Source organism: Bradyrhizobium sp. STM 3843, from assembly GCF_000239815.1.
Taxonomy (GTDB): Bacteria; Pseudomonadota; Alphaproteobacteria; order Rhizobiales; family Xanthobacteraceae; genus Bradyrhizobium.
The window spans coordinates 114255-229597 of the sequence record NZ_CAFK01000299.1 but is presented as its reverse complement, the minus strand read 5'-3'; the positions used below and the strand labels follow the sequence as shown (position 1 = coordinate 229597).

Below are 115343 nucleotides of genomic sequence, written 5' to 3'. Positions count from 1 at the left end.
CAAAGGATGTCCGGTCTCAGGGGCAATTTGGACCAGCGTGCCGGCGGCTCAGACGGCCACGGCCAAGACCCTAATCGGACGTCGTCAGCCTGTACGGAAGTCCGCCCAAACGCTTGCGGTTTTCGCGTCAGAATGCGAGACGAGGTCACCATAACTGCTGGTTCGAGCAGCAAGCCGGAATAGCAAGCGTGCGATCTCTAGTGCTCCGGGTCGAGTTCTAGCCGTTAGCGCAGGTAAAGGGCACGGCTTCAGCAAATCTCTCCGCTCCCAGATCACGATTCTTGCAGGTCTCGGCGTTGAAGGAGATGCCCATATGGGAGAGACGGTGAAACATCGATCACGCGTTGCGGTCGATCCGTCACAGCCGAATCTCAGGCAGGTTCATCTGATCCACGCGGAGCTCTTCGACGAGCTTCGCAACAAGGGATTCAATGTTGGCCCCGGTGATTTAGGTCAGAACATCGTCACTCAGGGTCTCGATCTATTATCTTTGCCGCGCGGGGCGCTGCTCAGGCTTGGCGCCGAAGCGACCATCGAGGTGACAGGGCTACGCAATCCATGCAAGCAAATCGACGACTTCATGCCTGGACTTCTCAAGGCCGTCCTCGACAGGGATGGCGAGGGAAACTTAATCCGCAAAGCAGGCATGACTGTAGTGCGGTCAGGGGGAGCGATCAGGCCCAGTGATGTGATTATTATCGATCTCCCTGATGGGCCGTGGCACAAGCTCGACCGCGTGTAGAGGCGCAACGAGCACTCCCGTGCACGTTGGACAGATAGGACCAACGCTGTGCTTTCGGTGTCCTTGGGGGCCAAAAGGGGAGAAACAAGCGCAAGCCGATCGCCTTAACGATCCAGCTGCTTGCGCAGAAATATTCGCTGCTGGCCCGGAGGATAATCGTCGAGGACACCAAAAGCGGTGTAGCCGAGCTGTTCATAAAGCGCGCGTGCCTGAAAGCTGTACGTGTCCAGCCATGCACCACGACAGCCCCGCGCAATCGCCTCTTGCTCCGCCTGGAGCATCATCTTCCGACCGAGACCGGTACCGCGCAGGCTGTCAGGCACGAATAGAAGGTCGACATGCAGATGTGAGAAATTCGTTCCTCCCCAAAGCCCCCCAATAATTTCGTCGGTGTCATGATCTGAAAGGATAATCACTAAGGGGCGATAGCTTTCCGGCTGACTGGCCCGGGTGTTGTTGAATGCGATCAGCGGTTTGACGATTGCGTCCCTTACGCCAAGCTCGGGAGCATCGGTCATTGTATACTTAGGTCGCATCGTGATCTTCCCTAGCGGTTGCGTAATTAGCCATCGCGGCCTAGTCAGTGACCTCGCAGCTGTTCGACGCGTCCCGGCGTTCTGATCGCTCGCCCTGGTCGGCCAGCCAATTGCAGAACACCACACTGTGCGAGTTGTTGCTGTTCGCGGCCGGCATGTACGCAAAATAGGGTCTTGCTGGCAAACTAATTTCTGGAAATGGCGCGATCAGTCGGGTCGCCGCGAGGTCGTCGGAGACGAGGGCGGTCGGCCCCATTGCGATGCCCAGCCCATCGATCGCCGCCTGGATCGTCAGATAGAAATGATCGAACGTCAGCGCGCCGGCCGGCCGTAGGCCGGGCTCTCCGGCCGCCGCCAGCCAGTCTCGCCAAAGCCGCGGCATCGAAGTCACGTTCAGCAGCGTGTGACGCGACAGGTCCTGGACCTCGTCAAGAGGCAACTGCCGGAGCAGCGTAGGGCTGCACACTGGCAACCGTCGCTCGGAAACCACGAAGCGCGACGAGAAGCCGTGATAGGTATCGGGGCCGCCGCGGATCACCACGTCATAGGTCTCGGGCAGCGCGTCGATCGGATCGTTCGACGTTGTCAGACGAACCTCGATCTCGGGATGCTCGTCGCGAAATCTGCTCATGCGCGGCAGCAGCCAGCGCATGCTGAAGGTCGCAAGCGCATTGACGTGCAGTACAGCCTCGGTGGTGTCGCTTCGTTTGGCGCGATGCTGCTGCACAGCGTCTGCGATCCGGTCGAGCGCCGGACCGACCTCCGCAAGCAGCGCTGCACCTGCCGGCGTCAGCGCGACACGTCGCACCGATCGGCGAAACAAGGCGGGTGTGCCTAGCCATTGCTCCAGCAGGCGAATGTGCTGGCTGATGGCGCCATGGGTGACGTTCAGCTCGGCCGCAGCATTCTTGAAGCTGCCCAGCCGCGCAGCAGCCTCAAAGGCGCGGACCGCATTGAGCGGCGGCAGATGGCGATGCTGATGGTTCAATGGTTAGGTTTTCTATCCTGTTGCTTCAAGATTACTCGTTTGTCAGGGCCGACACCAGCGCTCATTGTGACAAAAGCCGGGATTCGACACGACTCTCGCGACAGGGCGAGGTCATTCTGCAGATTTTCTTACCTGAGGTTCCATTTTGAGCGGAGGCCCAATGACAGAAGCAACATCCCAGGCGGCCGGGCAAGCCTCGCAGGGATCCCAACGCGCGACCACAACACTAACCGTAACGGGCATCAATCATGCCCTCCACGATGGCTTTACGGACGTCATCTACGTGCTGCTTCCGATCTGGCAGACCGAATTCGCCCTCGGCTATGGCGTGCTGGCGATGTTGAAGGGGATCTATTCGGGCGCGATGGCAGGACTGCAGATCCCGGCCGGACGCATAGCCGAGCGCATCGACGGCAAGATCGTTCTCGCCCTCGGCACGCTTGTCGCAGCGGCCGGGTATGCGCTCGCCGGCCTGTCGGGCGGCATGTTCGGGCTCGGCCTGGCGCTCGCTGTCGCCGGGGCGGGGTCGAGCACGCAGCATCCGCTGGCGTCAGCGGCGGTGTCGCGGGCCTATGGCAGGGCTGCGCGAAGACCGCTTGGCATCTACAATTTCACGGGCGACCTGGGCAAGGCGTCCATCCCGGCCCTGATCTCTCTGTTGCTGGTGAGTGTGTCCTGGCGCCATGCGGTGCTAGCCTTGGGCGGTGCCGGCCTGGTCGTGTCCGTTTGTATCGCGGTCTGGATGCCGCGAGTGGGAGGAGGCCATGCGAGCGCGTCGAAGGCTTCGGTCCGTCAAGGGAAGGAACGCGGGGGCTTCTATTGGCTGCTCACAATCGGCATGCTCGACAGCGGGGTGCGGACGGGATTCCTCACCTTTCTTCCTTTCCTGCTGCGCATGAAGGGCGCCTCGCTGCCGATCAACGGCTTTGCCCTGGCTCTGGTGTTCGTCGGTGGTGCCGCCGGCAAATTCGCCTGCGGCTGGTTGGGCGAACGGATGGGCACGGTGCGAACGGTACTGGTTACGGAGGCCGCGACAGCAGCGCTGATCCTCGGTGTGCTGTTGCTGCCGCTCGCGCCGGTCATGGTGCTGCTGCCCGCGCTCGGCGTCATGCTCAACGGCACTTCATCCGTGCTTTACGGAACAGTCCCGGAGCTCACGCCTTCGCATATGACCGAACGTGCCTTCGCGTTGTTCTACACAGGCGCCATCGGATCAAGCGCAAGCGCTCCGGTTCTCTATGGCCTGCTGGGCGACATTTCAGGACCGTCGGTCGCCACAGTTGCAACCGCATGCACCGCACTTGCGATCTGCCCGCTGACGCTGGTACTTCAATGGCACTTGGTCGAGTAATACTCCGCGACGCCGAACGTTGCGAGGAGCGCTGCTGCTCGGCAAACGCTGCTGCGAAGCAGGCCGAGCTGACTTCGCACCCGAAGGCCATCATGCGAAGCGCCTCGATAGTGCACGACAGTCCAATAGTACGCTCTGCCTTGGCTCTGGAATCGACCCGCTCGAAAAGCTACATTGGCCCTGATGAATTCATCAAGTCCCGATGTGCCGCTCATCACTATTCGCCGCGCCCCTCCCGATTTCAGTGATTGGGAACGAGTTCGCGCGTTGATCCTTGACGCGTTCGCCTACATGGATGCACGCATCGACCCGCCATCATCGGCATTGCGGCTCACGCCGCAGTCGATGCAGGAAGATGCTGAAAAGGGGGCGTTGCTGCTGGCGGATCATGAGGGCGATCTGGTCGGCTGCGTGTTCGCGCGTGCCAAGGGGGACGCACTCTATATCGGCAAGCTTGCCGTTCGACCGGGTCTGCAAGGCGCAGGGATCGGGCGGCGGTTGGTGGAGGCCGCACGCGAGGAAGCGCGCCGGCTAGGCCTGACAATGCTCGAGTTGCAGACCCGCATTGAGCTGACGGAAAATCACGTCACCTTTGGCCGCATGGGCTTCGTCAAGATCGCTGAGAGTTCGCACGAAGGTTTCGACCGACCTACCAGCATCACCATGCGCGCGAAGTTATAGGGCGCCGAGGCCGGACTCGCGATGCGGCCATCTGCGGGAATCATCATCAGGAACAGGCTCGCAGTCGCGCCGCGCAGGCCGAAATCGAGCGCGGTGACTCCCATGCTGTCCACCATTCGAACGATCCCCGCCGCCGAAAGCCAAGACGTAGCACGTGCGTCGAATTGTTGCCATTGAAGAGCCGGCAACTTAAGCGCAGACGCTACAACCTACAGGGTAATCGGATAAAGCGGTTGATGGCAAACGCCCTGAAGCGGCGCGGAGCGATCACTGACGTCGCTAACCACGGATGGCGGCCGATCTAAGCTTATGGCCGCTGCGTGTGCTTGGTCTCAGCCAGCATTCGCAAAGTTCGCTGTTTTATTCGGCATGGTGGGAGAATGGCGCGCCCGACACGATTCGAACGCGTGACCTCCACCTTGGGAGGGCAACACATCATGCAGGCTCAACCACCTCATATGGCTACCTCAAGTGAATGTCGGTATCTGTGGTTGCGCCCATATCTGCCGGTCAATTGAGTGGACGGTCACTGTAGCCGCAGAGCCACGTGCCGCCCGCGCTTCGCGGCGAGTTGCAGCCGGCGCTGCGCGTGGATCATTTGGTCGCCCATTAGCGGCTAGAACTCATCCGGGCTTCCTCATTCTGAAATCCGGGCTACTATTCAGAAAGCTTGCCGAGATAACGTCATGTCAAGCGGATTGCCTGCCCGAACCCGAAGCGAAGGTCTTGCGTCCCACATCCTGCCGGTCTCGGCCACGATGATCGGCGTTTGCGCAACGCTGATTGGATTGGTCAAGCTGGCGGAGGCGAAGCTCGGCCCGTCGCATGTCGATGAATATGCGGCGCTCACCGCCGTGATTTTTCTGGCCAGTGCGCTGGCATCATATCTTTCGATTCGATTTTCGGAGCGGCCGAGGGTGAGCGCCCGAATCGAGCGGATTGCTGACTTAATCTTTCTCGTCGGTTTGGTCGGCATCACCCTCGTTGCAACGCTGTTTGCATATGAGGTGATCTGAGGCAATCGGCTGAGGTGAGGAGCTCCGTCAGAAGACGATGCTGTGGGGGCTTGAAGGGCGGCTGGTGCCGTGGGGCAAAGGCATTGCGATCAAACGATCTGCACTCATTTGGGATAGGCAAATATTTTCCTCTGCCGCGCACTCGCGTCGTTCTATCGCCGGGCAAGAATGCAAAATGCTTGATGCTGGTTCGTCAGCTCCATCAAACGTATCTGGAAGCGCCATTGAGTAGCAGCGGCTCGCGACTCTGCGGCGGTCTCGTTCGTGGCTGAGTTCGGTCGCGTCGTTTGGGTAGCGCTCTTGAAAAGCCTTGCAGAACAATGATCCCTTTTTTTCCAAACGGTTTCTTAGTCCGTTGATCTTGTTGGCTTCCCTCGCTTCCCTAGGAAGCGCTATCACGTTAAATCAAGAAGCTAGTACGGTCTCGTAGCGGGAATAGCGCCAGGTACTGGCGGCATCGACCCTGTTGTGCAGCCCGAGGTCAACCGGGTGGGGCGGCTCGCGTGCAAATTCGAATTTTACTGTCGACGCGATTGAAACTGTCGGTGGTTCGATTCCGCCCCGGCACCGTGACTTCTACCCATCCAAGGTCGGTGGTTCGGTTCCCGATCTCACGCCAGATGATGCGCTATGGCACACGGTGACGGGTCTCAGACGGCTCTCACCTGGGTAGGAATCTGGGTCGCGAGCAAGACCGAACTGGCGCCCTACCCACCCGATTTGTCCGTGGTTCGATTCCCCAACTTTGACGATGCAGCGTTTTGCTGCAGGCCTAGTCGCGCCTTTCAGAGCGCGTGAGAGAATGAGAAGGGACACCTACGCCAACTATGCTCGAATTTTTGATTGCCTCCGGATATTCTTCCGCAACGACCTTTTCTTTCAATGCCTGTTGCAGGGCTTTGCAAGGTGAGCAAGAGAGCCGCGACATAGCGAGAAAAGTCAATTCAAATTTCGAGGTCAAATCGATTGGGATTTCAGCGATCTCGGAGTCGTTCTTTGAAGCTTCGCAGTGGTGGAATAGGTAGACTCTTGGGAAATGGCTACAAGACATTCCAAATCCCGTAAGGGGGACGCCGTGCGAGGTAAGGGAGCGTGTAGGGCCGTAAGGTCGTCCTCGCCTGTAACTTTCACGGGACGATTCAGTGCAGCTAATCCTCTCGCGGGACGTTCCACGCGTTTAGTCCAGCTTGCAGGCTTTTAATCTCATTCTGTCGATTCCTTGGAGCATTCAGCCGCACTATTTCGAGCGTTCCTTCCCATTGATGTCGGATCTGCGAAAGGAAGCTTCGACGTGGCACATCGCGGTAAGCCTCCGTGCCAGGAAGCTGCCCAAGGTGCGCTCCATTGGGACGGCTGCGAGGTATATCAGCGTCACGAACGACAGGACAACGCGTCAAAGGCGATTGATCCCGCCCCAAGGCCGTTCGCCCGGCCGTACGATTGTAGTGGTCTTGATTCAAATCAATACTAGTGGGCCCAAGGCGGCATGAAATCATCGCCTCCAAGCGAGGAGCACGCGATGGATAGCCTAGATCGAAAAGATCGTCGGCTCTCTGAATGACTGCTGAGCTCGGAGACCCAGTCCAATAGCGGAGGTGGCTGGGCCAGACATCAATAGACGAGAATGATTTTCTAAAGGGCTGCCGCCTTCTCTAGGCAGAAGATGATCTGTCCAAGACAACAAGCTCAATTCAGGTTGAAGCGGGCCGGGGCTGTTTATCGACAAGGTCACGTACGAGGAGATAGCCCATGAAATCGGAGTCCAGCAAGAGGTATACCAAGACGTTGCTCGCTAGCTCGGCTGCAGTCGCGACCATGCTGTTGAGTCTTGCGACGGCATCGGCGCAGTCCGGCGCCCAGAGCGGCACCGTCGGGCTTACGCCGGAACAGCGGAGCGCAATCCGCGCCGTCATCAAGGACCGCCTTACGGATGAAATGCGGGACAGAGTTGCAGAACGGCTCGCCGACGATGCGGCGGGCACGACCCAACTCACGCCTGAGCAGCGGAATGCGATCCGCAGCGCCATCCGGGAGAGGCTTGTGAACGAGGTCAGAGGGGAGATTGCTGACAACATTGTGGACCGCATTTCGGATCAGGCCCAAGCGACGACAGCCGCGGGAACGACCGGTGCGGCCGGAGCCCAGTCCGACCAGAGGAATACGATCCGCAGCGCCATTAGGCAGGGACTCGCAGACGAGATGGCGGGCAGGCTTGCCGATCGTGTTGGCGAGGACGCGGCCGGCGCAACGCGTCTGACGCCCGAACAGCGCAGCGCCATTCGAAGCGTGATCCGCGATCGGCTTGCCGACGCGGTCAGGGCTGATGTCGCGGACAATCTCGCCGATCGGGTCGCGGAGCAGACGCGCGGCACGACGGGCGCGGGAACGGTCGGTGCGGCGACTGCCGGTAGGACAGCAGGTCTCACCCCCGAGCAGCGCAACGTCCTTCGGGGCGTGGTCAGAGAGCGCCTTGCGGACGCGATGCGAGAAAGGGTCGCCGAGCAGCTTGCCGACGATGCAGCCGGTGCGACCCAGCTCACACCCGAGCAGCGGAGCGCTGTTCGCAGCGCCATCCGGGAGAGGCTTGGGGACGCGGTCAGAGGGGAGGTTACGGACCGGATCGTGGACAAGCTGGCGGAGCGGATGCAAGGGAACATCGGAGCTGGCCAGCTCACGCCCGAGCAGCGCAGCGCCATTCGCAGCGCCGTCAGGGACAATCTTGCGGACGAGATGCGAGGGAGAGTCGCGGATCGAATTGGCGACGAGGCGGCTGGCTCCGCTCAGCTCACGCCGGAGCAGCGCAATGCCATTCGCAGCGTTGTCAAGGACAGGCTTGCTGACCAGGCCGCGGCGGCGATCGGGGAACGATTTGCGGACAATGTTGCCGACCGGATCCGAGGGACCGCGGCGGCAGGAACGGTCGGTGCGGCGACCAGCGGCGGGGCAGGGCTCTCGCCCGAGCAACGGAATGCCCTTCGCAATGTGGTCCGTGATCGGCTTGCGGACGCAATGCGGGACAGGATCGCACCCAGAGTTAGCGACGACGTAGCCGCCGCGATCCAGCAGCTCACGCCCGAGCAGCGTGAGGCACTGCGCAACGCCATCCGGGAGAAGCTCGCAGATGCGGTGAGGACCGAGGTTGCGGACCGGCTCTCGGATCGGATTGCAGATGAAATGCAGTCGAAGATCACCGTGGGCCAGGGTCAGGGTCAGGGTCGTTAAAGCAAACGGCAGGCAACGACACAGTCCGTCAATCCCGGGATCCGACGCAACGGTTGTGATCCCGGAGACCACGAAGAAAAAAGGCCCCGGACGGTGTCCGGGGCTCGTGACTGATCAGTAGCGCAGGTGCCATCCAACGGAATCGCCGGACCAGGGGTGTTCGGGCAACGGCAACAGGAATGAGATGAAGTCCGGCATTGATTTGCTGGGTGGGTGGTATTCCATCCAGCCGGCACGATGCAGGAGCAGGGGCTGCAGGCCGCCTTCGCAAGCGGCCGAGGGCGACATCGACATGATGGGCCCGGCAACCCGGGATACAACCGACATTGTACCAAGGTGCAAGCGTTGACGAATGTCAAAGGCGAAAGCCGACTAGGATTTTGCTCCAAACGGGTGACAGGAGGGCGAAGAAATAGTGCGCCAATTCCAGGGTGCAGATGCCCAATCTGATATTTGGTAAGAGGAATTTCATCGGCAGTTCGGCCGGAGCGAGGAACACCTAGTTGCAGGAGAAGCCGGCTCAAGTAAAGCTAACACAACGGCGCGGCACGGTGCTCACCAACATGGCCGTGGCCGCGATGATTATTGCTGGACTCTATTTTGGCAGGGAAATTTTCGTTCCGTTAGCGCTAGCCGTCCTTCTGAGCTTCGCCCTTGCACCCCTGGTCATCCGTCTGCATTCCTGGCGCGTTCCACGTACCGCTTCGGTAATAATCGTCGTCTTCTTCGGGTTTTCTATCATTTTCAGTCTGGGTGGTCTGATGGTGTCCGAGGCAACTCGCCTGGCCGCCCAACTGCCTGCATATCAGCAAACGCTGAGCGACAAGGTCGAGAGTCTCCGCGGTTTTATGGGCGGTCCTGGGACGTTGAAACAGGCGTCCACCGTTCTCAAGGAATTGGGGACAGAGCTACAACGCGGGAGTGCATCCGGCCAGACTGACAATGGACCTGCGAGGCAAGCATCGGATAAGACGTTTCCGATACCGGTCGAAATCAGACAACCTGACCCCGGCGCTCTGACAACACTGGCCAAGATCATCGAGCCACTGCTTTCACCACTCACGACGACGGGAATCGTCGTGATCTTTGTGGCGTTTATCCTGCTGCAACGGGAGGATCTCAGAAATCGGCTAGTCCGCCTTGCCGGCTCGGGAGATATTCAGCGCACAACCGCTGCCCTTGATGATGCTGGCAAACGGCTGAGCAAGCTCTTCCTCACCCAAATTATTTTCAATGCCGTGTTCGGTTTGGCGATTGGCACAGGTCTCGAATTGATTGGCGTTCCTTCAGCTCCGCTCTGGGGTCTGATGTCGATGGTTCTACGTTTCGTGCCGTATATCGGTGCCTTGATCTCAGCGATATTTCCACTCACGCTGGCTGCGGCTGTCGGCTCTGGTTGGGAAATGTTGCTGCAGACGGCTCTCCTGTTCGTAGTGCTGGAACTGCTTGCCGGACAAGTCATCGAGCCTCTTGTTTACGGTCATAGTTCTGGCCTGTCCCCAGTCGCCATCATTCTGTCTGCTTCGTTCTGGACATGGCTTTGGGGCCCAGTCGGACTTGTGATAGCGACGCCTTTGACGGTATGCCTCGTTGTCGTGGGACGTCATGTTGAGCGGCTCAAGTTCCTCGACGTCATGCTTGGTGACCAGCCTCCGTTGAGTCCCTCTCAACTGATCTACCAGCGGATGCTTGCCGGCGATCCACTCGAAGCAGCAGAACAAGCGGATGAGTTTCTTAGAGGGTCATCGCTCGAAGACTATTGTGACTCGATCCTGCTGGAAGGTTTGAGGCTCGCCGAAGCCGACCGCCGATTAGGTCATCTCGACGAAGAACGTCTGGATCGAATTGTATCAACCGTTGACGAGTTGGTGACTCATCTGGAAACGCACTACGATGTAAGAGCCTCGGACCTTTCGCCTCCAGACTTGAGCTCCAGCCCCGGCGCCGCGATCGCAATTGAGCAAGCAAAGTTGCAACCCTCGTTAATTGAAGAAAAAAACGAGTCACCACGTTCGGTTCTCTGCATTCCCGGGTCCAGCAAGCTCGATGAGGCGGCGGCGTTAGTATTGGCTTGTCTGCTGCGGCATCACGAAATCGGAGCGCAGGCGGAAGAAGCAGATGCTTTATCCGTGTCAAAATTCCTTTCGCTCGACATGACGGAGACCTCTTTGGCATGCGTTTGCTACGTCGGCCAACCTTCCACAACCAAGTTTCAGGATACTGTTCGCAAGCTGAATAAAAAGAATGCCGATGTCCATATTATGCTCGCTCTTTTTGGAACAGAGGCCGTTACGCCATCGACAGGTACCCTTGGTGCAACCATTGCGCAAAGCTCATTTAGGGGCACGTTAGAAGCAATAGTTCAAGCGACCTCCGACAGGCGCGGCGATACACCCGATAACACCAAAGCCGCCGTTGCCGTGCAAGTTCACTAACTAAGTGGCTCCTCTGGCAACTTTTCCGCGAAGCCTTGGCACGTTCTGCAACAGCTCGCGGAGGCTTCGCTTGCTCCAGCCGTACTGTGCCTCGCCGCAATGCTGTTGTTGCGCCATTTTGCGCCGAGCTGCCCGCGGCACTTATCGTCATGTCCGGGGCCAAATCCTGATTGGGCTGCTCGGAGGGGAAGCAATCGGCGTGCTGGTCGCGGGCACATCCCATCTGGACTTCCAAGCCTCACGATACCAAACTTGGATACCACGATATGGCGAGAGCTCGCACCGGGTGCGCTTGCTATCGTGTTGGTGGTCTACGCCGAGGCATTATTTGCAGCGAAGGCGCGGCCATGCAGGATGGAAACGACATTAATCCGGCGCAAAGCCGCCCCGCATCGGCACGCGGCGCTCGAGGATTTTCGGTTGTTCGCGCTCGCCAAGGCGATGTGAACGCATTGAGGCGGCGGCCTCTGCATTCGCCTTAACGAAGCTTGACGCCAAGCAACGGCAAGTCTGTCGAAATGAACGTTGATTTTCCAAGCAGATCATACGCCTCTTAATCAGCGGCTCTATCGGATTCTATTTGCGCGGCAAGCCTGGGAGCTTTCCGTTCAATCAATCGCAAGCAATCGGGTGTTCGGGCACCCGCAACCAACTGACAATACCTATAGAGTGCCAGCCACGGAATAACCCCGGCTACGTCAGGGACGAGCGGAAATAGTTGTGGCCGGATGAAATCAAAATGCATAGACTTCGCTATGCAGCCCGATGACAGGGTTCGGGACGCAGGGGGGCGCGGCACGGATCTATTTATGCCCGAGCCGGGAACCTTCCCGTCCAACCAATCGCAAGAATCGAGTGTTGCGAGCACGATTTGAACCTATTGTAGCCTCGTCACGGTCCTCACCGGAGATCGTGCCGATTGCGTTGCCTTCTTGGTCGAGCTGCAGGCAGGCAATTGTTGCTCCCGACAATTGTGCAGCTGCATGCAAGCCGATGTCCTCGCCATGATCAGCGCGAGTGGAAAAGCCGGTTGCTGTCAGTTCGCTGCAACAGGAGTGACGAAAAGATGGGGCGACCGGTCTCTGATTTCATCGCAAGGGAGGCGCGCTTTGGCGCGCAGAACTATGAGCCGCTCGCTGTGGTTCTGTCGCGCGGCGAAGGCGTGTTCGTGTGGGATACGCAAGGTAACCGTTATCTCGATTGCCTCTCCGCCTATTCGGCCGTGAACCAGGGCCACTGCCATCCGAAGATCCTGGCCGCCATGGTGGAACAGGCGGGTAAACTGACATTGACCTCCCGTGCCTTCCATAACGACCAACTGGCCCCCTTCTACGAGCAAATCGCGGAACTTACTGGCTCTCATAAGATCCTGCCGATGAACAGCGGTGCCGAGGCGGTAGAGAGCGCGATCAAATCCGTGCGCAAGTGGGGTTACGAGGTCAAGGGCGTGCCGGATGGGCAAGCCGAGATCATCGTCTGCGCCGACAACTTCCACGGACGGACTCTCGGCATCATCGGCTTCAGCACCGACGCGGCGGCACGTGAACATTTTGGACCGTTCGCGCCAGGCTTCAGGATCATTCCCTTTGGCAACGCCAAGGCGCTGGAGGAGGCGATCACGCCGAACACAGTCGCGTTCCTGGTCGAGCCGATCCAGGGGGAAGCCGGCGTCATCGTTCCACCACCCGGCTACTTCGCGAATGTGCGCGAGCTCTGCACCGCGCATGATGTCATGTTGATCCTCGATGAAATCCAGACCGGGCTAGGTCGCACGGGCAAGCTGCTCGCCGAACAGCACGACGATATTGAGGCGGATGTGACGCTGCTGGGCAAGGCGTTGTCTGGCGGCTTCTATCCGGTGTCGGCCGTCCTTTCGAATAACGCGGTGCTCGGTACCCTGAGACCTGGCCAACACGGCTCGACCTTCGGTGGCAACCCGCTCGCCTGTGCGGTGGCGCGGGCAGCCCTGCGCGTGCTCGTCGAGGAAGGGATGATCGAGAACGCCGCCGTGCAGGGCGCGCGCTTCCTCGATGGCCTGAGGAGCATCCGCTCCAATGTCATCCGCGAGGTGCGGGGGCGTGGGCTGATGCTGGCAGTTGAACTTCACCCGCAAGCAGGCGAAGCGCGTCGCTATTGTCAGGCGCTGCAGAGCAAGGGGATTCTTGCCAAGGATACCCATGGACACACGATCCGCATCGCCCCGGCACTTGTGATCACCAGCGATCAGGTCGATTGGGCGCTGGAGCAGATCGGAGCCACCTTGAGCCGCGACTTGTCGTGACTGACCTTGCCCCCAAGTTTTATCCAGGTCTGAGTTCGTTCAGGCGGTTGGGTGTGCCATCCGGGCGGTGGTAGCGGGCGGGAGCTGGCGCGGAGCCTTCGACATAGCGCAGCGGCAGATCCCGACGCGGATTGCAGGTGGCCGCGAACTCGGTCGGCGTCTTCCAGACGAGCTGCGAGTGTGGCCGCGCGTCATTATAGTCAGCCCGCCAGCGTCGGAGCGCGACGCGGGCTTGGGCGAGCGAGGTGAACAGCGTCTCATTCAGCAGTTCATCCCGCAGCCGTCCGTTGAAGCTTTCGATGAAGGCGTTCTGCATGGGTTTGCCCGGCGCGATGTAGTGCCAGGCGATGCGGCTCTGATCGGCCCATGTCAGGATGGCATTGCTGATGAGTTCGCTCCCGTTGTCACTCACCATCATCCCGGGCTTGCCGCGCTCGGCGACCAGCCGGTCCAGCTCTCGTGCGACCCGGGCGCCCGAGAGTGAGGTATCGGCCACCAGCGCCAAGCACTCCCGGGTGCAGTCGTCGATCACGGTCAGGACACGGAAGCGCCGGTCATCGGTCATCTGATCCGACACGAAGTCGAGCGACCAGCGATCATTCGGGAGCACCGGCACCGTCATCGGTGCTCGGGTCCCGATGGCCCGCTTGCGGCCGCCCCTGCGGCGTACCGTCAGCCGCTCCTCGCGATAGAGCCGGAACAGCTTCTTGTGATTGACCAGATAGCCTCCCGCTTGAGCAGGACGTGGAGGCGACGATAGCCGAAGCGGCGGCGCTCATGGGCGATCGCCCACATACGCTGACGTAGCTCGGCATCATCGACACGGCTCGTCTGGTATCGAATGGTCATGCGGCAGCAGCCGATGGCTTTACACCCCCGCCGTTCGCTCATCCCGTGGACGCCAATGAGATGCGCGACAGCTTTCCGCTTGGCCGTGGGCGTCACCACTAATGGGATGGTCCGCCCCGTCCTCCCGCCTCATCATGAGGCTGCCAAACCAAAGGAGGTTGTAATGGCTCAACGCAATACCCCGCGCGCTGCAGCGGTCTATGGAATAGATATTGGAAAGAACATCTTCCACGTTGTCGGCCTGGGAGGCGACGGCGCAGTTATCCAGAAGGTTCGCTTTCGGCGCGACACGCTGCTGCAGTTCTTCGAGCGCGCGGCACCGGCGATCGTGGGTATGGAATCCTTCGCCTGTCATGGTCAAATTGAAACCGCAACTGAATGTTGGTATCGGTGGGTGCGCCTCCCCGATTTGAACCTCTCAATCAATGGCCTTGTAATCGCTGTTGACCGCTTAGCGCGTGTTCAGATAGCAGGGCAGCGCAACAACGGGTGACGAATGCCCACTTTCGGTCGGATAAGCCAAGTGGTGCGACCAGCAAGTCGTTGATTGTTCTCGATCCGCGGCTGACTCTTAATCAACGGTTCTATCGGAAGCGCAAGTGCTGCCAGGCCTCTCTGCAGTTGGCAACGGTGGATGCTTCTATACGGATGCAGATGCGCCGTGCGCGAGGATCTCGCGTTCCGACTCTCATCAATCGCGCGTCACAGAGTGCTCAAATCGGTCGGGACCTCGCCGAACGCCCGCAGCACGACGGCATCCGCAAAATCGCCCAATGCAGGATCGCCGGTTCGGCTGAAAGCGACCGCGCCAATATTGCCTTCTGTTCTCGCGAGGCGTTCGGCGCGGAGGATAGCTGCGTTGGCTGTCGGGCACTCAACGCCGTCACGAGCCGCAGGACCCTCGTCGTTCATCACGAAAGACAAGGCGACGTAATAGGTTAAGTCGGCCATTCGGATTCCTAGCCCTGTTGATCTCTCCTACGGCCTCGCGCGTAGCCTCTTGAAGATGACGCGTAGACTTCGCTCAGCTCCGCTTCGAGTAGACCTTTGGCGACGATCAGTGCGCAGACGGCGGCACGTACGTCTCCATCACACGCTGCGATAATCTGATCCGCCGCCAGCTCAAGGGCGTCGGGCTCGAATTGACGAATTTGCGCGGAAGGACTGGACATTGGGCCGCATTCCGTGTTGACCGGATGCAGATTGTTCCCATTTTGTTCTCATGTCAATCATGGCCGATGGTAGCGGTTGCGACTGATCTGTGGGGGCAAGTCCGGCTTGAACTTCATAAAGCAAAGGACTCTTCAGGAGTCCGGACGAACGCGCTACCGCGGGTACAGAATGACCTGGTACAACGGAATAGCGCGAGTTTTTCTCCTGACGCTTCGTCGTGAAGCTCGAACGGAATAATCTACTTGACGCCGCACTGCGATGGCGCCGCCGTTCAGTTGCATGCTCTTCAAATCGCTGGCGGCATTGGTCGACTTCGGCGGCCGGCCGCGCCGGGGCTGCCGGTTTGCGCGCCATGTCGAAAGCGCGTTCATGCGCTAAGTCGACAGAAACTTGGTCAGAAGCGCCGCCGTGTCGGCTGGGTTTTCCTCCGGGAAGAAGTGACCGCCCTTGACGGCCTGACCGTGTACGTCGTCCGCCCACTTCCTCCAGATACCCAACGCGCCCCCATCCTGCTCGTAGAATGTATCGAGAGGGCCGCCGGAAGCCCACAGGTGCAGCATCGGGCACTTGATGCGCCGGCCCCGCTTCTGATCGGCCTTGTCGTGCTCGATATCCAGAGTTGCGGCCGCGCGGTACTCCTCGCAGATGGCATGCACCCGGGCCGGATCGCGATACGTTTCGGTGTATTCCGCTCTGACTTCGGGGCTGAACGAGCCCTGGCCGAATGGATTGTCGAACACCGCGCCTGGCGCACCGGTCAGGTACTTTTCGGGAAGCGGTGCCTGCTGCGAGAGCAAGCTCCACGGCCAGTAGGTCATCGTGAATTTCGCGTCTGCGCGGCCCCAGGCTTCCGAGATCGGCAGGACGTCGAATACCGCGAGACGTTGCACCTTCTCCGGATGATCGAGTGCGAGGCGGTATGACACGCGGCCGCCGCGGTCATGCCCGACCAGATCGAATTTGGAAAAGCCGAGCTTGTCCATCACGGCGACAAGCTCGTCCGCCATCGCCCGCTTCGTGTAGGGATAATGATCCTCCGCGGAGGCGGGGATGCCGCTACGGCCATAGCCGCGAAGGTCGACGCAGATCACCGTGCGGTTGCTGGCGAGATGTGGCGCCACATGACGCCACATCAGGCTGGTCCGAGGAAATCCATGGACCATGAGCAGGGGGGATCCGCTCCCGTAGCGCCTGATGAAGATGGTGTTGTCGTCGGTCTTGATCTCCGCTGTCTCGAAGCGACCAGCATCGAAGTGATCGAAAGCTGTCGAGGCCGATTGATGAGGGGATTGACCGGCGGCGGGCTGCGGCAGAAGTGCCAGGGACAGAGCGGCGCTCGACGCCGCGGTCATCGCCTGGACGAAGGTGCGGCGTTCAATCTTTGTCTCTTCAATCATGTCTGGTGTCCTTCAGGATCAGCGCGGCGCAGTTGGCAACACCCCCTCGATGACAGCGCGGCAAGAAACGTTAGCAGCTCCGTGGAAGCACGTTTTCGCAGGATTGGCGTCGTTGGAGCCATCGTGCTCAAAACTTCGATCATCTTCATGCCGCATGGGACCGTCGGGAATTGAACGCCGAAATGATCCCGTGCGCTGTAACCACACTGGCTGGACCGTCGAATAGAGCAAGTCCGGGTCCACGGAAGCGCAGCCGCGCTGCCTGTCAGAGCAAGGGAAGAGTTATGTCTGAGCAAATCCACCATGATCGCCGACGTTTCTTAGGCGCGGCGATGACAGTTGCTGCGGCGGAGCTCGGCATGCTTGCGCCGGCGGCGGCGCATCCTCGCGCGAGCAAGAAAGCCGTCCGAGCCCGCACCAAACGATCTGAAGCCGCGGACGCGAACGCCACGGTCGTCCTCGTCCACGGCGCCTGGGCCGACGGGTCGAGCTGGGCCCGCGTCATCACACCGTTGCAGTCCAGAGGGCTGAGGGCGTTGGCGGCACCGATCCCGCTCACGTCGCTGTCGGATGATGTCGCGGCGCTTGAGCGGGCATTGGAGCGAACCGATGGCCCCGTCGTCCTCGTCGCGCATGCCTATGCCGGTGCCGTGATAGGTGCCTGCACCAACGAGAGAGTTCGGTCGCTGGTGTTCATTTCGGCCCTCTCTCCCGACGAGGGCGAGACGGTCGCCGACGTCTTCTACCGCGACAAGCCGTCGCCAGAGGCGCCGAAACTTGCCCCCGACAGCCACGGTCTCCTCTGGATGCCCGACGACCGGTTCAGCGCCGCCTGGTGTCAGCATGCCCGGCCCGAACAGGCCGCTCTCCTCGCCGCGATCCAGCGTCCAATTGCCGTCGCGGCCATCAAGGAAAAGGCTCCGAAACCGGCATGGAAGGCGAAGCCGTCATGGTTCCTCGTCGCCGAGGAGGATCGAATGATCAATCCGGCGACACAGCTGTTCCTGGCGCGCAGGATGGGTGCGAAGGTTCGCTCGGCAAGGGTCGACCATGCGTCGCCGATCACGGCGCCGGAGCTGGTCGTCGGAATGATCCAGGAGGCCATCGCCGCTTCTGTCGCACGCCAAACCAGCACGCAGCAGCACGGCTGAGGGGCGAGACACGCGCTTTCCGGTAGGCGACGCTTCAACTCACTCCAGGTCCGTCGTTGATTGGAACGGTGAACTGGAAGGTGGCGCCGCGCGGCAGGTTGGCCTCGGCCCACAATCTGCCGCCGTGCGAAACGATGATCGATTGACATATCGACAGTCCAACGCCCAGGCCGCCCGGCTTGGTCGTGTAGAAGGGTTCGAAGAGACGCTGGAGATCTTCAGGCCGCAATCCAGGCCCGGTATCCGCGATCGATACCAGTACGGTGTCGCGATCCTCTCTCGTGGTGCGGATCACCAATCCTCGCTCGCCGTCTCTGGTCCCGCTCATCGCCTCGATGGCATTCAGGATGAGATTGACAGCAACCTGCTGCAACTCGACCCGGTCTCCGATGACCATGGGCAAGCTCTTGTCGAATTCAGTGCGCACCGAAACGCCATTCCTTGTTGCTTCGACCCGAGTGAGCTCGATGACATGACGGATGACCTGGTTGATCGCCAGGCAATCCCTTTCGCGCGGCGCCTTCTTTATGAGATCGCGGATTCGCTGAATGACCTCGCTTGACCGGATGCTGTTATGGACGACGCGTATCAGCGCTTCACGAACCTGCTCGAGCTTCGGTCTGTCGCGTTCCAGCCAGCGCAAAGCCGCCTGAGCGCTGGCCATGACCGCAGTGTTGGGCTGGTTGACCTCGTGGGCAATCGATGTCGCGAGCTGCCCCATGATCGCTACGCGGTTCGCATGAACGAGTTCCATCTGCGTTTCGCGGTAGCGCCGCTCGCTCTCGCGTGCCTCGGCTTCCGCACGCTTCCGCTCGCTCAGATCCAGCACGAAAGCTACGGCCTGATCCCGCTGCTCGTCGAATGCGGCCGCGCCGATCAGAATCGGAACGCGGGTGCCGTCCTTGCGGAAATACTCCTTCTCGAAGGGTTGGACAGCCCCGGTGGCCGCCAGCTCCGCGTGGGCGAGCGCATTGCGGTCGGCCCAGTCCGGGGGTGTCAGGTTGGTCCAGCGCAGCCGCCCCGCCTCGAGATCCGCGCGGTCGTATCCCAAGGTTTTGAGCAAGGCGTGATTGGCGTCAACGATGGCACCTTCCCCATTGAAGATGCAGATCCCGATGATATTGGCGTCAACCAGCCGACGAATCCTGGATTCGCGTTCCTGAAGTTCGCCGTACAGGCGGGCGTTATCGAGCGATGTTGCGGCTTCGGACGCGAGAAACCTCAGAACGGCGACACGCGCGGACGTAAACACACCCAGCGCGAGGTTGTTCTCCAGATACAGCAAAGCGACCGACCTGCCTTGTTTGATGAGCGGCAGGCAGAGCACGGACCGGGCGCGCGTGCGGCGAATGTACTCGTCGCCGTAAAAGGCGCCGCGCGTGGAGGCGTCGTCGAGAATGACGTGTTCCTGCGTGCGCGCAGTATAAAGGACGAGCGACTCCGGCAGTTCAGCATCGGAGATTGGCGAGTCGCGGAGAGCGATCCTGACCGAATTGTCCCAGGTCGTCGCTTCCGCCCGTATCCGCAAGTCCGTGTCCTGCGGCAAAATCAGCACTCCACGCTCCGCCCCGGCGTGCTCGATGGCGGCACGCAATAGTTTTTCGATAAGCTTCTCAAGCACGATATCGCCCGATACCGCCTCCGATACCTCGAGGACCGTTGCGAGATCCAATTGTCCAGCCGACGTTCCGATCGTGCTCATTGGGCCTGGTGGAGCTTCCTTCCCCTGCAGGAGAGGATACAACCCGTCCAATTGTCTTACCTTTCCATCGGCCCCCCACTGCAGATAGCAGTCGCGGGCTTCACGCAAATACATGTGTGCGATCTTCTCCAAGCCGCGTGCCGCGTAGAAACGGGCAGCGAGTTCGTTGGCGAGCGCCTCGTTGTGGATGAAGCCGTTTGCGCGCGCCGATCGAATTGCTTGTTCGTAGAGCTGCTCGGCGTCGAGTGGGCGATCTTGAATGCGCGCGATCTCCGCGCTCACCAGCGCTGCGCGGTTCTCGAAATTCTCAGGGCAGCGCTCTGCCCATACTTCGAGCTGTCCATGCTGAGCTATTAGAGTCTCCAAATGGTTCTCTTGCCTGTCGGGTAACGCAGAATCCCAGAGCGCCGCGTGAGAAAGAGCTCCATAAAAGCACAGCTCGGCGGTTTCGAATTGCGATGGTGATGTCCAGAGCTGCCGTTGCGCGCCCAGCGAGGCATGGACTGCCGAAGCGTAGTCACCGGCGAAGAAGCGGGCCTGTAGTTTCCGTACCCAATACCAGCACTCGAGTTCCGCCAAGGCGGGGTTGCTTCCCAGATGGCGCTCGAACAGAAGCTCATCGAATTGATCGTCGTCGAAGGATCCGAATTTTGCAGTCAGGCCGCGAAGGCTTCGGACAAGGCCAAGCTGCACTTTGATGTGGTCGACGACGAGGCCGAAGCGAACCTCTCGGGCAAATTGCAGGCTGTCCTCGGCTTCGCGTTGCACCTCAACCAGCGGATCTCCCGCCGCCAGCTGGTTCTTGATCAGGTGGTCGCAACAAAAGCCGGCGTAGGTCACGTCGCCGACCTCACGTGCCGCATCGAAGGCGCGGCGCACCAGATCGCGGCCGTCCCGGACATGCCTGGTCCACGGCAGGACGATGTCTCCGAAGGACATATAGGTTCGTGCCTGAAAGCGCTTCAGCCCGCGCTTTTCGACGAGGTCATAACCGAGCCGGCCGAAGCGAAACCCGCCTTGATAGTTGCCGAATCGGGGCCCTGCTATGATCGCGAGCCATACATAAGCGTAACACGAGCCGTCGCTGTTGCCGTGCTCGAGGCTTAGATTGACCATGCGGCAGATGACGAATGAAGACAAGTTCTCGTCGTAGAACAATGCCGGCGTCTGGACCTCAACCAGGACATTGAGAACGTCGAGGACGTCCGGATCGGTCATCAAGGGCAGGTCAAGCAGGTCCTCGATGTGCCGGTCCCCAAGCTGGGACCAGATGCGCTCGCATTCGCGAAGCACTTCGTCGCGAGTAGGGCGCGGCGACCAATCGGTGCCACGGCTTCGCAGAAATTCGATACATACCTCCACCGCGCGATCGCTCCGATCCAGAGCCGTGTAGACCCTGAGACGTAAACGCGCGACGATAGCGACATGGTGTCGGCTTCTTGCTCGATGCGCCAACATCGAAAGCCGAGCCTCGGCCGCCGGCATTTGTGCCGTCAGTAACTCACACTCGGCCGTGAGGACTTCGATGGAGAACATCAGCTCGTAGTTGTCGTCCCAGCTGTCTTCGGTCAACAACGCCCGGCTGGCTGAGAGATAGTTCAGCGAAGAGGCGTAGGCTGTCGACGTCTTCGCGCGTCTGCCGGCAATGAAATTCAGCTCTGCGACCTGCCGACGTTCCTCACCTGTCGCGATCAGGTGAGATCCGCGGTTGAGTTGGTTGACGATCTCGAAGATCTCCTCCTCCCGCTTCTCCGGAGAGGCGTGCGCCGCAAGCAGCCTCCCGATACGGAGATGCGCTTGCGCGCGCAGGTGCTCCGGGATCAACGAGTAGGCGGCTTCCTGAACACGGTCGTGGAGAAACCTATAGGAGTCCTCTGATCGAAAGACGAAACCCGCACGCACGGCTTCCCAAAGCCGGCCATGTATGTCCTGTTCGGAACACTGGTAAACCATCCGGCACGTCGCAAATGTCGCGCTGTTGCCGAGACACGAAAGCAGCTGCAATGCGCTCTGGGTGTCCGCCGGAAGGCGGCTCAGCTTCCCGACCATGAGGTCCACGGCGTTGTCGGTGTAGCCTTTGGCGAGAATGCGGCCGACGTCCCAGGACCATCGTCCTTCGCCATGCTTGAACGTGAGCAAACCTTCCTCCGCGAGCGCGGAAATGAACTGAATGGCAAAGAAAGGATTGCCCGCGGTCTTGTGGTGGACTAGTTGCGCGAGAGGAATGGCGCGCTCGAGTTCGCAATGAAGAGAATCCGCGATCAGCTGTCCCAGGTCTTCGCCCGTCAGAGGCGCAAGTACGATGTTCCGTGCAATCGCTCCTGCCTGGCGGATTGCTTGCAGCTTGCGCATCAGAGGATGGCTGGCGCCAACCTCGTTATCGCGATAGGCGCCGATCAGCATCAAGTATCGCAGATCTGGCCGGGTCAACAGATCCTCGAGCAAGTCGAGTGTCGCCGCGTCGAGCCATTGCAGATCGTCGAGGAAGAGGGCGAGCGGGTGTTCTGGCCGCGCGAATACTCCGATAAATCGACGGAACACGAGTTGAAAGCGGCCTTGTGCGTCCTGTGAAGGAAGTTCGGGTATTGGTGGCTGTTCTCCTATGATGAGCTTCAACTCCGGAACGAGGTCGACGATGAGCTGTCCGTTCAGACCCACGGCCTCTCGAATGGCATCCCGCCACCCGCTCAGCTCTGCTTCGCTCTTGCTCAGGAGGGGGCGGACCAGGGCCTGAAAGGCCTGCGCCAAAGTGGCGTAAGGAATGTCGCGCTTGTACTGATCGAACTTGCCGGATGCGAAGAGCCCGCGCGGGGGAACCAGCGATTTGTGGAGTTCGTTGACGACAGCGGACTTGCCGATACCGGAATATCCGGAAACCAGCAGCAATTCGGGCCGGCCGCCGTTGACGATCCGGTCGAATGACGTCAGCAGGGTCTTTGTCTCCTGTGCGCGCCCGTACAGTTTCTCAGGAATCAGCAACCGGTCTGACCGGTCGTGTTCGCCGAGCCGGAATTCGTCGATGCGGCCCTGAGTCTCCCATTCAGCCAGGCAGCGTCGAAGGTCATGCTCAACGCCTGCCGCCGTCTGGTAGCGTTCCTCGGCAGTCTTGGCGAGCAGCTTCATGACGATTGCCGAGACGGCGCCCGGGATATTCTTCGACCGCTCGGCGGGTGGTGTCGGCTTCCTGGCGACGTGGCAGTGAACCCACTCCAGGGGATCTGAAGCCGTAAACGGCGGAGTGCCGGTGAGCATTTCGTAGAGCGTGGCTCCCATCGCGTAGAGGTCGCTCCGGGAATCGATCGAGCGATTCATCCGCCCGGTTTGTTCTGGCGCCATATAGGCAAGTGTTCCCGCGATGAACTCGGGAGGTCCGGGCCACTGCCGCTCCCGAGGAAGGCGCGAAGCGACGCCAAAGCCGGTGAGCCACACTTGGCCGGTCGTGAAATTGACGACAATGTTTGTGGGCTTGATGTCCTTATGGATGAGGCCCCGCTCATGCAGTCGGCCAACCGCGACTGACAAGCCGACGGCAAGTCTCAGGTATTTGCCGAGCTCCATCGGTGCCCCGAGCAGCCGCTTGAGCGGTTCACCGCCGCCGTCTTCGAGCACCAGCAAGGCGCGACCGCGCTCGCGGATCAGCTCCAGCGGCCGGACGGCCCAATCGCCGTCCAGCTCGTCCCGTAGCGCGTATTCGTGTGCGAGCCGGTCGAGGCTGGCCGGTGTTGGAGCAGTAGCGCCGGGCTTTACGATCAAGACGCTGTGAAGCTCGCCGTCGACGTCCGGCCGCCATTCGCGGCAGAAGACGAGTTCTCCGTCGTCCCACAAGACTTCTGGATCGGCATCTCTCTTGCTGGAGATTGGCGAGGATACGTTCATCTGCCGGGTTCCGGAACCTATCCGGCCACTCCGTGGAGAGAGGCGGTATCAGTAACCATTCGTCCCCTTCGTCAGCCTACTCGCGACGCAGATTGCCTACAATAGTATTGGTCGCAGCGGTCATGGGAGTGACGCGGACGGCTAGTCCGGTCGAAGCTCGGTGTCGAGGCGCACCTTCGAGACCTGCTTGGACGCGATTGGGTCGGCTATCCCGCCCCAACGACTTCGGATGTAGGTGAGGACGGCTGCGATCTCGCTGTCGTCGAGCTCTCGGCCATAAGAGGGCATCCCGGAGGCGGTAGGCTGGGCACGCGTCCCCACGCTTCGGGCACCTCGCAGAATGATGCGGATCGAGGTTGTCGGGTCGTCCGATCGGACCATCGAGGACTCGGCTATGGATGGGAAGAGTTCCTCGATGCCCTTGCCCTCCAGGCCATGGCAGGCCGAGCATTGGTCTCGATAGATGGCACCTCCGGCAACCATGGCTGGATTATCCAGGGCCAGCGGAGATGCCGCAAAGGTGGCTCCGACCGTGGTCGATGTTGGCGTCCTTGCGGGAGGCGGCGAAGCTCCGCCGGTCTTGCCGGGCAGCGATTTCAGATAGGTCGCGATGGCATCGAGGTCGGGATCGCTCATATGCGCGGTCGATAGCGTCACCACTTCGCCCATCGGTCCGGTCGCCGCCGTCATGCGATTGTGGCCCGCCTTCAGGTACGAGACCAGATCCTCTTTCGACCATTTGCCGACGCCAACGCGCGCGTCATTCGTTATGTCAGGAGCCGACCAGCCCTGAAGGTAGCTGCCCTGGAGATATTGTGCGGCCTTGTCGCCGCCAAGAACGGTCTTCGGCGTATGGCATGCGCCGCAATGGCCTGGTCCATCGACCAGGAATGCACCACGGTTCCACTCGGCCGACTTGCTTGGATCCGGTCGGTATTCGCCTTGCTGGAAATAGAGTGCATCCCACACCCGCATGGCCGTGCGGATGTTGAACGGGAAAGGCAGGGTGTCGGCCGTGACCGCATTGCGGACCGGCGTCAGGGTGTTCAGATAGGCGCGGATTGCAAGCACGTCGTCGCGGGACATCTTCGTGTAGGCGTTGTACGGCATCGCGGGGTAGAGGCGCGAACCGTCGGGGCCGATTCCTTTGCGGACGGCTGCGTCGAACTGCTCGTCGCTCCAGCTGCCGATGCCCGTTTCCGGATCGGGCGTGATGTTCGGGGCGACGATATTGCCGAAAGGCGTTTCGATTGCACGCCCGCCCGCGAATGGCTGGTTGCCGCCGGGCACCGTGTGGCAGCTTGCGCAGTCGGAGAGTATCGTCAGATATCGTCCGCGTTCGATCTGCGTGAACTCCTGAGGATCGGAGCCGCCGGCGTAGCAGGGGGCAGTGGAGAGAAGCAGCGCGGTGACGGCAAACAAATGACGGGATCGCCTACGCATCGACGAGTCTCCCCGGGCTCTTCAGATATTTGGTCCGGATCGCGGTGGCCGCCCAAAAGGCGAGAGCTCCGACCGTAAGCGTCGGATTATAGCCGGCATTCTGCGGGAATGCGCTCGCGCCGAGCACGAAGAGGTTGGGCACGTCCCAACTTTGGAGATAGCGGTTGATGACGCTGGTTGTCGGGTCGCTGCCCATCACCGCCCCGCCGTTGAGGTGGGTCGTCTGATAGGTCGTGATGTCATAGGGCCCTTTGCGGTATTGCACGTCGAGCTTGCTCGCACCCATCGCCTTGATGATTTCCGCGAACTTGTCGGTCAGAAACCTGTTCTGCTTGAGCTCGTTTTCCTTCAGATCCATCGTGATGCGCATCAGCGGACGGCCGAAGCGGTCGCTGTAGGTCGGATCCAGGTCGAGATAGATGTCCTTGTAGGCGTAGAAGCTGCCGTGCACGCCCGTGCCCGGCTTGACGGTCGACAGGTAATTCTCCTTCACGGCGCTCTTCCAGGCCGCGCCCCATTTCGGCGTTCCCGGCGGAACGAGGGTGCTTTCGATCGGGCGCGCGCCTGTCTGCACTTGTCCCATATAGCCGCCGCCGACGAAGCCATGGGGGCCGTGATCGAAGTTGTCGCCATTGAATTCGTCGATACACATGCCGATCGCGCCCGAGGCGATGAACGGGTTGAAGTTGAATTTCTTCGGATCGAAGAAACCGTTCACGGTCGAGATGGTCTGATGCGTGTAGTTGCGTCCGACGGTGCCGGTGCCCGCGACGGGATCGTAGGGGCGGCCGATCTTGGAGTGCAGCAGAAGCTGAACGTTGAACAGCGTGTAGGCCGACAGGATCACGAGGTCGGCAGGCTGTTCCCATGTCTCGCCGCTGGTATCGACGAAGGTGACTCCGGTCGCCCTCTTTCCGGACCGGTCGAGATTGATCCTGATCACCTCCGAATTGTCGCGTGCCGTGAAGTTGGGCTTTCGCACCAGATAGGGAAGTATCGTGGTCTGAGGGCTCGCCTTCGAATAATTGCTGCAGCCGAACCATTCGCAGAAGCCGCAATAGGTGCATGGTCCCATCTTCATCCCAAGCGGGTTCGTGTAGGCTTGGGAAAGGTTTCCGGACGGCTGCGGAAACGGCTTGTAGCCGAGCTCGCGGGCCGCTTTCCCAAACAGCGTGTGGCTGAACGGTTGCGCTTGAGCGGGAGTCGGATAGGGGCGGGAGCGCGAACCCTCGAACGGATTGCCGCCTTCCATGATCTGGCCGCGGAGATTGCCCGCAGTGCCTGAGGTCCCGCAGAGATATTCGAAGCGGTCGTAGAACGGCTCCAACTCGTCGTAGGTAATTCCCCAATCCTGGATGGTCATGTCGTCCGGGAGGAACGAGGCGCCGTACCTTTCCGTCAAATGTGTCTTGAGCACGAAATCGGACGGCAGGAAGCGCCACATCTCGGCGTTCCAATGCACGCCTCCACCGCCGACGCCGTTCGGCGGCATGAACGCGCCCCAGCTCCGGATCGGAAGCGCCGTTTGGTCCATCTTGTTCCTGAACGTGAAGGTCAATTGCTCCGGCCGCAGGAAGAGTTCGTGACGAACGCGATACCTCAGTTCGTCCTGCATGTACGTCGGAGGAAAATCCGTCGGTGCGTCGCGCCACGGGCCGCGCTCGATCGCGACCACCTCGAGGCCTTCACCGGTCAGCTCGTTGGCCATGATCGATCCGGTCCAGCCGAGGCCGATGATGACGACGTCCTTCTTGGGAAGCCGTGTTGTCATGATCTACCTTTCCGCCCGCGTCCACTCGGCCCGTCCCGTCAGGCTCACCGGCGGCAGCGGAAACTTTTCGTTATGTCGGTTGATCCAATCGAGATAGTTGTAGCGAGCGCCGGGGTAGCCGATCATCTTCCACGCGACCATGTCGCGATTGCCGCCGTAGATCGGATCCGCGAAAAATCCCGTCTGCAGGTCCTTGACGAGCTGGTCGAAGAAGGCCTTGCCGTCGGCGCCGTCGAGCTCGAGCTTCCCTTTCTCGAGATCCTCCAGGACGCGATCCTTGTCGGCATCCGAAAGGTCCGAGAACGCCTTGCCGCCGAACTTCGCTCTGCAACTCTTCGTGAGGGCAGCCAACGCCTCGCGGTATTGTTGCGCCGGTCCCTTGTCGGATTGGTGCCCTTGGTTCCTGGCCCCCTTCAGGAATGGGGGTCTGAGGTACAGGCCGTCCTGGCGTCCATAGGGACCGGCGAGCTGCCGATCCAGGAAGACCGCGCATCCGGAATCCTTGCCGCCGGGCGTGTCCGGGTCGGGTGGAATGATACGATCGGCGAGCGCCTCGACTGTCCTGCCTTCGTCGCCCGTGAAGAAATGCCATGGTCCAAGGGTCGCGGGCGGCGGTGGATTTCCGGCATTCGGGGTCCATGGAAGATGGTCGTAGATAACCGTTGCGCCGGAATGTGAGGCGCCGAGAACGAAATATGCCGCGCCTGCCAACAGAAGCTGGCGTCGGCAGAACTCGAATTGACTGTCTCTCTTCATGTCCGCGTTCCAGCAGCCAAACTGCCGAGAGCGATCGGCCGGAGACCGAGTCCGGCCGCTCGAAGCAGCAACCGCCGACGGTTTCCTCTGATCGGGGAACCCGGCGAGATGCTGCACCTTCCCTGCATGCTAAGTATTCGGGGGTGCCACTGAATTGGTTACAGGCTCGATCGGAGTTTGAGCAGGGATCCAAAGTCGGAACCTGCCGCTGGGCTGCATGCCCTGCCGGCGCACAGTTTCTCGGCTCGCCTCGTAACCTGGCGCGGTCGTTCTGCGAACTATCTCATCCGGACTGCGCTGGTCTGCGCGTTGCGTCGTGAGCGGACCACCCCTCCTCAAAGCGCCACCCAAGCGAAGATGGAGTCCCGTATCATGCCCGCGCTTCCCTTGATCGTCTTCGACGTCAATGAAACGCTTCTCGATCTGCAGACCCTGGAGCCGACGTTCAGGCGCATCTTCGGAGACAAGGTCGATACGCGGCTTTGGTTTGCCAACCTCGTCATGTACTCGCTGGCGCTGACGGCTGCACGCTCCTATGTGCCATTTACTGACATTGGTGCTGCCGTCATGGAGATGCTTGCGAACACCCAGGGCATCAAGCCTGCGAGCGCGGACATCAGGGAGTTCAAGGAGAGATTTTCGACGATGCCGCCTTATCCGGAAGTGCCGGGTGCACTACGGAAGCTGCGCGACGCCGGTTTCCGGCTGTTTACGCTGACCAACAACCTGGTTGAAGTTCAAACCCGCCAACTCGAGCAGGGCGGCATTGGCGGCCTCTTCGAACGATGCTTCAGCGTGGACAGCGTCAAGGTCTTCAAGCCGTGGCCGCAGACCTATGCCAGCGTCGAGAAGGTGCTCGGAGTTGGGCCTTCGCAGCTCTGCATGATCGCCTGCCACACCTGGGATACGCTCGGTGCGGTGGCGGCCGGTTGGGAAGCCGCGCTCGTCAGGCGTCCCGGCAACGACATCCTGGGAGTTGGCCCGCAGCCGCAGATCGTCGGCGACAACCTGACGGACGTCGCCGAACAGCTCATCGCCCGCCACAAGGGGCGCGGTTTGTCGTGACTGTCGCCCCTTGGGCTGCCGGCGAAAGGCAATTTCGTCGATGTCATCGCATCATCGCCTCTCGTCGAACCATGTCTGTCCGGACAGTTCGTTCACCGGCTGCTGCGCGAAGGATGTCGTGCTTGAGCAGATAAACCGAAGCCGCGAGCAGTACGACATCCTTCATGAGGAAGAGAAATGGCAACGTCGCTGCGGGAAAGCCGCCGGCCGGCGCCGCCCAAGCATCCGGAAAGAACGGAATGATCGTGACCGTTGCGACATAGGTGGCGCATGAGCCGAGCGAACCCAGGAGGGCCGCCTTTCTGTTCCAGAAGCCGAGCAGCAGGAGAGATCCAAATAGCCATTCCGCCGAACCGAGGAAGTAGGCCGCGCCGCGAACGCCAAACAGCGGATACAGCCAGAAGATCAGAGGCCCATGGCTGATGAATGGAATCAACGCATGCGCCTCGTAGTCGAACCATTTCTGGCAACCAAACACGAGGAAGACGATGACCATCGCCGCGCGCGTGAGATGGTAGTCAAAGTCGCCATTGACGAGAGGGAGCTTCGCTAACTTACCCAAGAGGTGGTCCATGTGACTTCGCTCCAATGCGCCGCATTGCGGGGATCGGCAGGGCTGCCGCGATCGAACGAGATCAGGCCGGTGCCGTAGCCGCTGATGCGATCAGCAATATCAAGGCGGCAACAACGGCGCTGCGCATTGATTATCGCCAGTTTCGCGAAGTTGCGCAGTTCAGCTCCGTTTTACAAAGATCGTTGCTCTCCGGCCGGACGCCCGTTTCGCGGGCCTCCAACGTCGCCACGGGGAAGCGAAGAGCACGGTGCCTCTCTGCTCACCGACATTTACCGGCGCGTGGCCCCGTAGCTTCAGTGGGGCGACAGACCCATACCAAGGTATAGGGGTGGGCATCACAACCGGGAGATTGTGGGGCCTGGCTGTCGAACGCATGTTATTGGTTCGCCTGCGCAATCGTCGGCGCAGCCAATGGATTTTCCTCACTTGGGGAGACCGAGCCATGTACGCCTGGCGATCACACATCAGCGCTTGCGCCCGCAATAACCGAGCCGACGGCGCGGCGGCTCACGAGCGAATTCCTCTTGTTTCGATCGAGTTTCGATGACGTTTCGGCCTCGTGGGGGCAGGTCCGGTGAGCGTCCCGTTCGTAGGAGTCGTCGATGATGACGAGGGTCTGTGCCTATCTCTGGTGGACCTGATGCGATCGATCGGCTACCGCGCCGAGCCGTTCGACAGGGCGGAGATGCTGCTGAGCTATGCCGATCGGTTCGACTTTGATTGTATCATCGCCGACGTCCACATGCCGGGAATGGGCGGCCTTGAGCTCGTTCGAGAGCTCCAGGCGCAGAACATCGCGGCTCCGGTCATTCTCATCACGGCTCTACCCCACGATCAGCTGGATGGCGAAGCGCTTTCGATAGGTGCATTTGTCCTTCTCAGAAAGCCTTTCGATACCAGCACCTTGCTTGAGTACATCGAGAGGAGCCTTCGAAAATGACAGTGCCCTTGGGCGAGGTCATGTCAAATACTGGCTCGCTGCCGGCCGGCGACGACGAAGCCCGGCGTTCGCGACCGCGCGAGGGCGGAGGCCTCTCGTGAACGAGGGACGGAAAGCGGTCGGTTCGAGGAGATGGGGCGAGCGTTCGGAGCGGTGGGGTCGCCTCATGGTCGCAGCACGGGCAGGGGATGGAGCGGCGTATGAGCAGTTGCTCCGAGAGTTGGATCGCTGGCTGCGCGCCTACTACGCCCGGCGACTTCCATATCCCGCCGCTGAAGATGCGCGGCAGGAAGCGCTTCTGGCCATCCATGCCAAACGGCACACTTATTCGGCTTCAAAGCCGTTCGGTGCCTGGCTTGCGGCGATTGCCCGCTACAAATGGATCGACCGCCTTCGGGAGGCCTCTCGAAACTCCGAGCTGTCGCTTCACGAGGAAATCGCAATAGAAGGTCACGAAGGTGCCGCGATCAGCGCCGCCGCACTGGACCAGCTACTTGGTCAGTTGAAGCCTGCGCAAGAGCGTGTGATCCGCCTCGTCAAGCTCAACGGCCTCAGCATTGCGCATGCGTCCGGCGCCACCGGTCAATCTGCCGCTCTGGTCAAGATCAATATTCACCGGGGATTGAAGAAGCTGGCGGCGCTGATCTCCTGAGCGCGTTGCGGTGGCGGATCGCACGACGAGCGGACCATATTGCATCCTCTGCCCAGACGCGAAGGCCGATGCGCTGCGCATCTTTCAAATTTCCCCGGCCGAAATTCCAACAATATAGCCTCAACCGCAACAACTCCGGAAAAGCAGGCGCCGACGAATCCTTGCATGATGCAGGCGCGTTCACCGCGACTTCGTACAACATTGTGAGGCGCGCCAGTGCACTTTCGTCCATGGCCCCTTGTTCTTTTGAGCTTCCTGTCCATTCCCCCGGCGGCCTTGGCCGATCCCGCCGCCCCGCCGCCTTCGAGAGAGCAAAGCGCGGTCGACGGCGTGCACGTGCAGCCACGCAGGGACACGTTCATGCCGAATTCGGCGGCCGAAGACGAACTGCAGAGGCGCATCACGGACTTCAATCAGAAGCAGGGCGGCGTCGAAGCCGAATTCGACAGAAAATTGAGAATTTGTCGTGGTTGTTGAGCGATGTCGTACCGGTTGCACCGTCGGATTGTGATCGCTCGTTGAATGTCGGGGCGAACGAGGTCGTCAGTCAGAAACCAGGAGGAGTTGCATCATGAGCACATTGGCGAGTAGCCCACGGAGTCCGATCCTGTACAAACTGTCTGGATCTGGCCTGCTCACGGGAGACCTCGACTATCACATCGTTCGAGCTTCGATGGTCATCCTGTTCTTTTTCTTTGGGTATCAGAAGTGGTGGGCCTACGAGGCCGACCGTCTCGAACCGTTCATCAGCAATGGCCCGCTCATCTGGTGGCTCTATCCCGTGTTCGGCCACCAGGGCGCCAGTTGGTTCCTGGGCGTTGCGGAGTGGACTTTCGGCGCTCTGATATTCGCCGGATTTTGGAGCAAGCGTCTGGGCATTCTCGGCGCGGCAGGATCGACCGCAACGTTCGTCGCAACCGTCTCGATCATCCCTTTCATGCCGGGTGGCTGGGATGCTTCGGCAGGCGGGTTTCCCGCGATGACAGGAAATGTCCCCTTCCTGATGAAGGACGTCGTGCTGCTGGCCGTATCGCTCTATCTGCTGAAGCAGGATGCGGTGCGCGCTCTATGGCCACAGCGTTCGGAATTCTGACACCGACGTGCAGAACCCGGCGCGGGAGCCAGCAGGCAAACGCATCTGTCTCGAAGCTCGCCGGTGCAGGGGGCTCCGCAAGCTAGCGGAAGCCCTCGGCCCGTCATCCGGATGCATCTCTTCGGAATCGGCACGGGAGCCTGCGACCGTCCGGCCTCGGACAGAGAAGGTCTGCGACGGTTCCCTCGTCACCCGGCGCCGATGCTGAGGCGAGCACCGTCGCATGCACGTGGTGTTGCAACAGCCACCCAACATCCAATGCCGGCGTCGCGGCGCGCGCCGCCGTCCTTGCGTTCGCTTCGAAGCCCCGCGCATGCGGCGACAAATAAGTCTCGCCGGACTCCATGCGTTCGCGGCAGTGATCAAGTTGGTTACAGTCTGCGATAAATTTCGAGGGGGCTTCAGAACTTGGCAATGCTCGCAACTCCGGTTAGATGTTCCGGGTGTGCCGGCGAACTCCCTTTCATACTTTCGTGCGTATTCGCAAAGTTGGCGGAACCGGGCGAGGTGCAGTCCGTCACTGCAGGGTGATGCGTCGGGATGTCGGATGTACACCGCGAGAAGTCTCGGCATGAAGCGTGGAAACGAGACGTGCGAACTCGAGCTGATCGCCGAGGCGCTCCAGACGATATCGAGAGAGCGCAGCTATCAGGGTTTGGCGAAGGCTCTCCTGGAGGAGGCGGCCCGTTGTTCCGGGGCCACCAGGGGGGCGGTCCTGCTCAATGGGCAGAGGGAGTTGCTGGACAAGGCGGATGCGAGTTTCCCTCGCGAAAGGGCAAGCTTCTTCGCGTCCTTTCCTGTGAGTGCCGAATTCCGACTACCGGCGGAGCTGGCTGAACAGGTCCTCGACCGCAAAGAGGCGGTCGTCAGACAGGTCGGCGCGGAGGATTTGGCGCTCGTCGATTTGAATACTCCAGCCTCTCGGAAAATAAGTCAGCTTTGCTTGCCCTTGATGCATCTCGAGCGAGCGATTGGCGTGCTCTATCTCGAAGCGGAAGGAGACGAGCAGAGGTTCTCACCCCGGAGCGTCTCGGTGATTTCGATGCTTGCCTTGCAAGCTGCCGTCTCGTTCGAATCCGTGCGCCTCTTCGAGGCGCTGCGCGAGACCAACATGTGGATGATCAAGGGCCAGCAGATCGGCGGGATGGGCAGTTATCGGTGGAACACACGGACGCTCCTGTCTCGTGGATCGCGCGAAGTTTACCGCATCTTGGACCTCGACCTCGATGTCATTCCCGTTCCGTTCGAAATGTTCAAGAGCCGGGTGCACCCCGAGGACTATCCCGGCCTGGAGCAGGCGCTCACCGAGGCGATCTCGACCAAATCTTCGTTCGCCCACGAATACAGAGTGGTCCATAGAGACGGCAAAACCCTGCACGTCGAGGCCGTAGGACAATTCGACGACGGTCCGAGTGGCGACCTGGAGCTGGAAGGCATCATCACCGACATCACCCAGCGGAAAGCCGAGGAGCAGGCGCTTGCGGATGCGCGGAATGAGCTTGCACGAGCCTCGGGTCTCGCCTCGCTCGGCGAGCTTGCGGGTTCGATCGTTCACGAGATCTATCAGCCGTTGACGGGAATGATCATGAGCGCGGAGGCCTGCCTTCGCTGGCTCGCCAGGGATCCGATCGAGCCGATCGACGCCCGCAGATCGGTCACACGCATTATCGAGCAGGCACGTCGAGCTGCGGAGGTCGCGACGTCCGTCAGGTCCCTGGTGCGGGGCACGCAAGTTCAATTTTCGAGGTTCGATATCAATGATGCCGTTGGAGAGGTCCTGCTACTGTCTCAACGGGAGATAGAGCGAGCCGGCGTCACCGTGCGCACGGACTTCGACAGGTCGTTGTCCCACATAGAAGCCGATCGTGTTCAGATCCAGCAGGTCGCTCTCAACCTCGTTCGAAACGCCGTCGACGCGATGGCGGACGTCGAGGGAAGAAACCGCATTTTGACGGTCTGTTCGAGGGCGGCCGATGATATGATTTCGGTGGCAGTCGCGGATACCGGAGTCGGCATCCATCCGGCCAATAGAGAGCGCATCTTCGAGACGCTCTACACGACCAAGGGAGCCGGGCTCGGTCTGGGACTGTCGATCTGCCGAAAGATCGTCAGGCTCCATGGAGGCCGTCTATGGGTGGAAGAAAACGAGATGCATGGGACGAAGTTCATCTTCGTTCTCCGGCGTCGCCAGTCGCCATAAGTGTCGAAAGGTCAATGGGCATGCCGTCCGCGGGCTTGGTTCACATCGTCGATGACGACAGCGCGGTCCGTGTGTCTCTTGGCGACCTGCTCGAGTCCATGGACTACCAGGTTGCGTTGTACGGATCTGCTTCGGATTTCATGAAGGTCGAACTGCCGGATGCTCCGGCATGTCTTGTGCTCGACGTCAGGCTGCCGGGAACGAGCGGCCTGGAGCTGCAAGAATACCTGATGAAGATGAATATCGGCATCCCCATCATCCTGATGACCGCGTTTGGTGATATTCCGATGTCGGTGAGGGGCATGAAGCTCGGCGCGGTCGATTTTCTCACGAAGCCGATAAGGGATCAGGACCTCCTCGATGCCGTTGCGTCCGCGATCCGAAAGGACAAAAGCCGCCGCGACGAGATCGCCCATCTCGTGCAGTTGCGCGAGAAGTTCGCGCTCCTGACCGTTCGCGAGCGTCAGGTGATGGCGCTTGTCGCGTCCGGCTTGATGAACAAGCAGGTTGCCAACGAGCTGTCGATCAGTGAGGCAACCGTGAAGATGCACCGTGGCAGCGTGATGCGTAAGCTGGGAGCCAGGACAGTGGCGATGCTCGCCCGGATGGCTGAAGCACTCGACCTTCAGGGCTGAACCAAGAGACCCGCGAGTCGTAAATCATTTCGACGCGACTGGATAGAGACCCATACCAAGGTATGGGAAGGAGCAGCACAAGCGGGAGGTTGCGAGCTCGGGCGAACGAAAGCATGCTCACCGTGCGCATTGCTACCGGTTCATCTGGTAGCCTGCTTTCGCCGGAGAGATGATGCCACGCAAATTCGCAACGGTCCTGCGGCTCGTCATATCGCAGCGGTCCGATCCACCCTCGCTTCGACGTAAAGTCTCTCGTTGCGGCATTCCGACGCCCGCGGGCATCCAGCGCAATCAATAGGTCGACAGCGATGGGGACGTACTTATCAGGTTCGGGTGAGAGCGGCATCGGCGCTTGTCTCATTCCCATTTCGTATGCTCGGTCGGACCGAAGTGCTTCTTCGAAGTTGGGCGGGAGTGGTCTCGACCCCATGGTCAGCATAACGCCTTCCGAGCCGGTAAAACGTCTCGGGACCGGCTGGCGCTGGTGGTTCTCGGATAACATCTACGTCCCGGTCGACAGCAAGATCGAGTTTCGCTTTCGGGGATCACGGCACCTCCTCGTGTTGTACAATGAGGGGGCACGGACCAGTGCTGAGACTCTGATCGACGAACAATATTCGTCGAAGCTTCGGGGCTCTGACCGCAGACTAACGTTCGTGCCGGCCGGGCACGCCTACCGGGAATGGTTTGAGACGGGTTCGGCCGCTCGTGTAACATTTCTCTACCTGGATCCGGCCGCTCTTCATAAGGCCGACGGCGAAGGCAGCCTGTCGCCGAGGGTGTACCTTTGGGATTCCCTGGTCTGGGAGACCGCATCCAAACTGAAAAAGGCGATCGAGAGCCGCGGAGCGAATTGCACGGCATACCTGGAGGCGCTCTCCAGCGTGCTCGCCCATGAGCTATCCGGGCCCAGCCAGGCGCTCGCTCGCGAGCCGGTGCGGGTTAGTCGCGGTGGTCTCGCCAGCTGGCAGAGGCGTGTTGTCGTCGAGTACATCGAGGAGCACCTGGGAGAGCAAGTGTGCCTTGTGAAGCTCGCGGCGCTCGTTCGGCTCAGCCTCCACCACTTCTGCCGTGCGTTCAAGCAGTCGTTCGGCGTCCCGGCCTATCAGTATCAGGTTCAGCGCCGCATGGAGGCTGCCAAGCTGCAGTTGGCCGACCGGGCGATATCGATAACGGACATCGCGCTCAGCCTGGGCTATGCGCAGACGAGCTCTTTCAGTTCGGCGTTTCGCAAGACGACGGGATGGACTCCCACGGATTATCGCAGGGAGTTCGAATGAACCCGTGAGCATCGCACGGAATTTGCGGCGGCGTGCGATCCGGGCAGGAAAAATCGGCGGCTCCCTGTAACCGGATCACGTCGACGCACGAACTTCCTGCGCAGGACTGCTCCGGATTTGCCAGCCGTATCGTTGCGTCCACACGGCGGAGGCGCCCCCTGGACGCCGGATCGCGAGGAACTGGGTATGACGACCATTCGCTACCGCAAGGCCAATGTTGACGGGTTGAACGTCTTCTACCGCGAGGCCGGCCCGTCCGACGCACCACCCTTGCTGTTGCTTCACGGCTTTCCCACCGCGGGCCATATGTTTCGCGACTTGATCCCGGCACTCGCAGATCGGTTTCGCCTGGTCGCACCGGACCTGATCGGATTCGGCCAGTCCGATATGCCGGCACGCGAGACCTTCGCATACACTTTCGCTGCTCTGGCCAAGGTCACCGAACGGTTCACCGAGGTCATAGGGCTTGCGCGGTTCGCGCTCTACGTCTTCGACTATGGTGCGCCGACCGGCTTCCGAATGGCCCTTCGGCATCCCGAGCGCATCAGCTCCATCATCTCGCAGAACGGCAATGCCTATGAGGAGGGGCTGAGCGAGGGCTGGAGTCCGATCCGGGCCTACTGGCAGGATCCGTCGCAGACGAACAGGGCGGCCTTGCGGACGTTCCTTTCGCCCGAGACCACCATTTGGCAATACACGCATGGCGTGGCCGATACGTCCCTCGTGTCTCCGGACGGATACACCCTCGACAACTCTTATCTCGCGCGCCCCGGCGCCAGCGAGGTGCAACTCGACCTGTTCGGGGACTACAAGAGCAACGTCGTGATGTACCCGGAATTCCAGGCCTACTTTCGAAGACACAAGCCCCCGTTGCTGGCGGCGTGGGGCAGGAACGACCCCTTTTTCCTGCCGCCGGGCGCGGAAGCCTTCAGGCGCGACATTCCGGGAGCCGAGGTGCGCTTCTTCGACACGGGCCACTTTGCGCTCGAGACCCATTGCAGGGAAATCGCGGCGGCGATCCGCGACTTTCTCGGTCGGTCCAAATGAGAGCGCAGAAGGCCCCGCTGCTTGGGAGCCTGCCGGCAAGGCGGCTCTAGGGCCTTGGGCCACCGGTGCGAAGAACATTGGTCACGCATGCACATCATTGTGACCCAGCAAAGCCTAGACCCGCGTAACGACAGGCTTCCCCCTACGTAAGGATTGCAAGGCGCGCTTGCGCGCCAGCCGAAATCGCGACGAGGGAAGCCGGATGAAAGTATCGTTCAATGTCGCAGAGAGCGGAGACGGGTCCTATCGCCTGCTGGCGATCCTCCGCTGGGTGATGGTGGTCGTATTCGTGTCCTTTGGCATGCAAAAATTCACGCTGCAGTCGGCGCAGGGCATCGTCCAGTACATCAGCAATAGTCCATTTTTTTCGTGGCTATCGCTGTTCGGGCTCAGAGGAGAAGCCTATGTCCTCGGGGGCGTGGAGTTTGTCATTGCGGCTCTGCTCGCCGCAGGGGCTTTCAGCCCGGTCTTGTCGGCTGTCGGCTCGCTGATGGGCGTGATCACCTTTGCCACGACGTGGTCGTTCTTCTTCACGACGCCGGGGGTCGTCAAATGGAGCCTCTCGACTGACCCGATAGCGTGGAATCTGACCGGCGAGTTTCTGTTCAAGGATATCGTTTTGCTTTGCGTCTGTGTCGTGCTGTTCCTGGCCTCCTTGCCGAGGTCCGTCATCGGCTCGCGGGCTGCCTAGAACGCCCGCGGCGTTGCCTCGCTGAAGGTGCGCATCCGCCCGGAGCGCTCGCTGCTTGACGCGGCCGCCTCGTCCTGAAAACCTTGCGCACCTTCGCCGCATGGGAGCCGCAACCATGCTACGCAGAGCGACACCGGAGCGACTGAGCACGTTCTCCGACGGCGTGTTCGCCGTGCTCATCACCGTGCTCGTGCTGGAATTGAGGCCGCCCACCCGGCCCACTTTCGATGCCTTGCTGGCGCTCTGGCCGACATGGCTGAGCTACGCGGTGAGCTACCTCTTCATCGCAATCGTCTGGGCCAACCACCACTACCTGATGCGCTACGCCAGTGACGCGACGCCAAACCTGTTGTGGTTCAATTTCGCGCATTTGTTCTCGATCTCGCTGCTTCCGCTCGCTACGGCCTGGATGGCGGTGAGCGGACTCGCGCCGCAGCCGGTGGCCTTCTATGCGGCGGTCTTCTTTCTGGTCAATGCAACCTATTGTGCGCTTGTCTGGGAGCTCATCCACCGGACGCCCGGCCCGAGGATTCTGCCGAAGGTGCGTAGGAGCATGCGTCTACGGTCCGTGACGACGTTGTGCCTCTTTGGCGCGGCTGCGGTCATGGCGCTGAAGTACCCGCTTGCAGGCCTTGCGATCTGCGTCGGTTGCCTCGTCGGCTATCTGAACCCAGAGCCGCCCTGGGCCGAGCAGCAACCCGACGGAACCGAGCAAACGTAGTTGCCTCCACGCGCGGCTCTGTGGCTGTATTTTTCCTCGCAGGTGATCACCTCGACCGAGAAGGTCATGACCGCCGTGTCGTTGTACTCATCGCGCCACGTCTTCTCCCCAATAGAGGCCGCCACTTCGATCTAGAGATCGATGACGACGTCACCAACCGGCTGTGAGCAACAGACCAGAACGTTGCCGGCGGCGGGCTTATCGAGCGGCTCCGGTTCGTAAGTGACTGCACCGGAAACCAGGCCGCTTTCGCAGTTGTGACAGACGCCGGTCCGGCACGACCAGCGGACCGGGACGTCGCACGCTTCGGCCAGTTCCAGGATGTTTTGGTATGGTGAGGCCTTCCAGTGTGCGACGATGCCGCTGCGTGCGAACGATATCACGGGACCGGTGTCGGCATCGTCCTGCGGCGGATGCGGAGCTCGCGGCGCCGCGCCGACGACGCCGGGAGTCATCGACTCGCTGCCATTGAAGAGCTCGACATGAACTCGCTCTGGTGCGACGCCCAGGGCCAGCAATGCCTCCTTCATGTCCGCCATGAAGCGAGCCGGCCCGCAGAGGTAGGCCTCGGCCTCGCGCGGAATGCCGACGCCGTCGAAGACCGATCGCGACAGATGACCCGTCGCGTCGAAATCCACTCCGACTTCGTCGCGCGCGCCCGGCTTGCTGTAGCAGACATAGCTGCGGCCGCGGGTGAGCGAGGGCAGGAGGCGGCGGACTTCCGCGGCAAATGGATGATGCTGTCGGTCGCGCGCCGCGTGGATCCAGAACACCGGCCGGGTCGAATGAGCCGCCGCCAGAGCGTGCAGGATTGCCAGAACGGGCGTCGCTCCGATACCCGCGCTGAGCAGAACCAGGGGCCGCTCTCCGGATTGCAGGACGAAGCTTCCGCGCGGTGCGCTGACGTCGAGAACATCGCCCACCCGGACGTGCTCCCGCAGGTAGGTCCCGCCCGCTCCGTCCGGCTCGATCTTCACGCTGATCCGATAGCGCTCCGTCGAAGGGGGGCCCGAGAGCGAGTAGCTGCGAAAGAGCAGGGGGCGGCCGCCGGTCTGTCGAAGACGCAGGACGACGTATTGGCCGGGCAGAGCCGCCGGCAGCGGCAGAGCATCCGGATGCTGCATCGACAGCGAGAGGACGTCGGCGGACTCCTGTTCGATCGCCGTCACCGTGAGCGGGTGAAATCCCGGTGCAACCGGATGCGCGGCGGCCGCGGGGGCGAGCCCCGGATTGCCGCCACCAGCGTCAATCGTTTGTCTCTGTCTCAAGGCCTCAAAGGACGCGCGCCATCCCGGTGAAAGCGCGTCAATCCGCAGAGCGCGCTCCAATCCGTCGCGCGCATGGTTCGGCAGATAGAGAAGCGCGTTGATCTCCCCAACCGTCATCCGCTCGCGCGCCTCGCCAACCCTGACGATTTCGTCGCCGGCGCCGACTTCGCCCTCCCGCAGGACGCGGAAGTAGAATCCAGGCCGCCCGCTGGATGTCAGCAGTGCCGGCATCCGCGGCTCGTCCATCCGGATGCCGACGCGATAGCAGGTCACGCGCGGTTGACTGACCTCGAACAACGCGCTGCCGATTTGATAGCGATCGCCGATGCAGACGGAATCGTCGGCCAATCCTTCGACCGTGAAGTTCTCGCCGAACTGGCCGTGGACGAAGTCGCTCCGCTTCAGCTGCTCCTGCCAGTAGCGATACGATTCGATCTGGTAGACGAAGGCGGCTCGTTGCTCGCCCCCGTGGCCGCCAAGGTCGCCTTGACCGTCTCCGTCGAGGTTCAGCCGGCCGACGCGACAGCGGCCAGGCACAGGAGTTTTCCAGATTCCGGTGTGTACGGTGCGGCCTCTCCACGCGATATCGCGCGGAAGCCCGACGTTCACCGATAGTAGTCGCGCCATGTGCCGCTCCACAACTGACGGGGACCGCAGTCCTCCTAGCCGCCCGCCGGCGCGGCGGGCTCGCCACCGGCGGCCTGCTCGCGACCGACTTCGGCGACGTCGAGATTGCGATCCGGACCGTGCGGAACCACCGACTGGCCCGGCTCAAGATGAAGTTGGATGCCATCGAGATGGACCGAGACGATATCCGGTTCGAACGACACCAGGCTGGAGATGCGTCGGACCTCCGGATAGGCGTCAGGATACGACCACGCGGCCTGTCGTGCGTCATCGATCGAGTAATAGCTGCAGAGCCCCTTGTACGGGCAGAACGTCTGGAGTTTCACGGGGGTGAGGGCGGATTCGTCGATGTCGGCCCGTGGCACATACCAGCGCGGCGCGAAGCCGGATTCGTAGAGCACCAGCGGGTGTTCCGTATCCGCGACGATCCGGTCACGGTAGCGGACCACGAGGTGACGGGAAGCCTGGCGAATGTCGATGCGGTGGTAGGGGTCTGCGGCATGGCCGACGATTCTTTCGTCTTCCTCGTAGAACGCATCCATGGCACGCCACGCGAAGGCGACGCGGCCGTGCAGGTCATTCGCGTGGGCGGGCAGGTTGCCGTGCTGCCACGCGCCTCGCGGCGCGACGTGCTGCCCGTCAGCCCGGACGCTGTACCAGGACGTGAGCCCGAGATCGGGATGTTGCGTGGTGTGCTCGGTGCGCTCCAGGGTGCCTGGAGGGTGCCTGGGGAGACATCGGTTTCAGGAAAATAGGCCACCGGATAGCGGCCCGGCTCGAACAGCAAGAGAACGTCCTCGCTATCGGCGATCCATTGTCCTCCAAAGCGCACCCGCATGCGCCGGCGTAGCCGCTCCACATACAACAGTCGCTTGGGCAGCGGCTCCGGCACGAGGAACCGGCCGATTGCGCCCGTCGAAAGTGGACCTTGCTGCCAGGATAGTCCCACAGTTCTCTCCCTCGTTAGGTCTGATGATCGAGGCTGGCGGCGGTCGAGGCACTCTCTCCCGGGAAGGCAGAACCGGCACAAGGTTTTATGAACGTCGCGCGGCGTGCCAGCATGTCAATTCTCTCGGATGTCCTGAAATGCAAGGAGCTGCTCGCGGCGCCTGATCAGCAGTTCCAGCCGGGCGACCCGGTCCTCGATGAGCTGGCTGACGGCGTCTCCGCCCATCGTTCCAGTATAAGCGTCGGCCTGTCCAATCAATTCGCGGAGGTCCTCGGTCGCGGCGGCAATTTGCCGTTCGATCTCGGCGAGGTTCGCGTCTTCGTCGCTCATTACGATCGTCACTCTCGCAACTGGACAGGTAACTCGAAGCAGGGTCAAAAATATAACTGCGATGCGCCTTTCATCTCGAGGAGCCGCCCGCTCTCAGTTCGCACCGCCCTGATCAGGTCGCATCCGCAATTGGCGCATTTCACGAGCGCCTCTGCGGCGCCTCCGTCCAGGGTCAAAGAGCCAAGGCCGCACACGCTGTTGCATGTCTCGCACTCGATCCAGGTCAGCGTGATGTCGAAGGCAAACGCCTCCTGAAGCAGGTGCGTGCCCGGATGCCCGTCAAGCACGAGATCGGCGATGTTGCAGGCCATGGCGATCATCCTCCCGAAGGTCCGAAACGTTCGGTCTTGATGGTGAGCGGATCGAAACCGAGCCGCACGAGCATTCTTGCGATGCTTTCGACGAAGTCCGTCGGTCCGCAAACGAAGCTCGTCGGGTTTTGTTCGCGCGGAAAGCAGTGGCCCGCGAGCAGGGCCTCGTCGATCCTTCCGCAATGCCCGAGCCAGTCGCTCGGTTGCTCGCGCGTAAGCGCGTAGACCAGGCGCAAATCATCGTCGCGAGACGCCATCGCATCGAGTTCCTTGCGGTACACCACGTCTGCCAGACTGCGCGCCGAATAGATCAACAGGGCGGGCGTAGCGTCGGACGACTTCTCGCGGTGGCGGAGCATGGCCATCAGCGGCGTGATCCCCGTGCCGCCCGCGATGAGGCAGATCGGGCCACCATGATTCCGGCTCCAGACGAAGTAGCCGCCAATGGGGCCGCGAAATTCGAGGTCGTCACCGACGCGCAGCTCGTCGAGGAGATAGGAGGAAACCTCGCCGTCCCTGACCCGCTCCACGGTGAGCGTGAGGCGTCCGTCTTCCGGAGGCGACGCGATGGAGTAGCTTCGCTCGGCCCGGTAGCCGTTGCTGGCGGTGAGGCGTACGTCGACGTGCTGACCGGCAGGTGGCCGGACCAGCTCGTCGGCTGCAGGATGATGCTCTTGACCCGGCTCGTTTCGTCCACGAGAGCCTGCACCCGGCCGACCTGCCATTCGATCTTGCGCGGCGCCGGGCGCGTATCAGTCGCCGTCATATCGCTGTTCCTTCCAGGGATCGCCGTAACTGTGATATCCGCGCGATTCCCAGAAGCCCCGATCGTCCTCGGCCATGAAGCGAAGTCTCCGCACCCATTTGGCGCTCTTCCAGAAGTAGAGGTGCGGCACCAGGAGGCGGGCCGGGCCGCCGTGGGCGGGCGCGAGCGGCAAGCCGTCGTAGCGGCTCGCGATCATCGCTTTTCCGCCGATCAGATCGGCAACGGGAACATTGGTCGTATAGCCGCCGTCGCAATGGGCCATGACATAGGCTTCCGGCGGCTCCTCGAGCCCGACCGCTTTCAGAAGATCGTCGAACGTGACCCCCTGCCAGGACGTATCGAGCTTCGTCCATTTGGTAACGCAGTGAATGTCGGTCTTGATCGTGGTCTGGGGCAGGGCCTCGAACTCGTCCCACGTCCACACGCCCAGCAATGACCCGCCAAGTTGAAGGCCTAATTTCCAGTCGGCGACGCGCACGTCCGGCGTGGGCCCGGCGGACAGAATCGGGAAGTCGGTCGTGAGATATTGGCCGGGAGGCAACCGGTTGTTTTCGGATGTTTGTCGCCTCGATCTGAAGCCGCGAGGTGCTGAAGGTTCATCCATGGGATCGTGACCTCGTACGGTTGTGCGCGGGAATCCGGAATCGAAGTGGCTCGCTCGCGCCGTCAGCAAGGCCAGACATGGAGCTTGATCGACGGCTTGTCGATGGGTGCTCCGGAGAATGCATCAAGATCGAGAAAGGCGGAGCAATCGCGAGTGCGCGCGGCGCGGAGCGGCTCAATATCTAGGACGCTGTCTCGCTCGTGAGCGGAGCAAAAGGAGAAAGCCATGTCGAGTCTGGGTCAGGCCGTGCATTCCGATGAACTCGCCTACGTCACCGCCCACGAGCTGGCAGCTCGCATCCGGCGGCGTGAAATATCGCCGGTCGAGGTGATCGATGTGTTCATCCGGCGGATCGAGGCGCGCAACCCGAGTCTGAATGCGCTGGTCTATCTCGATTTCGACGGCGCCCGCAGGAGGGCGAAAGAGGCGGAAAGCGCGGTGCTTGCCGGCGAGGCGCTGGGTCCGCTGCACGGGGTCCCGTCGGCGCTCAAGGATCTCTTTGATTTCAAGCCGGGGTGGCCGGCGAGCCTCGGCGGCATCCGCGCGCTCAAGCACAACGTCGTCAACGCCTACTGCGCGTTTTGCGAACGTATGGAGGTGCGCGGCGGCGCGGTGCTTCTGGGTAAGACCAATAGCCCGCTCATGGGATTTCGCGGCACCTGCGACAACTACCTGTTTGGTCCCACCCGCAATCCCTTCAACCTCGCCAAGAATACGGGCGGCTCTTCCGGCGGCAGCGCGGCGGCGGTCGCCGACGGGTTGCTGCCCATTGCGGAAGGCACGGATGCCGGCGGCTCGATACGTATTCCCGCCGCCTGGTGCGGAGTCTACGGATACAAGGCGTCGTTCGGTCGAGTACCCTTCCTGGCGCGCCCCAATGCCTTCGGCACGGCTGACTCGCCGTTCCTGTTCGAAGGGCCGATCACGAGAACGGTGGAGGATGCCGCCGTCGCGCTCAATGTCCTCGCAGGCTATGATTCGCGGGATCCGTTCAGCCTGAGCGATCCGGCGGTCGACTATACCGAGGCTACTCGCCGCTCCATTCGTGGCCTCAAGATCGCCTACAGTCCGAACCTCGACGTTTTCCCCGTCGACGGCAAGGTGGCCGAAACCGTCAGCCGCGCCGTGCGGGCGTTCGAGGAGGCGGGCGCTCACGTGGAGCAGGTGAATCTCGGCATCGTACGTTCGCAGAGGGAGTTGAGCGACGTCTGGTCGCGCCTTTACATGCTCTTGAACCTGCAGGCTTTCGAGAGCATGAAGCGAGACGGCATCGACCTGCTCGGCCAGCACCGCGAGGACTTTCCGCCCGAGTACATGGACTGGGTCGAGAAGACAAATCGCATGTCCGGCCTCGATTTCTTCCGCGACCAGGCGATCCGCACCGAGGTGTTCAACGCGTTCCAGAAGGTGTTCGACAATTTCGACCTGCTGGTGACGCCGACCGTCGCCTGCCCGCCCGTGGACAATGCCGGCGACGGCAACACGAGGGGGCCGAGCGCCATCAACGGCGTGGAGATCGACCCGCTCATCGGATGGGGCCTGACCTATCTCGTCAACTTCACCGGCCACCCGGCGGCGTCGATCCCGGCCGGACTGTCCGATGGTCTCCCGGTCGGAATGCAGATCATAGGTCGACGAAACGCCGATCGTGACGTGCTGGCGGTGAGCGCCGCGTTCGAACGGCTTCGGCCATGGCAAGACCATTACCGGATCTGCCGGGAACGATCGCTCCAGGCGTGACCGAAGGCCGACGCGGCCACTGCTCCATTTCGCACAGCATCACGTGACGCCGAGGCGCGGACATACCGCCTCGGCGATTGCCATTGCGCAATCGTTCAAAGGCATCGCTCCATCCTGTCGGGAGGATCGTCGTGCGATCGCTCGAGGTGAGAGCTCGTCAGTTGCAGATGAAGCGTGAGCTGAATGCATCAAGATTGAAAAAGACGAGGCAATCACGGGCGCGCGCAATGCGCGATAGGCGGTTACCCTCCGTCCAACTCGCAATCGGAGACTTCGTCAGGGCCGAAGCGGAGACGCAGCGGCGGATGTTCCAGGAGATAAAGCGATGCGTATCGGATTTAAGGCAGCTTCCGCGGTCGTCGTGAGCGCAGTCGTCGCGACGACCTTGTTGTTCGGCTCGAAGAACGGAAGCGCGCAGACACCGGCCAGGGCACGCTACATGCCGGAATACACGGCGGACGGACAGTTGCTCTTGCCGAAGAATTTTCACGAGTGGGTGTATGTGGGATCTCCGCTCACCCCCAACGCTCTCAACGGCGGCCAGGCGAACTTCCCGGAATTTCACAATGTCTATATCGAGCCGGGGTCGTACGAGATCTACAAGAAGACCGGGCAGTTTCCCGAAGGAACGATCTTCTTCAAGGAGCTGCAACTCACGCTTCCGCAGCAGAACCCTGACGGGTCCAGAACCGAGCCATCGGGCAGGGGATATTTCCCAGGGCCTTGGAATGGCGCCGACGTGACGGTCAAGGATTCGAAGCGCTTCGCCGACACCAACGGGTGGGGATACTTCAACTTCAATCATCACGAGCCCAAGGCGCCGACCGCCAGGGTCAAGGCGAAGGACGAATGCGCCTACTGCCATATCGCCAACGCCAAGAAGGACGAGGTGTGGACCCAATTCTACCCGCTCCTGGACAACAAGGACGCACGCTGACCGCGTGATCGGCGGAGAGACCAGCATGAAAGCCATCGGCGCCGCAGGCCTCGCAGTCATGGTGCTCCTTGGGATCGCGGCCGCAGCCAAGCGGTCTTCGATATGGGCGGCCGAATCGAGTGCCGCGACCGCCGGCAAGACCGCCGCGGATTCCGAGGGACATCTGCGTGTGCCGGATGACTATCGGACGAGCTATCAGGTCCTCGGAAGCTGGGCGATCGCGGCCGACGACGGCAAGGGTTCGAAGGAGCTCCACGTCGTCTATGCCTCACCGGGAACGATCGACGCCTATCGACGCGACAAACGATTTCCGGACGGAGCGGTGCTGATCAAGGAGGTGTTCAGCACCGCAACTGGTGAGATGACGACCGGCACGGTCAGCCGCGCCGGCGCATTAAAGGGCTGGTTCGTGATGGTGAAGGACCGCGCCAACCGACATCCGGGCAATCCGCTGTGGGGCGACGGCTGGGGATGGTCCTGGTTCGACGCAACTGATCCCTCGAGGACAACGTCCACAGACTACAAGGTCGATTGTCAGTCCTGTCACGTGCCGGCGCAGGCATCCGATTGGGTTTACGTCGACGGGTACCCGCCGCTGAAGCGATAGAGGGGACGCTTCGCTACGCGGCACATCCGCTCCCCCGAAACCGAACGCAACCGAAGGAGACAAGCATGGCCAAAGAGGCAATGATGACGAAGGACATGTCCATGGCTAAAGGAAAAGCCGGGCATGTCTACATGCAGACCAACGAGGTCGACAACGCGATCGTCCACTACGAGCGAAGCGCGACTGGCGCGCTCACCGAAGTCGAGCGCGTCAGCACCGGCGGCGCCGGCTCGGGCGAATTCAAGCCGATCAGCGGCCAGGAGAGCGCGCCGAACTCGTTCGAAGGTGCCGGAAGCGTCATTCTGACGCCGGATCGGCGGTTTCTGTTGGCCACCAATGGTGGGGACAATTCCGTCTCGAGCTTCCGTTTGAGCGACGACGGCCGGCTCACGCTGCTCGACGTCAAGCCGACGGGAAATTCCGTGGAGGGAAGGAGCGGTACCGCGAAGTCGCTGGCTTTCGCGCCCACGAGCCGGACGCTGTTCGTGTTGCACTCGTTTGGGCCGGATCATCTTCGGCTGATGTCGGTCGATGCCGAAGGCAAGCTCACATTGCGACCGGAGCGATACTCCGTGAACACCTACAGCAAGAGGAACCGTGTCGCGACCATGGTGGTGGTCTCGCCCGGCGAGGAGCTGGTGTTTGTCGGCACCACGTTCGATGAGCCGATCGCGCTGACGGGCGTGTATCCGGACGGCTCTCCGATTCTCTGGGTTCAGCGAGGCGGTGGCGCATTTCACTCGATCGCATCGAATGCGCCGGACCCGGATGGCCTCGCGGTCTTCGTCCTGCAAAAGGACGGCTCGCTCGGCACTGCCAGGTTCTACGACGCGAAGGGCGGATCGCCGTTCTATATCGCCTTCCTGCACGAGCGCCCGAATACCTTCATCATCGGATACGCCGTCGGCGACGGATGCTCGATGGGCACCATCGAGAAGGACCGCACGGTCAACATCGGGCCGCTCGTGAAGATCGACACGAGTGCGGGCGTTCCGTCGGAGCTGTGCTGGTTGGCCGTGTCTCCCGATGACCGAACCGTGTACGCGACGAACTTCGGCTACAGCAACATCAGCAGCTACCGCATCAACGGCCGCGGCCTGGAGATCGCCCGCGATCCTGCCTGCGCGAGGATTCCGGGCGACGGCACCGCGCGTGGACTGAACGGAACCGTGACGAGTGGGCCGAGCGACAACTGGATGACGCCGGACGGCGCGTACCTGTACCAGATCTACGGAAACGCCTGCAAACTGGTGGGCTACAGCGCGCAGCCGGACGGTTCGTTGACGGAGATCACCAGCGTCAAGATCCCATACAACAGTCCTCAGGGACTTGCGGGGTTCTGATCCGCTTTCGCAACAGAGCACCCGGGCGTGACGGCTTTGCCTGTCGTCACGCCCATCGCTCCGCGCCGTCTGTCGGAGTCATGCGCGACCTTCGTCAACCTATCCGATCCCAAGAGCTTTTCCGCCGATGCTGGAAGCAGCGCACCAGTTCAGTCCGTACCGGAAATCGAGCGATCCTGCGGCCCTGCCTGAGCGCGGAACGATTGTGCGCGACGTCGATCTCGAGCGGGCGCGCGGTGCCGGCCGGGTCGTTCTGACCGGCATCGGAGAGCGCACGCGCGTTGCGGAGGTTCATCAGCGATTTCCGATCGCGCTCATGTTTCCCGAGGTCGCCGGCGGATCCGCGAAGGAAGTCGTGATCGTAAACGCGTCGGGAGGGATCGCCGGCGGAGATCGGCTGGACATCGAGGTCGTCGCACGGGGAGAGGCCGCCGTCGTGGTCACGAACCAGGCCGCGGAGAAGATCTATCGCGCCCTGGATCGGCCGGCCAGGATCGTGACGAGGTTGACGGTCTGCGAGACCGCGCGGCTGGCATGGCTTCCGCAAGAGACGATTGTCTTCAACAACGCGCGCATCGTTCGGCAAACGGAGATTGATCTTCATTCCGGCGCGGAGCTGATTGCGCTCGAATGGCTCGTTCTTGGCCGGACCGCCCGCGGAGAGGACGTCGTCGCCGGACACGTCGCCGATGGCTGGCGCATCAGGAGGGATGGTCGCCTCATCTGGGCGGACGGCCTTCGTCTGACGAACGAGGTCTTCGGGCAGCTGCGCAGGGCGGCGCTGCTGGGTGAATGGAAGGCCGCCGGCACGCTCGTCTATTTCGGGCCATGTCTCGACGCACGGCTGAGCTGCCTGCGCGAAATAGCGCTCTCGCTCGATTGCCAATGCGCCGCAACGATCGTCGGCGCGCTCATCGTCGTTCGGGTCGCGGCGACCGACGGTGCCAAGTTGAAACGCGGGCTGCGAATTTTGCTGGAACAATTCGGTCGAGAGCTCGGCGCCGGCCCGTTCGGGGTGCCGAGGATGTGGTCGTGCTAGCTGCTGTCATGGAGGAAGGCGTTGTATCTCACACCGCGCGAGAAGGACAAGCTGATGATCGCCGTGGCGGCGATGATCGCGCGAGGACGGCTCGCGCGAGGGCTGAAGCTCAATTATCCGGAAAGCATCGCGCTGATCACGGACTTCATCCTGGAGGCCGCTCGCGACGGCAAGTCGGTTGCCGACCTCATGTCCGAGAGCGGGAAAATCCTAACGCGGGACCAGGTCATGGAAGGCATTCCAGAGATGATCCACGAGATGCAGGTGGAAGCTACGTTCGCCGACGGGACGAAGCTCGTGCCGGTACATAACCCCATTCGATAGGAGGACATGATGTGGCGAGGTCTGATCTGCGCGGTGCTTGTTGACATGATCGTTTGCCCTGTCTCCGCCCACACGGGCGACGCGGTGAGTTCATTCGGCGCCGGCGTCGCGCATCCTCTCGGCGGGGCCGACCATATCATCGCCATGACCATGGTGGGGCTCTGGAGCCTGCTCAGGGGTGGGCGTGCCGTGGTGGTGTGGCCGATGGCGTTCGTGGCGGCAATGCTCGCAGGCTTTGCAGCGGCGAGCGCAGGGCTGCAGGTCAGCTTCGTCGAGCCGGCGATCGGCGTTTCTATCGTCATGCTGGGAGTGCTGGTTGCGCTCGGCGTGCGCGCCCCGACGGTGCTGGGCGCGCTGGCGGTCGGCGTCTTCGCATTCTTCCATGGACACGCTCACGGAACGGCGGCGTTGGGAGCGAGCCATATCCTGTATGCGATGGGCTTCACGCTGGCCACCGTGACGCTTCACGCCGTTGGCATCGCGATCGGCGTCGGGCTCAGGAGCCTGGCCGCGCCGCTCCTTCTGAGTGGCGCGGGTGCATGCGCGGTCGTGGCGGGACTGGCATGGTCGGGAGGCTGACGTGATTCCAGGCGAGGTTCTTTCAAGGTCCGGCGACATCGTCCTGAACAAGGACAGGGTCCCCATTTCGATCAATGTCGCGAATACCGGGGATCGGCCCGTTCAGGTCGGCAGCCACTATCATTTCGCGGAAGCAAACGCGGCGCTCGCTTTCGATCGAAGCGCTGCGGTTGGATATCGTCTCGATATTCCGGCCGGAACGGCGGTGCGGTTCGAGCCGGGGCAGTCGCGCGATGTTTCCTTGATTCCGTATGCCGGTAACCGGACGGTCTATGGCTTCGCGGGCGCCGTGATGGGCGCCCTGCCGCCGGTGACTCCCGCCTGACCCGCTTCCATCGACCGAGGTAGCAAAGACATGCCCTACACCATGCGCCGCGCGGCTTACGCGCAGATGTTCGGCCCCACGGTCGGCGACAGGGTGCGCCTGGCCGATACCGATCTGCTGATCGAGGTCGAGAAGGATTTTACGACCTATGGCGAGGAGGTGAAGTTCGGCGGCGGGAAGGTCATCCGCGACGGCATGGGTCAATCGCAGCGCTCACGTAGCGAGGGAGCGGTCGATACCGTCATCACCAACGCCCTGATCCTCGATTACTGGGGCATCGTGAAGGCCGACATCGCGATCAGGGACGGACTGATCGCGGCCATCGGCAAGGCGGGCAATCCCGACGTGCAGCCCGACGTCGGAATCGTCATTGGGCCCGGCACCGAGATCATCGCCGGGGAAGGCAAGATCGTCACCGCGGGAGGCATCGATACGCACATCCATTTCATCTGCCCGCAGCAGATCGAGGAGGCGCTCTACTCGGGCGTGACAACGATGATGGGCGGCGGGACCGGACCTGCGGCCGGCACCACGGCGGTAACCTCCACGCCGGGTCCCTGGCACATCCGTCGCATGCTGGAGGCCGCCGATGCGTTTCCGATGAACCTGGGATTCTTCGGCAAAGGCAATGCGAGCCTTGCCGCCGGCATCGTCGAGCAGATCGAGGCCGGGGCCTGCGGCCTGAAGCTGCACGAGGACTGGGGCGCGACGCCTGCCGCCATCGATTGCTGCCTTGGGATTGCGGACGACATGGACGTGCAGGTGATGATCCATACCGACTCTCTGAACGAGGGCGGGTTCGTGGAAGATACCATCGCCGCATTCAAGGGCAGGACGATCCACACCTTTCATACCGAGGGCGCCGGGGGCGGTCATGCGCCGGATATCATCAAGGTGTGCGGCGAAGAGAACGTCATCCCGGCTTCGACCAATCCGACGCGGCCTTATACTGTGAACACGCTCGACGAGGCGCTGGACATGCTCATGGTGACGCATCATCTCGATCGCCGCATTCCGGAGGACGTTGCCTTCGCGGAAAGCCGGATACGCAAGGAGACGATCGCCGCAGAGGACATTTTGCACGATCTGGGCGCGCTCTCGATCATGTCCTCGGACAGCCAGGCGATGGGCCGGGTCGGCGAGGTGATCACGCGCACCTGGCAGACCGCGGACAAGATGAGCAAGCAATTCGGGCGATTGCCCGAGGAGGTCGGCGAGAACGACAATTTCAGGGCGAGGCGCTACGTGGCCAAATACACGATCAATCCCGCGCTCGCTCAGGGGATTTCGAGCTATGTCGGCTCGATCGAGGTGGGAAAGCTCGCGGATGTCGTGGTCTGGGATCCTGCTTTCTTCGGCGTAAAGCCCGACCTGGTCCTCAAATCGGGCATGATCGCGGCCTCCACCATGGGCGATCCGAATGCCTCCATCCCGACCCCTCAACCCGAATACTACCGGCCGATGTTCGGCGCGTTCGGTCGCGCCCTGACGAGGAGCTCGGTGACTTTCGTCAGCCAGGCCTCGCTGCAAAGAACCAGGCAGCTCGGACTGGCGAAGCAGCTTCTGCCCGTGTCGAATACGCGTCGGATCGGCAAGCGCGCCATGATCCTGAACGACGCGCTGCCGCGGATGGAGGTCGACCCGGAAACCTACGAGGTGCGAGCCGACGGCCGGCTGCTGACGTGTCCGCCCGTGAATGTGGTTCCGCTGGCCCGCCGCTACTTCCTGTACTGAGGGAGCACGGCGCCCGTGCAAGCCCGACAAGTTCAGATCATGACGGAGGGCGATCACGCCTGTTCACCGCGGTCGCTGCTGCGCCTGCAAAGCTGGCTCTCGCCGGCATTCCCGAACGGCGCCTACAGCTATTCGCACGGCCTCGAATGGGCGGCCGATACAGGCCACGTCGTCGACCGCAACAGCCTCGTCGATTGGCTGGAGGCGGACCTTCGCTACGGATCAGGCCGCAACGAGGCGATCTTCTTCAGCGAGGCCTATCGCTGCGCTGTCGAGGAGGATCTGACGGGCTTGGCTCAGGTCGCCGAGCTCGCCGCCGCCTTCCGCGCGACATCGGAGTTCGCGCTCGAGGCATCGCAGCAGGCGGCGGCCAGTCTCGGCATGCTTCGACAGGTGTGGCCGGACCCTATCCTGGACGTCTTGTCGGAGACGGAGGTCCCGCCCGTCCTGGCCGTCGTGCTCGGCGCCCGCTCGGCGAGGGAGCGGAGTCCGCTGCGTCTGGCGCTGCCCGCGTTCCTGCTCGCTTATGTCGCCAACCTGGTCACCGCCGGCGTGCGGCTGATCCCACTCGGCCAGACCGACGGCCAATTCGCGATTGCGGAACTCGAGCAGGCCGTCTTGTCCGCGTGCGCGCAAGACGAGCGCGCCACGCTCGACGACCTGGGCTCCGCCGGGCTCATGGTCGAATTCGCCTCCATTGCGCACGAGACCCAATATACGAGGTTATTCCGGTCATGAAGATCCTAGAAAACCAGACTGCCTTTCGGCTCAGCGGGAAAATCCCGACCCTTCATGGTCCCTTCCGCGTCGGCATCGGCGGCCCCGTCGGATCGGGCAAGACGGCGCTCGTTGAGGCGCTCTGCAAGCATCTTCGCGACTCCTACGACATCTACGTCATCACCAATGACATCTACACCAAGGAGGACCAGCTCATCCTGACGCGCGCGGGCGCGCTGCCGGCGGAGCGCATCATGGGCGTCGAGACGGGAGGTTGCCCGCATACGGCGATCCGCGAGGACGCTTCGATGAATCTCGCCGCAATCGCGGACATGAACGTGAAATTCCCGTGCGCCGAGCTGTGCTTCGTCGAGTCCGGTGGCGACAACCTCGCGGCCACCTTCAGCCCGGAGCTGGCGGACCTGACCATCTACGTGATCGATGTTGCCGCGGGCGAAAAGATTCCACGCAAGGGCGGGCCCGGCATCACGAGATCCGACCTGCTCGTGATCAACAAGATCGACCTTGCGCCGCTGGTCGGCGCCAATCTTCAGGTCATGGAATCGGATGCGCGACGCATGCGGGGCACGCGGCCCTTCGTCTTTTCCAATCTGAAGAGCGGCGAGGGCCTCGATGAAATCGCCGGCTTCATGCTTGCGAAGGGCGGATTGGATGCCGGACCTCGTTGACTTCGGTCGAGCCGGTCGTGCGGTCGGCTGACGACGACTTCAATCGACGCGGGTCTCAGAGTGTCCGCCATCCGCACGAGATCCGCGATGGATTGCGCACCCATCTTGGACATGGTCCGGCTGGCGTGGACGCGGGCGGTGTGGGTACACACGTCCAATTGTCCTGCGATCTGCTTGGGTCCCTGTCCTGCCGCAAGCAACGCCATGGTCTCTCTTTCGCGAGGTGAAAGCGACGCAAGCCTGGCGCGGAGCTCGTCCAGGCGCTGCTCTTGCAGCCGCCGCAACCGATCGCACGCGATGGCCCGTTGCACGGCATCGACGAGCTGCCCGTCCTGGATGGGCTTGACGAGATAGTCGATGGCCCCCGCCTTCATCGCCCGGGCGCACGCTCTTGCTTCGTTTTGTGCGGTCAGAAACAACAGGGGCGTTCGTCGCCCGATCCTCGCCTGTTGCGATTGAAGCGCGAGGCCGCTCATGCCGGGCAGCTCGACGTCCAGCACGACGCAATGGGGTGGACAGGCCTCGCCTCTCCGGAGAAACTCTTCGGCCGAATGGAAGAGCTCGATCGTCAGACCTGCCGTCCCGAGCAGGCGGCGCAATTTCCATCGGTAGGGTTCGTTACCGTCGATGATCGCAATGAGCGGCTGGTCGGCGGGCATGGCTCATCTCCGATTTATCCGTGCTCGTAGAGCGCCGAACGCCTGGCGCCCCCCGCCTCCCGATTGCCAATTCGGCAATGGCGTTTGCGGAGTTACACGCGCGCGAACATGTTACTTCGAGGGCTGCATGGCGGGATCGTCGGCTCGGCGCGGCCGAGACGTCCCCACGACCCAACGTCGGTGTTTTGGCGCGGACGCAATAGACCTTCGTATAGGTCCGTAGCCCCTTCAGACGTCCGGCGCTTACCTACGTCCAATTGAGCGGTTCGGCTCGCGCGCCTTATGCTGTGCCTACGGTCCAAAGCTCCATGCCTCGGAATGACGCAGTCGCTCCCGAGGCGCGTTGTTGAAAGGAATGATCGACCAATAGCTCCGATAGGAGACCGCGATGAACAATTTCTCCAAGGGACTCAACCACGGAAGAGCCGCACGATGCGCGTTCTGTGAGGGCAAGTTTGGCCTCCTCCGTTACTACTCGTGGCGAACCCCCCTTTGCTCCAGAACGTGCCTGGATCGCTTCAATCTGCGCCGGGCAAGCGATCGCAATTGGTTGACGTGGCTCCGCGGCGGGTTGGACCAGCCGCCGAGCGTCGCGTGAGGCCGTCATGACATTCCGGATCTCGCAACGAAGCAAAGAATATACAAGAGCGGCGCAGACGTTATTTCGCGCCGCCAAGACCATGACCGATGACGCGGTCGCGGATCAACTCAGGGCCCTCGCCGACGACTACGCGGCGCGCGGAGAAGGCCTCACAGGTTGACGCAGCGAGAGCGGCGGCTCGCTCGGTTGCTCGAACCGAAGGGGGACCGCCCGTCGAGCGGGGCTGGACATGACCCATGTGTACTTCCACTGCTCCAACAGGAGCGAAGTTCTGGTCGACCGCCGCGGTGCCGTGGTGGACGACCTCGCCGAGGCACGGGATCACGCGACCCGCGTCGTAAGGTCCCTCACCATGGTGCGGAGCCTCGAAGATTGGCGCTGCTGGGTCTTGCACGTCAACGACGACCTCGGTGAGGAGCTGTTCCTCGTTCCCTTTGCTTTCGTGCTCGGCAAGCCACATTGAAGCAGGGCGCGGAAATCATGCGACCGGCGGCGCGAAGGACGACCGCGGTAACGAGGTTCTCTCATGATCAAGATCATCGCGGTCCTTCAGTCTCTCGTCTCCGGCGATTTGCCACGAGCAGACCGTGACCACCTCCGACTTCGCCAGCATGTCGATGCAGTCCTGCCTGATGGGCGCGCCGCAGCTCGCCGAGTGGATGAAGCAGCATCCGGCCGAGCGGCTTGCGGCATGGCGCTGCGTCATCGGGAGATATGATGGCAAGGAAGCCTAGCATGAGCATCAGGCCGCCGGCCGGCTCATCCGCTTCGGGCGCGGTGGTTTGCGCGCTTGCGCAAGACCTTCGCCGGCGCAGAGGTATTGCTCGCCGGCGTCGACGGCCGGTCCTTCCCTCCCGGGGACCGGCCGTCTCTTTCTTCATCGGTTCCATGGATAGCGGACGGCCCGCATGGAGATCGCTTGCGAACGGGGAAGACCGACCGGAGGGAGATTCCGCGCCGTGATCTACGATCATTTCTTTTCCGGCGCGCTTGCCCGCCTGCATGCGGAGCGGCGCTACCGTGTGTTCGCGGATCTCGAGCGCATCGCCGGGCGTTTTCGGCATGCGATCTGGCACTCCCCGGATGGTCCGCGCCAGGTCGTGATCTGGTGCTCGAACGATTACCTTGGAATGGGGCAGCATCCGAAGGTGATTGGCGCCATGGTCGAAAGCGCGACCCGCATGGGCGCCGGCGCCGGCGGCACCCGCAATATTTCCGGCACCACCCATCCGCTGGTCGAATTGGAGCGTGAGCTCGCCGGCCTGCACGGCAAGGAGGCGGCGCTGGTCTTCACCTCGGGATACGTGTCCAACGAGACCGGCATCGCGACGATCGCGAGGCTACTGCCGAACTGCGTGATCCTGTCGGACGCCTGCAACCACAATTCGATGATCGCGGGCGTTCGGCGCGCCGGCGTGGAAAAGAAGATCTGGCGGCACAACGACATCGATCATCTCGAAGAATTGCTGGGGGCCGAGACGCCCGAGCGGCCAAAGCTGATCCTGTTCGAGGCGCTCTATTCAATGGATGGCGACGTCGCGCCGGTGAACGAAATCTGCGACCTGGCGGAACGCTATGGTGCCATGACCTACCTCGATGAGGTCCATTCGGCCGGCATGTACGGCCCGGCCGGCGCCGGCATCGCGGCGCGGGAAGGGGCGTTGCACCGCATCGACGTGGTCGAGGGTACGCTGGCGAAGGCGTTCGGCTGCCTCGGCGGCTACATCACTGCGAGCGCCGACGTCATCGACGCGGTGCGCTCCTACGCGCCGGGATTCATCTTTACCACCGCGCTGCCGCCGGCCGTGTGCGCCGCCGCGACCGGGGCAATTCGACACCTCAAGGCCTCGCAATGGGAGCGCGAGCGACATCAGAATCGCGCGGCCAAAGTAAAGGCTGCGCTCAATGCCGCCGGTCTGCCGGTGATGCTGACCGAGACGCACATCGTTCCGGTCATGGTCGGTGACCCCGAGAAGTGCAAACACGCGAGCGATCTGCTGCTTGCCGAGCATGGCATCTACGTCCAGCCGATCAACTATCCGACCGTTTCGCGCGGCACCGAGCGGCTGCGCATTACCCCGACGCCCTACCACGATGACGCCCTGATAAAGGCGCTCGCGGAAGCCTTAGGCGATGTGTGGAGACGCCTCGCATTGCCCCTGCGCTACCGCGGGCTGGCGGCAGAGTGAGGGATGCCTCGAGCAGTGTGGTACGCGCAGGTCGCTTTGGCGAGCTCGTTGCCAACGATTTGAGCGCGATCGTCGTGTGCGCTGGCGCGGGCGCAATTCTATGGGCTGGCTGTTGTGCTGGAAACAGAAGCCGCCATCTCACGTCGCGGTGAGCTTGTAACTGAGGAGTTGCCACCGCCGAACCCCTCTTTCGAGCGCGACAGTCGCGCTTCAGCGAAGATGATGGAGCCGAATCATGTTGACGAAGAGCCTTTTCGCAGTTGCGCTTCTGGCGGCGCTGCCTGCCAGTGCCGACGCCGGTTCGACAATCTCTGACAAGAGCTACTGGCCGGACGCGGCCGGAAAAACTGTACAATCCAGAGCCGCCATCTCACAGCGGGACCCGAATTCCGCGTTCGCCGATTATACGAGAAATTTGGAGCCCGCGATGGGGCAAACGCCCGGCGCGTCGAGATGGCACTATCAGGGCGGACCCAAGCCCCGCTAGGCCTTTCTGCTTGGCGGCTCCGCTCATTCCGCTCGCGGAAGACTGACGACGAACGTGGCGCCGAACTCAGCATTGGGACGCGCGGCGATGGTGCCGCCGTACGCGTGAACCACGCGACGACAGATCGAAAGACCGAGGCCCATGCCGCCCGCTTTCGTCGTGTACAGCGGATTGAAGAGGCGGCCGGTGTCGCCACCGGGCAATCCGACGCCGTTGTCCGCGATTTCGACGATCACGAGGCCGCCGTCGGTCCGCGTCCGGGTGCTCAAGATCCTCTGCCTATCGCGCACCTCGCGCATGCTGTCGACAGCGTTGTGGATGAGGTTCAGCATCACCTGCAGAAGTTGGGCCGGGTTGACGCTCACCACGGGACGGTTCGGATCGAACGCTGTATCGGTTCGGATGTCCGAGCGACCGAGCACTGCCGACGACATCTGCAGGGCCTCGCCTAGGATCGAGTTCATGGATCGGTCGACGATCTCCGTCGAGGATTTCGACGTGAGGGCCCGCATGTCGGCAACGGTGCGCCCAGCCCTGTGCGCTATTTCGCGGATCCGCTGGATCGACTTGATCGCGGCCTCGACATCTGGCCGCTCCCGTTCGAGCCAGCGCGCCGCGGCATCCGCGCTGGAAATAATGGCTCCGAGCGGTTGGTTCACCTCGTGAATAATGGATCCGGCCATTTCTCCAAGCCAGGCGAGGCGCAGCTGGCGGTCTGCGTCCTCCTGAGCCGCGCGCAGCAGATCGTCTGCGGCCCTCAGTTCGGTGACGTCCATGACGACGCCGACCAGCTCCGGCGAGACCGGGTTCGTCAGATCGAATTGACCAGACCACAGAAGTTGCCGGACGTCGCCTGATGGCAGGATGATCCGGAATTCCATCCTGAGCGGAGCACGACGTCTCACAATGTCATCCACGACCGCTTGGGCAGTGGGATAGTCGGCCGGATGGACCCGGCTCGTCATCGAGACGAAGTCGATAGGACCGCCCTCGGGATCGAAGCCGAGCATCTCGTAGTATTCCGGAGACCCCGTGGCCAGCCTGGTCGCGGGGTTCCAGCGGAAGGTGGCGATGCTGCCTGTCGATCGGCTTCTGCTCCTCCAGACGGGCTCCTCGCGCTGAGATCCGAACTCCGCGAGTGCGTCAAGAGTCAGCGCGGCCTGTGACGCGAGCAACGTGACAGCCGCAGCAGCGGCGGAGGTCGCTTCGCGCCGACTGCTGTCGAATTCGAGATAAAGGAGTCCCCTAAGCGCGTTTCCGGACAACACCGGCGTACATAGAACGGTGGCGGACGATTCCGACTGGAGCGCCCGCATGTGCGGGGCTCGGGTCTCCACGACCGCCCGCATCACTTGCGAGGGCAAATCGGTCAACGTGCCCTCGGGCTTCAGCTTGGAGACTAACGGAAGCCCCGGTTCGAAGCCGTTCTCGCTCAGCCTCAGATCGCCCTTGGCCGCGAGAACGACCGCGCCTCGCGCCGCGCCGGAGAGATCGAGAGAGGCATTGAGGAGCGCTGTAGCGACTCCGTCGAAGCCAATCTGGGCGGCGATGATCTGGCCAGCCTTTGCAATCGTCTGGAGGGCGAGCGGCTGCCCTTCGGTCTCACTCACCGCGACGGTCCTCCCGCATCAGCAATCGGTCGGCCGGACACGCCTCAACTTCCGGCCAATCATTGGCTCAGGATCCGTTGGCAGGCATCCGGGATCGTAACGAGCTGAAAGGGCTTGTAAAGGTCCAAAACGGTCAGCTGCAGCGGCTGTGCCGGCTTCAGTCTCCGCCGAGCCGGTTTGGTCGTTGCGCGCAGTGGTTTGTGCTTCCATCAATGAATAGACGCCTGCTCGGTGTCAATCGGCGTTCAAATTCGACCCTCATCGGCGTCCAATTTTGATCCCTTCGCGCGGTGGGGTCTGGCGGTAGCGCTCGTCTCGTCGGAGCTGGCCGGGATAGCGGAGGCGAGACGAGCGCGGGTGACGTGATCGTCGTCTCGCCTCTTGAACCGCCAGCTATCGTTGCCGGCGGCGGCAATGGCCCGCCCAGATGCAGGGTCAAAGGGCGCCACTAGCTAGGACCATTGCTAAGTTGTTCTTGATTCCCGGACCAGGCGCATCTTCGATTTTCCGCGACGAAGGTCGCTTTCACCCGACTGGTAGCCGAAGGTCTTCCATTATTTCTCGATACGAGCGTAGAGCTGGGTTGGTCCCAGAGCTCACAAACGACCCTATGCGTAAGATTGAATGAAATATCGTAAGTTCGGGTGGTGTGGGGAAAGGCGGTAGCGCTCCCCCGCTACCAATCCTGCGATTTTCTACGCCAAAGCACGATTATCTACGATCTAACGCTCCGGATGGTAGCCCACTGAACATTCGCGTGAATTGGTCGGTTGCAAAGGCGATGGGAGCAGCCTTGGCCTCTGCGACCAACCGCGGCGCTGAGGACCGGGCACATGACATCGGCAGCGCTTTGGCGCGAAACGGGCGTTTAGGCTCGGTCGTATGGCAAGTAGGGCCGAAAGCAGACCCATTATGACGGCAAATCGCGTGGCCTTCGTTTCCTTGGCCGACCGGAACGATGGAGACCCCGTACCTCCTGCTGTTGAAAGAGCTCCCCGCAGAGTTGGCGCAACCATTGGCTTGCCGGGTCATGATGGAAACGGGCGTGCCAATATTGCTTCACCGTAAACCCGGCGATTGCCAGCGGGCAGTCGAGCACGCGTAGTCCGTAGTAGTGAGCCAGCGTCTCGCCAATGTGTCTTGGAAGCGTGGCGACCAGATCAGTCGTCCCGATGATTGCGGGTAGTCCCAAAAAGCCGGGTAGCTCGAGCGCAACCTCAAGGACTATCCGCTGCTCCCGTAGCGCGCCAGCGAGCAACTGATGTCCCGTGCCGGAGCGAATGAGGACGTGTGCTTCGCGCCTAAAATCCCTTACCGTCATCCGGTCGCGGATTCGAGCGTGTTTGGCGCTGGTCAAACAGACCCAGTCCTGCGGAAAGAGCGCCTGCTGGAAGTGCCCGGCGTCGAGATCCGAGATGTAGCCGAGCGCCAAATCGGCCTCGCCGGATTGCAGCATCCGTGGGGTGTCGGAGCCGATCTGTGTCGCCTCGATACGAACGCCAGGGGCAACGCGGCGGACGTGAGCGAGAATGGAGGGGAGCAGCGTGACGTGGCTCCCATCCGTCATGCAGATGGCAAACCGGCGCTTTGCGGTCGTCGGATCGAAGTCTGTGCGAAGCTCCGCGAGACGGCGCAGCATTTCCAACGCCTGTCTGGCCGTGCCGATGAGAGCATCGGCGCGCGGCGTCGGCAGCATCCCTTCCGCTGACCGGATGAAGAGCGGATCGTCCAATTCCTTTCGCAGGCGTGCCAGCCAGATCGAGATCGTCGGCTGACTTTGACCGAGCTTCTCGGCTGCCTTGGTGACGCTGCCAGTGGTGAACAATGCGTCGAAAAGCCTGAGCAGGCGCGGGTCCAGCAGGTTGGTCTCGGCACGATGATCTGAGTGCTTCATTGTGATTTACAATAATACGTATAAGGATCATAGCATATCTTAATGTCGACCAGCCTGCTACCACGCGTCCAACGCCGAGAAAGGCGCTGGGAGAAGCGTTCGGATGAGGATCTGCTTTATCGGAGCGGGGGCCTTAGGGTCGACCATCGGCGGCACGCTGGCGCGCGGCGGGGCCGAGATCTGGCTGATTGATCCGTTCCAGGCTCATGTCGACGCAATCAATGCCGCCGGCCTTCGCATGCTCGAAGGTGACGCCGAGACCGTCGTGAAGGTCACTGCTTGCACTTCCGCGGCCGAGGTCGGCGTAGAGGCAGACCTCGTCATTGTCCTGGTCAAATCCTATCACACGCGGGATGCCATCCGGGCGGCAGCGCCGATCATTGGGCCGCGGACGGTCGTGATGTCGCTTCAAAACGGTCTTGGCCACGAGGACATCCTGTCCGAGGAGGTTGGTCGTGACCGGGTCATGGCGGGCAAAACCTATGTCGGTGGCGTGCTGCTGGGCCCTGGTCATGTTCGCTCCGGGGTCATCAGCAAGGAAACTATTGTTGGCGAACTTGATGGACGCTTGACGGAACGCGCCCGGCGAATTTCCGAGACTTTCAATCGTGCCGGCATCCTCACGCTGCTCAGCGACAACATCTTGGGCACGATGTGGGACAAGCTTTTTATCAACGTCGCCGGCGGCGGGGTTACCGCCATTACCGGGCTGACCTATGGCGGCCTCTATTCGCTACCGATCCTGGAAGATTGCGCGCTGGCCGCAATCTCAGAGGGCATCGCGGTCGCGCAGGCCGCCGGCGTGAAGATCTCGATTACCGACCCGCGACGTGCCTGGACGATGGCGTCTGCCGGACTGCCGCCCGAGTTCAAGACGTCGATGTTGCAGAGCTTGCAGTCCGGCAATCTGACCGAGGTTGATTACATCCACGGCTCCGTCGTGCGTTGGGGCGCCAAGCTCAAGGTGCCGACCCCGGTCAACTCCACCCTCGTCGCGCTGGTCAAGGGCATCGAATACGCCCGCAGCGATTATCCTGGAAAGACCTGAGACGATGTCGCTGCCTCGCGCCTATGTCGAACACGTCGCGATCCGCGTGCCGGACGTTGATCGTCACGTCGCTTTCTTTCGTGAGGTGCTTGGTCTCGGTATCCGCGACGAGCAGCCTGGCCATGGCGCGCGTCCGCGCCAAGTGTGGGTGCTGGGAAGCGTGCAACTTATTGAAGATCCCAACTTTGCTGGACCGGAAGGGCGTCTCGCCCATCTCGGCATCATGGTCGACGATTATGAAGGCGTGCTCGCCCGTGCCGCAGCCTGGGGCGCCAAGGCGTTGCCTGCCGGGCCGAACTGGCTGGAGCTGCCGGGCGGCCTCAACCTCGAAATCTTGCAGGCCAGTGCAGGTGCCGTGGAAGCGGCCCTGGCGATCAATCCCCGTGCCTAGAGGAAGACGCGACATGACCGGTGAGCGCTACTGGGACGATGCTAAGGTCGGTGACGAATGCGTCACTCCCTCGGTGACGGTCACCGAAGCGATGGTGAACGCCTATGCCGAATTGACGGGTGATTTTACGCCTGTTCACGTCGACGAGGAATACGCCAAGTCCACACCATTCGGTACGCGCGTCGCGCACGGGCTGTTTGGTCTGTCGCTGGCCGACGGTTTGAAGACTCGTGCCGACTACCGCTTCCTTCCGGGAATGTCGCTGGGCTGGACGTGGGATTTCAAGCTGCCGATCAAGCTCGGCGACACCGTCCACGTGAAGTTCCGCGTCGGTTCAATGCGCACTACCAAGCGCGATGGGTGGGGCATCGTGGTGCTGCCCTCGGAGCTCGTCAATCAGCGCGGCGAGGTGGTGCAGCTGGGTGAGCATCGGCTGATGATTCCAATGCGCCCGAAGACCAGCGCCGCAGGAGAGCAGGCATGACCGCGCAAGATCTGCCGCTCCAAGATCTGCCGCTCAAAGGCATTCGCGTTATCGACTACAGCCATTTCCTGGCAGGTCCCTTCATGGGCCGCTGCCTCGCCGCGATGGGCGCGGAAGTCATCAAAGTGGAGCGTCCGAAGCAAGGCGATGCGGGCCGCGCCCATGGGTATTTCAAGGACGGCCAATCCGGCTACTTCCTTCAGCAGAACATGGGAAAGCAGGGATTGTGCATCGACCTGCGCGACACGCGTGGTCTCGACATGATGATGAAGCTGGTCGACACAGCCGACGTCTTCATCGAGAACTACCGCCCTGGCGCACTCGCGCGTCTCGGGCTCGGTTACAAGGCGCTGTCCACGCGGAATCCCAGGCTGATCTACTGCTCGGTCTCCGCCTATGGCCACACCGGTCCCTATGCCGACCGTCCGGGCTTCGGCCTGATCGCAGAGGCGATGTCGGGCGCGCTGGCGCAACTGGGCTCGCCCGGTGAAGCACCGCCGCTGCTGCGGATGCCGCTGGCCGACATGTATACCGGCATTCACGGTGTCGCAGCGATCAATGCGGCGCTGGTTGGTCGCGCATCGTCCGGCCGCGGCCAGCACATCGATCTGGCGCTGTACGACTGCATGGTTTCGATGCACGATTACGCGGTTCAGCGTTACTTCCTCTCCGGCGGCACCGACCTGCCCAAGCAGACCGGCAGCGGACAACCAGACTCGACCATCTACGGAGTCTTCCCCGCCAAGGACGGCAATCTTGTCATCGCCGCGCAGGTCGATGACGCGTGGCGACGATTGGCGACGCTGATCGGTGGAAACGCGCTCGCATCCGACGAGCGCTTTGCCAGGCCTGCCGCGCGGAACGCTCATTATGCCGAGGCAATGGAGATTGTGCGCAACTGGACGCTGTCGCAGCCGTCCCGGGATGCCTGTCTTGCCGCACTCGAGGAAGCAGGTGTGCCATCCGCTCCTGTGCAGACCATCGAAGAGGTCGTGAGGGATCCGCAGATCCATGCCCGCGGCATGCTGGTCGAGCAGCAGCATCCGGTGCTCGGCAAGGTGACATTGCCAAACCTGCCTTTTCGCTTCTCCGACTGTGACACCAGGGTACGCACTCCGGCACCCCTGCTTGGGCAGGATAACCGCCGCATTGCCGCATCGCTCGGTTTTTCGCTGGAGAATGTCGATGCGATGGTCCGCGACGGCGTTCTCTACAACGAAGCCGCCGTGGAGGAGTGAGCGATGACTGACCGCTATGCCGTGATAGGCAATCCGATCGGGTTCACGAAGTCCCCCTTCATCCACGGCACGTTCGCCAAAATGACCGGGCAGGACCTCTCCTATGAAGCGATCGAGGGCCCGATTGGCGGCTTTGCCGCACGGGTCGATCAATTCCGCGCTGAGGGCGCCAAGGGGTTGAACATCACCGCCCCGTTCAAGCTTGATGCTTTTGCCTACGCAACCGAGCTTTCGGAGAGCGCCAGACGCGCTCGCGCCGCAAACTGCCTGAAGTTCGAGGACGACCGGGTCATTGCCGAGAATTTCGACGGTGTCGGCCTTGTGCGCGACATCACCGTGAACCTCGCTGTGAAGATGAAGGGCCGCCGCGTCCTGATGCTCGGCGCTGGAGGGGCGGCGCGTGGTGCGCTGCTGCCGTTCCTGCGCCAGGAGCCTTCCGAGCTGGTTCTCGTCAATCGAACACTGTCGAAAGCGGTGGCACTGGCTGACGAGTTTGCGGGCCGCGGTCCCCTGATCGTCAGCGGCTATGCTGAACTGGCCGATCTCGCCGAAGGCTATGACGTCGTTGTCAACGCGACCTCGGCCAGCCTGCGAGGCGAAACGCCCCCACTGCCAAGTAATGTCTTCCAGGGCGCGGAACTGGCGTACGAACTCGCTTATGGCAAAGGATTGACCCCTTTTCTACACGCTGCCCGCGCAGCGGGCGCAGCCAAGCTGGCGGACGGTGTCGGCATGCTGGTCGAGCAAGCGGCGGAAGCCTTTGTCTGGTGGCGCGGCGTCAGGCCGAGCACGGCTGAGGTGATCGCCAAGCTAACCGTTCCCTTGACCTGACGGGCAACGAGACATGTTGGCGGTCCATCCGAAACCCAGCTTTCTCGTCGGTCTGATCGGCAGTGGCATCGCGGCGTCGCGCACCCCGCCGATGCACCAAGCCGCGGCTGACGCGGCCGGTATCCGCTATCTCTACAAGAAGATCGATCTGGCAGAGTTGAACCTTGATGCCGAAGCCTTGCCGGAATTGCTCACGGCAGCAAAGTGGATGGGCTTCGATGGGCTTAACGTGACCCATCCCTGCAAGCAGGCGATCCTTCCGCTGCTGGACGAGCTCTCGCCGGATGCAGAAGCGCTTGGCGCCGTGAACACCGTGGTCATCAGGAATGGCCGAATGACCGGCCACAACACGGACTGGTTCGGCTTCGCGGAGAATTTTCGCCGCAACATGCAAGGTGCTCCGCTCGGCCGCGTCGTCCAGTTCGGCGCGGGTGGCGCGGGCGCCGCGGTTGCGTTCGCGCTCATGAAGCTTGGCGTGCAGGATCTGACGGTCATAGATGTCGACTTGCCAAAGGCGCGGAGCGTGGTCGACGGGTTGTCTTCTCGATTCGAAAACGGGCGCCTGAAGGTCGGCCAGGACGTCGCAGCCGCCGTGGCTGCCGCAGACGGAATTGTGAACGCGACGCCGATCGGCATGGAGAAGTATCCAGGGACGCCGCTGCCGACTGCTCTGCTGCGTCCGAGTCTCTGGGTCGCCGAGATCGTCTACTTCCCGCTCGAGACCGCACTGTTGCGCGCGGCGCGTGCCCTCGGCTGCCGCACCGTCGATGGTGGTGGCATGGCGATCTTCCAGGGCACCGAAGCTTTCCGCCTGTTCACGGGCATCTCACCTGATCCAGACATCTTCCTTGCGACTTTCATATCTCTGGGAGGATGATACCCGACCGATGGGCGAGCGGTACGCACAACGCCCGAGAGGAAACGCACGATGGGCTACACGCTTGATTTCTCGGTGGTTTGGCATGCGATGCCCGCGCTGCTGTGGGGATGCGTGGGCACCTTGGGCCTGGCGCTGGCCGGAATGACGCTCGCAATGATCATCGGTGTCGCCGGCGTCGCGGCACGCGATTCGAAGGCGGCATGGCTGCGTGCTCTCGTGATCGGTTTCGTCGAGATCGTGCGCAATACACCTTTCCTGGTGCAGATCTTCTTTCTGTTCTTCGCCCTGCCGCTCATCGGATTGAAGCTCAATCCGACAGCCACCGCCGTTATCGCACTCGGTGTCAATGGCGGCGCCTACGCCATCGAGATCATCCGCGGCGGGGTACAATCCATTCATAAAGGACAGTTGGAGGCCGGCTACGCGCTCGGACTGCACAAAGGGCAGGTCTTCCGGTTCATTGTGCTCAAGCCCGCGCTTCGCGCGATCTACCCTTCGCTCACGGGTCAGTTCATCATGCTGACGCTGACCTCGTCGATCTGTTCGGCGGTGTCGGCTTACGAATTGACGTCGGTTGCGCAGCGCATCGAAAGCGACACGTTCCGCAGCTTCGAGGTCTACTTCTTCGTTACCTTCCTCTATCTCGCGATCTCCTGGCTGTTGATGCTGAGCTTCGCCGTCATCTCTCACCGCTTCTTCTCATATCCGACACGCTGAGGGGGAGATCATGGCACCGCATTTTGGCCTCCCTGAGTTCGGCTTCCTGCTGCGTGGACTGCAATGGACGATGCTGCTTACGCTGGTCGCGTTTGCGGGCGGCTGCACGGCGGGGCTGGCTGTCGCATTGCTGCGCACCTGCGGTCACAAGGGCGTGGAATGGATCGTCCGCATTTACATCGGGATATTCCAGGGCACTCCGCTGCTGCTGCAGCTGTTCGTCGTGTATTACGGATTGGCGCTGACCGGGCTGAAGCTCGAAGCCTTCGTCGCGGTGGCGATCGGCTTCACCGTGAATGCCTCGGCCTTCCTTGGTGAGATCTGGCGCGGAGCGATACAGGCCGTGCCGCGCGGTCAGACCGAGGCGGCGATGGCGCTCGGACTGCACTATTCATCCCGCATGCGCGACGTTGTGCTTCCGCAGGCGACCCGCATCTCGCTGCCGGCAACGATCGGCTATCTCGTCCAGCTCATCAAGGGCACTTCGCTGGCCGCCATCGTCGGCTTCATCGAACTCGCCCGCGCCGGTCAAATCGTATCGAACCAGACCTTCCAGCCGCTGCTCGTCTTCGGCGTGGTCGGCGCAATGTATTTCATCCTCTGCTGGCCACTCTCATGGTGGGGCAGCCGGATGGAAGCCAGGCTCGCCCTGGCCAGTCAAAGGTAGGAACGGCGCACCTGCCCAATCAAAATACAGCCGCTACCAAGAGGAGGAGAACACACAATGCAATTTTCGATCACTCGCCGCCAGCTCGGCATTGCGCTGCTCGTATTGGCGGCGCTCGCCACAGCAGGCAAAGTGCAGGCCGGCACGTTGGAGGACGTGAAGAAGAAGGGCGTCGTCGTCATCGGCATTCAGGGCGACAATCCTCCCTGGGGCTATGTCGATAGCTCGGGAAAGCAGGATGGCATCGATGCCGACATGGGGCGTGCGTTCGCTGAATACATTGGCGTGAAGGCCGAATTCACGCCGCTGGCCGTGGCCAATCGTATCCCGGCACTGACCACGGGCCGTGTGGACATCCTGTTTGCGACCATGGCCATGCTGCCGGAGCGCGCCAAGGCGGTGCAGTATTCCAAGCCGTATGTCGCCAATGAGATCACGCTTGTCGCAGCCAAGGCAACGCCGATCAACAGCAATGCCGATATGGGCAAATATGTCATCGGCGTCCCGCGCTCCTCAACGCAAGACACCCAGGTCACCAACAACGCTCCGTCGGGCACCGAGATCCGCCGATTCGACGATGACGCGGCCACGATACAGGCGCTGCTCTCCGGCCAGGTCCAGGCCGTCGGCGCGAACTTGTTCTACCCGCAGCGTCTGAACGCCGCAAAGCCAGAACTTGGGTTCGAGCCCAAGCTCCACTTCACCGCTCTGTATAACGGCGCATGCACGCGCTTGGGAGAGAAGGAGTGGAACGAGACGGTCAACAAGTTCATCGACCAGATCAAGTCGGACGGCAAGCTGGCCGCCTTCTACGCCAAATGGATGAAGGTGCCCGTGCCGACCTTCCCCGACCAGATCCCTGGCGTTCCGTTCACCGTCCAGTAGGCAGGCGAGCGGCCGGCGCGATCTGCGTCGGCCGCCTCCCGACAGCGGAGACCAGCATGCAGGACCAGATCCTGATCGAAATGAAGGGCGTGCAGAAATGGTACGGCGGGTATCAAGCTCTCCGCAACGTTGATCTCACCGTGCGGAGAGGTGAAAAGATCGTGCTCTGCGGTCCGTCCGGTTCGGGCAAGTCGACGCTGATCCGCTGCATCAACCGCCTGGAGGCGATCCAGCAGGGCAGCATTGTCGTGAACGGTCATCGGCTGGACGACAGCATCAAGGCGATCGATGTCGTACGTCAGGACGTCGGCATGGTGTTTCAGAGCTTCAACCTTTTCCCACATATGACGGTGTTGCAGAACTGCATGCTCGCTCCGATTCGCGCGCGCCGCATCAGCAAGACCGAGGCGGAGGCGATCGCGCGAAAGTATCTCGAGCGGGTGCGCATCGGGGATCAAGCCGAGAAGTATCCGGCTCAACTTTCGGGCGGTCAGCAGCAACGTGTCGCGATCGCGCGTGCGCTTTGCATGCAGCCCAAGGTGATGCTGTTTGATGAGCCGACCTCGGCTCTCGATCCGGAAATGGTCAAGGAAGTGCTCGATACGATGATCGGCCTCGCCAACGATGGCATGACCATGATTTGCGTGACACATGAGATGGGCTTTGCCCGCCAAGTTGCTGATCGCGTGATCTTCATGGCTGATGGGCAGATCATCGAAGAAGGCGCGCCCGACGCTTTCTTCCGCAATCCACAGCACGCCCGCACCAGGCAGTTCCTTGGCGAGATCCTCGCCCATCACTGAACGGAGTTATTCTATGAGTCGTCTTGTCTACGTCCTCAACGGGCCAAATCTTAATTTGCTCGGCAAGCGTCAGCCCCACATCTACGGTCATGAGACGCTCACGGATGTGGAGCGGGATTGTCACGCGCTGGCCAAGGAACTCGGCCTGGACTTTCACTCCGGCGCACTGGGAACGGTCAATGTCTCCGACACCATCCAATCGCCTTGGAGCTGGGAATTCACGGCTGGTGAGAACCCGGCTTACAGTCATACGCCGGAGACATGTTACCAGATCGGTGGCACGAGGGCATCGCTGGCTATTCCGCAACTCGATCTATGGCGTCACCCAAGCAAGGCTAGCTGGTGGGCGCCGATCAAGCGCGAGCGGCTGAGCTACGAGAGGGAAGACCCGCTTGGCCTTCAGATCGTCAATTTCTGTGGAGTTATTCGTAGTACGGCCGCGCCTGTAGTCAGCGGGCATGAGGGGCTGAAAACCCTCAGAGTGATCGATGCGGTCGAGCGCGCGGCGGAAACCGGAGATCTCGTGTCGGTATCGGGAGGCATGCTCGGGATGTCTCCATAGTTGGGGCGTTCTAGGCGCGTAAAGGCCGTTTTCGATTTTCCGCGACGGACGTCGCTTTCATTCGACAAGGTGTCGAATAGTCTTCAACGTCCTTCCGTACCAGCGTACAATTCTGCCAGTGCTCGGCGTGCGAACTACCTATCCGTGATCGACGGCGTCGAGGGCTGTACTCACCACGTCAATTCCCCGACCTCGACGCCACCGGCGACAGCGGGGCCGGCTCGATTGTCGCACTGCGCAAGTTTAATGACGCGCAGAGACGGCGGCGCGTGGTGCTCGCCGTGCGTTTGGATCTCGCCATCGAGGACTAGATGAGGGCCAGCGGGGCAACTTGGCTCGACCGGCAAGCGGTCTCGCGCGATCCCGTGGTGCTCGGTCAGGCGAGTTTCGGCGCAGAGGGGCGTCTTCCTCTCAGGTCAAGGCAAAATAGGGGTTCGATTCGCCAGGGAGAACACAAGCCCAACGCCCGCTATCCACGTCTCGGGTTTCGGTCTGCCGAAAGCTGCGACATTGGCGCAATCCACACGCGAGATCGCGGCTTCACAATCTTCCCCGGCGGATCGCCCAGCGTTCTTGGCTATGGCGCATCACGCGCTCAAGCGCTGCCCGTGAACCCAAGGTCCTCTCAGAAATGCAAGCGATGACGGCATTGCGATCCTCGATGGATGGTTCATCGACGATCCATGTCCGCAGTTCTTCACCGGCGAGTCTAGCCGCAATCCGATCGGGTGTCGGATCAATGTCGTGTGCGACCAAGACGTTCATCACGATCCGGCCACCCGGTGCCAAACGGGCGCGGATGGCGTCGCAGGTCTCCGCATCAAACTCTTCCGTGAACCGGAATCCCGGTCCGCCGACGTCGATGGCAATGCCATCGTAATATCCGCGGTCATCGAACACGAATCTCCGAAAGTCGGAGACGATGCATGGCAATTCGTCCGGAAGATCGAAATACCTGTGCGCGAGCACGAAACTGATCGGGTTAATGTCGACGATGGTCAATCTCTTGCCGAGACGCCACAGCCGTGTCGCAAGATTTCCGCCGCCGCAGCCCAGGACGAGTATCTGTTCAGAACGGGATAAGAGTTCGTCCATAAGCTTGACGTAGGTGAAGACGCTTTCACCGTCGGGCGTTGCCTGACTTTGCCTTACGCCTTCTTCGAAGTACACGCGTGTTCCATCCCATGAACACTCGACGATGTCGATCTGTCCGTTCTTCCCTTGATAACGCCCCAGCAGTTTCACGACAGGCAACTATCCCAAAGACTAGAGTATCAGAATACATGCATTAAACATCTCTTATCATGTAGTTTGCGGGGCACCAACGATGTCGATACTGCCGGCAATGTTTCCGCGTTGCTCGATAGAAATTCGATTGAAGTCTCCAGCTCAATCCAGTCCGAGCTGCCATAAATTTTTCAATGATATAATTTATATCTAGATTGATGCTTGAGGCAGCAATTTGGATGGTGTAGGTATCTTCAATGAGAATCTCACCGGAGCTCGCCATTTCATGATCACGGCCAACCAACTTAGGGCCGCCCGCGCGCTTCTGAATATCGACCAGCGTCAGATGGCCGAGCTCGCTGATCTTTCAGTCCCTACCATTCAACGCATGGAAGCAAGTGACGGCGTTATCCGCGGGAATGTCGATTCCCTGGTGAAATTAGTTTCCGCGCTGGAGAATGCCGGGATCGAGTTGATCAATCCGGGAGTTGCGAGTTCGGCCGGTGGTCGAGGCGTTCGTCTCAGAGAACAACACGTCACGAAGCCGAAGATGAAGAACACGAAGCAGCCCAAGGCTTCGCCACGGACTTTAGAACGGGCGCGATGAACCTCCCCCGAGTCATCCGGGAGATGGGTTTCCTGATCGGGCGTGGTGAGATTACTGAAGAGAAGTGTACTCGCAAGCGGGTTCTGGCGCCTTAAAGCGCCTAGATAGCAGCTCAGGGCAACAGGAACGATTTGATCGGTATATCGCCCGCATGCTGCGAGGCGGTTGCAGGCAAACGTCACGCTTCCGATGGACGCAAATAGGAAACAAACAGCGGGCCGCTGGCTGCAAGATCAGTCTCGAAAGACGGCATGAAACGTCCTCCCCGGAGGCTTACGCCGAAGTGGCGTTTGGGGCCGCTCGATCGAGCAAGGCAAGAAGTCCCTGCAAGACCATCGTGGGAGAGGGAGGACAACCGGGAATATGAAGATCGACGGGAACTACCTGCGAGACCCCTCCCGCCACCGCATAGCTGCCGGCGAAGCAACCGCCATCGCGGGCGCAATCCCCCACGGCGACGACCCATTTCGGATTCGGGGTCGCGTGATAGGTGCGCTCCAGCGCGTCGCGCATGTTCTTCGTCACCGGTCCCGTCACCATCAGCACGTCTGCGTGCCGTGGCGAGGCCACGAACTTGAGACCGAAGCGCTCGATGTCGTAGTAGGCATTATTCAACGCGTGGATTTCAAGTTCGCATCCATTGCAGGATCCGGCGTCGACCTCGCGTATTGAGAGACTTCGGCCGAGGTGTCGCCGCGCAGCGCGACCGACCGCTGTTGCGAGCTCGGTTACCGCGGTGTCGTCTGGCAACGGCGCCTGCTCGGTCAATGGCGGCCGGAACAGGCTTTGGAAGAGCAGCTTGCGCATTTGTGCGGTCCCTAGAGATCCTGGCCCGAATAGGAACAGTTGAACGACTTATTGCAGAGCGGAAAATCTGCCACGATATTGCCCTCGATGGCAGCTTCCAGGAGCGGCCATTGAAACCATGAGGGGTCGCGCAGGTGGCATCGTTCCACCCGCCCATCCTGTAAGCGCAGCCAAATCAAAACGTCGCCGCGAAATCCCTCGACGATTGCCATGCCTTCGCGCGGCTCCGGCCGATGCGCCACACGCGTTCCGATCGAACCCTCGGGAAGGCGGTCCAATATCTGGTCGATCAAAGAGAGGCTCTGCTCAACCTCACGCACGCGGATCCAGACGCGCGCATTGACATCGCCCTCAGTCAGGACCGGTACTTCAAAGTGCAAACTGTCATACGGCGGGTAGGCCAGTGTCCGGCGCGCGTCAAAGGATCGGCCAGACGCGCGGCCGACGTAGCCTCCGGCGGCGTATTGCCTGGCTAGCGTTGGCTTGAGCACGCCGGTATCCACCGTACGATCCTGCAGGGATGCGGTGTTGTCGTATAATTCGACCAAAGCCGGAAACCGCCGGCGGATGTTAGCCAGCGCCGCTCGGATGATTGCTGTCCCGTCGCCGTTCAGGTCATGGGTCACGCCACCGGGCACGACAATATCCCGCATCAAGCGATGACCGAATGCTGCATTTGATGCACGTAGGACGCTCTCGCGCAACACGCCGCAGTGAGCTTGCATCAGCGCGAAAGAGGCATCGTTGCAGATCGCCCCAATGTCGCCGAGATGATTGGCGAGCCGCTCGAACTCTGCAAGGAGAGCACGCAGCCAGATTGCACGATCCGGCACGACAAGCTGTAAGGCGGCCTCGGCCGCCCGCGAAAACGCAAAGGCATAGGCGACTGTGCTGTCGCCTGACACGCGTCCTGCGAGTTGAGCAGCTCGCTCCACACTGGCGCCAATCATGAGCCCCTCGATACCCTTGTGGGTATATCCGAGCCGCTCCTCCAAACGGACCACGGTCTCCCCGCTTGCCGTAAACCGAAAATGCCCGGGCTCGATAATCCCTGCGTGCACCGGACCGACCGCGATTTGATGCAGGCTATCGCCCTCCGCCGGCAGGAAGCGATAGGGCGACGACTGCGACAGCGCGTCGATGCGATCTCCCAGTGGAAAGCGTACGCCCCAATTGTTGTGATCAAGCCAGGGGCGCGAATCGGTTGAGCCTTCGGCCGACAGTCCAAACAGATCGAAGATAGCGCGTTCCAGTCGAAGCGCCGGCGGGTGGTGCTTGCCGACCGAAGGATAACTGTGATCAGGGCAGTCCAGGCTGACGGTGGCGATCTCTGCCGTATGTCCATCCATGATCGCCATGTGCACCGTTGAGAGTTCTCCCCAAAGGCCGAGCAGGCTCCAGCGTCCCTGTGCCAGCTCGCTTGCGGCAAATGTCCATACCGAAGCATCGACCGCAACTCGCGGCCACGGGCTGTGTTGTTGGACCGAGCGGCCCTCAAGCATGAGATCGATCAGCGATGGCATGTCCGGCTAATCCCTAAACTATCCTAAAAGACGAGCTACATGCTGGAACCAGACGACGAGCGGCGCGGGAAGATAGATCCCCGCCATCAGAACCAGTGCAAGATGCGCAAACATCGGCACATAAGAAGCCTCGGCAGGCTTGGTGCTGCCGCGAGGCTCACCGAATGCGACGCTTGTCAGGCGCAACGTCAATGCACCGAACGCTAACAACAGCCCGAGCACCAGTACGATTGCGAGCAGGGGCTGGCGCGCGAAGGTCGAGCTTACGACCAGGAATTCGCTCATGAAAATGCCGAGCGGCGGCAAGCCGGCGATCGCGACCACGCCCGTCACCAGACCCCAGCCCAGCGCCGGATGGCTCACGGTCAAGCCCCGGATCCTGCTGATCCGCTGCGTTCCCTTGATCTGCGAGATGTGGCCGACAGCGTAGAAAATCGCCGACTTGGTGAGGCTGTGCATCACCATGTGGAGAAGCCCGGCGAAATTAGCCAGAGGGCCGCCCATCCCAAACGCAAAGACGATGATGCCCATATGTTCGATCGAGGAATAGGCGAACAGCCGCTTGATATCGCGCCGGCGGTAGAGCATGAACGCCGCGAACACGAGTGAAAGCAGCCCCATCGTCACCATCAGGGGCCCGGGAGCAATTGCCGCCGGATTTGCCGCAAGCAATATTTTGAAGCGCAACAACGCATAAAGCGCGACGTTGAGCAGCAGGCCCGACAACACGGCGGAAATCGGCGTCGGACCTTCGGCATGGGCGTCAGGCAGCCAGGCGTGAAGTGGTGCCAGCCCGACCTTGGTGCCGTAGCCGAGAAACAAAAAGATGAAAGCGACATTAAGAAGCGCGGGATCGAAAGCTTGCGAATGCTCGACCAAGGCAGTCCAGATCATGCCGTCCTGGCCCTCGCCAACCACCGGGCGCGCCGCCATGTAGACCAGAATCGTGCCGAACAACGCGAACGCAATTCCAACGCTGCCGAGGATGAAATATTTCCATGCTGCTTCCAGAGCGGCGTGCGTGCGATAGATGCCGACCATCAGCACCGTGGTCAGGGTGGCGATCTCCACCGCCACCCACATCAGGCCGATATTGTTCGACACGAAAGCGAGGTTCATGCCGAACATCATGGTCTGGTACATGGCGTGATAGAATCGCAGGTAGACCGGCGTTAACCGGCCGGTCTCGAGTTCATGCGCGATGTAGCTCGCGCTGAAGATGCTGGTCGTAAATCCCACGAAGGTGTTGAGCACGATGAAGACGATGTTGAGGTCGTCGACCAGCACGTATGGCCCTGGTTGTGGACGCTCGATCACGAACAACAAGAGCGCCGACAGAAATGTCGCCAAGCTTGCGACGACGTTCAGCCGCGCCGTCAGCCGGTAGCCCGGCAGCATGGCCAACAACGCTGCCGAGCCGATCGGGATCAGCAGAACCGCCGCCACCGGGTCGAAGGAATGCGGGTTCATCGCCGTTCGCCCCGATAGTCGTCGAGTGCGGAGACATCAACCGAATCGAAGCGTTCGCGGATCCGGAACAGGAAGATGCCGATGACGATGAACGCGATCAGGATCGAGAAGGCGACGCTGATCTCAACGACGAGAGGCATGCCCTTGGCACCGGTCGCTGCGAGCACCAGTCCGTTCTCAAGCGACATGAATCCGACGACCTGACTGACAGCGTTGCGGCGCGTTACCATGACCAGAAGTCCGAGCAGCACGACCGACAAGGCAAAGGCGATATCCTCCCGCGCCAAAGGGTCTGCCTCTGCGGTCACCCGCAGGATCAGCACCATGGAGAGGGCGACGAGCCCCATCCCTGCCAGCATGGTCGGACCGATCCCCACCGCCGACTCGATGTCGCGGTGAATCCCGAGCTGTTTGATAATGCGGTGAAGCGCGACGGGAATGACGATTGCCTTGAAGACGAGGGCGATTGCCGCGGTCACGTAAAGATGAGGTGCGTTCTGGATGAAGGCTTGCCAGGCAACGGAAAGCGCGAGCACCAGAGCGTGCAGTGCGAATACGTTGAGCAGTGAGTAGAGCCGGTCCTGGTACAGCATCATGAAGCTGATCAGGACGAGCCCGCCTGCGAGCGCATGCGAGATGTCGAATTCGAGGCTGTGCATCTGCATCAGAAGCTCTTTGACACGAACAGGAGGAGTGTGCCGAGCAGGCCCAGCATGAGGGCCGCACCGAGAAATTGGGGGACGCGAAAGACGCGCATTTTCGCCGTGGCTGTTTCGAACAGCGCGAGGAAAAAACCAGCAGTCGTGAGCTTAACGAGGTACGCGACAGCGCCGATGGCGTAGGACAACGGGCCGGTACCGAAGACTGCTATCTTCCAGGGGAGGAACACGCACGCGATCAGCGAAATATAAAGCAACAGCTTGAGGGAGGCGCCAAATTCGATCATCGCAAGGTGACGTCCCGAATATTCGAGAACCATTGCTTCATGCACCATGGTGAGTTCCAGGTGCGTGGCGGGATTGTCGACTGGAATTCGCGCGTTCTCTGCGAGCGCGACCATGATGAGCGCGATCATCGCCATCCCTAGCGATACCCGTAAGCCGACATACGACGAGGCTATGAAATTTGCGACCGTCGAAAGTTGGGTCGAGCCGGCAACCAGCGCAATGCAAAATACAAACAGCAGCATCGCTGGCTCCGCAAGCGCCGCAATCATCACTTCGCGGCTGGAGCCAATGCCACCAAAACTGGTGCCGACGTCCATCCCGGCGAGTGCAAGAAAGAAGCGCGCACTTCCGAGCAGCGCCACGATGGCAATCAGGTCCGCTGTCCAATTGAAGAGGAGGCCGGTGGCAAAGGTCGGCACCAGGGCGGCGGCAACCCAGATCGCGGCAAAGGTGACATAGGGCGTCACGCGGAACAGCCAGGAGGCGTTGTCCGCCAGCACGACTTCCTTGCGGAGCAATCGCAGGAGATCTCGATACGGTTGAATGACCGACGCCCCCTGGCGACGAAGCAAGCGAGCCTTGATCTTGCGTACAAAGCCGGTCAGCAGCGGCGCCAGCAGCAGCACAAGAAGCATCTGCACGCCTTGCACAAGAATGTCTGACATCACGACCATATCGCGAGAACCAGAAGGAGCGTGACGAGGGTGACAAAAACCAGGCTGAGATACCGGCGTATGGTCAAGAATTGCAGGCGATTGAGTTTATCGGATGAGAAGCCAACCGCGCCTGCTATCGGCTCATACATTCTCTCCCAGATCAGATCGTGCAGTTCGATTCGCAGCCGGGCCGGCTTGATATCTCCGGGGGGCGGCATCTCAACATGGTCGCGGGCGTGGAACACGAGCGTACCGAAAACGCGGCGAATGGGCTGGGCGAAGCTTCCGCCCGAATATTGGGCCGCGGGCGTCGGATCGGAAAAGCCACAGCCCCAGGCCGGGCTCCGCCGCAACGCGCGAGAGGCAAAGCGATGAATAAAGACGACGGCCAACGAAGCGGAAATCGTGATGAACACCATCACGAGCAAGCCGTTGTATGAACTACGGCTCTCCGCAATCGGCGCGATCGAAAGCCAAGGTTCGTTGGCCTGGACCGGCATGCGGCCACCGAGGATCTGTAGCGTGATCGGCGAAAGCGAGTCGATCACCAGCCCAGGAAGAATCCCGGCCAACAAGCAAAGCGCGGCGAGGATGAACATTGCTGAAAGCGAGTAGAGATCCACTTCCTCAGCGGTTTCCGCCGTGGCGCCGCGCGGCCGCCCGAGAAAGGTCACGCCGTATGCCTTGACGAAACACGCCGCGGCCAACGCAGCAGCCAAGGCCAATAGCGCACCGACCGCAGGCACCGTGATCTTCAGCGCCCATTGCGACAACTCGGGGCTCTGCAGCACGGCCTGGAACATGAGCCATTCCGAGACGAAGCCGTTGAAGGGCGGGAGCGCCGAGATCGCGACACATCCGACGAGAACGGCGAAGCTCGTAAGAGGCATGCGGTGAATGAGGCCGCCTAATTTGTCCATGTCCCGCTCGCCCGTTGCGGTCAGGACGGCGCCGGCACCGAAGAAAAGCAGACTCTTGAAGAAGGAGTGATTGAGAACGTGAAACAACGCCGCAGTGAAGGCGAGCGCGGCCAGGAGTTTCAGCCCACTGGCCTGGAAGGCCAACGCAAGGCCGAGGCTTGCGAAGATGACGCCGACATTTTCGATCGTGCTGTAAGCGAGCAGGCGTTTGAGGTCCTTTTCCATCATGGCGTACAAAATACCCATGACTGCGGTGACGCCGCCAAGGAAGAGGACGATAACGCTTGCCGGCCATAACGGCTGCCCCAGCAGATCGAACACGACGCGAATGAAGCCGTAGATCGCGACCTTGGTCATGACACCGCTCATCAGCGCGGAAACGTGGCTTGGAGCCGCGGGATGAGCGAGCGGCAGCCAGACATGCAACGGCACCAGGCCGGCCTTTGAACCGGCTCCGAGCAACATCAGGATCAACACCAACGTGGCCACGTAGGGTGTATGCGGAGCCGCGCGAATGGCCGCAAATCCGTAATCGCCCGCCGGCCCCCCAAGCAGGCCGAAAGCCAGCAGCAGTGCGAGCGTGCCAAAGCTCGCCATCACCAGATAGACGTAGCCAGCCTTCGCGTTGCCCGCTTCACGGTGGTGCGCCATCACCAGCGCCCAAGAGACCAACGACATGAATTCCCAGCACAGCAGATAGGAAAACGCATCATCTGCCAGCACCACGAGATTCATGCCGGCCAGAAAGGCGGGGAAAAAGGGAAGCACACGGTGGGGCGCCGCCTCGTGGTGACCGTAGCCGAGGCCATAAAGGCTTGCCACTGCTCCTCCGAGGTTGACGACAACAAGGAAGAACGAGGCCAACGGGTCGAGGCGGAAATGCGAGCCAAGCCATGGCAATCCGATCGGGAGGGTCAGATCGACAGCGTTCGCCGTGTCGCCAAGCAACCAGTGGATGGATCCAATCAACGCGATCGCAGACGCGGACAAGGTTGCGCTATAGATGATGGCGGTAGCGATCTTCGAGCGACTCAGAACGATTGCCAGAACGGCCGATCCAAGCAGCCCGGCAACACACAGCATTTGCAGAACGACAGCCGACATTACGTACGCACCTTCGCTCTGCTAGATGCTTTGTTTGCAGTCCGACTATCCAAATGGATTTTTGCCGAACCGGAATTGAGTTTCAGCCGCACCCCGCGTCCTTCGGCGTTACTGACAGCCCGCTCGTCGATCAACTCAATGCCGGCGGCGTCGAGCGCCGCAATTAGCTTCACCAGCGAATCGACATTGCCCCGAACCATTGCCCCACTAGCCTCCATACGCTGGATGGTTGGCACGGAAAGCCCGGACATTTCCGCGAGCCGCCGCTGATCGATACCGAGGAGCACCCTGGCCGCCCGCAATTGAGCCGCTGTGATCATCGGATTGTCCCGCCATCCAGATTCGAGCGAACGCTAAAACATCATCGCTGCATCATAATTATTAATGCTATATTGTCAATAAGTGATATCTAAAACATCTAATTTAAGTATCTCACGAGTTGTCGACATTCGATCTTGGCGCGTCGAGGGACAGCATGACTTCGATACGTGCATACGAATTCGTCGATCACAGGTTTGATGTGGTCGTTGTCGGTGCGAGGGGGCGATCTACGTGCCACCTAGGGCGGCCGTCGAGGCTGGCCCAACGGCTGCCTGCATCACAAAGGTGTTTCAGCCATACGGTTGCAGCCTAGGGCGGTGTTGTGGTCAGCCCGAAGACTGTTGGCAATCGCATATGTACGACACCGTCAAAGGGTCAGAAAGGATCTGATTGGTCCCGGCGACTAGGGCGTGCCTCAGGTCTCTGGAACACGGTCGATGGTGCATCGTCTCGCGCTGTTGCGATCTGACAATCCGTTACAATTTCTCGTACCTAGTCAAATCTGCCGTCGAACGATTCCATTGACGTCCTCAAGCTCGCCGCAAGCTCCGGTGTTGCCTTCGGGGTCGGAGAGACACGCGGAAATCAATCTGGTCCAAAAGCTCGAGGGAGAACCGGCCGGACGGTCCGGCCAGTTCTCGCTTCAACAACCCGTACGCTCACTGGCGAAATCGCTAGGCTTTGAAGGCGGGATCCAGGCGATCACCTTAAACAGCGGTACACTCCATTGCCCACGTAAGTGGCGGTATGGCCCGTTTGTCTTAGACACCAGCTTTGATTTTGACCGCCCCATACGCAATTGCCCCACGGGTTGCGATGGCCGTTCCGACCGCAGGCGCCCAACGCGAACGTCGGTGCAACCGACGATAAGGTGGTGGCGCCAATCACGACACCGAGCAGCACCACCGTCCTGAGCGACTTCACGAGTTTCATGAATATCTCCTGTTAACGCGCGATTGTATCAATCGCAGTTCTGTGCCGGGTGGGAGCGGCAGCAGCCCCAAAGCGCCGCCGATCGCCAGACACCCATGGGAGAATGTAAGGAGATGAGAGCGATGGGTCGTGAAGATTCCTGCACTTCTTGATTTTAACGGATGCACCGTCTGGTTCGACGAAATCGCCGCTATTGCTTTCAGGAAAGCGGCTGCGTTTCCGGGAACATATCAACGATCTTGTTGGTCATGCCGTTCACGATCAACACCTGGTCCTTCATTTTCACGTACATGTAGTCGCGCAGTTCGGGCATTTGCGATAGAACCGGCGATGGCAGCGATTGGGCCTTAACTCCTTTTGGAATCGTCGCGCCAACTGCAGGGCTAAAATCCTTGGCAGATTTGGTGGCTGCTAGCCGGAATTCGATCTCGTTGTGTTCAGTTAGCACGGCCTTGCGAATCTGCTCGCGCTGCATGTTCGTGAGATTGAGTTTCGACAGCGAAGGATTCTGCGGCACCTTTGTGCCGTTGCTCAGTTCAACCGCGCCCTGTGCATTCTGTTGCGCCAGCGAAAGCGCGGTGCCGCCGAGCATGATCGCCAGTGCGGCTATGATGGCGGAGGCTCTCATGGATTTCATCCTTCTCTGAATCATCAGCCCTTAAACGAACAGATTGTTCGTCCGTTCCGAGCATCAGGCGTGCCGATCCGAGTTGTCCTGCAGCGCCCTGGGGTTGCTCGCTTTAGGAGAGGTACGAGCTTTTGCCATCCGCCGCTATCGCAGTCGACGCGCAGGTTCCAAATCCGGAACTTGACCGGTCCTTGAGTGCGAGAATCTCAGGAGGTGTGAGGTTGCTCACAACTCCACGTCGCGTCTCGCACTAATCAGATGGCTGCAAGAGGTTGCTGTGTTTGAAGCAACAGGAGATTTCCATGAAGCTTTTGATTATCTCTATAATCGCAGTCATCGGTCTGCTTGCCGTCGTGACCGGTAGCCCGCGCTCACACACCGTGTCGACAGTCGGGCGTGCTGGAACAGGAAACACGTCGACATTGCACAGCATGCAAAGCGGTCGCGGCGCAGAAAACCTCCCGGTTGACGAATTTGATGATCGGTCATTGGTCTTTCCGCGAGAACCGAAGCGCTAACCGAATCGGTCGCGCTTATCGCCAAGGCTCGCACCATAGGGCCGCTTGAATGAGGCTTCGAGGTTGGAGGAGAGCTTAGTCGAGCGGCGAACGTTACGGACCCAGAAAAACGGTCTGGATGGTGTGGTCGTTCCCCAACAGACCAAGCGACTCCAGCTCACCTCGATGAGCATCGACTTCCAAAATGGCCAAGAGAAACGCCAGCACGACCGCGGTATAGATGAGGGACGGTGAGACTCTGGCGGCCACAGCGTCACGATGTGGCGAAATCGCATCGCGAAATGTTCGCCACAAGGAGATGAGATGCAGATACGTTTTAGGTCGTATTTGCATGCCGTCATCCTTGACGGGTCATGATCAAGCATAGGATTTGGCTATGCCTGGTTCAAGACGATAACACCTGTTGCGGCATTGAGTAGCAGATGGCATTCCCTTCCTGCGGTGCAGCCGGGCAACGGCTTCAATCGTTTACAAGACCGACTGAGCGTAAATACCCGGTGTAACCGCCGATGATATGTCCGGACCGCCCGTAAGCCGCAGATGAATCGGATCCCAGGTCTCAGCACAAGTCTCCGCATCGTTGCAGCTGCGATGGCAATGCATTTGGCGTCGGCGCGTGCGCAGCTGGCAGGTCACGGCGGGCCCGTGCGGGCCATCGCGATTTCCAGTGATAGCGACAGCCTTCTTTCGGGCAGCTTCGACACCGCCGCCATCCGATGGTCGCTCAAGACCGAAGCCGCTGAGCAGGTCCTTCGGTTTCACTCTGATGCCGTGAACGCGGTTGCCTTCCTGAAGGATGGGCGAATGGCGACCGCCGGCGCGGATGCAAAGGTAGCGATCTGGACGTTCGGCCGGCAACAGCCGGTCCGTCGTTCGAGGCCACACCGCGCCGATCGTTTCACTCGCTGTCTCGCCGGATGGCGCAAAATTGGCATCTGCCTCCTGGGACCATACGGTTCGCATCTGGTCGCTCGGCGACGGCGCGCAGCAGGTGCTGGAAGGGCATTCGCAAAACGTCAACGGCGTCGCATTCACACCGGATGGACGATCGCTGGTGAGCGTGGGTTACGATCGTGAGCTGCGGATCTGGTCACTTGTGGGCGGCACCCCAACTGTCATCATGCTGGCTTCACCGCTCAACGCCGTGGCGGTCGCGCCGGATGGCGAGATCGTGACGGGTGGTGCAGACGGAAAGCTGCGCTTTCTGATGTCGGCGGGCCAGCAAAGCACCGAGGTGCAGGCCGGCCGGACGCCGATTGTCGCGCTGGCGATCTCTTCGGACGGCACGTCGGTTGCTGCTGCAGGAATGGGAGGTGGCGTGGCGGTCATCGACCGAAAATCGCGAAGCGTCGAGCGAACGCTGGTTGATCCGGACCCGCCTGTGTGGTCGGTCGCTTTCTTGGCGGACAACGCAACGCTGCTGACGAGCGGCGCCGACGGCAAGATCCGGCGTTGGAACGCGCGCACCGGCGATCCCATTGGCTCATCGTTGCAAGCCACGTCGCGCGATCCGCTTGCCGCCTATGCCGGAGATCACGGCGCCGAGGTGTTCAGGGCGTGTGTAGCCTGTCATACCCTGTCGGAGAACGACGCGCAACGCGCCGGCCCCACGCTTGCGGGCCTGTACGGCCGCAGGATTGCGTCGCTACCCGGCTATCGCTTCTCCGACGCGTTGAAGCGGATGGACATCGTGTGGACGCCCGAGACGGTGTCAAAACTATTTGAGCTCGGTCCAAACACCTATACGCCCGGGACAAAAATGCCGGAGCAGCGGATTGGATCGGCGGAGGATCGCAAGGCGCTCACGGACTTTCTGGCGCGCGCGACGTCGAAATAACGTGTGGCTTCGCCCGCGGGTTTGTCGAGCCAAGATTCCAGCCGAGCTGTCGGACCCTGCTAGTCATCGTCTTCGCGGTGACGCAAATAATCCTCGGTCGTGCGCGGCGGCGCGCGTTCAGGAACGCCCTTGAACGGATCGAATTCTTGCTCGCTCATGGCGATCACGCGGCAATCCGCACACATTCTCACCACGTCAAGCCGCTTGTCGCCCGCTGGATACATCCAGTGCCGTCCTTCGAGCTTCGCGGCAATCTTGTCGATCGTGCTTTTCACGCCGAACGGCTTGTTGCAGCGGATGCAAAGCGCCGGCGCCTCTTCCTTGATGATCCGCGGCGCTGCCCTGGCTGCACCAAAATCGATCTGTGGCTTTAATGTAATGACCTTTTCCGGACAGGTGCTCTGGCATAATCCGCACTGCACGCAAGCGTCTTCGACGAATTTGAGCACGGGACATTCGGGATCGTCGCGGAGCGCGCCGGTGGGGCAGGCCGAGACGCAGGACAGGCACAGGGTGCACCCATCGACATTGATGCTGACCGCACCGAGTGGTGCGCCTTCAGGCAGAGCGATCACGTCGGTCGGCGCAGGCGCGACGCGGTGCAGTTCGTGAAGAGCGAGCCGGAGCAGATCGCGCCGCTTGCCGAAAGTTTTGAAGGTTGCGGGACGCTCCACGGCCGGCGCGGGTTCGACCGCCCACAGCAGGTCCCCCAACACATCTGGATCGTCTGTTTCGATTGTCGAGACGCGTCGCCCGGCGAATCCGAGCCCGCAAATAACGGCATCAGCCATCGCTATGGTTTGGGAAAGACAGGCGACATCGTGAAGCGGTTTTGCCCGCAGAAGAAAACGGATTCCCGATGCACCATAGGCAAAGGACGCTGCGATCGCTTCGAGTCCAACCTGCGTCACCTCATTGACGGCGAACGGCAGCACATTGGCTGGAAGCCCATCGCCGTGGCGGGCGAGCGCATCGATCAGCGCGGTGCCGTGTTGGCCGTCGTGGAACAGCACAATGGCGTCTGAGCCGCCGGCCTCGCGGTAGGTCAAAAGCATCGCGCGCAATTTGTGCAGCAGCGCGTCGGCCGGCGGCAGGGCATAAGTTGCTGCGCCCGTCGGACAGGCTGCGGCGCACAGGCCGCATCCGGCACAGACTTCCGCGTTGATTTTGACGTGGTCGCCATTCGGCGTGATCGCTCCGGTCGGACATAGATCGAGGCAGCGATGGCAACCCGTCAGCTTCGACCGCGAATGGACGCAGATATTTGCGGTGAAATTGACGTATTCGGGTTTGTCGAAGCTGCCGACAAGGTCGCGCGCCCTGAGCACCGCGCGCAGCATAACGGCCGAATCTCGCGGGTTGGCGCGCAGATAGCCGTCGCGCAAATCATGCGCGGGGAAAAGCGGCGTTCCGCCGGAGAGATCGAGGACGATATCGCAGCGCGAGGTCAGGCCGCTGCGCGGAGCTTCAAAGACAAGCGCGTCGCGCGAGGAGGGGCGGGGAGTGCCGTAGTCGTCGACAGTCAACTCAAAGGCCCCCAAATGGCCCCTCGCGTTGCGTATCGTGCCCTGGACGATCGGGAACGATGTCGTTGCCGGCGGCATGATTTGCGACGGCTTCGTGATCATGACGGTCACGTCCAGATGCTCGGCAAGCAGTCGGCCAGCTTCGATCGCAACTTCGTCGCGGCCGTAAACCAGGATCACCCCTTCGCTCGATAGCGTGACGAACGGAAAAGCAGGCGCGGCCTCGGACGTGGCTGCGAGCAGCGCGGCCATTTTTGGGCCCGACTTCGTTCCCTCCGTCGACCAGCCGGCCGTCTCGCGAAGATTGACGAATTCCGTTTTGCCGGAACGCCCTTTCGCCTCGTCGCCAAACAGCGGGGCTTCTTGGGTGCAGCCGACGATGAGCGCTGCGTTCGCCCTTGCGGCGTTGCGGAAATGATCAAGCTCGGCGCGGCAGAGCTGACGGAATTCGGCGATTTCGCTTTTGCGGCATCCTCGTCTGATGGCGCCCGTATCGAGGCGCATCGTGTCTTCGCACGAGCAAATCAGGATCGTTTTCGGCGGTTCGGACATGCGCCGGTGCTCACCTTCCGAAAGGCAGGGAACGACCGCGAGTGGACTCGCATCGGCCCTTCTGCTCGATTAAGTTATTCTCACGAGAGAGGAAAAGGAAGCTGGAGGTCCGACTGAAACCGGCAGCCCCCAGGCGCTCGGCCGTTTCGGAGCCTATCAATCTGCCCCCGCCATTCAGGCTGGTGAGGCTGCGCGAAAGTCGTGACGCGTTTGCCCACGCCATCAGCATCGCGAAAGAGAGCGGAGCAGGTACGCTGACCTATGTAGGACGGTTCGATCTTGCCGAGTTCGCAGTCGTGCTTGAGCCCGGCGAACCCTTGTGCACTGCACGCCGCGCTTTCTACGCGGGCATGGTGGCGCTGACCGACGCCTTGCGTGCTTATGCGCCGCCGAACAAGGAGATCGCGATCGACTGGCCGGACGCGATCCGTGTCGACGGTGGCCTTGTCGGTGGCGGGCGGCTTGGCTGGCCGCCATCGGCGGAGGATGAGCCTCCGCGCTGGCTGGTGTTCGGCGTGATGATCCGGACTGTTGCGATGATCGACAGGGAAGCCGGCGTGTATCCGCTTGCGTCCGCACTGGATCAGGAGGGCTTTGGTGAGGCGGGCGCGGTTCAGCTGACCGATAGCTTTGCGCGGCACCTGATGCGCGCGCTGGACGGCTGGCAAACCGACGGATTCGACAGCATCGCACGCGAATATCTGGCTCGGCTGTCGCGCAAACCGCAGACCGCGCATGTGATCGGTGACAACGGTGACCTTATCACGCACCGGACCGGGACGAACATGACCGATCGGCGTGACCTGAGGAAGGAATTGCTGTCGCCGTCGTGGCTCGATCCGAAACTCGGAGGACCGCGCCTGTGAAACTCTTGCGCACTATCGCACTCGATCCATCCGACACGTTCGTGTTCGACGTGCCGGCTGAACCGGGCGATTGGGCGGTGTCAGGCGCATTCCGATTTTGTGATCGGGATCCGGCGGAGCTGAGCGGCAAGGATCGTTCGGCATTCCGCAGCGGCTTTCTCGGAGTAAAGTCGTGGGGCTGGTCGACGCTGGCACAAATCGTCCACGCGACGGAGGACGATCGCCGCGCGTTGGTAGAACTCCTTGCGAAGCAGCTGGTGGAACGGTTCGGGGCTCCGGACCTCGCTACCGCGCGCCTTGCCGCAGAAGAAGAAGTCGAGTTTGCGCAGTCGCTCTGCACGCATCCGATCAGCGCGCTGATCGCAGTCCATCGCTCGGCGAGCGAGGGCGAGGTCCGCGAGTCGTTCCGCAGGTTGCAGCTGCGAGAGGGACAGGAACACGGCAAGGCGTTCTCGTTTATGCCAGAAGTAGAGGATGACACCGAGCCGGACAGCAATTTCAACCTTGCGAATACGAGCGGGGAGCCGTCACGCCGATGAAGGATTTCTGGATCGCCTGCGGCTACCACTTGCTCGATCACAACGCGAGCGGTGGGCTGGTGGTCACGGATGAGTTCCTGAAGGCCTATTTTGCCCGTCCCGAGCTGATGCCGCCCGACGATGCCTGCAAGGTCGAACGCAGGCTGCATCGGGAGCTGCTTTCAGACCCGCGCCGAGCAGTCGCCGCGACGGACGTTGCGGCGATCGCCGATACGGATGCACGGGAGAACTGGCATTTCGTGCTGGCATTTCGTGATCTTCTGCTGGGGCAGCCCACATTGGAGGCGGCCTACCTTGCGCTGGTTCGTTCTCCGTCGGTCAATTTGCCGCCCCTGTTCCTGAACCAGCTCGTGCACGTCATCGTGCGTAACGCACTGCACGGCTGCGAGGATCCGTACGTGCTGCGTGCGGCCGAGCTGTTCTTCCGGCCTCAGCGCATTGTGCCTCACGAGCATTCGTTGCTGCTGGGTGACGAGGAAGTCATTGGCGGGCCTAGCCCGACGCCCGTGTTGTCGCTGATCTCCATGTTGGGGGCCGCAACCAGCGCTGGGGTCGACGTCTTGAGCGAGGAGAATGCCGACAGCTACTGGCACCGCAGCGACCGGTTCGATCTTGCGCTTGATTTCACCGGCGGAACAAGGGGGCCGGCTGCGCTGGCAGAGGCCATGAGGTGCTGGATTTGTCATTTGCTTGGAGTTGACGTCGCAATCGAGCCACTCACAGCGCTGCGCAATGCGAAGCTCACCTGGTACGTCGGGCTCGATGCTGAAGCGACGGGGATCGGCGACCGGCTGTGGCATGGTGAGACGCTCGATGACCGAACGATGGCACGCGTGTTGACGCTGTTTCGGGTCATTTTTGCCGATGCAGCTCTGCTCGTCGATGCTGTCGGGCGCGAGCCGGTCTATCTGATATTTGCGATGACCTCCGATCAGCTCGTGCGGATGAAGCCGCAGAATCTGTTGACGGGGCTGCCGATCAAACACCTGGAGGCTGCAACGTGAGCCCCGCCGCCCTGCCGTTGTTGCGCATCCCGGTCGGCGTCGTGGTCGAGCGCCGAAGAGCGGATTCGCCATGGATCGATTTTGTCTGGCGTGGCGCTGGCGTGTTACCGGATGAGCCGGAGATGGCGCCGTGGACTGTCGTCCGGGAGCAGGCGGGAACGACGCTGTTTTATGCCGGGAGGGCGACGGTCGATCTTTATCGTTCGGAAACGGCGCGGTATCGCGATAACCTCGCCAGCGGCGCTCCCAGTGTCTGGATCGTACTCACTCCGTCCGAGGGCACCTGGCCCTACGCCGTTTCCGCCGTCACCGCGGACCCCGCCGAAGGGGAGGCATTCACGGAAGCAGGTGCCAATCTGGTCGAAGCGGTGCCGATGCCTGAGGTGCTGCACCGGGCGATTGAAAATTTCGTCGCCGAGAACCATGTCGAGACGGAGTTCGTCAAGCGCGAGCGGCGCCGCGCCGATCCAGAGGCGCTTGCGCGGCGCCACCGTGAAGGTGGGCACGAATGAGCGAGGAGCAATTTCTAGCGCGCTGGTCGCGTCGCAAGCAGGACGCCGATCACGCTGAATTGGCGCCCAAAGGGGCTGCTGAGCAGGGGTCGGCACCGTCCGACTGCGCCGCGGCAGAGCCGGCTCTCCCCGAGACAGATCTCTCGCACTTGCCCCCAATCGAATCGATTGATGCTGCCACCGACATCACTGCTTTCCTGAGCAAAGGTATTCCGCAGGAGTTGGGCCGTGCGGCGCTTCGTCGAGCCTGGAGTGCTGATCCCGCCATCCGCGATTTCGTGGGGTTGGCCGAGAACGCCTGGGATTTCAATGACCCGAACGCCATGGCCGGCTTCGGTCCGCTGGATTATTCTGCCGAGCAGGTGGACGCGCTCGTTCGCGGCATCGTCGACGGCGTAGTGGGGACCGCCGAGGGGCTCATCGAGCCGCTTACAGAAGCTGCCGAAGATGATGCGCCATCGGCTCGTGCGAACGCTGGCTTTGCGCAATCATCAACTCCCGCAAAGACCGTCACGGAACTTCCACCGTTTGATGAGTCAGCAGCTGCGGAATTGCCGACGAATTCTGCTGCATCGCAATCGGAAGCCGCGCGTGAAGAGACTTCCCTTCCGCGCCGCGCACACGGCGGAGCGCTGCCAAAATAGCCTGCGACTAAATGTGATAGCCTTTAGCTATGGCATGCAATTGACCAGTTCCCGACGCGCGCCGTAATCTTTGGTCCGCAACCGCAATTGGCCCCCGGATGGGAGGAGGTCAGCATGCGCGATGCAGGCCTTGAACGTGCCATCGATGCGGCGGGCGGCGTTGCCCAGCTTGCCCGAAAAATCGGTGTTGCCCAGCCTTCGGTGTCGAACTGGGAGCGGGTGCCGGCGCAACGAGTGATTGCGGTCGAAGGCGCAACCGGCGTGTCGCGCAAGGTGCTCCGTCCCGATCTCTATAGTGAGCCTATTGTCGCGGTTGATCCGATCGACGCAGCCCGCATGCAGGAATACGCGCTGCTTGCGGCCTTGCTATCTTCGGCGCCGTCGGCCGCATTGCTTGAGCAGATCGCGCAACTGAAGGGCGATGCGACGCCGCTTGGGCGCGCCCACGCCGCTCTTTCAGACGCTGCGTCGAATGGCGTCGTATCCGAGATCGAGCGCGAATATTTCGATCTGTTCGTCGGCCTCGGCCGTGGCGAGTTGCTTCCTTACGCATCCTATTACCTGACCGGCTTTCTCAACGAACGCCCGCTGTCGCGCTTGCGCAACGATCTGGCTGCGCTCGGCATCGAGCGGATGGAGAACAATCCCGAGCCGGAGGATCACGCGGCGACGCTGTGCGAGATCATGGCAGGCCTTGCGGCGGGCCGCTTTGCGGGATCGCCGGAGGTACAACGCGCTTTCTTCGAGAAGCATGTGTCGCGCTGGGTGGGACGTTTGTTCGCCGACATGGAGAAGGCGGAAGCCGCCAAATTCTACCGGTTGGTCGGGACGCTTGGACGAGTTTTTCTGGAAATAGAAAGCGAGGCTTTCACGTTCGCCAACTGACCAACGCCGCTGGTCCAGGAGAGATGCGATGCGAGACGAGAAGAAAACGACTGTCGGGCGCCGCGACTTCCTTCGCAAGGTCGGCATCGGCACGGTCGGCGCGGGAGCGACGCTGGCAAAGCCCTTGATCACACAAGCGCAGGCTGACAGCGAGACCGACCAGGAGAAACGCAAGGCGCGCTACAAGGAAACCGACCACGTGAAAGCCTACTACCGCGTCAATCGATATCCTGGTTGAGGGAGGCGGCCATGCTGATCAAGAGAACACAACAGCGTTCCGAAACCGCCTCACGCGGATCAATCGCGGCCGGCCTGTCCGGGCAAACCAGTGGCCTCGACCGTCGCACGTTCCTGCGCCGATCGGGCCTTGCCGGCGGCGCGCTCGCCGCATTGGGCACGCTGCCGCTTGGCGGCGTGCGCCAGACAAAGGCGGCAGCGGTGGGTCCCCTTTCATCCGGAGCGACCGTTCGCAAGAGCATTTGCACGCATTGCTCGGTTGGATGCACTGTGACCGCGGAGGTGTTGAACGGGGTGTGGATCGGCCAGGAGCCGAGCTGGGATTCTCCGATCAATCGCGGATCGCATTGTGCCAAGGGCGCCTCCGTGCGCGAACTCGTGCACAGCGAGCGCCGGCTGCGTTATCCGATGAAGCTCGTGGGTGGGCAATGGACGCGCGTCTCCTGGGACACGGCAATCAACGAGGTCGGCGACAAGCTGCTCGAGATTCGTGAGAAGTCGGGCCCGGATTCCGTTTATTGGCTCGGTTCGGCCAAGATGACGAATGAGGGCGCCTATCTGTTCCGCAAGCTCGGCGCATTCTGGGGTACCAACAACACCGACCATCAAGCGCGCATCTGCCATTCAACGACGGTCACCGGCGTCGCCAACACCTGGGGCTACGGCGCGATGACCAACAGCTACAATGATATCCGCAATGCCAAAACCCAAATGATCATGGGCGGCAATCCCGCCGAGGCGCACCCGGTATCGCTTCAGCATCTGCTCGAGGGCAAGGAGCTTCAAAGGGCGAACTTCATCGTCATCGACCCGCGTCTGACCCGGACCGCGGCACATGCCACCGAGTATGTGCGCATGCGGCCGGGCACCGACATCCCGGTGCTCTACGGCATGATGTGGCACATCCTCCAGAACGGCTGGGAGGACAAGGAGTTCATCCGGCAGCGCGTCTACGGTTTCGACGATCTTCGCAAGGAGGTCGAGAAATGGAATCCGGAAGAGGTTGAGCGCGTCAGCGGTATTCCTGGCGAACAGCTCAAGCGTGTCGCCAAGATGTTTGCGACGGAAAAGCCTTCGACGCTGATCTGGGCCATGGGCCAGACCCAGAAGACGGTCGGTACCGCCAATGTGCGGGCGAGTTGCATCCTACTCCTGATGACCGGAAATGTCGGTGGACAGGGCATGGGCGCCAATATCTTCCGCGGCCATGACAACGTGCAGGGAGCGACCGACGTCGGGCTCGATATCGTCACGCTGCCGTTCTACTACGGCCTCGCCGAAGGCGCATGGAAGCATTGGTCGCGGGTCTGGGAAGTCGACTACGACTTCCTGAAGTCTCGCTTCGACAGCAAGCAGATCATGGAAACCCCCGGCATCCCGCTCACCCGCTGGTTCGAAGCGGTGACGCTGCCGAAAGAGCAGGTGGCGCAGAGAGACAACGTGCGGGCGGTGTTCGTGCAGGGGCACGCCAGCAACAGCATCACGCGCATTCCTGAATCCCTCAATGGTCTGAAGGCGCTCGAAGTGCTCGTCATTGCCGACCCGCATCCAACCACCTGGGCATCGCTCGCGGTGGAGGCCGGACGCAAGGACGGCGTCTACATTCTTCCGATTGCCACGCAATTCGAGTGCAAGGGTTCGCGCGTCGCCTCGAACCGCTCGCTGCAGTGGGGCGAGCAGATCGTGAAGCCGATCTTCGAATCGAAGGATGACCTCGAGGTCATCTATCTGATGGCGAAGAAGTGCGGGTTCGCCGACAAGATGTTCAAGAATATCAAGGTCGAGAACAATCTGCCGGAAGCCGAGGATGTGCTTCGGGAAATGAATCGCGGCAGCTGGTCTACCGGCTATTGCGGGCAGTCGCCCGAGCGACTGAAGGCGCACATGAAGAACCAGGCCAAGTTCGACTTCCTAACCATGCGGGCGCCCAAGGACGATCCGGAGGTCGGCGGCGACTATTACGGCCTGCCGTGGCCATGCTGGGGCTCGCCCGAAGTGCGGCATCCCGGCACCCCGCTGCTCTACAATACCAATCTCCACGTGATGGATGGTGGTGGCACGTTCAGGCCCCGCTTCGGGCTCGAGCGCGAGGAAAAGCTTCCTGACGGCACGACGCGGAAGGTCAGCCTGCTTGCGGACGGGTCCTATTCCAAGGGTTCGGAAATCCAGGACGGCTATCCGGAATTCACGCTGGCGGTCCTGAAGAAGCTCGGATGGGACACGGACCTCAGCGAAGCCGAAGTGGCGACCATCAACAAGGTCAACTCGGCCAATCCGGATACGGTCTCATGGTCGCTGGACCTGTCCGGCGGCATCCAGCGCGTGGCGCTCAAACACGGCTGCGTGCCTTACGGCAACGGCAAGGCGCGCATGAATGCGTTCGGCTTGCCCGATCCCATTCCGGTTCATCGCGAGCCGATCTACACGCCGCGCGTCGATCTAGTCGCGAAATATCCGACACTGCCCGATGCCAAGCAGTTCCGAATGCCAAATATCGGCTTTTCCGTACAGAAGGCGGCGGTAGAGAAGGGCATCGCCAAGCAATTCCCGCTTATCCTCTCATCGGGTCGTCTCGTCGAGTACGAGGGCGGCGGCGAAGAAACGCGCACCAACCCCTGGCTTGCCGAGTTGCAGCAGGACATGTTCATCGAGATCAATCCTGCCGATGCGGCCGACCGCGGTGTCAAGGACGGCGGCTGGGTCTGGGTCACCGGTGCCGAAAACAATTCGCGCGCCAGGATGAAGGCGTTGGTGACCGAGCGCGTCGGCAAGGGAGTGGCCTGGATGCCTTTCCACTTCGGCGGCTGGTTCGGAGGCAAGGATCTGCGTGGCAACTATCCGAAGGGCACCGATCCGATCGTGCTCGGCGAAAGCGCGAACACGATCACCACCTACGGGTACGATCCGGCGACCGGCATGCAGGAGCCCAAAGTCACTCTCTGTCAGATCGCGGCAGCATAGGGAGCAACGACGACCATGGCACGTATGAAATTCCTCTGCGACGCCGACCGTTGCATCGAATGCAATGCCTGCGTCACCGCCTGCAAGAACGAGCACGAGGTGCCCTGGGGCATCAACCGGCGCCGCGTCGTTACTATCAATGACGGCAAGCCGGGCGAGCGTTCGGTCTCGATGGCTTGCATGCACTGCACCGACGCCCCGTGCGCGGCGGTGTGCCCGGTGAATTGCATCTACACGACGGCTGACGGGGTCGTGCTTCACTCCAAGGATCTGTGCATCGGCTGCGGCTATTGCTTCTACGCCTGTCCGTTCGGCGCGCCGCAATATCCGAAGGTCGGCAATTTCGGCTCTCGCGGCAAGATGGACAAATGCACGTTCTGCGCCGGCGGTCCCGAGGCCGACGGCAGCAAGGAGGAATACGAGAAATATGGTGCGAACCGTCTGGCCGAGGGCAAGCTGCCGCTGTGCGCCGAGATGTGCTCGACCAAGTCGTTGCTCGCCGGCGACGGCGAAATCATTGCCCAGATCTACAAGGAGCGCGTGATGAAGCGCGGCTACGGCTCCGGTGCCTGGGGCTGGAAGACCGCTTATCGCGAGACGATCGAGTCCTGAAAGGCGATAACGCCAGCGATCGCTTAATATCGGGAGGAATGTATGGTGTGTCTTGCACGATTTATTCGACTCGCGATTGGCGCGGGCGCACTGGTGCTTCTCGTCTCCGTGGCTGCACCGTCTGTTGCTCAGCAGGTCAACCCGACCGCCAGCTCGGTCAGGGAGCTGCAGCTTCTTCAGAAAATGGACCGGATCCAAGGGCGCGTCAGCATTCCCGACCAGCGCTCCAGTGTGCTCGTGCAACCAGCCGGGCGCGAGTGGCGTGAGTTCCGCGACGTTGCGCTGCGCTGGATTGGCGGCATCGCCATTCTTGGCATGCTCGCGGTGTTGATCATCTTCTATCTTAGCCGCGGCATGGTACGACTGGAGAGCGGTCGCTCGGGGCGGGCCATCGTGCGCTTTAGCTCATTCGAGCGCTTCGTGCATTGGATGACCGCGACCTGCTTCATCGTTCTTGCGATTTCCGGATTGAACGTCACCTTCGGTCGTCCGTTGCTCCTGCCACTGATCGGCCACGAGGCCTTTTCCGACTGGTCGCAGTGGGCAAAATACGCACATAACTATCTGAGCTTCCCATTCACCATCGGAGTCGTGCTGATCTTCCTGATGTGGATCGCGGGCAACATCCCGAACAAGGTGGATGTCGAGTGGCTCAAGCGCCGCGGCGGTATCGTGGGTCACGATCATCCCCCGGCCTATCGCTTCAACGCCGGCCAGAAGGCGATCTATTGGATCGTGGTCATCGGCGGAGGTTTGGTGGCGGCCACCGGATATAACCTGATGTTCCCCTTCTATCTGTCCGGGATTGAAGGGATGCAGCTCGCGCAAATCGTCCACTCCATCGTGGCGATGTTGTTCATCGCAGCGATGCTGGCGCATATCTACATTGGCACGATTGGCATGGAAGGTGCGTTCGAAGCAATGGGCAGCGGCACCGTCGATGTCAACTGGGCCAGGGAGCACCATAACCTCTGGCTTGAAAACGAGATCGCGCGCGCGGATGCAAATCATGCGCGGACCGCTGCGACTGCGGCTGAGTAGAAATCCGGCAGCCCGGCGTCGCTTCAGAGCGCCTCGCGCTCCTCGCAGAGGCCTGACAGAAATTACAGTCGTGTCTCCATCGACAGATATTCGATCTGTTGAGCCGGAAGCTTGTCTACGCCGGCCAATTTATAAAGTTCTTGCAACGGCGGCATGCCAGCTGAGGGTGATTCAGTCGAAAGCGACCATGATCGCAGCAAGGTCGAAGAACCGGCAACAATCGTAAGAGCGATTGTGAGAGCGAGTATCGTCGAACGCATGGAGAATCTTCGTTCAGCCCCTGTCGGCGTAAGGCTGCACACGGTTCAAAGCGGAACGGAAGAACTTCACGAACCGTTAAGGTCGGCGTCGCGATCACACGTTACGGAGCCGCCTTGAGCGCTTCGTAAACAAGCGGTACGCAAATCGTTATCCCTGCCTGGAATCTCTCAGCGCGACGCTTAGAGACGCACAGCTGTCGTTGCAAAGGCCTCTTGCACTGGCTCTTGAACCCGGTTGAGCACGACAACGGCAGCCGCAGCAATAATGATGGCGGCGATGCAGGCTAGCAGGAAGGCTTTCATGGCAGGTCTCTTCAGGAGACTGAGCTCAGGAGACTGAAAAAGCGCGCAGATTATACAAGAGGGGTCGATTGTGGACAAACAAAAACATCGCAATGTTCGATCTCTGGCGCCAAGGCCTCTCCGGTCGCCCACACGAGAGCCGGTAGCACCGAACAAATGCGATTGAGGCGAAGTATGGCGCAGTGCAGAAATAGCAGCTGCAGGGATCGTTTGCCGAGCCACGATTGAGGCGATCGATGACGTGTTTGGGACCGTGCCAAAAGCCCTTCGGCGGTGAGGGCCGCTATCGGCGCAGACCGGACACTTACGAGCTGGCAACTGTTGATAAGCAGTTCGACGAAGAAGCGCACCGTTTGGCCGTTTCGTGCGATCCCGCAGCCGAATCTACGAAGCACGCGGAGAACCATAGCTAGAGCAAGTGTAGAGCGGTAGTTTGCGGACTGCTGAAGTAATGGCAGTCAGTCACGAAGTGAGGCGCTTCTGGTGCGGTGGCCCAACGGCAACGAAATGAAGGCCTAATAACATTGGATAACATTGGTGGGCCCCGCAGGACTCGAACTGCAACCAGACCGTTATGAGCGGCAAGCATATCGCTTGGCTTCGTTGATTTTGCTTCGCTTTCGTTTGCGTTCGATCGCGTTCATTGCATTCGAACGATGAGATGAAATATCCGAACGCGCCAAGTGCCACCCGCGAGTGTCACCCGATCGTGAAAAAACTAACAAAAAGGTCATTTGAGTTGGCGTGATGCCGGAAGAGATACTGCAAGTTGTCGCTCGTCCTTCACGAGCGTTCGGAAATTTCCTTTGCCAGAAGCGCTGCCCGCTCCGAGATGGAGAGGGCTCGAGAGGTCGCGTGTCGTTTGATCGGCGTTGGGATGGGCGCGCCACGGAACTGGAGGAAATCATGGACGCAATGAATCCGGATCATCACCATCGTCATCACCACAATCACGATCGCGAAAACCAGGAGGTCGCCGTCACGCAGACCAATCTGGTTGCAGATAGCGCACAGACCCCTGGTGTCACGGCGACAACGACAATCGATCCAAACCTCATCAATCCCTGGGGCATTGCCGAAAGCCCGACTGGGCTTTTCTGGGTTTCGGACAATGGCAAGGGCGTGACGACGATCTATAATGCTGCCGGAATGCCGGCCGGGCCTCAGCTTGTAACGGTCGCAGGAATCGCCGGAGAAGACCATTCCGCCCCCACCGGACAGGTCTTCAATGCAGGAAGCGGTTTCGACGTCACCAGTGGCGGCAAGACTGACTCGGCGAAGTTCATCTTCGCAACGGAGGACGGCACAATATCCGGCTGGAGCCCGAACGTAGATCCCACGAGCTCGGTCATCGCGGTCGATAATTCGAGCAAGGGCGCCGTCTACAAGGGTCTCGCGATCGGCACTAATGACGAGGGTACCTTCCTTTTCGCTGCGAACTTCAACAGTGGGAAGGTCGATGTCTTCGACCAGAACTTCAATCAGGTGAACAGCTTTACCGACAAGCATCTGCCGCACGGCTATGCGCCCTTTAATGTCCAGGTCCTTGATGGCCACTTGTTCGTTACGTTCGCATTGCAGGATGCGGCCAAGCATGACGACGTCGCCGGTGCGGGCAACGGCTTCGTCGACGAGTTCGACCTCGACGGGCACTTGCTCCAAAGGGTGGCATCGCACGGGCCGCTCGATTCGCCCTGGGGGCTTGCAATCGCGCCCGCCTCCTTTGGAGAGCTGAGCGGCGATCTACTGGTCGGAAATTTCGGTGACGGCACCATCAATGCCTTCAATCTGAAGAGCGATCACTTTGACGGCAAGTTGCTCGACGCCGCCGGCGCTCCAATCACCATTGGTGATCTCTGGGCTCTGGTTCCCGGCAATGGCAGTGGCAACAGCGACCCCAACAAGATCTATTTTACGGCCGGTGTGCAGGACGAAGCACAGGGCCTGTTTGGCACCTTGTCGGCGACCCCCGAGCCGGATCGATCCTCCATGTCGATGCCGGGCTCGCATCCGCACGGCTGAGGGCGGTGCCATCACTGAGAGACGGCGCTCGGCTTTTCGTTCTGCTGCATGGAGTTCTACGCACGTGTGGAGCTCCGTACCGGCGGCGCCGCAGCGCCGAATTCCTGGAAATGCATGGGAGTGCTAGTCTGAGGAGGACCGCTCATGGAGATATTGGGCGGGCAGTCTTTCGGCTTGGATATCGATAGTCGGTCGCGAATATCCGCAGCCGATCCCGGAGCAGCCAATCCCGGTGATGGGCATGCGGTGGGGAATGGCCTGGCCCGCCCTCGTGCCGGCGGCCACGCGGTTCATCCGCGCCTAGAGGCCGTGATCAATGCAGCCCGATTCCATGGCATTGCGCTCGACCCGCGCGAGTTTCCCTGCACCGACGGCGACCAAGTGCCCTCCGCTGCTGCGCTCTCCGCCTGGTTGCAGAACGCCGGCATGTGGGCACGCGCGGTGCGGCTGCGGTGGCGTCAACTCATGCGGTTGCAGGACGCCGGGCCGGTGGTGCTGCTGTTCACGGACGGTGGTGCCGCGTTGCTGGTCGGTGCGAATGCCGAGCACAATATCGTCGTCCTCAAGGATGTCCGCGCGGCTGCAGGCGGATGCACGATTGCCGCGGACAGGCTGCGGCTGGAACAGGTCTGGTCGGGCGAGGCGGTCCTGCTGCGCGCCCCGCGTAGTCAGCCGGAGGCCGAAAAGCCATTTGGCCTGAGCTGGCTCGCGGGCCTGGTGTTGCAGGAGAAGCGATCGCTGCGCGATGTGGGGCTGGCATCGCTGACGTTGAGCTTTCTGACGATTTTTCCGCCATTGCTGGTCATGAGCGTGGTCGATAAGGTCCTGACCCACAATAGCTACTCAACGCTCGCGCTGCTCGCTGTGCTGCTCGCGACTGCTGCCGTGTTTGAGGTCCTTCTCGGCTATGCCCGTCGGCTGATCGTTCTCGTCGTCGGCACGCGGCTCGATGCAAAACTGAACCTGTATGTCTTCAATCGTGTGTTGCGGCTTCCGCTTGACTATTTCGAGCGGCATCCCACCGGCGAAACCATGCACAAGATCGTGCAAGTCTACAAGGTCCGCGAATTCCTCACCGGAAAGCTGCTGAGTACGTTTCTCGATTTGACGACGCTCGTCGTGCTGCTGCCGTTCCTGTTCTTTCTCAACACCACTCTGGCGTGGATCGTCCTGGCCTGCGCGGCGTCGATCATGTTGGTCATCCTTGCTTTCCTGAAGCCCTTGCGGCGGGTATTCGCCAGGGTGGTTCGCGCCGAGACCGACAAGGCCTCGGCGCTGGGCGAGACCATTTTCGGGATCAAGACGATCAAATCACTCGCCCTGGAACGGCAACGCATCGCGCTATGGGATGTGCGTGTCGCCGATGCCGCGACGTGGCGCCTTGCCTTCGGTAGGTTGACGAACTGGCCGCAGACGATCGTCGCCCCGATCGAGCGTTTCCTGTCCACTGGTATCGTTTTGGTGGGGGCTTATATGGCGCTGGCGGACAATAGCGGCTATGCGGTCGGTGCGCTGTTCGCCTTCATGATGCTCAGCATGCGTGTGGCCCAGCCGCTCGCCGGGCTGGCACGTCTGATAGAGGATTACCAAAGCGTCGCAGCCGCGGTCGGTGAAGCAGCCTCGGTGCTGAATCGTCCGCCGGAGTCCGAGGCCGCCTTTGGCGGGCTGCTGCCACGGTTTGCGGGCGCCATTTCATTCGAGGATGTCAGCTTCACCTATGAGGGAACAACGCTTCCAGCGCTTGACCGCGTGACCTTTGACGTTCCGGCCGGCACGATGCTTGGTATCGTCGGACGTAGCGGATCCGGCAAATCGACGTTGACGCGGCTGCTGCAGGGCATCAACCGCGACTATACCGGCTTCCTGAAGATCGACGGCAACGACGTGCGCGAGATCAATCTGCGTCACCTGCGCCAGAACTTTGGCGTGGTGCTGCAGGAGAACTTCCTGTTCCGCGGCTCAATACGCGACAACATCATCGCGGGGCGGCCGGGACTGACGCTAGACGACGCTGTAATCGCCGCGCGCCTTGCCGGCGCCGAAGAATTCATCGAGCGCATGCCGAATGGCTACGAGACGCTGATCGAGGAAGGTTCGCCGAATGTTTCAGGCGGACAACGGCAGCGGCTGGCGATTGCGCGGGCACTAATCAGCGATCCGCGAATCCTGATCCTGGACGAAGCGACCAGTGCGCTCGATCCGGAGAGCGAGGCGCTGCTGAACGCCAATCTGGTTCGCATTGCACGCGGCCGGACGATGGTGATCGTGTCGCATCGCCTTTCATCGTTGATAGATTGTGATCAGATCCTCGTTCTGGAGAGGAGCAGGGCGGTCGACATCGCGCCGCACCGCGTGCTCCTCGAACGCTGCACCATCTACCGTCAGCTCTGGATGCAGCAAAGCCGCCATTTCGAAAGCCAAGGGCTACGTCATGCCGCTCTTGCTCACTCGCCGCTCCGGTGCAGCTAGTCTCACCAGCCGATCGGATGATTTGACGCTTCCGATGGTCTTGGAATTCCAGTCGCCGACCACGGCAATCATTGCAGCTCCTGTTCCCCGCGCCGCGCGCGGCACAATCTGGATGATTGGTGGCATGTTCGCCGCGTGCGCGGCGGTGATGTGGCTGTTCCCGATCGACAGGGTTGTGACGGCGCGCGGAAAGGTAGTCTCCCGGGCACCGATGGTGGTCGTGCAGCCTCTGGAGACCTCGATTGTCCGCTCGATTAATGTGACGGAAGGACAAAGCGTTCACGCGGGCGACGTGCTTGCTCGGCTTGATCCGACCTTTACCAGCGCCGATGTCGGCGCGCTGCAGGCACAAGTCGCGAGCTTGCAAGCCGAGGTGGCGCGCATGCAGGCCGAGGTGGAGCAGCGGTCCTTCCAGTATTCGGGGACTGATCAGCCAATGTTGCTTCAGGCTGGCATCTACGCGCGGCGCGAGGCGGAACGGAGGTCCAAGCTGGAATTCTATCGACAGAAGATCGATGCCCTGGCATCCACAGCGGCGCGGTCGACCGCGGATGCCAAAGCCTTCCGCGAGCGGCTAGCCGTTGCCCAAGCAGTGGAGGCCATGCGCAAGAAATTGGAGGCATTGCAGGTCGGAAGTCAGCTCAACGCCTTGATCGCGACCGACAGCCGGCTCGAGATTGAGCGCAGTCTGACCACGGCTCTCAATACAGCGGAGAGCGCCAAGGCAGAACTTGCCGCGATGATCGCTGAGCGTGACGCCTACGTTCAAGACTGGCATGGCCAGATCGGCCAAGCGCTGTCGGAAGCATCTCGTAAGTTGAGCGATGCGCGGGAGTCGCTGAACAAGGCGCTGTTGCGGCGCGAGTTGATCGAAATGCGCGCGGACCGGAATGCCGCCGTGCTGACGATTGCCAGGGTTTCAGAGGGCTCCGTTCTGCAAGCGGGCGAGCAGCTGATTACGCTGGTGCCCGATGATGCACCGCTCGAGATCGAAGCGGACATTGCAGGGCGTGATCATGGCTTCGTCCGCATCGGATCCCCTGTCGCTGTCAAGTTCGACACCTTTCAGTCGACACAGTACGGATTGGCTTATGGAACGGTTCGCACCATCAGCGCCGATAGTTTTGCCGTGGAGGACAGCACGAAAGCCCGCACCGGCGCTAGTCCTGTGAACCGGGCCGGCGCCGAGCCCTTCTACCGTTCGCGCATCACTCTCGACCGATTGATGCTGCACGACCTGCCGGCTGGCTTTCACATGATGCCCGGCATGCCGGTTGCCGCCGACATCAAGGTCGGCAAGCGCACCGTGATGGCTTATCTGCTTGGCCGGATACTACCAGTGATGTCGGAAGGGATGCGCGAACCGTGAGATGCACCGAGGAAGGGACCGCGGGTCGCAAATGCGCAGCTACGAGACGAGCACGTATTCTCGATCGTGTTGTCGGCCTGCTGTCGTCATCGGCAGCATTACGACGTGCGATCCGACTGAAGAAGCAGTCTCAGACAACACGGGCCTTTGCGCTGTTCGCCTTTGCCGCCGATGCCGGCATCGCAGAGGCCGCATACGAGGTCGGGCGCTGCTATCTGGAGGGGTCTGGCGTCCCGCTCAGCGTCGCCGAGAGCGCGCGCTGGCTCACGCGCGCCGCGGCTCAGGAACATGTCGAGGCCCAGTGGTTGCTCGCGGCACTGCACATTCACGGGGTTGGCGCCGGAGCGGACCCGCAAGCCCTTGCAGGCGAGTCCACGTCCACAAATCTATTCCCAGCGAAGCGAGCGCCGGCTCCCGACTTTGTCGCGGCGGAAAAATGGGCGCGGCGGGCAGCCGAGCGCGGCTCCGCGGACGGACAGGCCGTGCTTGCCTATATCCTGACCTCTGGCCCGGAATCGATGCGCAACCCGGAAGAGGCGCACGCGTGGTATAAGCGCGCCGCCGAGGCCGGTTGTCCTCAGGGCGCGCTCGGATATGCGCAGTCGCTGGCTCGATCAGTCAAGGATGAGGAAGGGCGGCGCAGGGTTGTCGAAAATCTCCGTCGTGCTGCACAGGCCGGATTGGCACCAGCGATTCATCTGCTTGGCGTGATGACCGAACACGGTTGTGGAACGGAGCGAGATCCCGCGGCTGCCGCCGAGCTCTACCGGCAAGCGGCTGCCAAGAACAGTCGCTCGGGCCAGGCAAACTGGGGACGCATGCTGATGCAAGGGCTTGGAGTCAAACCAAACCCGGCAGAAGGTGAGTCGTGGCTCCGCAGGGCGGCACTGGCCGGCGATCCGGATGCGGCGGCGTTTGTCGGCGACCTCTACGCCAAGAGAGGGGCGTTGCCGCCCAATCATGCAGAAGCGGCCATCTGGTTTCGCCGTGCGGCAGAAGCCGGCCACCAGACGGCGGCGCGGGCGCTCGGACTGCTTTATTTGACTGGCGCCGGGGTGGCGTGCGACCCGAAAGAGGCGGCGAGCTGGTTGCGCATCGCCGCCGATGGCGGCGATGCGCAGGCTCGGGTGGATCTCGCCAATCTTCTCTTGCGAGGTTTCGGCGATGGGCGCGCCGAAGACCTGACCGATGCGCGCCATTGGCTTGAGCAGGCGGCTTCGGCCGGTAATCTGGTGGCGGCGCTCAACTACGGCCTCTGTCTGGCGGAAGGGGCCGGCGTTGAGCGCGATGATCGGCAAGCGGTCCGATATCTCCGCCGTGCCGCCGATGGGGTAGCGAACGCGCAATATTGGTATGGCCGCATGCTTGTCGACGGGCGTGGTACCGAGGCCAATGCCGAGGCAGGTCGTGCCTGGATCGCGCGCGCTGCCGCGGTCGGCATTGCGGATGCCGAGGCGGCTCTGGCGGAAATGATGGTGAATGGCCGCGGCGGACCGCGCGATCATCTCGCGGCAGCCGCGTTGTTCGAGAAGGCGGCCGGCAAAGGGCACGTTGGCGCGATGTACGCGCTGGGCGTGTTGAGCGGCGGTGGACATGACGTGCCGACGGATTCGCCGGTGGCGCAGCATTGGTTCCGAGCAGCAGCTGAGCGGGGCCATTCCGAAGCTCAGAAGATGCTGGATCGATATTTGGCGCAAGGGTTGGCGGGCGAGCGGGATCTGGAAGCAGCACGTCTGTGGCTGGGGCGTGCGTCAGCTCAAGTCCTGGCGGACGCTGGGCTTGATCTCGCTTCGAAACAGTTCGTGCCGCCGACGCAATCGTCTGAACGAATGCGCCGTCCTATCCATCTAGCAAAGCTCTGAAGCTGCTATGAGCAGTCTGCGACCTGGATCGCGAAGCCAAAACCCTGCGATGGAGTTGATGTCATGCCGAACTGCATGCGTCGTGTTCTCGTCATCGAGGACGATTCGCAGACCGCCAATGAGCTTGGTCGTTGCTTGGGTTCCGCCGGCTATGATGTTACGATCGCGACTGACGGCGAGAACGGCCTGCGCTTTGGTCGCTCCGCCGAATATGTTGTGATGACCGTTGATCGTGCCTTGCCGGGCATCGATGGGATCGAAGTGATCCGGCGCCTCAGACAATACGGGATCGGGACACCTGCGTTGATCATCAGCGCGCTTGGCCAAGTCGCCGATCGCGTGGACGGCCTGCGTGCAGGCGCCGACGACTACCTGGTGAAGCCGTTCGCCTTCGTGGAAATGCTGGCTCGTGTTGATGCGCTCTCCCGGCGGAGCACTTCGGTCTGGCAGGAAACAACGCTGCGGGTGGGGGATCTGGAAATGGACCTCGTGGCTCGAACCGCGTACCGGGCCGGCCGACAGATCGGGTTAAGGCCCCGCGAATTCAGGCTCCTCGAGTACCTTGCCCGCCACGCTGGCGAGGTCATCACACGAAACCTGCTGCTGCAGCACGTCTGGGGTCTGGATTTCGATCCTGCGACGAATCTGATTGATGTTTACGTCGGACGTCTGCGAAGAAAGATCGACAGCGAACAGGCCTATCCGCTCATTAACACGGTGCGGGGTGTCGGGTTCTGTATCCGGTCCGCGGCGTGAAGCATGGCAGTTGGATATCGGGATTCGTGGTCTAAGCATCGAGTTCCTCCGGCCGCTTTGTGCGATGAGCCCGCCGAATACGCGATTGAAGTGCGGAAGTCGCGGTGGATCTGAAAGTGCAACGCTGGTTCGACGATCCGTCGAGCATATGGCGATGGGTGATCAAGCTGGGTTTCTGGCGCGGTGATCTGAACGGAGCGGGTGCGCCGCGTAGCCCCGACGGTGAGCTGGCTTGCCGAGCCGTAGCTCGCTAGCCCGTTGGGCTCGGCGCGGCATCCTTCACTCACTTCGCGAGCGAAGGCTGGTGCCCGGCAAGACTCGAACCTGCAACCAAACCGTTATGAGCGGCAGGGTATCGATCGCCGTCGTTGAGTTTCCTTCGTTTTCATTCGGGTTCGATCGCGTTCGTCACGGTTAGTTCGCGCTGTTTCTGGAGCGAAACTAGTGCGGTTATTCGCGCTGGAAAGGAGTTGCATGGTGCGCTCGAACGCAGGCCTCGCTTCCTTTGTGCCAAAGGCAAGCCGAACCAACCGGCGATTAAAGATGTCGTAACCGGAAAGGAGTTTCCGCTTCAAACTCGCGCGCGGGACGTAGGTTGCTGTTTACGCTGGCTAGGTGGCTTCGCAGCGCGGACATCGGCCGTCCGCTGCGGCGACGAGCTGCCGCCCGATCTCACGCCGCAGCGCTTCCCTGTCCCATGTCGATCCGTCGCTCTTGGTGATCCTCTTGGCGAGTTCGAGCGCGTGGCTCTCGGCGGCATCGTCTCCCACCCGGATGAGGACCTCCTCGTGGAACGGGCACACGGTCGTCGCGCGGGTCGTCTCGAGCGCGTAGCGTACAACGGCCGCGAGGTCGTCACGGTGAAGGTCCACGGACATCATGGCTCTCCTGAGCACCACGATGAAGCTTTCGGATCGAGGGTCGAACGCAAATCAGCCCCGGCTTCCGCAGAAGGAGCGCCGAGGCTGATTGTTCGCTGCGTCCATTTTCCGGTTCTTTTTTCCAGTTCTTTGGCAGTGAAACCCGCGGTGCCAAGTTTGGTTCCAGCGAACCTGCCGGGCGGCCGCTCTCCGAGCCGGCCCTCTTGTTGCGGTTCTTGGCGCAGTCGACAGGCGAAGACTCGGAGTGTCTAAGAGTCCGGGCTCGCCTCCTCGCGCAATCGGCGTCGTAGCGCCCTGATGCAGTTCATTTGCTAGGCCCGCCCCTGCGGTTCGCCTTGACCCACCTCAACTTCCGGAGAGAGCGCTAAGTAATGATCCGTAACTTCGCCGATGGGCGGTGAGGGCGCATGTTCGCGGCATGCGGCGGCAGATCCTGTTCAAGTGCCCGCGCACGGGAATAAGCGTTCAGCTCCGGCTGGACGAGGAAGCCCTGGAAGCGCGCAAACCCGAAGACACCCACGTCCCGGTGTGGTGCCCGGCGTGCACATCGCTGCACTTCGTCAACAGCACGACGGGCCAGCTTCTCGGCGAAGCGCGGGGGCAGCCCGGGTCGCGTCGTCAGGAGCCGACCTGATCCGTCGCGTCGGCGGTCGCATCCACTTGGCGCGGGTCCGGTCGGACGACGCGCGCGCGATCGTGCTGCACACTTTAATCCCGGCGGCCGCTTTCGGCGCAGGCTCGGTTGGCGCCGGCCTTCATCAGCGCGGCGCCTTCGGCCATAGTCTCCAGCGCGCCAATGCGCTGGACCCGCGCCGACAACCGCGAGGTCGGCCTGGCGCCAACGGGTCAGTCGAAAATGCGTCCGCGACCAAGGATTGCTTTCGGGTCGAAAACGGACTTCAGCAGACGCATCGTCCTGAGTTCCGCGGGGCTTCGAGAAAGGTGCAGCCAAGCTTTCTTGTCGATGCCGATGCCGTGCTCGGCCGAGATCGAGCCGTTGTGTCGGGCGACCAGGTGATAGATCTTCTCCGCGGCTTCGTGGTGTCTGGGGGTTCGAATGACATAGTGCAGGTTGCCGTCGCCGACGTGGCCGAACACGATCAGTTCGGTTGAGGGATCGATGGCCCTCAGCTCGGCTTGGCCGTCCCGAAGAAAGTCCACGATCCGATACGTTGGAACGCTGATATCGAGGCCGACGACATGTTGAAGACTACGGACATAGTCGGCACAGGAATCGCGCATATCCCACAACGATCGGAATTCCCGAGAGGATTGTGAAACGACCCCATCGAGTGCGAGACCGTCTTCGATTTCCTGCATCAAGCAGGAAGCAAACGTCTCGACGATGGACGCCTCGCTGACGGACTGGACTTCGGTGAGCACGTAGGCGGGGGCGGTTGTCCGGATCGGTCGCGGAATGCCGAGAAACCTGACGACACCATCAACCGCTTCTGGAAGCATGAGTTCGAAGGCCGACAGAGAAGGACCAAGAGCTCGTCGCAGCCGGCCAAGGAGGCCCAACGCCGCCTCGACGGACGGCACCGCTAGGAAGGCGTTGGCTTCGGCGACGGGCTTGGGATGCAAACGCAGCCTCGCACGAGTAACAACGCCCAGCGTGCCCTCGCTGCCGATGAACAGCTGGTTCAGATCGTAGCCGGTGTTGTCCTTGTCCAGACCCCGCAGTGAGGAAAGTATCGTGCCGTCGGCCAGGACCGTTTCCAGGCCTGCGACCTGAGCCCGGAACATGCCATAGCGCAACACACGAATGCCGCCGGCGTTGGTTGCGATATTGCCGCCGATGGTCGCCGTCCCCCTGGATCCGATATCGACCCCGAAAACATGCCCGGCCGCGTCAGCCGCCTCCTGCACAGCTTGGAGCGGTGCTCCCGCTTCCACGAGGATTGTGGCGCCGTCCTCAGAAATCTCTTCTACGGCGGTCATGCGCTCCAACGACAGAACTGCCTCGCCTCCGACGACACGATGCGCGCCCGAAAGGCCGGTGCGACCGCCTTGGACGACAAGTGGCTGCTCAAGCTCGTTGCATGCGGCGAGGCATTCTGAAACCTCCGCAGTTGACCTTGGTCGAAGGACAAATCGCGGCGGCGCAGAGTGCTTTCCCCTGCGGTCTTCCCGATAGCGCGCGTCGACCGGATCGCCGACCAGAAGCGCACCTCGCGCCAACTTGTTGGACAAGCGCTCGAGCAGGACCTGAAGGGCCGGTTCAGGAGCGGCCGGGTTGGCGCCAGACTTGATCGGGTTCACGGCACCGTTGCTCCAAGAAAACGCAAGGTCCAGGTTAGTGTCACCCGCCTGTTTGTCAAACCTATCACTGCCGCAGCTCGCCGCGGACATCGTGGCCGGCAAGATCAAGGGGCGCGTCGTGATTGATGTGAAGGCGTAGGGTCGCCTCTCAAGGCAGGATATGCCGCCGGTCGGCTCGAATAACCAAGGGCAGCGCCGATGGCTCGGGCTGCCTCCATGACGTGAACCGAATACTCCTTGATCTGCTTGCGCTTGATGCGCGTATCAGGCCCGGACATGCCGATTGCTCCAACGAGCTCACCGGAGCGCCCGAGGATCGCGCAAGCACAGGCCGCGATGCCCTCGCGCCACTCGCCATGCAACACGGAGGAGTAACCCTGCGCGCGTGCCAGCTCGATGTCCTCACGCAGCTCCTTGATCGTCGTTCGTGTCGTTTCGGTGTAGCGCCTGAGATGCGGCCGGAATCGTTCCAGGTAATCATCAGGCATATGCGCGAGCATCGCCTTGCCCGTCGCCATGGTGAACGCGGGGGCGCGCATGCCTACGCTCGTATGCGCGCGGATGTGGTGAGCGCTTTCGATCTTGTCGACATAGACGACGTCCGTATCCTCGAGCACGGAGAGATGAATGGTTTCGCCGGTGATCTCGGCAAGCTTCGCCATCGCCGGCCGCGCGACGTTGATGAGGTCCATTCGGTGGATCACGTGGCTGCCCAGGGCCCAGATCTTGGTCGTGAGCTCGTATGTGCTGTGCGGGGGTATCTGGCGCACATAGCCGTGTGACTGCAACGTCATCAGCAGCCGATGCACGTTGCTCTTGGTGAGCTTCAGCTCGCCCGCAAGGTCCGTGACCCCACGGGGCTGCTCGCTCAGAGCAAGTGCTTCCAGGAGGCGCAGTCCTTTGGTAAAAGCCTTATCCATCCACCAGCCAAATTAGAATGATCTTTCGCTTGATCTAGCATGGCCGCGCAATCGGCCATAGCCCGCGGGTGGGACCAACCCCAATCATTTCGGATCGGGGCTGGTCAGCCGGCCTATTGGGCCAGCAGGGCGTTAAGCTTCTCCTGCCCGTACTCTTCGTTGGTGGAATTTCCTGCCGGCGAAGCTGCGCCCCAATAATCCGGGCTCCATTCGATTGCTTTCGACACGTTGTCCGGATTGTTGGCCCAGTAGCGGGCAAGCTTCTTGTCGGTCGCCGCCTCGAACACGATGGGGGAGGGAAGGGCGACCGGGAAGGTCGAAGTGAGCTGCGCCGCGCGCTTGGCCTCGAGCCGCCAGGACAGCAGCTTCAGCGCGTTGTCGTAGTTCGGAGCTCCCTTGGGTATCGAGAAGAAGTCGTAGTAGACGAAGCCCTGATTGAAGGTCAGGTCGATCGGCGCGCCCTCCAGGGCGAGCTTGCTCATGGAGCCGGTGTAGGCCATGCACATGTCGGCTTCGCCATCGAGCAGGAGCTGGGGCGGCTGCGCGGCCGTGGTCCACCATTTCGCAATATAGGGTTTGATCTCCTTGACCTTCTTCAGCGCCCGCTCCATGTCGATCGGGTAAAGCTTGCTCTTCTCCACGCCGTCGGCCATCAGCGCCGCCTCGAATACGAACCTCGGCCAAGCGGGCATGCAGCGTCGTCCGGGAAACTTCTTCACGTCCCAGAAGTCGGCCCAGCTCGTCGGTACATTGTCCCCCTTGTACTTGTCTTTGTTATAGACAAGGCCGACGCCGATCACCTGCAATGCCACGCCCTTCTTGCGCTTCAAATTCTCCGGCATCGCCGCCAGGGTCTGTTTAGCCGCGTCTGACAGCTTGGAGTAGTCGATGTCGGCCAGGCAGCAGTCGCCGAGCAGCTTCGTTTCCTGGTCGAAGATGAACGTCAGGTCCCATTGCGCCTTGCCGGCTTCGGCTTGCGCCTTGATGCGCGGGCCGCTACGGGCCTCCTGTACGGTGACGACCTTGATGCCGGTCTCCTTCTCGAACGGGTCGTACATGACCTTGCGCAATGCATCGCCGTATCCGCCACCTGGGTCCTGCATGATCACGACGTTGCTCTGCGCATGACACGGGGCCGTTCCCATCGTGACAAACACGGCAGAGGTCAGAGCGAAAGCCGATAGTCGCAAGCGTCTCATTCCCAGCATTTATCTTTCCTCCATTTGACATCGATCTGTATCACGCCGCCTTCCGCGACGTGGCGAGAACGGGCCGTACAAGGACGAGTCCTGCGATTACCAGCAGCACCTCCAGCGTCGAGACCACGGCCAGCACCGGATTGAGGCGATAGTTGATGTCGCCCCACAGCATGAGCGGAAGCGTCTTCAATTGCACGCTCGAGAGGAACAGCGTCAGCACCAATTCGTCGAACGAGTGCAGGAAGGCGAAGAACGTCGCTGCAGCGAGGCCCGGCATGATGGCCGGCATCGTCACGAGGCGGAACACCGTCAGAGCCGACGCGCCATGGACAGAGGCCGCCTGTTCGAGCCTCGCATCGACGCCTTGAAGCGAGGCGGACAGGATCACCACGACGATGGGAAGGCCGCCGATCGCATGGGCGGCGGCGAGGCCAAAGACGGAGCCGACGAGATCGAAACGCAGAAACAGGCTGTAGAGCGACAGGCCGAGAACGACCGGAGGAACGATGATCGGGCTCACCAGAAACAGCATGATGGCGGATTTGCCGCGAATGCTGCTCCTGACGATGCCGAGTGCTGCCGACGCGCCCAGCATGATCGCAATGCCGGCCGACATCGCCGCGACGATAAGGGATGTCCAGAACGCCCGCATCCAATTGGAATCGGAAAAGAACTGCTCATACCAGCGCAGCGAGAAGCCCGGCGGCGGGAAGGTCAGATAGCTTGCGTTGCTGAAGGAAATGATCATCACCACGATGATCGGCAGGATGAGAATGGCAATGACTATGCCCCCCATGACGCGCACGCTCCAGGTCCCGCAACTCGCTGGCAGGCGCCCGAACAACCTCAGAATAGGCCAACCGATCAGGTCGGCAGCTGAAGCGCCGAGACCGTGATGTCTGGCCTTGGCGTAGCGGTCTGTCGGAATTGGCGCGTTCTCCGTCAGCTTGCGGCCACCCCAGATGAACTCGAAGCCGAGAAAGCGCCCGGCCACTGCGACAACCGCCAGCGTGATGGTCAGGAGCACCACGCCCAAGGCCTGCAAAAATCCTTCTGATGTGACCGAGTCTGCCTGCTGCGTGATATGCATGGCGAACATCTGGTCGCCGGGGCCTCCGAGCAGGGTCGGCGTGATGAAGAAGCCGATCGCGGCGACGAAGACCAGCAGGAAGCCTGCGCCCATGCCGGGCAAGGTCAGCGGGAACGATACGCGCCAGAATGCCGCGATCGGCCCGGCGCCGCTCGCCAGCGCCGCTCGGGGCAGGCTTTGATCAAGGCGCGCTACGCTGGAATAGATCGTCAGCACCATTAGCGGCAGGAGCACCGCGGTCATGCCGAGCAGCACGGTGCCGCGATTGAAGAGAAGCTGCACAGGCTCGCTCAATATGCCGAGCGAGACCAGCAGCTTGTTGACCGGCCCGTTGCGGCCGAGCAGGACCATCCAGGCATAGGTCCGGATCAGGATGGCAATGAAGTAGGGCAGTACGATCGCGGTCGCGATCAAGACCTGGGCCATGCCGCGACTGCGGTGAATGAGGAGCGCAGTCGGATATCCGAACAGCAAGCACAGACCTGCGACCGTCACCGAGATCTGCATCGTGCGGACGAGCGAATCCCAATAGAGCGGTATCGCGAAGACCCGCTCGAAATACGACGACCATGATGGCCCACTCACGCTGATCCGGATGAGATCGATCAGCGGGAGGACATAGATGAAGGAGAGAAAGGCAAGCGCGGGCAGGAGCAGCAGCGCCGGATCCTTCAATCTCCTTACAAGATCGAGGTTCGCAGGACGGTCCGCATGGATGCCGATCGATGCGGAGGTCATGCAAGCACCCAGCAGTCCGCGGCGTCCCAGCTCACGTGGAGGCGATCCCCGACGGCGGGCTGGGGCCGGTTGGCCATGTCGGTACACCTGATCAGGAGTGGCTCTCCGCTCTCCATTCGCGCCTCGATCCGCAAGATCTCGCCGAGGAAGATCGCGGATGTGACGCTGACCGGCACGGAATTCGCAGTCGGTTCGTTCGACACGGCAATGCGTTCCGGACGCACCAGCACGGTCGCACGCCCAACATCGATCGTGTCGCGGCTTTCGGCGCAGAACACGTATCCCGCGCGGTTCTTCATCGTCAGCGTTGATCCGCGCTTCTGGAGAATATCCGCCTCGATCAGGTTGCTCTCGCCGACGAACGAGGCGACGAAGCGGTCGGTCGGATGCCGATAGATGTCCAGCGGCCGGCCGATCTGAACGATCCTGCCGGCGTTGAGCACTGCAATGCGGTCGCTCATCGTCAGCGCTTCTCCCTGGTCATGGGTGACGAACAGGATCGTGCTGCCGATGGTCTGGTGGAGGTCGCGGATCTCGATCTGGATCGACTCCCGCAGCCGCCTGTCCAGGGCGCTGAGGGGTTCGTCCATCAGCACGACCTTGGGCCTCTTGACGATGGCGCGGGCGATCGCGACGCGCTGCTGCTGCCCACCCGACATCTGGGAAGGAGATTTCGTCGCATGCTCGGTCAGCCGCATGATTTCGAGCGTCTCCGCGACGCGTCGCTCGGTCGTCGCCCGGTCGACGCCGGCCATGCGAAGCGGAAACGCGACGTTCTGGCTGACCGTCATGTTCGGAAAGAGCGCGTAGCTCTGGAAGACCATGCCGAAGCCGCGCTTGTGCGTAGGTACGTTGTGGACAGGCTTGCCGTCGACGAGGATTTCGCCGCTGTCGAGGCTTTGGAATCCGGCCACGAGGTTGAGCAGCGTCGTCTTTCCGCTGCCGGAAGGGCCAAGAAGCGTGATGAACTCGCCCGGCTCAATATCGATGCTGATCCGGTCGACGGCATGAAAGCTGCCGTATCGCTTCACCGCTTCGCGGACGGCGATGCTCGATCCGATGGCGTCACCTTCGCGGAGGCGGCCGGTCCGCGACGTCCGAACGTTTGCATCGCCGGAGCGCATTGCGCGCAGAGCCGCGGGCTCACCCATTCTCTCCCTCCAGGTGTTCTATATTGTAGAACGTTATTCCAATTATTCTTGGCGCTGCGTCATGTCTTGTCAAGTCGAGCTGCCCGACGCAACGCAATGGCGCGCCCGGTGATTGGTTAGGGGAGGGCGGTGCTGCAAACGAAGGCGTCGCCGGCCAACCCAGATTGACAGTGTCGTCCAAATTCGCCTAACTTAATTTGAAATAGCGTTCTATAATATAGAACAAGCCTCGGGGAGGATGATGGTGTTGAGCGAGCCTCGCGCAATGGCGAAGCACATCGAGCCGGGCATGCGCATGGCGCTGCCGGTCGACTACGCCGGCGTCTCCATGGCCATGACGCGACCGATCATCGAGCATGGCGCGGGCAATCTCCATCTGGTCTGCGTTCCAACCGGCGGATTGCAGGTCGACCAGCTCGTCGGCGCAGGTCTGGTCCGGACGGTGGAGACCAGCGCCGTCTCGCTGGGTGAGGCCGGTGGAGCGCCCCGGTTCAACGCTGCTGTCAAGGAAGGCGCCGTTCGATTGAAGGACGCAACGTGTCCTGCCATCTATGCCGGCTTGATGGCGGCGCAGAAGGGCAGTCCCTTCATGCCGCTTCGAGGGCTGATCGGAACCGACCTGCTCCGCCATCGCGACGATTGGCGGGTCGTCGACAATCCGCTGGCGGACGGAGGCGATCCGATCGTGCTGATCCCAGCCATCGAGCTCGATGTCGCGATCTTCCACGTGCCGATGGCTGATCGCTTCGGCAATGTCTGGATCGGCCGGCGCCGCGAGCTTGCCGCAATGGCCTATGCCTCGCGGATTGTCCTCGTCACGGTGGAGCGAATCGTCGAGGAGAATCTGCTTGCGGATGAGATGAGCGCCGCCGGCGTACTGCCTGCGCTCTACGTCACGGAGGTGGCGCGCGCTCCGAAGGGGGCTTGGCCCTACGGCCTGTGGGGTGAATATCCGGCCGATAGCGCAGAGATCGCACGGTACGCGAAAGCCGCGCGAACCGCTGACGGCTTCTCGGCCTACATGGCCCAGGCGCTGATGGAGTCGGCGTCATGACCGAGGTCCTTCCTCGCGAAGTGCTGATCTGCACGATCGCGCGGCTGCTAGATGGGGTGAGGCATGTCGCGGTCGGAGCCTCGTCTCCTATTCCTGCGGCCGGCGCGATGCTTCTGCGCGCGCTCAAGGAAACGGGGGGCGTCATCGGCCCGCGCATTTCCATCCTCGGGTCCGTCGAGCACAATTTCTTCACCAACGGTTCGGCGGAACTGTTCGATTGCGCGGGTCAAGGTCGGATCGATGCGTTCTTCCTCGGCGGCGGTCAGATTGACGGCTTCGGCAACGTGAACCTCGTCGGCGCCGGGAGCTATCCGCGCTCGAGCGTGCGGTGGCCGGGCTCGTTCGGATCGGCCTATCTCTATTTCGTCGTGCCGCGCGTCATCCTGTTCCGTGAGGAGCATACGCCGCGCGTCTTCGTGGAGAAGGTGGACTTCATCAGCGCCCCGGGCGTCAGCGAGGACGGAATTTACCGACGCGGCGGCCCCGTCGCCTTGCTGACCAGCAAGGGTCTCTTCCGCTTCGACAAAAGCAGACCGGGCTTCGAGCTCGAAAGTGTTCATCCCGGGCATGATCTTGCGGATATCAAGCAGGCAACCGGCTTTCGGTTCGCCCATGACGCCGAGCCGCGGCAGACCGCGCTGCCCGATCGATCGACGCTCGACCTGCTCCGCGGCCGCGTCTTCGGCGAACTCGCCGAGACCTATCCCGAATTCGCTGCGCAGATGCGACAAGATCTTGCGGCGGTCGACGCATGACCAGGGTCAAGCGGGTCCCGCATTGCAGCCATTGGGGTGCGTACACGATCCTCGTCGAGAATGATCGCATTGTGGGCGTCGAGCCCTTCGAGCACGATCCGGCGCCGTCCCCCATCATCCATTCCATTGCCGAATGGGCCAATCCGGAGCGGCGCGTGCTGAGACCAATGGTCCGGTCCGGCTGGCTGGACAAACGTGAGAAAAGCGATCGCCGGGGCCGGGGCCGGGAGAAATTCGTGCCGGTGAGCTGGGACGAATTGACGACGCTGGTCGCAGGCGAAGTGCGACGCGTGGCCGGTACGTTCGGCAATGCGTCGATCTTCGCTGGCTCCTATGGTTGGACCAACTCCGGCCGTCTGCATCATGCTTCTTCGCTTCTGAAGCGCATGCTCAATCTGGTCGGCGGCTTCACCAGACACGTCGACACCTATTCCATCGCGGCAGGACCTGTGATCTTGCGTCACACGCTGGGCAGTGACGATGCATGCGGCGGCCGCGCCAACACGCTCGACAGCATCGCGCAGCACACCGAGACCCTGGTGGTGTTCGGCGCCCTGTCGCCGCGAACCGCGCAAAACGAGGCCGGTGGAATCGGCAGCCACCGGCTTGAAACCTATCTCAGGGAAATCGTCGAACGCGGCGTCAAGATCATTCACGTCTCGCCGCTCAAGGACGATCTGCCCGACTGGGTCAACGCCGAATGGTGGCCGATCCGGCCGAACACGGACACTGCGTTGATGCTCGGCCTTGCCGGTGAGATCGTGGAGGCGGGCCGGCACGACACGGATTTCCTCGCGCGTTGCACCAGCGGTGCGGATCGCCTGCTCGGCTATCTCGAAGGCAAGACGGATGGCGTGCGCAAGGAAGCCGCGTGGGCCGCGGAGGTCTGCGGCCTCGATGCGGACAGGATCGCCTTGCTGGCAAAGCGCCTGGTCGACACGCGCAGCATGCTGACCGTGAGCTGGAGCCTGCAGCGTGCCCATCACGGCGAACAGCCGTTCTGGGCGGCGCTCGGACTTGCATCGGTTGTCGGCCAGATCGGATTACCGGGCGGCGGCGTCGGCTACGGCTACGCTTCCTTGGGAGGTGTGGGGGCCCCGCTCAACCTCGGCAGGTCTCCAGCTATTTCACAGCTGACCAGGCCCATTGACAGCTTCATCCCGGTGGCGCGGATCAGCGACATGCTGCTCAATCCCGGCAAGCCATTCAGCTATGAAGGCGAGATCCGCACCTATCCGGATACGAGGCTGGTTTATTGGGCGGGCGGCAATCCCTACCACCATCATCAGGACCTCAATCGATTGTCGGAAGCCTGGACGAGGCCCGAAACAATCATCGTGCAGGACCCGATGTTCACGGCGACAGCCCAGCGGGCCGACATCGTGCTGCCGGCAACCACGTCGATCGAGCGCAATGATCTTGCCGGCAACCTGCGTTGCGACTTCATCCTGGCGATGAAAAAGGCCATCGAACCGCTGGGTGAAGCGCGTTCCGATTTCGAGATATTCAACGCGCTTGCCGGCAAGCTCGGAGTGGCCGATCGCTTTAACGAAGGCCGCGACGAGATGGGCTGGGTGCGGCATCTCTATGACGTCTGCCGCCAAGACGCCGCGGAGCGCTTTGGCTTCGCGATGTGGGATTTCGACACGTTTTGGGAAGCCGGCTATGCTCGCTGCCCGGTTAAGGCAGAACACACGTTCCTGGCCGACTTCCGCAATCAACCGGAGGCGCACGCGCTCAGGACCGCGACCGGGAAGATCGTGCTCGGCAGCGAGACGCTGGCTGCGCTGGACTATGCTGACTGCCGCTCGCATCCCGCCTGGATCGAGCCCGCTGAATGGCTCGGCAACGCCGCCGATGCGGGCCAGATGCACCTTATCTCGCACCAGCCGGTTGGTCGTCTTCACAGCCAGCTCGAAACCGGCGCATCGAGCCGGGCCATGAAGCGCAACGGCCGTGAACGGGCTCGCCTTCATCCTGACGACGCGGCTGCTCTCGGCATCGCCGATGGCGGGACGATCCGTATCTGGAACGGCCGCGGGGAGTGCCTTGCGACGGCAGAGGTCACCGACAAGATCCGTCAGGGCGTGCTGGTGCTTCCGACCGGTGCCTGGTTCACACCGACAGGAAATAGCGGCCTCGAGGTCGCCGGCAATCCGAACGTGCTCACGCTTGACATCGGCACGTCTCAATTCGGACAGGGCTGTTCGGCCCACACCTGCCTCGCGAGAGTCGAGCCGTACGCCGCCGATCGGCGCGATGCGTTCGAGGC

General features: G+C 61.5%; 101 protein-coding genes and 6 pseudogenes (1 of these 107 only partly in view). 69 read left to right on the top strand and 38 right to left on the bottom strand.

The window, feature by feature from the left end; genetic code table 11:
- The first annotated feature begins 193 nt into the window (after window positions 1-193).
- Window positions 194-742: an MOSC domain-containing protein gene (locus BRAS3843_RS31405; RefSeq protein WP_035983379.1), complete on the top strand. Its 549-nt coding sequence runs from the start codon at window positions 194-196 to the stop codon at window positions 740-742.
- Between the two features lie 104 nt (window positions 743-846).
- Here BRAS3843_RS31405 and BRAS3843_RS31400 read toward each other — a convergent pair whose 3' ends face one another.
- Both BRAS3843_RS31400 and BRAS3843_RS31395 read right to left on the bottom strand, forming a co-directional pair.
- A complete protein-coding gene (locus BRAS3843_RS31400; RefSeq protein WP_201768878.1) occupies window positions 847-1260 on the bottom strand; it encodes a GNAT family N-acetyltransferase in 414 nt (137 codons plus the stop codon).
- Window positions 1261-1318: 58 nt separating this feature from the next.
- Entirely contained in the window at window positions 1319-2266 is a 948-nt protein-coding gene (locus tag BRAS3843_RS31395) for a LysR substrate-binding domain-containing protein (protein ID WP_008973220.1), read from the bottom strand.
- 160 nt (window positions 2267-2426) lie between these two features.
- Between BRAS3843_RS31395 and BRAS3843_RS31390 the strand changes: the two genes are divergently transcribed.
- From BRAS3843_RS31390 to rocD, 6 genes are all read left to right on the top strand, one after another.
- A complete protein-coding gene (locus BRAS3843_RS31390; protein WP_008973219.1) occupies window positions 2427-3617 on the top strand; it encodes an MFS transporter in 1191 nt (396 codons plus the stop codon).
- A 183-nt stretch (window positions 3618-3800) separates the two neighbouring features.
- Entirely contained in the window at window positions 3801-4298 is a 498-nt protein-coding gene (locus BRAS3843_RS31385) for a GNAT family N-acetyltransferase (RefSeq protein WP_008973218.1), read from the top strand.
- A 758-nt stretch (window positions 4299-5056) separates the two neighbouring features.
- The gene (locus BRAS3843_RS31380; RefSeq protein ID WP_347379597.1) at window positions 5057-5314 is read left to right on the top strand and encodes a hypothetical protein; all 258 of its coding nucleotides are present in this window, start codon (window positions 5057-5059) and stop codon (window positions 5312-5314) included.
- Window positions 5315-7063: 1749 nt separating this feature from the next.
- Complete coding sequence (locus BRAS3843_RS31375; protein ID WP_008973211.1) at window positions 7064-8536, top strand: hypothetical protein; 1473 nt, start codon at window positions 7064-7066, stop codon at window positions 8534-8536.
- Window positions 8537-9039: 503 nt separating this feature from the next.
- Window positions 9040-10971 (top strand): AI-2E family transporter, encoded by a 1932-nt coding sequence (locus tag BRAS3843_RS31370; RefSeq protein WP_035983378.1) that lies wholly within the window; start codon window positions 9040-9042, stop codon window positions 10969-10971.
- A gap of 1066 nt (window positions 10972-12037) precedes the next feature.
- Window positions 12038-13252 carry an ornithine--oxo-acid transaminase gene (gene rocD, locus BRAS3843_RS31360; protein WP_008973208.1) on the top strand — a complete coding sequence of 405 codons (1215 nt, stop codon included), beginning with the start codon at window positions 12038-12040 and terminating at the stop codon, window positions 13250-13252.
- A 19-nt stretch (window positions 13253-13271) separates the two neighbouring features.
- Here the strand turns inward: rocD and BRAS3843_RS31355 are convergent.
- Window positions 13272-14200: pseudogene (locus BRAS3843_RS31355) on the bottom strand (IS3 family transposase); the annotation flags it as partial.
- Window positions 14201-14264: 64 nt separating this feature from the next.
- Between BRAS3843_RS31355 and BRAS3843_RS42385 the strand changes: the two are divergent.
- Window positions 14265-14594, top strand: a complete 330-nt coding sequence (locus tag BRAS3843_RS42385) for a hypothetical protein (RefSeq protein WP_035983375.1) — start codon at window positions 14265-14267, stop codon at window positions 14592-14594.
- A gap of 209 nt (window positions 14595-14803) precedes the next feature.
- On the opposite strand, the gene BRAS3843_RS31345 is transcribed toward BRAS3843_RS42385, so the two are convergent.
- Complete coding sequence (locus BRAS3843_RS31345; RefSeq protein WP_008973204.1) at window positions 14804-15052, bottom strand: hypothetical protein; 249 nt, start codon at window positions 15050-15052, stop codon at window positions 14804-14806.
- A gap of 596 nt (window positions 15053-15648) precedes the next feature.
- Window positions 15649-16671 (bottom strand): alpha/beta hydrolase, encoded by a 1023-nt coding sequence (locus tag BRAS3843_RS31340; RefSeq protein ID WP_008973202.1) that lies wholly within the window; start codon window positions 16669-16671, stop codon window positions 15649-15651.
- A gap of 359 nt (window positions 16672-17030) precedes the next feature.
- Here BRAS3843_RS31340 and BRAS3843_RS31335 point away from each other — a divergent pair, with 359 nt between their 5' ends.
- Complete coding sequence (locus BRAS3843_RS31335) at window positions 17031-17822, top strand: alpha/beta hydrolase (RefSeq protein ID WP_008973201.1); 792 nt, start codon at window positions 17031-17033, stop codon at window positions 17820-17822.
- 34 nt (window positions 17823-17856) lie between these two features.
- Here the strand turns inward: BRAS3843_RS31335 and BRAS3843_RS31330 are convergent, their stop codons facing one another.
- The 4 genes from BRAS3843_RS31330 to BRAS3843_RS31315 form a co-directional block, all read right to left on the bottom strand.
- Window positions 17857-23400, bottom strand: coding sequence for an AAA family ATPase (locus tag BRAS3843_RS31330; protein WP_008973200.1), 5544 nt, complete (start codon window positions 23398-23400; stop codon window positions 17857-17859).
- Window positions 23401-23541: 141 nt separating this feature from the next.
- Entirely contained in the window at window positions 23542-24843 is a 1302-nt protein-coding gene (locus BRAS3843_RS31325) for a cytochrome c (protein ID WP_035983373.1), read from the bottom strand.
- Window positions 24836-26614 (bottom strand): GMC family oxidoreductase, encoded by a 1779-nt coding sequence (locus tag BRAS3843_RS31320; protein ID WP_008973198.1) that lies wholly within the window; start codon window positions 26612-26614, stop codon window positions 24836-24838. Before BRAS3843_RS31320 ends, BRAS3843_RS31325 begins: the two co-directional genes overlap by 8 nt.
- A gap of 3 nt (window positions 26615-26617) precedes the next feature.
- Window positions 26618-27370 carry a gluconate 2-dehydrogenase subunit 3 family protein gene (locus BRAS3843_RS31315; protein ID WP_008973197.1) on the bottom strand — a complete coding sequence of 251 codons (753 nt, stop codon included), beginning with the start codon at window positions 27368-27370 and terminating at the stop codon, window positions 26618-26620.
- Window positions 27371-27757: 387 nt separating this feature from the next.
- On the opposite strand from BRAS3843_RS31315, the gene BRAS3843_RS31310 reads away from it, so the two are divergent.
- On the top strand, window positions 27758-28435 hold the full coding sequence (locus BRAS3843_RS31310) for a haloacid dehalogenase type II (RefSeq protein ID WP_201768877.1): 678 nt from the start codon (window positions 27758-27760) through the stop codon (window positions 28433-28435).
- 43 nt (window positions 28436-28478) lie between these two features.
- Here the strand turns inward: BRAS3843_RS31310 and BRAS3843_RS31305 are convergent, their stop codons facing one another.
- Entirely contained in the window at window positions 28479-29009 is a 531-nt protein-coding gene (locus BRAS3843_RS31305; RefSeq protein WP_008973195.1) for a DUF417 family protein, read from the bottom strand.
- A 574-nt stretch (window positions 29010-29583) separates the two neighbouring features.
- Here BRAS3843_RS31305 and BRAS3843_RS31300 point away from each other — a divergent pair.
- The 10 genes from BRAS3843_RS31300 to BRAS3843_RS31255 all read left to right on the top strand — a co-directional run bounded on the left by BRAS3843_RS31300 (window position 29584) and on the right by BRAS3843_RS31255 (window position 38268).
- Entirely contained in the window at window positions 29584-29949 is a 366-nt protein-coding gene (locus BRAS3843_RS31300; RefSeq protein ID WP_035983432.1) for a response regulator, read from the top strand.
- Between the two features lie 166 nt (window positions 29950-30115).
- Window positions 30116-30601, top strand: a complete 486-nt coding sequence (locus BRAS3843_RS31295) for a sigma-70 family RNA polymerase sigma factor (protein WP_008973192.1) — start codon at window positions 30116-30118, stop codon at window positions 30599-30601.
- A gap of 216 nt (window positions 30602-30817) precedes the next feature.
- Window positions 30818-31078 (top strand): hypothetical protein, encoded by a 261-nt coding sequence (locus BRAS3843_RS31290; protein WP_008973191.1) that lies wholly within the window; start codon window positions 30818-30820, stop codon window positions 31076-31078.
- Window positions 31079-31172: 94 nt separating this feature from the next.
- Window positions 31173-31694, top strand: a complete 522-nt coding sequence (locus BRAS3843_RS31285) for a DUF417 family protein (protein ID WP_008973190.1) — start codon at window positions 31173-31175, stop codon at window positions 31692-31694.
- A 547-nt stretch (window positions 31695-32241) separates the two neighbouring features.
- The gene (locus tag BRAS3843_RS31280; protein ID WP_035983371.1) at window positions 32242-33894 is read left to right on the top strand and encodes an ATP-binding protein; all 1653 of its coding nucleotides are present in this window, start codon (window positions 32242-32244) and stop codon (window positions 33892-33894) included.
- Between the two features lie 14 nt (window positions 33895-33908).
- Window positions 33909-34529 (top strand): response regulator, encoded by a 621-nt coding sequence (locus BRAS3843_RS31275; RefSeq protein WP_008973187.1) that lies wholly within the window; start codon window positions 33909-33911, stop codon window positions 34527-34529.
- Window positions 34530-34957: 428 nt separating this feature from the next.
- Window positions 34958-35809, top strand: coding sequence for an AraC family transcriptional regulator (locus tag BRAS3843_RS31270; protein WP_008973186.1), 852 nt, complete (start codon window positions 34958-34960; stop codon window positions 35807-35809).
- Window positions 35810-35995: 186 nt separating this feature from the next.
- Window positions 35996-36856, top strand: a complete 861-nt coding sequence (locus BRAS3843_RS31265; protein WP_008973185.1) for an alpha/beta hydrolase — start codon at window positions 35996-35998, stop codon at window positions 36854-36856.
- Between the two features lie 202 nt (window positions 36857-37058).
- Window positions 37059-37547 carry a DUF417 family protein gene (locus tag BRAS3843_RS31260; RefSeq protein WP_008973184.1) on the top strand — a complete coding sequence of 163 codons (489 nt, stop codon included), beginning with the start codon at window positions 37059-37061 and terminating at the stop codon, window positions 37545-37547.
- 115 nt (window positions 37548-37662) lie between these two features.
- Window positions 37663-38268, top strand: a complete 606-nt coding sequence (locus BRAS3843_RS31255) for a TMEM175 family protein (protein ID WP_008973183.1) — start codon at window positions 37663-37665, stop codon at window positions 38266-38268.
- Window positions 38269-38399: 131 nt separating this feature from the next.
- Here the strand turns inward: BRAS3843_RS31255 and BRAS3843_RS31250 are convergent, their stop codons facing one another.
- From BRAS3843_RS31250 to BRAS3843_RS31225, 6 genes are all read right to left on the bottom strand, one after another.
- Window positions 38400-40163: an MOSC and FAD-binding oxidoreductase domain-containing protein gene (locus tag BRAS3843_RS31250; protein WP_008973182.1), complete on the bottom strand. Its 1764-nt coding sequence runs from the start codon at window positions 40161-40163 to the stop codon at window positions 38400-38402.
- A gap of 35 nt (window positions 40164-40198) precedes the next feature.
- Window positions 40199-40705, bottom strand: coding sequence for a DUF427 domain-containing protein (locus tag BRAS3843_RS41840; RefSeq protein WP_008973181.1), 507 nt, complete (start codon window positions 40703-40705; stop codon window positions 40199-40201).
- Between the two features lie 521 nt (window positions 40706-41226).
- Window positions 41227-41442, bottom strand: a complete 216-nt coding sequence (locus BRAS3843_RS31240) for a hypothetical protein (protein ID WP_008973179.1) — start codon at window positions 41440-41442, stop codon at window positions 41227-41229.
- A 44-nt stretch (window positions 41443-41486) separates the two neighbouring features.
- Window positions 41487-41762, bottom strand: coding sequence for a DUF6510 family protein (locus tag BRAS3843_RS31235; protein WP_008973178.1), 276 nt, complete (start codon window positions 41760-41762; stop codon window positions 41487-41489).
- A complete protein-coding gene (locus BRAS3843_RS31230; RefSeq protein ID WP_008973177.1) occupies window positions 41759-42478 on the bottom strand; it encodes a ferredoxin reductase in 720 nt (239 codons plus the stop codon). Before BRAS3843_RS31230 ends, BRAS3843_RS31235 begins: the two co-directional genes overlap by 4 nt.
- A 27-nt stretch (window positions 42479-42505) precedes the next feature.
- Window positions 42506-43123, bottom strand: coding sequence for a sulfite oxidase-like oxidoreductase (locus tag BRAS3843_RS31225; protein ID WP_035983370.1), 618 nt, complete (start codon window positions 43121-43123; stop codon window positions 42506-42508).
- Window positions 43124-43348: 225 nt separating this feature from the next.
- On the opposite strand from BRAS3843_RS31225, the gene BRAS3843_RS31220 reads away from it, so the two are divergent.
- The 11 genes from BRAS3843_RS31220 (at window position 43349) to ureG (ending at window position 53157) form a co-directional block, all read left to right on the top strand.
- Window positions 43349-44863, top strand: a complete 1515-nt coding sequence (locus BRAS3843_RS31220; RefSeq protein ID WP_008973175.1) for an amidase — start codon at window positions 43349-43351, stop codon at window positions 44861-44863.
- A 325-nt stretch (window positions 44864-45188) separates the two neighbouring features.
- Window positions 45189-45800 (top strand): cytochrome P460 family protein, encoded by a 612-nt coding sequence (locus BRAS3843_RS31215; RefSeq protein WP_008973174.1) that lies wholly within the window; start codon window positions 45189-45191, stop codon window positions 45798-45800.
- Window positions 45801-45825: 25 nt separating this feature from the next.
- Window positions 45826-46407 carry a cytochrome P460 family protein gene (locus BRAS3843_RS31210; RefSeq protein WP_008973173.1) on the top strand — a complete coding sequence of 194 codons (582 nt, stop codon included), beginning with the start codon at window positions 45826-45828 and terminating at the stop codon, window positions 46405-46407.
- The gene (locus BRAS3843_RS31205; RefSeq protein WP_244425521.1) at window positions 46332-47750 is read left to right on the top strand and encodes a beta-propeller fold lactonase family protein; all 1419 of its coding nucleotides are present in this window, start codon (window positions 46332-46334) and stop codon (window positions 47748-47750) included. Before BRAS3843_RS31210 ends, BRAS3843_RS31205 begins: the two co-directional genes overlap by 76 nt.
- Before the next feature lie 205 nt (window positions 47751-47955).
- Window positions 47956-48789 (top strand): urease accessory protein UreD, encoded by an 834-nt coding sequence (locus tag BRAS3843_RS31200; RefSeq protein ID WP_244425520.1) that lies wholly within the window; start codon window positions 47956-47958, stop codon window positions 48787-48789.
- A 21-nt stretch (window positions 48790-48810) separates the two neighbouring features.
- The gene (locus BRAS3843_RS31195) at window positions 48811-49113 is read left to right on the top strand and encodes an urease subunit gamma (protein WP_008973170.1); all 303 of its coding nucleotides are present in this window, start codon (window positions 48811-48813) and stop codon (window positions 49111-49113) included.
- Window positions 49114-49119: 6 nt separating this feature from the next.
- Window positions 49120-49692 (top strand): HupE/UreJ family protein, encoded by a 573-nt coding sequence (locus tag BRAS3843_RS31190; protein WP_035983369.1) that lies wholly within the window; start codon window positions 49120-49122, stop codon window positions 49690-49692.
- A gap of 1 nt (window position 49693) precedes the next feature.
- The gene (locus BRAS3843_RS31185; protein WP_008973168.1) at window positions 49694-50017 is read left to right on the top strand and encodes an urease subunit beta; all 324 of its coding nucleotides are present in this window, start codon (window positions 49694-49696) and stop codon (window positions 50015-50017) included.
- Between the two features lie 30 nt (window positions 50018-50047).
- Window positions 50048-51751 (top strand): urease subunit alpha, encoded by a 1704-nt coding sequence (gene ureC, locus BRAS3843_RS31180; protein ID WP_008973167.1) that lies wholly within the window; start codon window positions 50048-50050, stop codon window positions 51749-51751.
- A 15-nt stretch (window positions 51752-51766) separates the two neighbouring features.
- Window positions 51767-52489, top strand: a complete 723-nt coding sequence (locus BRAS3843_RS31175; protein WP_244425518.1) for an urease accessory protein UreF — start codon at window positions 51767-51769, stop codon at window positions 52487-52489.
- Window positions 52486-53157 carry an urease accessory protein UreG gene (ureG, locus tag BRAS3843_RS42375; protein ID WP_008973165.1) on the top strand — a complete coding sequence of 224 codons (672 nt, stop codon included), beginning with the start codon at window positions 52486-52488 and terminating at the stop codon, window positions 53155-53157. The genes BRAS3843_RS31175 and ureG overlap by 4 nt, the downstream gene beginning before the upstream one ends.
- A gap of 77 nt (window positions 53158-53234) precedes the next feature.
- Here ureG and BRAS3843_RS39950 read toward each other — a convergent pair.
- Window positions 53235-53816 (bottom strand): annotated as a pseudogene (locus BRAS3843_RS39950) (response regulator); the annotation flags it as partial.
- 605 nt (window positions 53817-54421) lie between these two features.
- Here BRAS3843_RS39950 and BRAS3843_RS39940 point away from each other — a divergent pair.
- From BRAS3843_RS39940 to hemA, 4 genes and pseudogenes are all read left to right on the top strand, one after another.
- Window positions 54422-54577 (top strand): hypothetical protein, encoded by a 156-nt coding sequence (locus tag BRAS3843_RS39940; protein ID WP_008973163.1) that lies wholly within the window; start codon window positions 54422-54424, stop codon window positions 54575-54577.
- A gap of 69 nt (window positions 54578-54646) precedes the next feature.
- The gene (locus BRAS3843_RS39935) at window positions 54647-54880 is read left to right on the top strand and encodes a hypothetical protein (RefSeq protein ID WP_008973162.1); all 234 of its coding nucleotides are present in this window, start codon (window positions 54647-54649) and stop codon (window positions 54878-54880) included.
- Window positions 54881-54943: 63 nt separating this feature from the next.
- Window positions 54944-55151 (top strand): annotated as a pseudogene (locus BRAS3843_RS31155) (hypothetical protein).
- Between the two features lie 225 nt (window positions 55152-55376).
- A complete protein-coding gene (hemA, locus tag BRAS3843_RS31150) occupies window positions 55377-56606 on the top strand; it encodes a 5-aminolevulinate synthase (RefSeq protein ID WP_008973160.1) in 1230 nt (409 codons plus the stop codon).
- A gap of 510 nt (window positions 56607-57116) precedes the next feature.
- On the opposite strand, the gene BRAS3843_RS31145 is transcribed toward hemA, so the two are convergent.
- The 3 genes and pseudogenes from BRAS3843_RS31145 to BRAS3843_RS31140 form a co-directional block, all read right to left on the bottom strand.
- Window positions 57117-58409 carry an ATP-binding protein gene (locus BRAS3843_RS31145; protein ID WP_277996498.1) on the bottom strand — a complete coding sequence of 431 codons (1293 nt, stop codon included), beginning with the start codon at window positions 58407-58409 and terminating at the stop codon, window positions 57117-57119.
- 528 nt (window positions 58410-58937) lie between these two features.
- Window positions 58938-59107, bottom strand: a pseudogene (locus BRAS3843_RS42610) (IS21-like element helper ATPase IstB); the annotation flags it as partial.
- A 506-nt stretch (window positions 59108-59613) separates the two neighbouring features.
- Complete coding sequence (locus tag BRAS3843_RS31140) at window positions 59614-60597, bottom strand: LysR family transcriptional regulator (RefSeq protein ID WP_008973156.1); 984 nt, start codon at window positions 60595-60597, stop codon at window positions 59614-59616.
- Between the two features lie 103 nt (window positions 60598-60700).
- Here BRAS3843_RS31140 and BRAS3843_RS31135 point away from each other — a divergent pair, with 103 nt between their 5' ends.
- From BRAS3843_RS31135 to BRAS3843_RS42370, 12 genes and pseudogenes are all read left to right on the top strand, one after another.
- Window positions 60701-61645, top strand: a complete 945-nt coding sequence (locus tag BRAS3843_RS31135; protein ID WP_008973155.1) for a ketopantoate reductase family protein — start codon at window positions 60701-60703, stop codon at window positions 61643-61645.
- Between the two features lie 4 nt (window positions 61646-61649).
- On the top strand, window positions 61650-62036 hold the full coding sequence (locus BRAS3843_RS31130; protein ID WP_008973154.1) for a VOC family protein: 387 nt from the start codon (window positions 61650-61652) through the stop codon (window positions 62034-62036).
- Window positions 62037-62049: 13 nt separating this feature from the next.
- Window positions 62050-62520, top strand: a complete 471-nt coding sequence (locus tag BRAS3843_RS31125) for a MaoC/PaaZ C-terminal domain-containing protein (protein WP_008973153.1) — start codon at window positions 62050-62052, stop codon at window positions 62518-62520.
- Entirely contained in the window at window positions 62517-63758 is a 1242-nt protein-coding gene (locus tag BRAS3843_RS31120; RefSeq protein ID WP_008973152.1) for a CoA transferase, read from the top strand. The genes BRAS3843_RS31125 and BRAS3843_RS31120 overlap by 4 nt, the downstream gene beginning before the upstream one ends.
- Before the next feature lie 3 nt (window positions 63759-63761).
- Entirely contained in the window at window positions 63762-64589 is an 828-nt protein-coding gene (gene aroE, locus BRAS3843_RS31115; protein WP_008973151.1) for a shikimate dehydrogenase, read from the top strand.
- Window positions 64590-64602: 13 nt separating this feature from the next.
- Window positions 64603-65466: a shikimate dehydrogenase gene (locus BRAS3843_RS31110; protein ID WP_008973150.1), complete on the top strand. Its 864-nt coding sequence runs from the start codon at window positions 64603-64605 to the stop codon at window positions 65464-65466.
- Between the two features lie 51 nt (window positions 65467-65517).
- A complete protein-coding gene (locus tag BRAS3843_RS31105; protein WP_008973149.1) occupies window positions 65518-66186 on the top strand; it encodes an amino acid ABC transporter permease in 669 nt (222 codons plus the stop codon).
- 10 nt (window positions 66187-66196) lie between these two features.
- The gene (locus BRAS3843_RS31100; RefSeq protein ID WP_008973148.1) at window positions 66197-66853 is read left to right on the top strand and encodes an amino acid ABC transporter permease; all 657 of its coding nucleotides are present in this window, start codon (window positions 66197-66199) and stop codon (window positions 66851-66853) included.
- Window positions 66854-66910: 57 nt separating this feature from the next.
- On the top strand, window positions 66911-67738 hold the full coding sequence (locus tag BRAS3843_RS31095) for a transporter substrate-binding domain-containing protein (protein WP_008973147.1): 828 nt from the start codon (window positions 66911-66913) through the stop codon (window positions 67736-67738).
- Between the two features lie 56 nt (window positions 67739-67794).
- Window positions 67795-68541, top strand: a complete 747-nt coding sequence (locus tag BRAS3843_RS31090; RefSeq protein WP_008973146.1) for an amino acid ABC transporter ATP-binding protein — start codon at window positions 67795-67797, stop codon at window positions 68539-68541.
- A gap of 13 nt (window positions 68542-68554) precedes the next feature.
- Window positions 68555-69103: a type II 3-dehydroquinate dehydratase gene (locus tag BRAS3843_RS31085; protein WP_008973145.1), complete on the top strand. Its 549-nt coding sequence runs from the start codon at window positions 68555-68557 to the stop codon at window positions 69101-69103.
- 141 nt (window positions 69104-69244) lie between these two features.
- Window positions 69245-69507 (top strand): annotated as a pseudogene (locus tag BRAS3843_RS42370) (type VI secretion protein); the annotation flags it as partial.
- Window positions 69508-69643: 136 nt separating this feature from the next.
- On the opposite strand, the gene BRAS3843_RS31080 reads toward BRAS3843_RS42370, so the two are convergent.
- Window positions 69644-70348 (bottom strand): class I SAM-dependent methyltransferase, encoded by a 705-nt coding sequence (locus tag BRAS3843_RS31080; protein WP_244425517.1) that lies wholly within the window; start codon window positions 70346-70348, stop codon window positions 69644-69646.
- A 268-nt stretch (window positions 70349-70616) separates the two neighbouring features.
- On the opposite strand from BRAS3843_RS31080, the gene BRAS3843_RS31075 reads away from it, so the two are divergent.
- Entirely contained in the window at window positions 70617-70937 is a 321-nt protein-coding gene (locus BRAS3843_RS31075; protein WP_035983425.1) for a helix-turn-helix transcriptional regulator, read from the top strand.
- Between the two features lie 273 nt (window positions 70938-71210).
- Here BRAS3843_RS31075 and BRAS3843_RS31070 read toward each other — a convergent pair whose 3' ends face one another.
- The 9 genes from BRAS3843_RS31070 to BRAS3843_RS31035 form a co-directional block, all read right to left on the bottom strand.
- Window positions 71211-71744 (bottom strand): NADH-quinone oxidoreductase subunit B family protein, encoded by a 534-nt coding sequence (locus tag BRAS3843_RS31070; protein ID WP_008973142.1) that lies wholly within the window; start codon window positions 71742-71744, stop codon window positions 71211-71213.
- Window positions 71745-71755: 11 nt separating this feature from the next.
- Window positions 71756-73267, bottom strand: a complete 1512-nt coding sequence (locus BRAS3843_RS31065) for an NADH-quinone oxidoreductase subunit C (RefSeq protein WP_008973141.1) — start codon at window positions 73265-73267, stop codon at window positions 71756-71758.
- A gap of 18 nt (window positions 73268-73285) precedes the next feature.
- The gene (locus tag BRAS3843_RS31060; protein WP_008973140.1) at window positions 73286-74737 is read right to left on the bottom strand and encodes a hydrogenase 4 subunit F; all 1452 of its coding nucleotides are present in this window, start codon (window positions 74735-74737) and stop codon (window positions 73286-73288) included.
- Entirely contained in the window at window positions 74734-75396 is a 663-nt protein-coding gene (locus BRAS3843_RS31055) for a hydrogenase-4 component E (RefSeq protein ID WP_035983424.1), read from the bottom strand. Before BRAS3843_RS31055 ends, BRAS3843_RS31060 begins: the two co-directional genes overlap by 4 nt.
- Before the next feature lie 5 nt (window positions 75397-75401).
- Window positions 75402-76358, bottom strand: a complete 957-nt coding sequence (locus BRAS3843_RS31050) for an NADH-quinone oxidoreductase subunit H (protein ID WP_035983364.1) — start codon at window positions 76356-76358, stop codon at window positions 75402-75404.
- The gene (gene hyfB / locus BRAS3843_RS31045) at window positions 76349-78364 is read right to left on the bottom strand and encodes a hydrogenase 4 subunit B (protein ID WP_008973137.1); all 2016 of its coding nucleotides are present in this window, start codon (window positions 78362-78364) and stop codon (window positions 76349-76351) included. Before hyfB ends, BRAS3843_RS31050 begins: the two co-directional genes overlap by 10 nt.
- The gene (locus tag BRAS3843_RS31040; RefSeq protein WP_008973136.1) at window positions 78364-78684 is read right to left on the bottom strand and encodes a helix-turn-helix transcriptional regulator; all 321 of its coding nucleotides are present in this window, start codon (window positions 78682-78684) and stop codon (window positions 78364-78366) included. Before BRAS3843_RS31040 ends, hyfB begins: the two co-directional genes overlap by 1 nt.
- A 703-nt stretch (window positions 78685-79387) precedes the next feature.
- On the bottom strand, window positions 79388-79618 hold the full coding sequence (locus tag BRAS3843_RS39925) for a hypothetical protein (RefSeq protein WP_008973135.1): 231 nt from the start codon (window positions 79616-79618) through the stop codon (window positions 79388-79390).
- A gap of 199 nt (window positions 79619-79817) precedes the next feature.
- Window positions 79818-80246 (bottom strand): hypothetical protein, encoded by a 429-nt coding sequence (locus BRAS3843_RS31035; protein ID WP_008973134.1) that lies wholly within the window; start codon window positions 80244-80246, stop codon window positions 79818-79820.
- A gap of 302 nt (window positions 80247-80548) precedes the next feature.
- Here BRAS3843_RS31035 and BRAS3843_RS41020 point away from each other — a divergent pair, with 302 nt between their 5' ends.
- Window positions 80549-80764 (top strand): hypothetical protein, encoded by a 216-nt coding sequence (locus BRAS3843_RS41020; protein ID WP_139025020.1) that lies wholly within the window; start codon window positions 80549-80551, stop codon window positions 80762-80764.
- 591 nt (window positions 80765-81355) lie between these two features.
- A pseudogene (locus BRAS3843_RS31025) lies at window positions 81356-82601 on the top strand (c-type cytochrome).
- Window positions 82602-82660: 59 nt separating this feature from the next.
- On the opposite strand, the gene BRAS3843_RS31020 reads toward BRAS3843_RS31025, so the two are convergent.
- Window positions 82661-84631 carry a 4Fe-4S binding protein gene (locus BRAS3843_RS31020; RefSeq protein ID WP_008973130.1) on the bottom strand — a complete coding sequence of 657 codons (1971 nt, stop codon included), beginning with the start codon at window positions 84629-84631 and terminating at the stop codon, window positions 82661-82663.
- A 149-nt stretch (window positions 84632-84780) separates the two neighbouring features.
- Between BRAS3843_RS31020 and BRAS3843_RS31015 the strand changes: the two genes are divergently transcribed.
- From BRAS3843_RS31015 to BRAS3843_RS30970, 10 genes are all read left to right on the top strand, one after another.
- The gene (locus BRAS3843_RS31015) at window positions 84781-85545 is read left to right on the top strand and encodes a biotin/lipoate--protein ligase family protein (protein WP_347379598.1); all 765 of its coding nucleotides are present in this window, start codon (window positions 84781-84783) and stop codon (window positions 85543-85545) included.
- A complete protein-coding gene (locus BRAS3843_RS31010; protein WP_008973128.1) occupies window positions 85542-86084 on the top strand; it encodes a DUF6505 family protein in 543 nt (180 codons plus the stop codon). The genes BRAS3843_RS31015 and BRAS3843_RS31010 overlap by 4 nt, the downstream gene beginning before the upstream one ends.
- A complete protein-coding gene (locus BRAS3843_RS31005) occupies window positions 86081-87088 on the top strand; it encodes a DUF6352 family protein (RefSeq protein WP_008973127.1) in 1008 nt (335 codons plus the stop codon). Before BRAS3843_RS31010 ends, BRAS3843_RS31005 begins: the two co-directional genes overlap by 4 nt.
- Window positions 87085-87600 (top strand): DUF3305 domain-containing protein, encoded by a 516-nt coding sequence (locus tag BRAS3843_RS31000; RefSeq protein WP_008973126.1) that lies wholly within the window; start codon window positions 87085-87087, stop codon window positions 87598-87600. The genes BRAS3843_RS31005 and BRAS3843_RS31000 overlap by 4 nt, the downstream gene beginning before the upstream one ends.
- The gene (locus BRAS3843_RS30995; protein ID WP_008973125.1) at window positions 87597-88244 is read left to right on the top strand and encodes a DUF3306 domain-containing protein; all 648 of its coding nucleotides are present in this window, start codon (window positions 87597-87599) and stop codon (window positions 88242-88244) included. The genes BRAS3843_RS31000 and BRAS3843_RS30995 overlap by 4 nt, the downstream gene beginning before the upstream one ends.
- Before the next feature lie 114 nt (window positions 88245-88358).
- On the top strand, window positions 88359-89129 hold the full coding sequence (locus BRAS3843_RS30990; protein ID WP_008973124.1) for a Cro/CI family transcriptional regulator: 771 nt from the start codon (window positions 88359-88361) through the stop codon (window positions 89127-89129).
- 28 nt (window positions 89130-89157) lie between these two features.
- Window positions 89158-89367, top strand: a complete 210-nt coding sequence (locus BRAS3843_RS30985) for a twin-arginine translocation signal domain-containing protein (protein ID WP_008973123.1) — start codon at window positions 89158-89160, stop codon at window positions 89365-89367.
- Between the two features lie 11 nt (window positions 89368-89378).
- The gene (locus BRAS3843_RS30980) at window positions 89379-92327 is read left to right on the top strand and encodes a formate dehydrogenase subunit alpha (RefSeq protein WP_035983360.1); all 2949 of its coding nucleotides are present in this window, start codon (window positions 89379-89381) and stop codon (window positions 92325-92327) included.
- Between the two features lie 15 nt (window positions 92328-92342).
- On the top strand, window positions 92343-92939 hold the full coding sequence (gene fdh3B / locus BRAS3843_RS30975; RefSeq protein WP_035983358.1) for a formate dehydrogenase FDH3 subunit beta: 597 nt from the start codon (window positions 92343-92345) through the stop codon (window positions 92937-92939).
- Window positions 92940-92981: 42 nt separating this feature from the next.
- A complete protein-coding gene (locus tag BRAS3843_RS30970; RefSeq protein ID WP_008973120.1) occupies window positions 92982-93980 on the top strand; it encodes a formate dehydrogenase subunit gamma in 999 nt (332 codons plus the stop codon).
- Window positions 93981-94420: 440 nt separating this feature from the next.
- Here the strand turns inward: BRAS3843_RS30970 and BRAS3843_RS42545 are convergent, their stop codons facing one another.
- Window positions 94421-94543, bottom strand: coding sequence for a hypothetical protein (locus tag BRAS3843_RS42545; protein WP_277996497.1), 123 nt, complete (start codon window positions 94541-94543; stop codon window positions 94421-94423).
- Between the two features lie 855 nt (window positions 94544-95398).
- Here BRAS3843_RS42545 and BRAS3843_RS30960 point away from each other — a divergent pair.
- The 5 genes from BRAS3843_RS30960 to BRAS3843_RS30940 all read left to right on the top strand — a co-directional run bounded on the left by BRAS3843_RS30960 (window position 95399) and on the right by BRAS3843_RS30940 (window position 103021).
- On the top strand, window positions 95399-96565 hold the full coding sequence (locus BRAS3843_RS30960) for a TIGR03118 family protein (RefSeq protein WP_244425516.1): 1167 nt from the start codon (window positions 95399-95401) through the stop codon (window positions 96563-96565).
- Window positions 96566-96709: 144 nt separating this feature from the next.
- On the top strand, window positions 96710-99034 hold the full coding sequence (locus BRAS3843_RS30955) for a peptidase domain-containing ABC transporter (RefSeq protein WP_008973117.1): 2325 nt from the start codon (window positions 96710-96712) through the stop codon (window positions 99032-99034).
- A gap of 34 nt (window positions 99035-99068) precedes the next feature.
- A complete protein-coding gene (locus BRAS3843_RS30950) occupies window positions 99069-100403 on the top strand; it encodes an HlyD family type I secretion periplasmic adaptor subunit (protein WP_244425515.1) in 1335 nt (444 codons plus the stop codon).
- Window positions 100400-102265 (top strand): tetratricopeptide repeat protein, encoded by a 1866-nt coding sequence (locus tag BRAS3843_RS30945; RefSeq protein ID WP_008973115.1) that lies wholly within the window; start codon window positions 100400-100402, stop codon window positions 102263-102265. Before BRAS3843_RS30950 ends, BRAS3843_RS30945 begins: the two co-directional genes overlap by 4 nt.
- Before the next feature lie 63 nt (window positions 102266-102328).
- Window positions 102329-103021: a response regulator transcription factor gene (locus BRAS3843_RS30940; protein ID WP_008973114.1), complete on the top strand. Its 693-nt coding sequence runs from the start codon at window positions 102329-102331 to the stop codon at window positions 103019-103021.
- A 611-nt stretch (window positions 103022-103632) separates the two neighbouring features.
- Here the strand turns inward: BRAS3843_RS30940 and BRAS3843_RS30935 are convergent.
- Window positions 103633-103899 carry a hypothetical protein gene (locus BRAS3843_RS30935; protein ID WP_008973113.1) on the bottom strand — a complete coding sequence of 89 codons (267 nt, stop codon included), beginning with the start codon at window positions 103897-103899 and terminating at the stop codon, window positions 103633-103635.
- 421 nt (window positions 103900-104320) lie between these two features.
- Between BRAS3843_RS30935 and BRAS3843_RS30930 the strand changes: the two genes are divergently transcribed.
- Window positions 104321-104536, top strand: a complete 216-nt coding sequence (locus BRAS3843_RS30930) for a hypothetical protein (RefSeq protein WP_035983350.1) — start codon at window positions 104321-104323, stop codon at window positions 104534-104536.
- A gap of 212 nt (window positions 104537-104748) precedes the next feature.
- On the opposite strand, the gene BRAS3843_RS30925 is transcribed toward BRAS3843_RS30930, so the two are convergent.
- The 5 genes from BRAS3843_RS30925 to BRAS3843_RS30905 form a co-directional block, all read right to left on the bottom strand.
- On the bottom strand, window positions 104749-106164 hold the full coding sequence (locus BRAS3843_RS30925; protein ID WP_244425514.1) for an FAD-binding oxidoreductase: 1416 nt from the start codon (window positions 106162-106164) through the stop codon (window positions 104749-104751).
- A 104-nt stretch (window positions 106165-106268) separates the two neighbouring features.
- Window positions 106269-107084, bottom strand: coding sequence for an IclR family transcriptional regulator (locus BRAS3843_RS30920; RefSeq protein ID WP_008973110.1), 816 nt, complete (start codon window positions 107082-107084; stop codon window positions 106269-106271).
- Between the two features lie 113 nt (window positions 107085-107197).
- Window positions 107198-108292 carry an extracellular solute-binding protein gene (locus tag BRAS3843_RS30915; protein ID WP_008973109.1) on the bottom strand — a complete coding sequence of 365 codons (1095 nt, stop codon included), beginning with the start codon at window positions 108290-108292 and terminating at the stop codon, window positions 107198-107200.
- Window positions 108293-108323: 31 nt separating this feature from the next.
- On the bottom strand, window positions 108324-110111 hold the full coding sequence (locus BRAS3843_RS30910; RefSeq protein WP_008973108.1) for an ABC transporter permease subunit: 1788 nt from the start codon (window positions 110109-110111) through the stop codon (window positions 108324-108326).
- Window positions 110108-111262, bottom strand: a complete 1155-nt coding sequence (locus tag BRAS3843_RS30905) for an ABC transporter ATP-binding protein (RefSeq protein ID WP_008973107.1) — start codon at window positions 111260-111262, stop codon at window positions 110108-110110. The genes BRAS3843_RS30910 and BRAS3843_RS30905 overlap by 4 nt, the downstream gene beginning before the upstream one ends.
- A gap of 241 nt (window positions 111263-111503) precedes the next feature.
- Between BRAS3843_RS30905 and BRAS3843_RS30900 the strand changes: the two genes are divergently transcribed.
- The 3 genes in view from BRAS3843_RS30900 to BRAS3843_RS30890 are tightly spaced (each overlapping or abutting the next) and all read left to right on the top strand, a layout consistent with a single transcriptional unit that may run on beyond the window.
- The gene (locus BRAS3843_RS30900) at window positions 111504-112316 is read left to right on the top strand and encodes a CoA transferase (RefSeq protein ID WP_035983419.1); all 813 of its coding nucleotides are present in this window, start codon (window positions 111504-111506) and stop codon (window positions 112314-112316) included.
- Window positions 112313-113071, top strand: a complete 759-nt coding sequence (locus BRAS3843_RS30895; RefSeq protein ID WP_008973105.1) for a CoA transferase — start codon at window positions 112313-112315, stop codon at window positions 113069-113071. Before BRAS3843_RS30900 ends, BRAS3843_RS30895 begins: the two co-directional genes overlap by 4 nt.
- Window positions 113068-115343, top strand: the 5' portion of a protein-coding gene (locus BRAS3843_RS30890) for a molybdopterin-dependent oxidoreductase (RefSeq protein WP_008973104.1). It continues 37 nt past the right edge of the window; only the first 2276 of its 2313 coding nucleotides appear in the window; it begins with the start codon at window positions 113068-113070; its stop codon lies off the right edge, out of view. The genes BRAS3843_RS30895 and BRAS3843_RS30890 overlap by 4 nt, the downstream gene beginning before the upstream one ends.

What these genes read in the sequence shown, in the direction of transcription:
- BRAS3843_RS30990 (WP_008973124.1), top strand. Translation starts at nt 88,359, where the DNA reads ATGCGCGATGCAGGCCTTGAACGTGCCATCGATGCGGCGGGCGGCGTT.
- BRAS3843_RS31110 (WP_008973150.1), top strand. Translation starts at nt 64,603, where the DNA reads ATGTTGGCGGTCCATCCGAAACCCAGCTTTCTCGTCGGTCTGATCGGC.
- BRAS3843_RS31085 (WP_008973145.1), top strand. Translation starts at nt 68,555, where the DNA reads ATGAGTCGTCTTGTCTACGTCCTCAACGGGCCAAATCTTAATTTGCTC.
- BRAS3843_RS30905 (WP_008973107.1), bottom strand. Translation starts at nt 111,262, where the DNA reads ATGGGTGAGCCCGCGGCTCTGCGCGCAATGCGCTCCGGCGATGCAAAC.
- BRAS3843_RS30915 (WP_008973109.1), bottom strand. Translation starts at nt 108,292, where the DNA reads ATGCTGGGAATGAGACGCTTGCGACTATCGGCTTTCGCTCTGACCTCT.
- BRAS3843_RS31190 (WP_035983369.1), top strand. Translation starts at nt 49,120, where the DNA reads ATGATGTGGCGAGGTCTGATCTGCGCGGTGCTTGTTGACATGATCGTT.
- BRAS3843_RS31255 (WP_008973183.1), top strand. Translation starts at nt 37,663, where the DNA reads ATGCTACGCAGAGCGACACCGGAGCGACTGAGCACGTTCTCCGACGGC.
- BRAS3843_RS31070 (WP_008973142.1), bottom strand. Translation starts at nt 71,744, where the DNA reads ATGCGCAAGCTGCTCTTCCAAAGCCTGTTCCGGCCGCCATTGACCGAG.
- BRAS3843_RS31100 (WP_008973148.1), top strand. Translation starts at nt 66,197, where the DNA reads ATGGCACCGCATTTTGGCCTCCCTGAGTTCGGCTTCCTGCTGCGTGGA.
- BRAS3843_RS31375 (WP_008973211.1), top strand. Translation starts at nt 7,064, where the DNA reads ATGAAATCGGAGTCCAGCAAGAGGTATACCAAGACGTTGCTCGCTAGC.
- BRAS3843_RS31055 (WP_035983424.1), bottom strand. Translation starts at nt 75,396, where the DNA reads ATGCACAGCCTCGAATTCGACATCTCGCATGCGCTCGCAGGCGGGCTC.
- BRAS3843_RS31095 (WP_008973147.1), top strand. Translation starts at nt 66,911, where the DNA reads ATGCAATTTTCGATCACTCGCCGCCAGCTCGGCATTGCGCTGCTCGTA.
- aroE (WP_008973151.1), top strand. Translation starts at nt 63,762, where the DNA reads ATGACTGACCGCTATGCCGTGATAGGCAATCCGATCGGGTTCACGAAG.
- BRAS3843_RS31065 (WP_008973141.1), bottom strand. Translation starts at nt 73,267, where the DNA reads ATGCCATCGCTGATCGATCTCATGCTTGAGGGCCGCTCGGTCCAACAA.
- BRAS3843_RS31125 (WP_008973153.1), top strand. Translation starts at nt 62,050, where the DNA reads ATGACCGGTGAGCGCTACTGGGACGATGCTAAGGTCGGTGACGAATGC.
- BRAS3843_RS31305 (WP_008973195.1), bottom strand. Translation starts at nt 29,009, where the DNA reads ATGGACCACCTCTTGGGTAAGTTAGCGAAGCTCCCTCTCGTCAATGGC.
- BRAS3843_RS31120 (WP_008973152.1), top strand. Translation starts at nt 62,517, where the DNA reads ATGACCGCGCAAGATCTGCCGCTCCAAGATCTGCCGCTCAAAGGCATT.
- BRAS3843_RS31005 (WP_008973127.1), top strand. Translation starts at nt 86,081, where the DNA reads ATGAAGGATTTCTGGATCGCCTGCGGCTACCACTTGCTCGATCACAAC.
- BRAS3843_RS30950 (WP_244425515.1), top strand. Translation starts at nt 99,069, where the DNA reads ATGGTCTTGGAATTCCAGTCGCCGACCACGGCAATCATTGCAGCTCCT.
- ureG (WP_008973165.1), top strand. Translation starts at nt 52,486, where the DNA reads ATGAAGATCCTAGAAAACCAGACTGCCTTTCGGCTCAGCGGGAAAATC.
- BRAS3843_RS31230 (WP_008973177.1), bottom strand. Translation starts at nt 42,478, where the DNA reads ATGGCAGGTCGGCCGGGTGCAGGCTCTCGTGGACGAAACGAGCCGGGT.
- BRAS3843_RS31295 (WP_008973192.1), top strand. Translation starts at nt 30,116, where the DNA reads ATGGTCGCAGCACGGGCAGGGGATGGAGCGGCGTATGAGCAGTTGCTC.
- BRAS3843_RS31035 (WP_008973134.1), bottom strand. Translation starts at nt 80,246, where the DNA reads ATGAGAGCCTCCGCCATCATAGCCGCACTGGCGATCATGCTCGGCGGC.
- BRAS3843_RS31265 (WP_008973185.1), top strand. Translation starts at nt 35,996, where the DNA reads ATGACGACCATTCGCTACCGCAAGGCCAATGTTGACGGGTTGAACGTC.
- BRAS3843_RS30920 (WP_008973110.1), bottom strand. Translation starts at nt 107,084, where the DNA reads ATGGATAAGGCTTTTACCAAAGGACTGCGCCTCCTGGAAGCACTTGCT.
- BRAS3843_RS30895 (WP_008973105.1), top strand. Translation starts at nt 112,313, where the DNA reads ATGACCGAGGTCCTTCCTCGCGAAGTGCTGATCTGCACGATCGCGCGG.
- BRAS3843_RS31250 (WP_008973182.1), bottom strand. Translation starts at nt 40,163, where the DNA reads ATGGCGCGACTACTATCGGTGAACGTCGGGCTTCCGCGCGATATCGCG.
- BRAS3843_RS31140 (WP_008973156.1), bottom strand. Translation starts at nt 60,597, where the DNA reads ATGAAGCACTCAGATCATCGTGCCGAGACCAACCTGCTGGACCCGCGC.
- BRAS3843_RS39925 (WP_008973135.1), bottom strand. Translation starts at nt 79,618, where the DNA reads ATGAAACTCGTGAAGTCGCTCAGGACGGTGGTGCTGCTCGGTGTCGTG.
- BRAS3843_RS31330 (WP_008973200.1), bottom strand. Translation starts at nt 23,400, where the DNA reads ATGAACGTATCCTCGCCAATCTCCAGCAAGAGAGATGCCGATCCAGAA.
- BRAS3843_RS31285 (WP_008973190.1), top strand. Translation starts at nt 31,173, where the DNA reads ATGAGCACATTGGCGAGTAGCCCACGGAGTCCGATCCTGTACAAACTG.
- BRAS3843_RS31235 (WP_008973178.1), bottom strand. Translation starts at nt 41,762, where the DNA reads ATGATCGCCATGGCCTGCAACATCGCCGATCTCGTGCTTGACGGGCAT.
- BRAS3843_RS31260 (WP_008973184.1), top strand. Translation starts at nt 37,059, where the DNA reads ATGAAAGTATCGTTCAATGTCGCAGAGAGCGGAGACGGGTCCTATCGC.
- BRAS3843_RS30995 (WP_008973125.1), top strand. Translation starts at nt 87,597, where the DNA reads ATGAGCGAGGAGCAATTTCTAGCGCGCTGGTCGCGTCGCAAGCAGGAC.
- BRAS3843_RS31075 (WP_035983425.1), top strand. Translation starts at nt 70,617, where the DNA reads ATGATCACGGCCAACCAACTTAGGGCCGCCCGCGCGCTTCTGAATATC.
- BRAS3843_RS30940 (WP_008973114.1), top strand. Translation starts at nt 102,329, where the DNA reads ATGCCGAACTGCATGCGTCGTGTTCTCGTCATCGAGGACGATTCGCAG.
- BRAS3843_RS31380 (WP_347379597.1), top strand. Translation starts at nt 5,057, where the DNA reads ATGATCGGCGTTTGCGCAACGCTGATTGGATTGGTCAAGCTGGCGGAG.
- BRAS3843_RS31090 (WP_008973146.1), top strand. Translation starts at nt 67,795, where the DNA reads ATGCAGGACCAGATCCTGATCGAAATGAAGGGCGTGCAGAAATGGTAC.
- BRAS3843_RS31135 (WP_008973155.1), top strand. Translation starts at nt 60,701, where the DNA reads ATGAGGATCTGCTTTATCGGAGCGGGGGCCTTAGGGTCGACCATCGGC.
- BRAS3843_RS30970 (WP_008973120.1), top strand. Translation starts at nt 92,982, where the DNA reads ATGGTGTGTCTTGCACGATTTATTCGACTCGCGATTGGCGCGGGCGCA.
- BRAS3843_RS41840 (WP_008973181.1), bottom strand. Translation starts at nt 40,705, where the DNA reads ATGGATGCGTTCTACGAGGAAGACGAAAGAATCGTCGGCCATGCCGCA.
- rocD (WP_008973208.1), top strand. Translation starts at nt 12,038, where the DNA reads ATGGGGCGACCGGTCTCTGATTTCATCGCAAGGGAGGCGCGCTTTGGC.
- BRAS3843_RS31335 (WP_008973201.1), top strand. Translation starts at nt 17,031, where the DNA reads ATGCTTGCGCCGGCGGCGGCGCATCCTCGCGCGAGCAAGAAAGCCGTC.
- hyfB (WP_008973137.1), bottom strand. Translation starts at nt 78,364, where the DNA reads ATGTCGGCTGTCGTTCTGCAAATGCTGTGTGTTGCCGGGCTGCTTGGA.
- BRAS3843_RS30980 (WP_035983360.1), top strand. Translation starts at nt 89,379, where the DNA reads ATGCTGATCAAGAGAACACAACAGCGTTCCGAAACCGCCTCACGCGGA.
- BRAS3843_RS31280 (WP_035983371.1), top strand. Translation starts at nt 32,242, where the DNA reads ATGTACACCGCGAGAAGTCTCGGCATGAAGCGTGGAAACGAGACGTGC.
- BRAS3843_RS30985 (WP_008973123.1), top strand. Translation starts at nt 89,158, where the DNA reads ATGCGAGACGAGAAGAAAACGACTGTCGGGCGCCGCGACTTCCTTCGC.
- fdh3B (WP_035983358.1), top strand. Translation starts at nt 92,343, where the DNA reads ATGGCACGTATGAAATTCCTCTGCGACGCCGACCGTTGCATCGAATGC.
- BRAS3843_RS31105 (WP_008973149.1), top strand. Translation starts at nt 65,518, where the DNA reads ATGGGCTACACGCTTGATTTCTCGGTGGTTTGGCATGCGATGCCCGCG.
- BRAS3843_RS30910 (WP_008973108.1), bottom strand. Translation starts at nt 110,111, where the DNA reads ATGACCTCCGCATCGATCGGCATCCATGCGGACCGTCCTGCGAACCTC.
- BRAS3843_RS42385 (WP_035983375.1), top strand. Translation starts at nt 14,265, where the DNA reads ATGGCTCAACGCAATACCCCGCGCGCTGCAGCGGTCTATGGAATAGAT.
- BRAS3843_RS39940 (WP_008973163.1), top strand. Translation starts at nt 54,422, where the DNA reads ATGACATTCCGGATCTCGCAACGAAGCAAAGAATATACAAGAGCGGCG.
- BRAS3843_RS31270 (WP_008973186.1), top strand. Translation starts at nt 34,958, where the DNA reads ATGGTCAGCATAACGCCTTCCGAGCCGGTAAAACGTCTCGGGACCGGC.
- BRAS3843_RS42545 (WP_277996497.1), bottom strand. Translation starts at nt 94,543, where the DNA reads ATGAAAGCCTTCCTGCTAGCCTGCATCGCCGCCATCATTATTGCTGCG.
- BRAS3843_RS30930 (WP_035983350.1), top strand. Translation starts at nt 104,321, where the DNA reads ATGCGGCGGCAGATCCTGTTCAAGTGCCCGCGCACGGGAATAAGCGTT.
- BRAS3843_RS31390 (WP_008973219.1), top strand. Translation starts at nt 2,427, where the DNA reads ATGACAGAAGCAACATCCCAGGCGGCCGGGCAAGCCTCGCAGGGATCC.
- BRAS3843_RS31050 (WP_035983364.1), bottom strand. Translation starts at nt 76,358, where the DNA reads ATGGTCGTGATGTCAGACATTCTTGTGCAAGGCGTGCAGATGCTTCTT.
- BRAS3843_RS31145 (WP_277996498.1), bottom strand. Translation starts at nt 58,409, where the DNA reads ATGCGGGCGCTCCAGTCGGAATCGTCCGCCACCGTTCTATGTACGCCG.
- BRAS3843_RS31130 (WP_008973154.1), top strand. Translation starts at nt 61,650, where the DNA reads ATGTCGCTGCCTCGCGCCTATGTCGAACACGTCGCGATCCGCGTGCCG.
- BRAS3843_RS31320 (WP_008973198.1), bottom strand. Translation starts at nt 26,614, where the DNA reads ATGACAACACGGCTTCCCAAGAAGGACGTCGTCATCATCGGCCTCGGC.
- BRAS3843_RS31040 (WP_008973136.1), bottom strand. Translation starts at nt 78,684, where the DNA reads ATGATCACAGCGGCTCAATTGCGGGCGGCCAGGGTGCTCCTCGGTATC.
- BRAS3843_RS31020 (WP_008973130.1), bottom strand. Translation starts at nt 84,631, where the DNA reads ATGCGCCTCGATACGGGCGCCATCAGACGAGGATGCCGCAAAAGCGAA.
- BRAS3843_RS31345 (WP_008973204.1), bottom strand. Translation starts at nt 15,052, where the DNA reads ATGGCCGACTTAACCTATTACGTCGCCTTGTCTTTCGTGATGAACGAC.
- BRAS3843_RS30935 (WP_008973113.1), bottom strand. Translation starts at nt 103,899, where the DNA reads ATGTCCGTGGACCTTCACCGTGACGACCTCGCGGCCGTTGTACGCTAC.
- BRAS3843_RS31340 (WP_008973202.1), bottom strand. Translation starts at nt 16,671, where the DNA reads ATGATTGAAGAGACAAAGATTGAACGCCGCACCTTCGTCCAGGCGATG.
- BRAS3843_RS39935 (WP_008973162.1), top strand. Translation starts at nt 54,647, where the DNA reads ATGACCCATGTGTACTTCCACTGCTCCAACAGGAGCGAAGTTCTGGTC.
- BRAS3843_RS31225 (WP_035983370.1), bottom strand. Translation starts at nt 43,123, where the DNA reads ATGGATGAACCTTCAGCACCTCGCGGCTTCAGATCGAGGCGACAAACA.
- BRAS3843_RS31240 (WP_008973179.1), bottom strand. Translation starts at nt 41,442, where the DNA reads ATGAGCGACGAAGACGCGAACCTCGCCGAGATCGAACGGCAAATTGCC.
- BRAS3843_RS31060 (WP_008973140.1), bottom strand. Translation starts at nt 74,737, where the DNA reads ATGAACCCGCATTCCTTCGACCCGGTGGCGGCGGTTCTGCTGATCCCG.
- BRAS3843_RS30900 (WP_035983419.1), top strand. Translation starts at nt 111,504, where the DNA reads ATGGTGTTGAGCGAGCCTCGCGCAATGGCGAAGCACATCGAGCCGGGC.
- BRAS3843_RS31275 (WP_008973187.1), top strand. Translation starts at nt 33,909, where the DNA reads ATGGGCATGCCGTCCGCGGGCTTGGTTCACATCGTCGATGACGACAGC.
- BRAS3843_RS31315 (WP_008973197.1), bottom strand. Translation starts at nt 27,370, where the DNA reads ATGAAGAGAGACAGTCAATTCGAGTTCTGCCGACGCCAGCTTCTGTTG.
- BRAS3843_RS31385 (WP_008973218.1), top strand. Translation starts at nt 3,801, where the DNA reads ATGAATTCATCAAGTCCCGATGTGCCGCTCATCACTATTCGCCGCGCC.
- BRAS3843_RS31400 (WP_201768878.1), bottom strand. Translation starts at nt 1,260, where the DNA reads ATGACCGATGCTCCCGAGCTTGGCGTAAGGGACGCAATCGTCAAACCG.
- BRAS3843_RS31220 (WP_008973175.1), top strand. Translation starts at nt 43,349, where the DNA reads ATGTCGAGTCTGGGTCAGGCCGTGCATTCCGATGAACTCGCCTACGTC.
- BRAS3843_RS41020 (WP_139025020.1), top strand. Translation starts at nt 80,549, where the DNA reads ATGAAGCTTTTGATTATCTCTATAATCGCAGTCATCGGTCTGCTTGCC.
- BRAS3843_RS31215 (WP_008973174.1), top strand. Translation starts at nt 45,189, where the DNA reads ATGCGTATCGGATTTAAGGCAGCTTCCGCGGTCGTCGTGAGCGCAGTC.
- ureC (WP_008973167.1), top strand. Translation starts at nt 50,048, where the DNA reads ATGCCCTACACCATGCGCCGCGCGGCTTACGCGCAGATGTTCGGCCCC.
- BRAS3843_RS31210 (WP_008973173.1), top strand. Translation starts at nt 45,826, where the DNA reads ATGAAAGCCATCGGCGCCGCAGGCCTCGCAGTCATGGTGCTCCTTGGG.
- BRAS3843_RS30955 (WP_008973117.1), top strand. Translation starts at nt 96,710, where the DNA reads ATGGAGATATTGGGCGGGCAGTCTTTCGGCTTGGATATCGATAGTCGG.
- BRAS3843_RS31325 (WP_035983373.1), bottom strand. Translation starts at nt 24,843, where the DNA reads ATGCGTAGGCGATCCCGTCATTTGTTTGCCGTCACCGCGCTGCTTCTC.